General features: G+C 54.3%; 94 protein-coding genes, 1 tRNA gene and 1 pseudogene. 26 read left to right on the forward strand and 70 right to left on the reverse strand.

Annotated features, from left to right (window positions below; translation table 11 throughout):
- The first annotated feature begins 113 nt into the window (after window positions 1-113).
- Window positions 114-1088 (forward strand): NAD(P)/FAD-dependent oxidoreductase, encoded by a 975-nt coding sequence (locus H8B13_RS19215; RefSeq protein WP_187312449.1) that lies wholly within the window; start codon window positions 114-116, stop codon window positions 1086-1088.
- Here H8B13_RS19215 and H8B13_RS21425 read toward each other — a convergent pair.
- The 3 genes from H8B13_RS21425 to H8B13_RS19225 form a co-directional block, all read right to left on the reverse strand.
- A complete protein-coding gene (locus H8B13_RS21425) occupies window positions 1054-1260 on the reverse strand; it encodes a helix-turn-helix domain-containing protein (protein WP_261990474.1) in 207 nt (68 codons plus the stop codon). The genes H8B13_RS19215 and H8B13_RS21425 overlap by 35 nt on opposite strands.
- Window positions 1261-1269: 9 nt before the next feature.
- Window positions 1270-1968: an AraC family transcriptional regulator gene (locus H8B13_RS19220; protein ID WP_261990475.1), complete on the reverse strand. Its 699-nt coding sequence runs from the start codon at window positions 1966-1968 to the stop codon at window positions 1270-1272.
- Window positions 1969-2053: 85 nt separating this feature from the next.
- Window positions 2054-3049, reverse strand: a complete 996-nt coding sequence (locus H8B13_RS19225; RefSeq protein ID WP_187312450.1) for an aldo/keto reductase — start codon at window positions 3047-3049, stop codon at window positions 2054-2056.
- 187 nt (window positions 3050-3236) lie between these two features.
- Here H8B13_RS19225 and H8B13_RS19230 point away from each other — a divergent pair, with 187 nt between their 5' ends.
- Window positions 3237-4160, forward strand: coding sequence for an alpha/beta hydrolase (locus tag H8B13_RS19230; RefSeq protein ID WP_187312451.1), 924 nt, complete (start codon window positions 3237-3239; stop codon window positions 4158-4160).
- Window positions 4161-4193: 33 nt separating this feature from the next.
- On the opposite strand, the gene H8B13_RS19235 is transcribed toward H8B13_RS19230, so the two are convergent.
- The 3 genes from H8B13_RS19235 to H8B13_RS19245 form a co-directional block, all read right to left on the reverse strand.
- Window positions 4194-4481, reverse strand: a complete 288-nt coding sequence (locus H8B13_RS19235) for a hypothetical protein (protein ID WP_187312452.1) — start codon at window positions 4479-4481, stop codon at window positions 4194-4196.
- A gap of 134 nt (window positions 4482-4615) precedes the next feature.
- Window positions 4616-5107, reverse strand: a complete 492-nt coding sequence (locus H8B13_RS19240; RefSeq protein WP_187312453.1) for an RNA polymerase sigma factor — start codon at window positions 5105-5107, stop codon at window positions 4616-4618.
- A 4-nt stretch (window positions 5108-5111) separates the two neighbouring features.
- Entirely contained in the window at window positions 5112-5285 is a 174-nt protein-coding gene (locus tag H8B13_RS19245; protein WP_187312454.1) for a hypothetical protein, read from the reverse strand.
- Window positions 5286-5333: 48 nt separating this feature from the next.
- On the opposite strand from H8B13_RS19245, the gene H8B13_RS19250 reads away from it, so the two are divergent.
- On the forward strand, window positions 5334-5678 hold the full coding sequence (locus H8B13_RS19250; RefSeq protein ID WP_187312455.1) for a DUF6249 domain-containing protein: 345 nt from the start codon (window positions 5334-5336) through the stop codon (window positions 5676-5678).
- Between the two features lie 27 nt (window positions 5679-5705).
- Here H8B13_RS19250 and H8B13_RS19255 read toward each other — a convergent pair whose 3' ends face one another.
- From H8B13_RS19255 to H8B13_RS19265, 3 genes are read right to left on the reverse strand one after another with little or no spacing between them, the layout of a single operon-like run.
- Window positions 5706-6032, reverse strand: a complete 327-nt coding sequence (locus H8B13_RS19255) for a hypothetical protein (protein WP_187312456.1) — start codon at window positions 6030-6032, stop codon at window positions 5706-5708.
- 6 nt (window positions 6033-6038) lie between these two features.
- A complete protein-coding gene (locus tag H8B13_RS19260) occupies window positions 6039-8294 on the reverse strand; it encodes a xanthine dehydrogenase family protein molybdopterin-binding subunit (protein WP_187312457.1) in 2256 nt (751 codons plus the stop codon).
- Between the two features lie 27 nt (window positions 8295-8321).
- On the reverse strand, window positions 8322-8795 hold the full coding sequence (locus H8B13_RS19265; protein ID WP_166072255.1) for a (2Fe-2S)-binding protein: 474 nt from the start codon (window positions 8793-8795) through the stop codon (window positions 8322-8324).
- A gap of 251 nt (window positions 8796-9046) precedes the next feature.
- Between H8B13_RS19265 and H8B13_RS19270 the strand changes: the two genes are divergently transcribed.
- Window positions 9047-9571, forward strand: a complete 525-nt coding sequence (locus H8B13_RS19270; RefSeq protein WP_187312458.1) for a vitamin K epoxide reductase family protein — start codon at window positions 9047-9049, stop codon at window positions 9569-9571.
- A gap of 42 nt (window positions 9572-9613) precedes the next feature.
- Window positions 9614-10705, forward strand: a complete 1092-nt coding sequence (locus tag H8B13_RS19275) for an FUSC family protein (protein WP_187312459.1) — start codon at window positions 9614-9616, stop codon at window positions 10703-10705.
- 77 nt (window positions 10706-10782) lie between these two features.
- Here the strand turns inward: H8B13_RS19275 and H8B13_RS19280 are convergent, their stop codons facing one another.
- Both H8B13_RS19280 and H8B13_RS19285 read right to left on the reverse strand, forming a co-directional pair.
- Window positions 10783-12048 (reverse strand): TCR/Tet family MFS transporter, encoded by a 1266-nt coding sequence (locus H8B13_RS19280; protein WP_187312460.1) that lies wholly within the window; start codon window positions 12046-12048, stop codon window positions 10783-10785.
- A 112-nt stretch (window positions 12049-12160) separates the two neighbouring features.
- The gene (locus H8B13_RS19285; protein ID WP_187312461.1) at window positions 12161-15607 is read right to left on the reverse strand and encodes a UvrD-helicase domain-containing protein; all 3447 of its coding nucleotides are present in this window, start codon (window positions 15605-15607) and stop codon (window positions 12161-12163) included.
- 219 nt (window positions 15608-15826) lie between these two features.
- Between H8B13_RS19285 and H8B13_RS19290 the strand changes: the two genes are divergently transcribed.
- The gene (locus H8B13_RS19290) at window positions 15827-16501 is read left to right on the forward strand and encodes a hypothetical protein (RefSeq protein WP_187312462.1); all 675 of its coding nucleotides are present in this window, start codon (window positions 15827-15829) and stop codon (window positions 16499-16501) included.
- Between the two features lie 254 nt (window positions 16502-16755).
- Here the strand turns inward: H8B13_RS19290 and H8B13_RS19295 are convergent, their stop codons facing one another.
- Entirely contained in the window at window positions 16756-16893 is a 138-nt protein-coding gene (locus H8B13_RS19295; protein ID WP_187312463.1) for a hypothetical protein, read from the reverse strand.
- An 87-nt stretch (window positions 16894-16980) separates the two neighbouring features.
- Here H8B13_RS19295 and H8B13_RS19300 point away from each other — a divergent pair, with 87 nt between their 5' ends.
- The gene (locus H8B13_RS19300) at window positions 16981-17220 is read left to right on the forward strand and encodes a DUF433 domain-containing protein (protein ID WP_187312464.1); all 240 of its coding nucleotides are present in this window, start codon (window positions 16981-16983) and stop codon (window positions 17218-17220) included.
- On the forward strand, window positions 17204-17533 hold the full coding sequence (locus H8B13_RS19305; protein WP_187312465.1) for a DUF5615 family PIN-like protein: 330 nt from the start codon (window positions 17204-17206) through the stop codon (window positions 17531-17533). Before H8B13_RS19300 ends, H8B13_RS19305 begins: the two co-directional genes overlap by 17 nt.
- Window positions 17534-17559: 26 nt before the next feature.
- Here the strand turns inward: H8B13_RS19305 and H8B13_RS19310 are convergent, their stop codons facing one another.
- The gene (locus tag H8B13_RS19310) at window positions 17560-17979 is read right to left on the reverse strand and encodes an acyl-CoA thioesterase (RefSeq protein ID WP_187312466.1); all 420 of its coding nucleotides are present in this window, start codon (window positions 17977-17979) and stop codon (window positions 17560-17562) included.
- Between the two features lie 561 nt (window positions 17980-18540).
- Between H8B13_RS19310 and H8B13_RS19315 the strand changes: the two genes are divergently transcribed.
- Window positions 18541-20520, forward strand: a complete 1980-nt coding sequence (locus tag H8B13_RS19315) for a DEAD/DEAH box helicase (protein ID WP_133272842.1) — start codon at window positions 18541-18543, stop codon at window positions 20518-20520.
- Between the two features lie 104 nt (window positions 20521-20624).
- Here H8B13_RS19315 and H8B13_RS19320 read toward each other — a convergent pair whose 3' ends face one another.
- The 4 genes from H8B13_RS19320 to H8B13_RS19335 form a co-directional block, all read right to left on the reverse strand.
- On the reverse strand, window positions 20625-21074 hold the full coding sequence (locus tag H8B13_RS19320; protein ID WP_133272843.1) for a PA2169 family four-helix-bundle protein: 450 nt from the start codon (window positions 21072-21074) through the stop codon (window positions 20625-20627).
- Between the two features lie 76 nt (window positions 21075-21150).
- The gene (locus H8B13_RS19325; protein WP_261990476.1) at window positions 21151-21933 is read right to left on the reverse strand and encodes an alpha/beta fold hydrolase; all 783 of its coding nucleotides are present in this window, start codon (window positions 21931-21933) and stop codon (window positions 21151-21153) included.
- Between the two features lie 260 nt (window positions 21934-22193).
- Window positions 22194-23447, reverse strand: coding sequence for an NAD(P)/FAD-dependent oxidoreductase (locus tag H8B13_RS19330; protein ID WP_315985168.1), 1254 nt, complete (start codon window positions 23445-23447; stop codon window positions 22194-22196).
- A 56-nt stretch (window positions 23448-23503) separates the two neighbouring features.
- On the reverse strand, window positions 23504-24367 hold the full coding sequence (locus tag H8B13_RS19335; RefSeq protein WP_187312467.1) for an NAD(P)-binding domain-containing protein: 864 nt from the start codon (window positions 24365-24367) through the stop codon (window positions 23504-23506).
- Between the two features lie 127 nt (window positions 24368-24494).
- Between H8B13_RS19335 and H8B13_RS19340 the strand changes: the two genes are divergently transcribed.
- Window positions 24495-25367 carry an SDR family oxidoreductase gene (locus H8B13_RS19340; protein ID WP_187312468.1) on the forward strand — a complete coding sequence of 291 codons (873 nt, stop codon included), beginning with the start codon at window positions 24495-24497 and terminating at the stop codon, window positions 25365-25367.
- Between the two features lie 108 nt (window positions 25368-25475).
- Here the strand turns inward: H8B13_RS19340 and H8B13_RS19345 are convergent, their stop codons facing one another.
- Window positions 25476-26348 (reverse strand): DUF1571 domain-containing protein, encoded by an 873-nt coding sequence (locus H8B13_RS19345; protein WP_187312469.1) that lies wholly within the window; start codon window positions 26346-26348, stop codon window positions 25476-25478.
- Window positions 26349-26431: 83 nt separating this feature from the next.
- Entirely contained in the window at window positions 26432-26731 is a 300-nt protein-coding gene (locus H8B13_RS19350) for a hypothetical protein (RefSeq protein ID WP_187312470.1), read from the reverse strand.
- Window positions 26732-26854: 123 nt separating this feature from the next.
- Between H8B13_RS19350 and H8B13_RS19355 the strand changes: the two genes are divergently transcribed.
- The 7 genes from H8B13_RS19355 (at window position 26855) to H8B13_RS19385 (ending at window position 34998) form a co-directional block, all read left to right on the forward strand.
- The gene (locus H8B13_RS19355) at window positions 26855-27613 is read left to right on the forward strand and encodes a glycosyltransferase family 2 protein (protein WP_187312471.1); all 759 of its coding nucleotides are present in this window, start codon (window positions 26855-26857) and stop codon (window positions 27611-27613) included.
- 57 nt (window positions 27614-27670) lie between these two features.
- Window positions 27671-28351: an HD domain-containing protein gene (locus tag H8B13_RS19360; RefSeq protein ID WP_187312472.1), complete on the forward strand. Its 681-nt coding sequence runs from the start codon at window positions 27671-27673 to the stop codon at window positions 28349-28351.
- A 73-nt stretch (window positions 28352-28424) separates the two neighbouring features.
- Entirely contained in the window at window positions 28425-28670 is a 246-nt protein-coding gene (locus H8B13_RS19365) for a hypothetical protein (protein WP_187312473.1), read from the forward strand.
- A gap of 117 nt (window positions 28671-28787) precedes the next feature.
- The gene (gyrA, locus tag H8B13_RS19370) at window positions 28788-31346 is read left to right on the forward strand and encodes a DNA gyrase subunit A (RefSeq protein WP_187312474.1); all 2559 of its coding nucleotides are present in this window, start codon (window positions 28788-28790) and stop codon (window positions 31344-31346) included.
- A gap of 178 nt (window positions 31347-31524) precedes the next feature.
- Window positions 31525-32667, forward strand: a complete 1143-nt coding sequence (locus tag H8B13_RS19375) for a tetratricopeptide repeat protein (protein WP_187312475.1) — start codon at window positions 31525-31527, stop codon at window positions 32665-32667.
- A 938-nt stretch (window positions 32668-33605) separates the two neighbouring features.
- On the forward strand, window positions 33606-34637 hold the full coding sequence (locus H8B13_RS19380) for a hypothetical protein (RefSeq protein ID WP_187312476.1): 1032 nt from the start codon (window positions 33606-33608) through the stop codon (window positions 34635-34637).
- Between the two features lie 115 nt (window positions 34638-34752).
- On the forward strand, window positions 34753-34998 hold the full coding sequence (locus tag H8B13_RS19385; RefSeq protein ID WP_187312477.1) for a hypothetical protein: 246 nt from the start codon (window positions 34753-34755) through the stop codon (window positions 34996-34998).
- Between the two features lie 35 nt (window positions 34999-35033).
- Here H8B13_RS19385 and H8B13_RS19390 read toward each other — a convergent pair whose 3' ends face one another.
- Window positions 35034-35873 carry a glycerophosphodiester phosphodiesterase gene (locus H8B13_RS19390; RefSeq protein WP_187312478.1) on the reverse strand — a complete coding sequence of 280 codons (840 nt, stop codon included), beginning with the start codon at window positions 35871-35873 and terminating at the stop codon, window positions 35034-35036.
- 175 nt (window positions 35874-36048) lie between these two features.
- Between H8B13_RS19390 and H8B13_RS19395 the strand changes: the two genes are divergently transcribed.
- Complete coding sequence (locus tag H8B13_RS19395) at window positions 36049-37029, forward strand: GDP-mannose 4,6-dehydratase (RefSeq protein WP_187312479.1); 981 nt, start codon at window positions 36049-36051, stop codon at window positions 37027-37029.
- Between the two features lie 16 nt (window positions 37030-37045).
- Here the strand turns inward: H8B13_RS19395 and H8B13_RS19400 are convergent, their stop codons facing one another.
- The 6 genes from H8B13_RS19400 to H8B13_RS19425 form a co-directional block, all read right to left on the reverse strand.
- On the reverse strand, window positions 37046-40243 hold the full coding sequence (locus H8B13_RS19400; protein ID WP_187312480.1) for a cyclic nucleotide-binding domain-containing protein: 3198 nt from the start codon (window positions 40241-40243) through the stop codon (window positions 37046-37048).
- A gap of 79 nt (window positions 40244-40322) precedes the next feature.
- Window positions 40323-41309, reverse strand: a complete 987-nt coding sequence (locus tag H8B13_RS19405; RefSeq protein WP_187312481.1) for a YitT family protein — start codon at window positions 41307-41309, stop codon at window positions 40323-40325.
- 224 nt (window positions 41310-41533) lie between these two features.
- Window positions 41534-42577: a sensor histidine kinase gene (locus H8B13_RS19410; RefSeq protein WP_187312482.1), complete on the reverse strand. Its 1044-nt coding sequence runs from the start codon at window positions 42575-42577 to the stop codon at window positions 41534-41536.
- 92 nt (window positions 42578-42669) lie between these two features.
- Complete coding sequence (locus tag H8B13_RS19415; RefSeq protein WP_187312483.1) at window positions 42670-43503, reverse strand: hypothetical protein; 834 nt, start codon at window positions 43501-43503, stop codon at window positions 42670-42672.
- A 9-nt stretch (window positions 43504-43512) separates the two neighbouring features.
- The gene (locus tag H8B13_RS19420) at window positions 43513-44049 is read right to left on the reverse strand and encodes a hypothetical protein (protein ID WP_187312484.1); all 537 of its coding nucleotides are present in this window, start codon (window positions 44047-44049) and stop codon (window positions 43513-43515) included.
- A 57-nt stretch (window positions 44050-44106) separates the two neighbouring features.
- Complete coding sequence (locus tag H8B13_RS19425; RefSeq protein ID WP_187312485.1) at window positions 44107-44643, reverse strand: hypothetical protein; 537 nt, start codon at window positions 44641-44643, stop codon at window positions 44107-44109.
- Window positions 44644-44860: 217 nt separating this feature from the next.
- On the opposite strand from H8B13_RS19425, the gene H8B13_RS19430 reads away from it, so the two are divergent.
- Complete coding sequence (locus H8B13_RS19430) at window positions 44861-45685, forward strand: phosphatase PAP2 family protein (RefSeq protein ID WP_187312486.1); 825 nt, start codon at window positions 44861-44863, stop codon at window positions 45683-45685.
- 27 nt (window positions 45686-45712) lie between these two features.
- Here H8B13_RS19430 and H8B13_RS19435 read toward each other — a convergent pair whose 3' ends face one another.
- The 11 genes from H8B13_RS19435 to hisG form a co-directional block, all read right to left on the reverse strand.
- Window positions 45713-47401: an ArnT family glycosyltransferase gene (locus H8B13_RS19435; protein WP_187312487.1), complete on the reverse strand. Its 1689-nt coding sequence runs from the start codon at window positions 47399-47401 to the stop codon at window positions 45713-45715.
- A 250-nt stretch (window positions 47402-47651) separates the two neighbouring features.
- The gene (locus H8B13_RS19440; protein WP_187312488.1) at window positions 47652-48311 is read right to left on the reverse strand and encodes a lipid-A-disaccharide synthase N-terminal domain-containing protein; all 660 of its coding nucleotides are present in this window, start codon (window positions 48309-48311) and stop codon (window positions 47652-47654) included.
- A gap of 9 nt (window positions 48312-48320) precedes the next feature.
- Window positions 48321-49100, reverse strand: a complete 780-nt coding sequence (locus H8B13_RS19445; protein WP_187312489.1) for a glycosyltransferase — start codon at window positions 49098-49100, stop codon at window positions 48321-48323.
- A gap of 256 nt (window positions 49101-49356) precedes the next feature.
- Window positions 49357-50001, reverse strand: a complete 645-nt coding sequence (gene hisIE / locus H8B13_RS19450; RefSeq protein WP_187312490.1) for a bifunctional phosphoribosyl-AMP cyclohydrolase/phosphoribosyl-ATP diphosphatase HisIE — start codon at window positions 49999-50001, stop codon at window positions 49357-49359.
- 7 nt (window positions 50002-50008) lie between these two features.
- Window positions 50009-50767: an imidazole glycerol phosphate synthase subunit HisF gene (hisF, locus tag H8B13_RS19455; protein WP_133272868.1), complete on the reverse strand. Its 759-nt coding sequence runs from the start codon at window positions 50765-50767 to the stop codon at window positions 50009-50011.
- Window positions 50768-50792: 25 nt separating this feature from the next.
- The gene (gene hisA / locus H8B13_RS19460; protein ID WP_187312491.1) at window positions 50793-51509 is read right to left on the reverse strand and encodes a 1-(5-phosphoribosyl)-5-[(5-phosphoribosylamino)methylideneamino]imidazole-4-carboxamide isomerase; all 717 of its coding nucleotides are present in this window, start codon (window positions 51507-51509) and stop codon (window positions 50793-50795) included.
- 221 nt (window positions 51510-51730) lie between these two features.
- Window positions 51731-52318, reverse strand: coding sequence for an imidazole glycerol phosphate synthase subunit HisH (gene hisH / locus H8B13_RS19465; protein ID WP_187312492.1), 588 nt, complete (start codon window positions 52316-52318; stop codon window positions 51731-51733).
- Window positions 52319-52574: 256 nt separating this feature from the next.
- Window positions 52575-53675 carry a bifunctional histidinol-phosphatase/imidazoleglycerol-phosphate dehydratase HisB gene (hisB, locus tag H8B13_RS19470; protein WP_187312493.1) on the reverse strand — a complete coding sequence of 367 codons (1101 nt, stop codon included), beginning with the start codon at window positions 53673-53675 and terminating at the stop codon, window positions 52575-52577.
- Window positions 53676-53767: 92 nt separating this feature from the next.
- Complete coding sequence (gene hisC, locus H8B13_RS19475) at window positions 53768-54817, reverse strand: histidinol-phosphate transaminase (protein WP_187312494.1); 1050 nt, start codon at window positions 54815-54817, stop codon at window positions 53768-53770.
- Window positions 54818-54890: 73 nt separating this feature from the next.
- Window positions 54891-56186 carry a histidinol dehydrogenase gene (gene hisD, locus H8B13_RS19480; protein WP_187312495.1) on the reverse strand — a complete coding sequence of 432 codons (1296 nt, stop codon included), beginning with the start codon at window positions 56184-56186 and terminating at the stop codon, window positions 54891-54893.
- Between the two features lie 13 nt (window positions 56187-56199).
- A complete protein-coding gene (gene hisG, locus H8B13_RS19485; protein ID WP_187312496.1) occupies window positions 56200-57051 on the reverse strand; it encodes an ATP phosphoribosyltransferase in 852 nt (283 codons plus the stop codon).
- 516 nt (window positions 57052-57567) lie between these two features.
- Between hisG and H8B13_RS19490 the strand changes: the two genes are divergently transcribed.
- The 3 genes from H8B13_RS19490 to H8B13_RS19500 all read left to right on the forward strand — a co-directional run bounded on the left by H8B13_RS19490 (window position 57568) and on the right by H8B13_RS19500 (window position 60546).
- The gene (locus tag H8B13_RS19490; protein ID WP_187312497.1) at window positions 57568-58482 is read left to right on the forward strand and encodes a DUF2911 domain-containing protein; all 915 of its coding nucleotides are present in this window, start codon (window positions 57568-57570) and stop codon (window positions 58480-58482) included.
- Window positions 58483-58816: 334 nt separating this feature from the next.
- Window positions 58817-59413: a helix-turn-helix domain-containing protein gene (locus tag H8B13_RS19495; RefSeq protein ID WP_187312498.1), complete on the forward strand. Its 597-nt coding sequence runs from the start codon at window positions 58817-58819 to the stop codon at window positions 59411-59413.
- Between the two features lie 149 nt (window positions 59414-59562).
- Window positions 59563-60546: a hypothetical protein gene (locus H8B13_RS19500; protein ID WP_187312499.1), complete on the forward strand. Its 984-nt coding sequence runs from the start codon at window positions 59563-59565 to the stop codon at window positions 60544-60546.
- A gap of 63 nt (window positions 60547-60609) precedes the next feature.
- Here the strand turns inward: H8B13_RS19500 and H8B13_RS19505 are convergent, their stop codons facing one another.
- From H8B13_RS19505 to mnmA, 9 genes are all read right to left on the reverse strand, one after another.
- Entirely contained in the window at window positions 60610-61413 is an 804-nt protein-coding gene (locus tag H8B13_RS19505) for a toxin-antitoxin system YwqK family antitoxin (protein ID WP_315985169.1), read from the reverse strand.
- A gap of 28 nt (window positions 61414-61441) precedes the next feature.
- Window positions 61442-63943 carry a carboxypeptidase-like regulatory domain-containing protein gene (locus H8B13_RS19510; protein ID WP_261990477.1) on the reverse strand — a complete coding sequence of 834 codons (2502 nt, stop codon included), beginning with the start codon at window positions 63941-63943 and terminating at the stop codon, window positions 61442-61444.
- A 5-nt stretch (window positions 63944-63948) separates the two neighbouring features.
- Window positions 63949-64668: a ribulose-phosphate 3-epimerase gene (rpe, locus tag H8B13_RS19515; protein ID WP_187312502.1), complete on the reverse strand. Its 720-nt coding sequence runs from the start codon at window positions 64666-64668 to the stop codon at window positions 63949-63951.
- A 234-nt stretch (window positions 64669-64902) separates the two neighbouring features.
- Window positions 64903-65364 carry an RES family NAD+ phosphorylase gene (locus tag H8B13_RS19520; protein ID WP_187312503.1) on the reverse strand — a complete coding sequence of 154 codons (462 nt, stop codon included), beginning with the start codon at window positions 65362-65364 and terminating at the stop codon, window positions 64903-64905.
- Between the two features lie 12 nt (window positions 65365-65376).
- The gene (locus H8B13_RS19525; RefSeq protein ID WP_261990478.1) at window positions 65377-65841 is read right to left on the reverse strand and encodes an MbcA/ParS/Xre antitoxin family protein; all 465 of its coding nucleotides are present in this window, start codon (window positions 65839-65841) and stop codon (window positions 65377-65379) included.
- Window positions 65842-66171: 330 nt separating this feature from the next.
- Complete coding sequence (locus H8B13_RS19530) at window positions 66172-66495, reverse strand: hypothetical protein (RefSeq protein WP_133272881.1); 324 nt, start codon at window positions 66493-66495, stop codon at window positions 66172-66174.
- Window positions 66496-66622: 127 nt separating this feature from the next.
- The gene (locus H8B13_RS19535; protein WP_187312504.1) at window positions 66623-68335 is read right to left on the reverse strand and encodes a S8 family serine peptidase; all 1713 of its coding nucleotides are present in this window, start codon (window positions 68333-68335) and stop codon (window positions 66623-66625) included.
- Between the two features lie 288 nt (window positions 68336-68623).
- The gene (locus tag H8B13_RS19540; protein ID WP_187312505.1) at window positions 68624-69346 is read right to left on the reverse strand and encodes a hypothetical protein; all 723 of its coding nucleotides are present in this window, start codon (window positions 69344-69346) and stop codon (window positions 68624-68626) included.
- Window positions 69347-69397: 51 nt separating this feature from the next.
- Complete coding sequence (gene mnmA / locus H8B13_RS19545; protein WP_187312506.1) at window positions 69398-70570, reverse strand: tRNA 2-thiouridine(34) synthase MnmA; 1173 nt, start codon at window positions 70568-70570, stop codon at window positions 69398-69400.
- A 191-nt stretch (window positions 70571-70761) separates the two neighbouring features.
- Here mnmA and H8B13_RS19550 point away from each other — a divergent pair, with 191 nt between their 5' ends.
- A complete protein-coding gene (locus tag H8B13_RS19550) occupies window positions 70762-71379 on the forward strand; it encodes a hypothetical protein (RefSeq protein WP_187312507.1) in 618 nt (205 codons plus the stop codon).
- 12 nt (window positions 71380-71391) lie between these two features.
- Here the strand turns inward: H8B13_RS19550 and H8B13_RS19555 are convergent, their stop codons facing one another.
- From H8B13_RS19555 to holA, 12 genes are all read right to left on the reverse strand, one after another.
- Entirely contained in the window at window positions 71392-72243 is an 852-nt protein-coding gene (locus H8B13_RS19555; protein ID WP_187312508.1) for a maleylpyruvate isomerase N-terminal domain-containing protein, read from the reverse strand.
- 9 nt (window positions 72244-72252) lie between these two features.
- On the reverse strand, window positions 72253-72915 hold the full coding sequence (trmB, locus tag H8B13_RS19560; protein ID WP_187312509.1) for a tRNA (guanosine(46)-N7)-methyltransferase TrmB: 663 nt from the start codon (window positions 72913-72915) through the stop codon (window positions 72253-72255).
- A 104-nt stretch (window positions 72916-73019) separates the two neighbouring features.
- Complete coding sequence (locus H8B13_RS19565; protein ID WP_187312510.1) at window positions 73020-74327, reverse strand: bifunctional folylpolyglutamate synthase/dihydrofolate synthase; 1308 nt, start codon at window positions 74325-74327, stop codon at window positions 73020-73022.
- A gap of 134 nt (window positions 74328-74461) precedes the next feature.
- Window positions 74462-75415 (reverse strand): hypothetical protein, encoded by a 954-nt coding sequence (locus tag H8B13_RS19570; protein ID WP_187312511.1) that lies wholly within the window; start codon window positions 75413-75415, stop codon window positions 74462-74464.
- A gap of 56 nt (window positions 75416-75471) precedes the next feature.
- Window positions 75472-75885 (reverse strand): ExbD/TolR family protein, encoded by a 414-nt coding sequence (locus H8B13_RS19575; RefSeq protein ID WP_187312512.1) that lies wholly within the window; start codon window positions 75883-75885, stop codon window positions 75472-75474.
- Window positions 75886-75978: 93 nt separating this feature from the next.
- On the reverse strand, window positions 75979-76680 hold the full coding sequence (locus tag H8B13_RS19580) for a MotA/TolQ/ExbB proton channel family protein (protein ID WP_166072193.1): 702 nt from the start codon (window positions 76678-76680) through the stop codon (window positions 75979-75981).
- A gap of 1 nt (window position 76681) precedes the next feature.
- On the reverse strand, window positions 76682-77932 hold the full coding sequence (locus tag H8B13_RS19585; protein ID WP_187312513.1) for an SPOR domain-containing protein: 1251 nt from the start codon (window positions 77930-77932) through the stop codon (window positions 76682-76684).
- A gap of 118 nt (window positions 77933-78050) precedes the next feature.
- On the reverse strand, window positions 78051-79748 hold the full coding sequence (locus H8B13_RS19590; RefSeq protein ID WP_187312514.1) for a TonB-dependent receptor: 1698 nt from the start codon (window positions 79746-79748) through the stop codon (window positions 78051-78053).
- A 97-nt stretch (window positions 79749-79845) separates the two neighbouring features.
- Window positions 79846-83058, reverse strand: a complete 3213-nt coding sequence (locus H8B13_RS19595; protein ID WP_187312515.1) for a tetratricopeptide repeat protein — start codon at window positions 83056-83058, stop codon at window positions 79846-79848.
- 242 nt (window positions 83059-83300) lie between these two features.
- Complete coding sequence (locus tag H8B13_RS19600) at window positions 83301-84011, reverse strand: hypothetical protein (RefSeq protein ID WP_187312516.1); 711 nt, start codon at window positions 84009-84011, stop codon at window positions 83301-83303.
- Between the two features lie 99 nt (window positions 84012-84110).
- Window positions 84111-84518, reverse strand: a complete 408-nt coding sequence (locus H8B13_RS19605) for a response regulator (protein ID WP_315985170.1) — start codon at window positions 84516-84518, stop codon at window positions 84111-84113.
- Window positions 84519-84677: 159 nt separating this feature from the next.
- The gene (gene holA, locus H8B13_RS19610) at window positions 84678-85730 is read right to left on the reverse strand and encodes a DNA polymerase III subunit delta (RefSeq protein ID WP_187312518.1); all 1053 of its coding nucleotides are present in this window, start codon (window positions 85728-85730) and stop codon (window positions 84678-84680) included.
- 163 nt (window positions 85731-85893) lie between these two features.
- Here holA and tyrS point away from each other — a divergent pair, with 163 nt between their 5' ends.
- Window positions 85894-87207 (forward strand): tyrosine--tRNA ligase, encoded by a 1314-nt coding sequence (tyrS, locus tag H8B13_RS19615; protein WP_187312519.1) that lies wholly within the window; start codon window positions 85894-85896, stop codon window positions 87205-87207.
- 114 nt (window positions 87208-87321) lie between these two features.
- On the opposite strand, the gene H8B13_RS19620 is transcribed toward tyrS, so the two are convergent.
- The 4 genes and pseudogenes from H8B13_RS19620 to H8B13_RS19635 all read right to left on the reverse strand — a co-directional run bounded on the left by H8B13_RS19620 (window position 87322) and on the right by H8B13_RS19635 (window position 90449).
- A complete protein-coding gene (locus H8B13_RS19620; protein ID WP_187312520.1) occupies window positions 87322-88218 on the reverse strand; it encodes a prohibitin family protein in 897 nt (298 codons plus the stop codon).
- Window positions 88193-88462, reverse strand: coding sequence for a hypothetical protein (locus H8B13_RS19625; RefSeq protein ID WP_187312521.1), 270 nt, complete (start codon window positions 88460-88462; stop codon window positions 88193-88195). Before H8B13_RS19625 ends, H8B13_RS19620 begins: the two co-directional genes overlap by 26 nt.
- A gap of 323 nt (window positions 88463-88785) precedes the next feature.
- Window positions 88786-88956 (reverse strand): annotated as a pseudogene (locus H8B13_RS21630) (histone H1); the annotation flags it as partial.
- 248 nt (window positions 88957-89204) lie between these two features.
- Complete coding sequence (locus H8B13_RS19635) at window positions 89205-90449, reverse strand: aminotransferase class I/II-fold pyridoxal phosphate-dependent enzyme (RefSeq protein ID WP_187312523.1); 1245 nt, start codon at window positions 90447-90449, stop codon at window positions 89205-89207.
- A 299-nt stretch (window positions 90450-90748) separates the two neighbouring features.
- On the opposite strand from H8B13_RS19635, the gene accC reads away from it, so the two are divergent.
- Entirely contained in the window at window positions 90749-92260 is a 1512-nt protein-coding gene (gene accC, locus H8B13_RS19640; protein ID WP_187312524.1) for an acetyl-CoA carboxylase biotin carboxylase subunit, read from the forward strand.
- 84 nt (window positions 92261-92344) lie between these two features.
- Here accC and bshB1 read toward each other — a convergent pair whose 3' ends face one another.
- The 8 genes from bshB1 to H8B13_RS19680 form a co-directional block, all read right to left on the reverse strand.
- Window positions 92345-93064 (reverse strand): bacillithiol biosynthesis deacetylase BshB1, encoded by a 720-nt coding sequence (gene bshB1 / locus H8B13_RS19645; protein WP_187312525.1) that lies wholly within the window; start codon window positions 93062-93064, stop codon window positions 92345-92347.
- Window positions 93065-93182: 118 nt separating this feature from the next.
- Window positions 93183-94301, reverse strand: coding sequence for a M23 family metallopeptidase (locus H8B13_RS19650; RefSeq protein WP_261990479.1), 1119 nt, complete (start codon window positions 94299-94301; stop codon window positions 93183-93185).
- 197 nt (window positions 94302-94498) lie between these two features.
- Window positions 94499-95446 carry a thioredoxin-disulfide reductase gene (gene trxB / locus H8B13_RS19655; RefSeq protein ID WP_187312526.1) on the reverse strand — a complete coding sequence of 316 codons (948 nt, stop codon included), beginning with the start codon at window positions 95444-95446 and terminating at the stop codon, window positions 94499-94501.
- 195 nt (window positions 95447-95641) lie between these two features.
- Window positions 95642-96505: an RNA polymerase sigma factor RpoD/SigA gene (locus H8B13_RS19660; protein ID WP_084447456.1), complete on the reverse strand. Its 864-nt coding sequence runs from the start codon at window positions 96503-96505 to the stop codon at window positions 95642-95644.
- 108 nt (window positions 96506-96613) lie between these two features.
- Entirely contained in the window at window positions 96614-98779 is a 2166-nt protein-coding gene (pnp, locus tag H8B13_RS19665; protein WP_187312527.1) for a polyribonucleotide nucleotidyltransferase, read from the reverse strand.
- A gap of 197 nt (window positions 98780-98976) precedes the next feature.
- Window positions 98977-99252, reverse strand: a complete 276-nt coding sequence (rpsO, locus tag H8B13_RS19670) for a 30S ribosomal protein S15 (RefSeq protein ID WP_133272904.1) — start codon at window positions 99250-99252, stop codon at window positions 98977-98979.
- Window positions 99253-99427: 175 nt separating this feature from the next.
- Window positions 99428-100861, reverse strand: coding sequence for an LptF/LptG family permease (locus H8B13_RS19675; RefSeq protein ID WP_187312528.1), 1434 nt, complete (start codon window positions 100859-100861; stop codon window positions 99428-99430).
- 113 nt (window positions 100862-100974) lie between these two features.
- A complete protein-coding gene (locus H8B13_RS19680; RefSeq protein WP_084447460.1) occupies window positions 100975-101388 on the reverse strand; it encodes an START-like domain-containing protein in 414 nt (137 codons plus the stop codon).
- Window positions 101389-101525: 137 nt separating this feature from the next.
- Here H8B13_RS19680 and H8B13_RS19685 point away from each other — a divergent pair.
- Window positions 101526-101599 (forward strand) — tRNA-Met (locus tag H8B13_RS19685).
- Window positions 101600-102388 lie beyond the last annotated feature (789 nt).

Below are 102388 nucleotides of genomic sequence, written 5' to 3' on the forward strand. Positions count from 1 at the left end.
CACAAATGCAACAAAGTTGCATTTGTGGTCGGGCTTCTCTACTTTTAGGTTAAAGAGCACTCTATCTGCTGTAAAGGTTAAGCAAATGCCCTGTTGCTCTTATATCCATACCTATGGCTTCATCCTCTGTCAATTCCGCATTACAAGCAACCTACGACGTACTAATTATTGGCGGCAGTGCGGCTGGGCTAAGTGCAGCGCTGATGCTGAGGCGTTCCTTGCGTAAGGTATTAGTCATTGACGGTGGCCAGCCTTGCAATCGCTATACGCCCCATTCGCACGGGTTTATGACGCGGGATGGGGAAACGCCTGCGCAACTTTTGGCCCTGGCCAAAGCCCAGGCGGTAGCTTATTCAACGGTAACTTTTCTGGCAAGCTTCGTAACGAATATCGCCCAGAATGGAAGCGGGTTTGTGGTGCAGACTGACGAGCGGGGGGCTTTTTTTGCGCGTCGGGTCCTGCTGGCGACGGGCGTAGAGGATCTGATGCCGCCCATCGAGGGCTTCGCCGAATGCTGGGGCAAGTCGGTGCTGCACTGCCCGTATTGTCATGGCTATGAAGTGCATAGCCAACCGTTGGGCTTGTTGGGAAATGGTGACGCAGGCTATGAGTTGGTTCGCCTTACTCAGAACTGGAGCAAGGACCTCACGCTGTTCACCAACGGCCTATCGACGCTAAGCGCCGAGCAACAGCGGCAAGTACAGCAGCTGGGCATTCCACTTATTGAAAGTCCTATCTCGCGTATTGAGCATGAAAACGGATTGATGCGCGCTGTCTATTTTCAAGACGGTTCACGGGTGCCGCTGACTGCCATGTTTGCCCGCGTCCCGTTTCGGCACCACACCAATTTAGCGGAGCAGATAGGCTGTGAGATTACCGCTACCGGTCTGATTTCAGTAACTGAGTTTGGTCAGACTACTGTGCCCGGAGTTTTTGCGGCAGGAGATAATAGTAGTCCGATGCGCCAGATAACCATGGCCAGTGCCAGCGGCGTGAAGGCCGGTAGCTGGATAAACCGAGAACTGATTGATGAAGACTTGGTGGCAATGCTCTCTACTGAGCTGAAAACCGAAACGCGGCCGGCGTAACGCTCGTCTTGCTTTTGAACAGGCGGGTGAAGTACTGCGGATACTCGAAGCCCAACTGAAACGCGGTTTCGTTGATGGAAAGCGACGTGGTTAGTAGGAGACGCTTCGTTTCCTCAATCAGGCCGTGGTGCAGATGCTGCTGAGTAGTTTGGCCTGTGAGCGTGCGCAGCATGTCGCTGATTTAGGTGGGCGATACGCTGAACTCGTCGGCAAAATGCTGCACCCTGGGCAGGGGTCGGTTGCCATGCTGCGCGAAGTAGGTGGTCAGTAGTAACTCGAAGCGCGTGAGCAGGTCGTGCTCGGCCGTGCGCCGCGTCACGAACTGCCGATGATAAAAGCGGTTAGCGTAGTTGAGCAGCACTTCCAATTGCGATACTAGCACATCTTGGCTGAAGGTATCGATGGGCTGCTCGTATTCGCTCTGTATCCCGTGTAGGAGTCCATCTAGCAAGCTTTCCTCGCGGGCCGATAAGTGCAGGGCTTCGTGTAGCTCATAAGAAAAGAAGCCGTAGCTGGTTATTTTCTTGCCCAGAGGGTATTTCAATAATAAGTCTGGGTGGAAGACCAGCATCCAGCCGCTTATTTCGGAGGTATCGAGGGTTTCGCTGACCGCAAACACTTGGCCGGGCCCCAGAAAAACCATCACGCCCTCGCTGAAGTCGTAGGATTGGTGTCCGTAAAATAGCTGGCCTTTAAGGTTGCGCTTCAACGAAACAGTGTAGAGCTGCTGCACCACGGGCGTCATCACCCGCGGCAGGTTGCGGCAAGCTGCCAGGTCGATGAGCGTGAGCAGGGGATGCGCAGGAGCGGGCAAACCGTAAAACCGGGTATAGTCGGTGACGGTAGACAGTATCCGGAACTCTTTTGTGGGCTGTTTCATGATGGTAAAAGTTAACTGCTTTTCCGCCGTTCGGCTATATCTAACTATTGCTGAATGACGGAAAATGGCAGTTGAGTAAGCAATACTAAAAGCCAGCCGGATACGCCGCGCCCGCTACACTGCCTATCGGCATAATAGCGTCCAGTTCAGCTAGCTCCGCAGAGCTTAGCTGCATACTGGCTGCGGCTACGTTGGCTTCGAGATATTTGCGGCGCTTGGTGCCGGGTATCACGACTACATCCTGGGCCAACACCCAAGCCAAAGTTAGTTGGGAAGCTGTCACGCTCTTTGCTTCGGCCAACGCTTTCAACTTCTCTACCAAGGCAATGTTTTTGTAGAAATTCTCGCCCTGATAGCGCGGAAAAATTCGGCGTGAGTCGTTGACCTCAAAGTCATCGGGCGTTTTAATTTCACCCGATAAAAAGCCCCTGCCGAGCGGCGAGTAAGCCACAAAGCCAATACCCAGTGCACGGGCCGCCTCAATAATTCCCTCTTCCTCCACGCGGCGGTCGAACAGGGAATACTCGCTTTCCAAGGCCGTGATGGGGTATATTTTGTGGGCAACGCGCAAGGTGTCGGCGGATACTTCTGAAAGCCCCAGGTAACGCACTTTGCCTTCTTCCACCAATCGGCTCATGGCACCCACCGTGTCTTCAATGGGCGTATTCGGGTCGACGCGGTGCAGGTAGTAGAGGTCGATGTAGTCTGTGCTGAGGTTGCGCAGGGAGCGTTCCACGGATTTGCGCACGTACTTGGGGCAGCCGTTGTACTGGCCGGTCCAATTGCCGTTGTCGTCTATTTCGAACCCAAACTTCGTGGCCACGACAAATTGCTCGCGCTTGCCGACGAGGGCTTTGCCCACGAGCCGCTCGTTATGCAGGGGGCCGTACAAATCGGCGGTGTCCAGCATCGTTACGCCCAACTCCAACGCCCGGTGTAGGGTGGCGAGGCTTTCTGCTTCATCGGCCTCGCCGTATACGCTCATGCCGTTAATGCCGCCCGTCATGCCCATGCAGCCCAGGCCTTCCGCTGCGACTTCTAGCCCCTGACTGCCTAATACTACTTTTTTGATAGTGCTCATCTGCTGTGTTGGTTAGAGTAAAAATTATCTTCTTTCTTACTCTACAAAGGTCCGGGCAGAACCCACGCCGGAGCCTATACAAAATCCGGTTTGTGCTATACAAAACGCTGCCGAAGTGCTGTGCTTCCTTGTACTTTGCTTACTATTTTAGTGAAAAACCTCTTCCTATGCATTCCTGTCGCTACTTATGAAAAATCTGCTTCCTTTCGTTTTGTTGTGCCTGGCTGCACAATCCGTGCTCGCCCAAATTCAGATACTGCCGCTGTATACGGGCACTATTCCGAACTCCAAGCCCAGTAGTGTGCAGGAAACCAGCGTGACCTTGCCCAATGGTGGCGTGCGCATTTCCAACGTGGTGCAGCCCACGCTCACGGTATTTTTGCCCCCCAGCGACAAAGCCAACGGCACCGCCGTGGTTATTTGTCCGGGCGGCGGCTATACGCGGCTTTCCATTGACCACGAAGGCTACGACGTAGCCAAGCGATTGAATGAGATGGGCGTCGCCGCATTTGTGCTCAAATACCGCTTACCCAACGACCAAAGCCAGCCCGACAAGTCCATTGCACCATTGCTGGATGCTCAGCAGGCATTGCGACTAGTGCGCCAGCAGGGCAGCAAGTTCAACATCAACCCCAACTGCGTGGGCATAATGGGTTTTTCGGCTGGGGGGCATTTGGCGTCCACGGCAGGTACTCACTTTGCGCAGCCCGTGGGCCAGCCAACCGACAAAACCACGTCCGTCCGCCCCGATTTTTTGGTGCTCATGTATCCGGTTATCAGCTTTTCGGATAGCCTGAAGCACGCTGGCTCGCGCACTAATCTCATTGGCGAGCAGCCCACCGCTGCCCAGATCCGGCTCTATTCCAACGAGACGCAGGTGACGGCCCAAACGCCCCCCACGTTTATGGTGCACGCCCAGGACGACTCAACGGTGCCCGTAATGAATAGCATTGTATTCTATGAGGCTTTGCTGAAGCACAAAGTGCCCACTGAAATGCACTTGTACCCACGCGGCGGCCACGGCTTTGGCTTGAAAAACAAAACGACTCAAGAAGATTGGAGCGCCAGTTTGCAGAATTGGCTGGGAGCTAATGGCTGGTTAAAAAAGTAGATTTGAGATGTTATTGGAATTCTAACACAGTTTTCAGGAGGAGCGACGCTCCCTAAACGGGTTGAAAGTCCACCATTTATCCAGCAGCAAAAACCCGCTGATAATCAAGGCCACGACCAGCAGACGTTGTCCGAGTAAGCTAGATGTGGCCCACTCGCCAACTAGAAGCGAGGAAGGAAGTTGTACCTGCTGCCCGAGTATTTCGCTTACAGCTGGCCAAGAAACAATAGCCAGCAGTCCCAATCCCAGATCTACAAGTAGCAGCACTGCCAGACTAGCGCCAATGCTACGCCAAACCCGGCGGGAGATGAGGGGTTCCATCCGAATGGCTTGGCGCTGTTAGGCAGCAGCTACCGCTTCCATCACGCGAGGGAGTAGCGTTTCGGGAGCGGGGGGCTGATACGTTTTAGGCAGCAGGGAAGCCAGCAATTTGTCCTTTTCTAGTTCTTCCGGGCTCATAGCAGTTCAGGTAATTCTTGCTTTAGCAGCAAATGAAGGGCAGTATATAGCTTGCGGCGAGTGCGCAGAAGCCGAGCTTTCACATTGGCCTTCGACGTGCCCGTAATGTGGCTGATTTCCTCAATGGAGTGGTCATGCTCGTAGTAGAGCGTCAAGAGCAAATGGTAGTCGGCAGGCAGGGGGGCCAGCGCGGCTTCGAGGTAAGCCTTTTGATCTTGTTCGGCTAGCCGTTGGGGTTGATCCTGCGTGGTATCGATAACTGAAGGCAGCGACGAGTCGTCGTCGGTGGGGAGAGCTTCGGTAGGCAATCCTTTCTTGCGTCCGCGCGACACGGCCGTTGTGTAGACGATACGGTAAAGCCAGGTCGAAAACTTCGCGTCGCCCTTGAAAGTCGGCAGCGCATGATATGCTTTCAGAAAAGCGTCCTGGGTGACCTCTTCGGCCAACTCACGGTGGCGCAGCAGGCGGTAAGCAATCTGAAACGCCATGTGCTCATACCGGTTGAGGAGTACGGCAAACGCCGCCGTTTGCCCCCCCTACTACTTGCTCAATCAGCGCTTTGTCTGCTACGGGTGCCATTACCTGATTGGACGCTGGCTCTACATGGTCGGTTACACTACCGAAAGTAAAATATTTCAAGCCCTGCCGCTTGTAACCAGTTCGCATTCAAGGGCGTCCAAGATGATGAAGCCCTCAACTAACCAATCAGCTGCCATGGAACTCTTCAACTCCTTCACTCTGCTTATTGTGCCCGTCTTGTTCTTCGGCACCATCTTCGGCATTGCGTACCTCTACTTCACGGCCCGAACCCGCGAGCGGCTGGCGCTTATTGATAAAGGCCTCGACCCAAATACCTTTCATGTTCGCCGCCGCACACTGAAAATTGGAATGGTGGTAACGGCAGTGGTAACAGGTACGCTGATCGGCGATTGGATTGGCCGTGAGCCGTTTGGCTATCCCATTGGGGTGCCGCTGGGCGTGCTGCTCGGTGGCTTGAGCCTGGTAGTCTACTATTTTGTCATCAACCGGCAAATTGACAAGCGCGAAACGGGAGAGTAACGCCCTAGTCTTTCATCTAGTCACCTATCAAGAAAGCAAATCTGCCTCACCGGACCACCAGATTTCGGTGCCGGGGGGCAAATCTGTAACTACATCCGACTCTAACAGCAGCACGGCATCCCTTTGTGTTGCAGGTTCCGCGTTGGGCGAAGCTGTTTTAGCGGGCCGCGACATTTCCTCTACGCTAGCAACGACCATTTTATGGTGGCCGTCTGGAAAATGGACGTGAACTTCGAGCTTGGTGTGTAAGGCAAATTGCTGCAATACGGGCGCCGGGTGCTGACCAATAGCTAGCACGCCCAAACCGGTCAGGCGGTAGCTCTCTGCTACGGTAAGTAAAAGTTGGGACGTCATACGCAGTTAGGATTCCTTGATCTGTACCAGCTTTTCCGGCCGAATGGGCAGCGACCGAATACGCTTCCCACAGGCTTGAAACACAGCATTGGCTAGGGCAGCTGCCGTTGGCCCTTGGGCAGCCTCACCCGCGCCGAGGGGCTTTTCAGTAGGCCGATCAATGATAGATACCGTCACGGCGGGCACTTCGTCGAAGCGGAAGATGGGATAGGTTTCCCACTGCCGACTTGTAATGTGCTGCTCGTTGAAGAGCACTTCCTCTTTCAGCGTCCAGCTGGAGGCCTGTATCATGCCGCCTTCCGTTTGGTTTTTTAGGCCGTCGGGGTTGATCGTTTCGCCCGCATCGATGGCGGCCCAAAGGTGCAGGGCGCGGATGGTGCCCATCTCTTCGGCCACGTGCACCTTAGCCACCACCGCGCAGTAGGCCGCCTGGTTTTTGTATTGGGCGAAGCCAAGGCCGAATCCCTCACCAGGGGCCAGCTTTTCGTTTTTAATCATCTCCCGCGTCCGTTGAATCACGGCTTTGGCGCGCTTATCGGTGAGATGACGCAACCGAAACTCCCACGGATCCTGCTTGGCTTGTAAGGCCAATTCATCCATAAACGACTCCAGCGCAAAGACATTTCCGAAGGCCCCCAGCCCCCGCAGCGCCGACACGCGCAGCGGTCCCTGCACGTAATGCGTATCAAGGCGTTGGTTGGGAATGGCATAGAGCGGCTCACCGTTGCGGTAAATGGCACTGCTCACTTCCGTCGCTGGCGTTGGCAAGGCCGGCTGGGCCAACAATCGGGCGGCCAGCAACGACTCGGGTTTGCCCCCCGGCCGCGTGCTATGCGTATCCGACCAGATATTATTTTGCCAGTGCGTTATGCTTCCTTCTGAATCAAGCCGGGCGTCGAGTTGCATGAGCATGGCACTGCCGTAAGGCTCCCAGGCGTGCTCATCATCCCGCGACCATTGCAGGCGCACGTGGCGGCCGGGGTAGGCGCGGGCTAGCAGCGCCGCGTCGGCGGCTACATCATCGGCGCCGTTGTGACCGTAGCAGCCTGAGCCCGGCACCGCCTTCACGTGAATACGCTCGGGGGGCATTTTTAGCAACGCAGCCAGGGTGTTGCGCAGCGGATATACACCTTGGCTATGTGTCCAAATGTGTAAACTATCTTCTTGGTCAAACAGCGCCACCGCGCAGCTTGGGCCCACAGAAGCGTGCATAAGGTAAGGTTTAAAGTAGCGCGCACTAAGCGATGCGTCGGTAGGAGCAGAGCCGGCAGTTGTCGCATCAAAGCTGCTCATGTCGCCCTTATTTACGGCGCGTTTGGTAATGGCCGGCAGGGTAGTGAGTAACTCCGGAAGGGCTTGTTTGGTGGGGAGCGCCGGGCCGTTGGTCCACTGGGCGTGCTGGATGCCGTAGTCCTGAGCTCCTTTGGCTTGGCACTCTTTTTCAGCAATAAACCCCACGAAACTACCGTCAACCACAGTTTTGAGCAAGCCTGGTATCTGCCGCTGCATTTCGGCGGTGTCCAGCTTAGCTAATTTCCCCCAATAGGAAGTTGGGCGCAGCACGCGGGCGTGTACCATGCCCGGAAAGCGCAAGTCTTGCACGTATACTGGTTCAGCCCGCACCATGCGTTCGATATCGTCGCGTCGTACTGGTTTGCCTACATGCTGGTACTCACTTTTCGCTTTAAGCTGGACTGGTAATTTTACTTCACCTTGTAATTGTTTTCCTTTTAACAATTGGGTAAACGAGAGCTGGCGCTTTCCATCGGTGGTGCGTATCATGCCATCAGCAAGACGGAGCTGGCTTGCTTTTACTCGGAGCTGACGGGCAGCTAAGCCAAGCAATTGTTGTCGGGCGGCCGCGGCGGCGTAGCGAATGCTCATACCGCTAGTCTCGATGGAGGCGCTGCCTGATGTATAGCGCTCGTCGGGGGTGCGGCCGGTTTCGGCTAGTACAACTTCCACGCGCTCCATGGACATATTTAGCTCTTCGGCCGCAATCTGAGCCACAGCTGTGCGAATGCCCTGACCAATTTCGGTTTTGCCGGTAAGCACCCGCACGCGACCATTAGCCAGCACTTCCAACCAGGCATTAATACGCGGATTTTTAGCCAGACTTTCTGGCAACTCGTCCGCTACTACGCTTTCACCCGCCAACACGTCAGCCCCACTGCCCAGCACAAAGGCAATAGTCAGGCAGCCGACGCTTTTTATAAAATCGCGGCGCGAATGAGAGAGTTGGGATGGGTATTGCGCTGCCATATATACAAATGGATAAAGTCCGTATGTCTAAGATTTCATCGAATCTGCGGCCTTTTTGATTGCAGCCAATGCCCGCGAGTGCACGCCACAACGGCATAGCACTCGAAATAATGCATTGCGGATCGTCTGGTCATCGGGCTTGGGGTGCACCGTCAGCAAAGCCACCGCCGACATGACCATCCCATTTAGGCAATAGCCGCACTGAGCCGCCTGCTCATCCACAAAGGCCTGTTGCACGGGATGAAGGCTGCCGTCGGGGCGGGTGAGGCCTTCCAGGGTAGTAATGGCCGCGTTCTGCACGTTGGCTACTGGCAACTGACAGCTGGGCCAGGCAATAGTATCGAGTAAGACCATGCAGGAGCCGCACTGCTGCAAGCCGCAGCCAAACTTGGGCCCGTTCAGGCCCAGATCGTCGCGCAGGACATACAGCAGGGGCGTGGCCGGATCGACGCGCACGGTGCGCGCCTGGCCGTTGACGTGTAGAGTAAATTCGGCTTCCATACTCGAGGCGTTTCCAGGAAATACTCCGACCAGCGGCAAAAGGATATACCAGAAAGCTCGACTGTTGCCCTGGCGCTTCAGTAGTTTGCATTGGTCCCAGCCTTATTTCGCCGAAAAAGCCCCCCAGCTCAGGGTTTTGGCAAATCGGCTCAGGAGGCTGGGGCAGGATCTGACCAAAATATTGCTACCAACTTCCCCTCAACGGCGCGCGTACGTCAAAGCTTATCATATCACAACATAATCGCAACGCTATGAATCCTACCCAACTGAGCGACGAGCTCCGCAACGCCGACACCCCCGACTTGAACCGCCGCCGCTGGATTGTTGGCCTCTCTATGCTGGGCGCTGCCGCTGGGCAAATTGTGGGTCTTTATCAAACGGGTATCATCAAAACCTTGCCCGATCCGCCGTCTGGGGGGCTTTTTAACTCGCCCAAAGTCGACGCCTCCGACTACGCCTACAAGCGCTTCGACACGCCCGATGCCCTGATGATGATCGTGAGCTACGGTATCACGGCTTGGCTGGCGGGCGCGGGGGGCAAAAATCGGGCAACGCAGGTTCCCGCTTTACCCATTGCTATGGGCGTCAAAACGCTCGCTGATACGCTGACGGCCGTGAAGCTGGGGCAAGAGGAATGGGCCGAAAACAAAGCCCTGTGCTTTTACTGCCAAGTCGCTACGGTGGCCTCGGTAGCGTCAGTGGCTTTGGCGGTGCCGGAGGTAATAAGAGCGGTCAAAGCTTTTGGCGGCAATAATGGCAGGGCCCAGCCCGCGTGACCAGAATACAGTAGCGACTAGTGCCAGCCGAATGCTTGATTCATGCGCAGACCCCTCCGACGCAATGTTGTCCGCTCGCGACGCGCTTTACTTAGCGTGGTTCAGCTTAACCCGGTTCCCTGGCGGTGGAAGGCGGGAGTAGAGGCCGGGTTGGCGCTTGGCTTGCCGATGGGGCTGTTTACGGCCATTGGTCAGCAGGGATGGGGGCTCCAGGCGGCGCTGGGAGCGTTTACAGCTCTCTACGGTGCCAGCCTCAGCCGCCGCGACCGTCTGCATCTGCTGCCGCTGGTGGCGGCGGGTCTGGTGTTGTCGGCAGCGCTTGGCGTAGCATGCTCGGGCAATATATGGCTGACCAGCGCGTGCGTGGTCATTGTGAGTGCGATGGCGTGCACGCTGGCCTTGGGTGTGCGGCTCGGTCCTCCCGGCCCAATGATGTTTGTATTGGTAGCGGCGGTAAGCAGCCACTTGGCTATGCCTAAAGCGCTGGGGGGCGTGGGGCTGCCCGGTATGCCGCTTATCGGGTTGGTGGCGGTGGGCTCTTTACTGGCGTATCTGGTTGTTATTCTGCCGCTGCTGTGGCCTTCGGTGCGGCAGCGCAATGGGCCGCCCACCGGACTGGGCAAGCTGTTTCCGCGGCTTCACCTTGATGCCGACACGGTCACCCTGACGGTGCGGATAGTGGTGGCCGTGGCGGGAGCCACCCTCGTCAGTCGCCCGCTAGGGGCGTACCGGTCGTACTGGGTGGTGTTATCAGCGATGGCCGTGCTTCAGTCGAGCGTTACGCGGCGGCTTACTGCCATTCGGGCGGTGCAGCGCGTGGGGGGCACGCTGATCGGTATTGGCGTATTCGAACTGATGGCCTTGGCTCAGCCTTCAGGCTTAGGCCTGGTGGCGCTGCTCATGCTGCTGCAGGCGGCGACAGAAGTGGTGGCGGCTCGCAACTATGCGCTGGCCCTGCTCTTTATTACCCCGCTTGCCCTAATGAATTCCACGGCCGGGCACGTGGGCAACTCCTTGGTACCAGTGGAAGGCCGCATGCTGGATACACTGCTGGGCGCAGGCATTGCGCTGGCAGTATTTGGGGTGGGCGAAGGTCTTCAGCACCTGTATGCACGGCGACCAGCAGCTAACTAGAAATGCTTTGGGAATACAGCTAAAGCACACTTATAAATGAAGAAGCCAGTGAATAGGCTCCTCCCTAAAGTTTAGAATTAAGCCTCGGCGGGCTCATTTTGCGGAGTGGCAGCCGGCTCCGGGTGCATCGGTGCTACATAGCTGGCCAGGGAGCGCATGACCAACACGGTGCTCACGACCGTCAGAACGGCGCCAGTGAGGAAAGCCGCGCCGGGAAAATGCACCGGGGCCTGCGAACCAGTGAAATACGAGAATAAGTTCGTCATCATCGGTGGGCCGATGATGGACGTGGCACTGACCAGACTGGTGAGCGCGCCCTGCAATTCGCCCTGCTCATTGGCCGGCACCTGCCCCGACATAATGCCCTGCAAGGCCGGCATCGCAATGCCCCCCAGACTGTAAGGAACCAGAAAAGCGAACATCATCCAGCCCTTGGAGGCGAAAGCAAATAGCGTAAAACCGATGGCATACAGTGTCATACCCACCAGCACCGAGCGCTTGGCCCCCAATCGTGGATTTATAACCCGAATAAGCAAGCCTTGCACCAGGGCCGTCATCAGGCCCACGGCTCCGAGGGAGTAGCCAACCCACTTTTCATTCCACCCAAACTTGTACATGGTATAATACGACCAGGTGCTTTGGGTAGCGTGGGCCGCAATGTAAAGCAGCAGCATTGAGCCCACCAAGCCCAAAATAACCGGATAGCGCTGCAACTGCTTCAAAGAGCCCACCGCATTGGCCCGCTTCCAATCGAAGGGCCGTCGGTTTTCCTTAGCCAATGATTCGGGCAAGACAAAGTAACCATAGAGCCAGTTGAGCAGGGTGAGACCAGCCGCCGCCATAAACGGCACTCGCGGACCATATTGCCCCAGCAAGCCGCCAATCACTGGCCCAATGATAAAGCCTAAGCCAAAGGCGGCGCCAATCATGCCGAAGTTCTGCGCCCGTTTCTCTGGGGGGCTGATATCGGCGATGTAAGCCGAGGCCGTGGTGAAGCTGGCGCCGGTGATACCCGCAATAATGCGCCCCACGAACAGCCAGCCCACGGTAGGAGCAAAAGCCAGAAACAGGTAATCCAACCCAAACCCGAACAGGGCAAACAGCAGCACCGGGCGTCGGCCGTACTGGTCGCTGAGGTTGCCGAGCACCGGCGAAAACAGAAATTGCATTCCGGCAAAGGCAAACAGCATCCAGCCGCCGTATTGTGCTGCTTCGCTCAGGGTGCCGCCAATCAACTCCCGAATAAGCGTGGGCAGAACCGGAATGATAATGCCGAACCCAATAACGTCCAGCAGCAGCGTGATGAAAATGAAGCCAAGCGCGGCTTTACGGTTTTCGGCCATTGGGGGGCTTTTTTATGGATGAGCAATAAGAAAACCTGAGGCCCAAATAACGCCATTAAATACTAAATATAATAGTAGATATACTAAATTTAGTGGCAAGTATTTTGAGGACTTAGAAGATAATTACTTCCTCTGTATCAAAGTAATACAGCACATGCTGAATATCGGTGTAGCCTAGTTGCTGGAAAAGCCCCCCATACTGCTGAAGCAAGCGGCGGTGCTGGGGCTCGGGCGGCGGAATCCGGAAATCGAGCAGCGTGACGCGGCCGGGCGCAGGCCCTACGTTGGGCTCAAAAACGATCCGGTCGGGTTTATAATCCTGTCGCGGCACACCACCAACCAGGATTTCGCGTTCCGTCTCAGCCGATACTTCACGACTAAAGTAATGGGCGAGCTGCGGGTTCTGTACCGTCCGGCTAAGGAGGGTCAGGAGTGCGGGGCGCTCCTTTGTACTCACCAAGCCTTCAGCGACAAGGTGCGTAGCCACGCGCTCCACATCCGACGCCAGAATGGTACGGCGCAAAGCGTAGTGAAGCTTCCGACTCCATTCGCGCTGCACCTGTTGGTCGTCGAAATCAAAGACGGTATTGGCGTGCCGGCGCAGGCGCAGGCGCTCTTCCCAAGGTGTGCTGGTAAGATTATGAAGCTGCCAATTGCCGGTGGTGGCCGTGACGTTTTTGATAGTCGGAACCCGGTGCTGAGCATCGGACAGCACGTAGGCGGTACGCTCGTCATCCCATTGCTCAGTGCTTAGTAAGTAGCGGTGCAATAGCTCCGCTATGGTCTTAGCTTGCTCGCTGGGGGGCGTTTCTGCCTCCGCGGAGCGTGACGAACTGCTTTTGCTAGGCTTCGGACGGCGGCTGATGGCGTACAGGCGGTGGCGCGGGCGGGTAAAGGCCACGTACAGCATGTTTAAGCCTTCGAGAAAGGTCTTTTCCAACTCCTCCGTGTACTGCTGAGCCAAGGGCGTCCGCGTCAAAGCTTGCGTCTGGCTGACCACGGCGATGGGGGGCATTTCCGGCACTGGCTTTTCCTCCTCGGTCAGGCGACCCCAAAGCAAGGTGTTGCGGTGGGGCGTCAGGCTCCAGTCGGCGAAGGGCACGATGACCACACCGTAGGCCAAGCCCTTAGCTTTGTGCACGGTGGTAATAGTAATGGCGTCGCGGCCGGCGGGGGCGTTGATGCTCAAAGAGCTTTTCTTCTGCTGCCAGTAAGCCAGAAAGTTATTCAGGTTGTTGCCGAAGCGCAGACTGAATTCCAAGGTCAGATCGAGGAAGCGGAAGAGGTACTCACTTTCCGCATTGCGGCCCAGCAGCCCGAACATGCCAATGAGGCGTTCAGTGAGCTCGTACAGGCCGAGGTTGCCAGTTTCGCGCTCCTGCACGTCGTAGCCCAGGTCGCGCAGCTCGTCGAAAAAGGGCAGGGCTTTATCGTTGTTGGCCAACTCGGCAATGCGGCGGGCGCGGGCCGGCGTGGGGGGCAAATGCCGCACAACTTTATCCACCAGCAGCAAGGCTTCCGCACGAGCCAGCGTATCGGCCGGCTGGTTCAGCACCCGAAACACGGCCACTAACAAATTCACGACCTCCGCAAATTCCAGCGACAACGAATCGGCCGAAATAATGGGGTAGCCACGCTCCTTCAGAAACTTCGCGACGCGTCGGCTACTGTCGCGACGGCGGCAGAGCACGGCAATATCCTGAAGGCGAAACCCATCTTCTAGGGCCTGCTCTACTAGTTGCAGGGTGAGATACAGGGTGCTTTCCTCGTAATCAAGCAGATGGGTGAGGGGCAGGCCGGGGAGAGGTTCGTCGGAGTAAGTGCCAGTGGCAGGAGAGTAGCGGCGGGCGGGGGCCGCGTCTTCGGTGAAGAGTAGCTCGATGTGACCAACTCCAGTAGCGGAAGGAGTGGGCTGGGAAGCAGCAGGTCCTACTTGCCCAAACTCTTCATCATAAATGCCCCCCACCAGCGGCAATCCCTCGTGGCCCTTGCTCACAAACTCAAAAAACGAGTTGTTGAAGTCAATAATGGGCGCCGCCGACCGATAATTCACGTTTAGATTCTGCGGCTCCAAGGCCTGATCCAACGTGAAATACCGATCCTCCAGCAGCCCGCGCAACTCGTCGTCCGCGACGCGGCCGTACAGGTACTCCGTCTCATTCTTGTGCAGCCGCAGAATCTGCTCCATTTCGCCGCCCCGCCAGCGGTAGATGGCCTGCTTGGCGTCGCCCACGGCGAGGCTCAAATTGCCCCCCGACACGGCGTTCTCGACCAGCGGCAGCAAATTATTCCATTGCAGCACCGACGTATCCTGAAACTCGTCAATCAGCAGGTGCAAATACCGCTCACCCATGCGCTCGTAGAGAAACGGCACCGGCTCGCGCAGCACAATGCTGGCAATGCGGCGGTTAAACTCCGCGATGAGCACCACGCCCCGCTCGCGGCTGAGCTGGTCCACGGCCTTGCTCAGCTCGCTCAGCAGCGACACATGAAACAGGTAGGGCATCATGCCGTTCACCAGCACATAATCGGGCAGGAGGGTGGCGCGCAGGGTTTCTAGCTCCACGAAAGCATCCGTCAGGTCCGACTTCACGGCGTCCACGCGCTGCTTGTCGGCGGCGGTTTTTACTTTGCCGCTGTACCATTTGTCCTGCTCCATGGTGGCGCGCACGTAGCTGTTGGCCTCCTTATCGGGTTGCAGGCGCTCGTCCCACTTGGTGAAGTAGCCGATGATGCCATTCTTGCCCTGGTATAGGTCGGCGTCGGTTACGCCGGCCGCGTCGAGGGTGGCCAGGGCGCGGGCGGCCACGGCTTGTACTTGCTGCTCAATGGCTTCCCGGCGCTGGCGCAGCGTCTCGTGGAGGCGGCGGTAATCCTGAAGCGACATCCGCTGCAACTGCTCCACGGCCTCGTGCACGGGCTCCGAAAGCAGGAAGCGGCCAAACTGCACCAGCTCATCGGGGAGAGTATTCCAGCTGCGGCCTTCCTCGGCCTTGCTCAGTGCGTAGTCGGCCAGGGAGCGGGAGAGCAGGGCCGAGTTGGGGTCGCGGTTTACTTTGTCGAGCAGCAACGCCACGGCACTTTGCAGCACCGCGTCGCCATCCAGCTCCACCTCAAAGGTGGCGGGCAGGCCCAACTCCCGCGTGAAGGCCTGCACAATGCGCTGCACAAAGGAGTCGATGGTGCTGACAGCAAAATCGGCGTAGTGGTACAGCACCAGCCGAAACGTGGCCGCCGCACGCCGCCGCAGCTCCTGCTGTTGCTCCTGAGGCGTCTCGGCGAGGCGCGAAAACTGACCGTCGGCGGCCAGCTCCGCCGCAAGTTCGCGCAGCAGCGCATCTTCCTGGTTTTCGGCCGTGGGGTAGGCAAACCGCCGCAGCGCCCCAATAATGCGCTCCTTCATCTCCCCGGCCGCATCATTAGTAAACGTAATGGCCAGAATGCTCTTGAAGTAAGCCGGATCATCGGCCCCCAGCGCCAGCTTCAGGTATTCCTTGGTAAGCTGATAGGTTTTGCCGGATCCGGCAGAAGAGGAATAGATACGGAAGGTGGCGGGCATTATAGGAGAGGATCGGGGGGCTTTTCTGCAAAAGTAAAGCGGAAGTAGTGGCAATAGAGCCTACTAATTGGCCTGCATTATGCTACCAAGGGTATACTGCTAACGGTTTGCAGTTACTTGTAGTGCCGTTTGGTCAATTCAGTACAGTCATAAATATATTTTTGATTATATACAATGGTCACGCAAATTAGAATAATTACTATTTTATTTTCACTTATAATGCTTAGCTTTTTTGGCTTAGGTTCTTATTACATGTTTTTTGAGAATATTGCTACTGAAATAAATGTAGTAAGTATGGTTGGGATAGCTGTGTCTGTTTTATTTGTTGCCGGGGTTTTTTCTGTTTATTGGTTTACTCTTATAATAATTATACATGATGATTTGAATAAAATCTTATTTATTTATCCATTTAGAATGAAGAGAAAAACTTATCAATTTGAAGATATAATCGGGTTTAGATTTAAGTATCTTAATGCGAAAATTAACTATAAATCAATACAACTTAAAGCAAAATCTGGAGAAAAATTTCTGCTATCTGATTTTGAAACAGCAAATCTTAGAATTTTTGAAGCTTCATGTTTTAAGCATTTTGAATTAAGAGCTGATAAGTCATTTCGAAAACTAACACGAGAAGAGCATGAGGCCGAAATTTTTGCCAGCAAAGTTTTTGATTATGAACAGGCAAAAGACATAAAATTTCATCTCATAGCAAGCATTCTTTTTTTGATTGTAATAGGTGGAGTTTCATTGAATGAAATTATTTCAAACACTAATAATTTTTCTCGTTTCCTATTAACCGTTTTCTTGCTTTGTATACTATTGGTAGTGTTGATAGCAAGAAAGCTAGTCAAGGTTAATAAAGAAATAAGAAGACTTTCTTTGATCGTTGCTTAAATTTTTGTATAAATATGGAATCATCTTTGTTTATCTCATTTATAGATACAGTGTTTTTCTGCCTGATAATGAAATTTATGTTTAAATAAGCAAGTGGAAAGGGGGATGTAGCAGATAATAAAAAAGGCGACTACATTTCATGGGTTGAGAAGCATGGAAATAAAGTTAAAAGAAATCTGAAAGTGATTTTCTGGATTTATGGTGTCTTCATGTTCGTTCAGTTGATTTCATTAGTAATGAATTAATAATATTCCTCACCCCACCGGCTCCCACAACCGCTTCTTCACGTCCTTTTCCACGCACTTGGGCCGCTGCGACTTTGAGTCCAGGAGTACCCACTGGGTCTCGGCTTCGCAGAGCAGCACATTATCGGCGGCCCACTCGATGCGCACGAAGCGCTAGGACTGGGCCCCGCGTATATAGCCCAAGAGCTTACTGCCTTCTATTGAGTCTTAATCCCATTTTTGTAACTTTAAGATATGGAACTGAAAGATCTTATCATCATTGACTCCGACATCCTAGGAGGGCAGCCTGTCTTCAAGGGAACACGGGTTCCTGTCGAGACGCTTTTCGATCATCTGGAGGCTGGAGTATCGTTAGAAGAGTTTTTAGATGACTTTCCGACGGTTACTAGGCAGCAGGCTATTACGACGCTCGAAATCGCCAATAAGCTCATGACTTCAAAAAATATCGCCAAGCTCTATGAAATTGCTGCTTGACGAGAATCTACCTAAAAGGCTAAAGGCAGACTTTTCTGAGCATGAGATTTACACGGTGAGAGATAAGGGCTGGAATGGCATCAAGAACGGTCAGTTGATGCAATTGATGGTAGATAATGATTTTCATGCGCTATTGACCTTCGATAAAAATCTACAGCATCAACAGAATTTTAAGAAATACATAATAGGCGTTTTTGTCCTTTCCGCAGTCAACAATACTTACATGGAGCTAACAAAACTGACGCCGAGAGTGCATGAGTATTTGAATAAGAAAACGCTGCCTGTTGGGCCAATTATTATTGCTACGCAATAAACAGGAAAACAAGTTTTCTTGCTGCCTCACCCTACCGGCTCCCACAACCGCTTCTTCACGTTCTCTTCCACGCGCTTGGGCCGTTGCGACTTCGGGTCCAGGAGTACCCACTGGGTTTCGGCTTCGCAGAGCAGCACGTTATCGGTGGCCCGTTCGATGCGCACGAAGCGCTGGGACTGAGCCCCGCGTACTTCTCCTACCCAAGTAGTGCAGCGCAGTTCCTCGCCCAGAAACGCGGGCTTGTGGTAGCGGATGCGGTGTTCCAGCACCACCCAGATATATGGCTCTCCTTCGCCGGGCGGGTAGGCGGTCAGCCAGTGCGCTGCCGCCGTATCCTGCACATACTGCACGTACTGCACATTGTTGACGTGGTTTAGCTCGTCGATATCTGATTCAACGACGGTAAGCAGGCGGGAAAAGCGGAAGGCAGGCGTGGGCTCGGACATAGGGAAACGTTTCAGCTGGTAATTATACGTGTACGGTGTAGAGACGCAATACTTTGCGTCTCGTCGCTGAACGACCTGCTGCTTGATGGGATTATACACACCATTAAATATCATCAGCAACCAAAAGCCAGAGAAGCCAATGCTGCTGAAGAAACAAAACGTAATTTTATCTTAATCATAAATAACTAATACTACGTGAATTAGGAGAGGTACTTATTTCTTAATGAATAGTATTTGACTATAGCGGAACGTGAATTTTTAAAATGCGTTATAGCACCTCACAGTAGGTTAAGCAGAACGTTGACCCGCCGTTCGATTTGCCCCCCAAGGTTGGCTCAATAAGCTAATCTTCTCATTGGGGGGCTTTTTTACGAAATAAAATCGTATCTTTGCACCCGCATTTGAGAATGGCCCCGTTCCGCGCAGCTACGGCTGCTTTTGTAAATTTCTGGCCGTCACCGTCTTCCGTCCGTCGCTTGTCGTTGTTGAGAGTGTGGGTGAAGAACGTCGCTGAATCTGCTGTTTTCAGAGCTAGTTCATCTCATTCCATCTAAACACAACATGGAAAAAGTAAAGTTTGAAGAACTGTCGTTATCGACAGAAATGCAACGCGCTATTACCGAAATAGGCTATGAAGAGGCTTCGCCGATTCAGTCAGAGGCAATTCCCGCGTTGCTCGCAGGTCGCGACGTGATTGGCCAGGCCCAGACGGGTACCGGCAAAACGGCGGCCTTTAGTATCCCCGCCATCGAAGGCGTTGATACCAACTCACGCAACACGCAAGTACTCGTTCTCTGCCCCACGCGTGAGCTGGCCGTGCAGGTATCGGGTGAAATTCAGAAGCTAGGTAAATACAAGTCAGGTTTGGCCGTGGTGCCGATCTATGGTGGCTCGTCGTACGATCGTCAGTTCCGCGCCCTGGAGCGTGGTGTGCAGATCGTAATTGGTACCCCTGGTCGCGTAATGGACCACTTGGAGCGCGGTACGTTGAAGCTGGATCATTGCAAAATGATCATCCTCGACGAAGCCGACGAAATGCTGGACATGGGCTTCCGCGAAGACATCGAGACGGTGCTCAAGCGTATGCCTGAGGAGCGCCAGACGGTGTTCTTCTCGGCTACGATGAGCCGCCCGATCATGGAAATGACGAAGCGGTATCAGAAAGATCCGCAGATCGTGAAGGTAAACCACCAGGAGATGACTGTTTCGAACATCGAGCAGTCGTACTACGAGGTGCGTGGTCCCCAGAAAAAAGACGTGCTTACCCGCCTGATTGACATGTTCAATCTGAAGTCGGCTATCGTGTTTGCCAACACCAAGCGCATGGTAGACGAAATCGTGGGCGACCTGCAAGCCAAAGGCTATTTCGCCGAAGGTTTGCACGGCGACATGGGCCAGCAGCAGCGCCAGAATACGCTCGACAAGTTCCGTAAAGGCACTTTGGAAATCCTTGTTGCCACCGACGTAGCCGCCCGCGGTATCGACGTGGAGAACGTGGAGGCTGTAATCAACTACGACCTGCCCGCCGACGAGGAATACTACGTGCACCGTATCGGTCGTACAGGCCGTGCCGGTAAGTCGGGTCGCGCCTTCACCTTCGTGAGTGGCCGCGACATCTATAAGCTGCGCGACATCATGCGCTTCACCAAGGCTACCATCAAGCAGGAACGCGTTCCGTCGTTTGAGGATGTGACCGAGGTGAAAACCACGCTGTTCCTGACCCAGATCAAGGATGTCATCGAGAAAGGCAACCTAGAGAAGTACGTAGGTCGCGTACAGCGCCTGTTAGATCAGAGCGAAGAAATTACTTCGCTTGATATCGCCGCTGCCTTGCTCAAAATGAGCATGAAGGAAGACAAGCGCGTGGAGCAAAGCCTCGACGCTGGTCGTACCCAAGGCGCGCCGCGTGCTGGCTACACTCGCATGTTCGTGACCATGGGTAAGAAGGACCGGATTCACCCACGTGATATCGTGGACCTGATTGCTGAAAGCACGGGCCTCACGGCTGGTAAAGTAGGTGACATCGCCCTCTACGACAAGTTTAGCTTCGTAGAAGTGCCTTCGGAGTTTGCCGAAGAAATCGTAACCAATCTCGGTCGCGCCAGCATCAATGGCCGTCCAGTTGCCTTCAACGTGGCTACGCCCGTGCAAGAAGGTGATGCTAAGCAGGAAGGTGGCCGTCCAGGCGGCTTCGGCGGTGCCAACGAGAACCGTCCTGCTCGTCGTGGCCCAGGTGGCTACGGTGGCGGTGAGCGTCGCGAAGGCGGCTCGAGCTACGGTGGAAATCGTGGTGGCAGTAGTTACGGCGACCGTCGTGAAGGTGGTTCTAGCTATGGCGGCGGTGCTCGTGGTGGCAGCAGCTTTGGTGGCAACCGCGGTGGCTCTAGCTACGGAGGTGGCTACAAGGGCAACCGCGACGGCGGTGGCAGCAGCTACGGCGGCGGCTACAAAGGCAAGCGCGATGGCGACAGCGGTGCCGGCAACGCTGGCAGCACCGGCGGTGGCTACAAGCCCCGCAGCACCAACGACTTCGACGAGTAGATCGTTAAGACTGAGTATTACTCGCAGCTTTTAGCAGTGAGTAGTACTAAAAAAGCCCCCCAGACCAACGTCTGGGGGGCTTTTTTGTGGTTGTGAAACCAGTGTTACTTCTTGCTCGCGTCGCGCAGTGACTTGATGGTGTCGTGGGCTTCGCGTACGCCTTGGTATTGTTTTTCAATGATAGACTTCAGCTGGCCGGGCAGGTTTTCTGCCTTCAAAGCCGTTTGATAGGCTTTTACGGCGTAATCTTCGCCACGCTCGCACTCGTTGAGGATGCTTTCGCGGTCCTTGCTCGTAATGGCTGCCTTGATATTGATAAACGCGCGATGCACAGTGCCGGTGATAGACGTGTCTTCCTCAGCCTTGAGGTTGAGCTGGTGCATCTGGTCTTCGATCTCCGTAAGATAGCCATCGCGCTGGGCGGCGTATTTCTTAAATACCTCTTTCAGATCCTGGTCTTCCACATCAGTAAGGGCGGTGGCGTAGCCAACTTCGCCGTCTTTCAGGGTTTGAACGAGTTCGTTGAGTAGGGCTTGGGTTGCTTTGGAATCCATGGGGCGTAAGGTTGGGATAGGTAGAACATTAACTGGTATGCTTTACTGTGTCCATACCCGCAAGGTTGCAATTCGGCTATGCGACGCCCACTACAGCACTGGAGCTGTTTACTGAGTTGGCGTCCTGCAGGAAGTTTCCTATGGCCGCCAAGGTTTCGATAGGAGCGCTTAAGTGCGGGCAATGCCCGGTGGCCCGCAAGGTGATTAAGGTAGAACCGGGGATGGACTGGTGCACGAAAGCGCCTACTTCGGCGGGCGCAATCATATCCGAGGAGCATTGCAGAATCAACGTCTTGGTCAGTACCTTGGGCAGATCGTGGCGGTTGTCCGAGAGAAAAGTGACCCGGGCAAAATCCTTGGCAATAGCATTATCGGCGCGGCAAAAGCTCTCAATTAATTCCTGAGCGAGAGAAGGACATTCGGGATTCCCCATGATTAAAGGCGCAAACGTGTTGGCCCAGTCCCGAAAATCTTTGTTCAGCATGTCTAACATCGCCTCGATATCAGCCCGGTCAAACCCTCCAAAATAGTCGTGGTCGTTGATATAGCAAGGCGAAGGGCCGATGAGAATCAGCTTGGAAAAAAGATCCGGCTCCTGAATCGCGCTCAAGACGCTGATCATGGCTCCCACGGAGTGACCCACCAGAATAACATCCTGTAGACCGAGCGTGTGACACACCTCCACTATATCGGCCGCGTAGCCATTCAGTGTTGCGTATTTATCCGGTTGATAGGCAGATAGATCAGAATTGCCAACCCCAACCTGATCAATAAGCACCAGTTGATAGTTAGCTGCCAAACCCGCCGTGATATAGCGCCAGATGTTTTGATCACAGCCAAAGCCATGAACCAACATCATTGTCTGCTTACCCTGGCCAATAACCTTGACATTGTTTCGTATGCGTGCATCCATAGTCCAAGGCAAACAAGATAACCCGGTGCCAGTGGGTACTTTTGTTCTAAAATATGTAATGATTCGCTATTAAAGCATAAAGGCGCACCAATCTTACTTTCGTTGCACGGGAGTATTTGAGATAATGTGCACTTACAAGTCAACAGTGCCTACTTATGGTTTGAATAAAAAATTAAGGTGTTAGGGTTTAGCTCCGAGCTGGCTAACTAAGAATTGCTTGCTGCCATTGCCCGGCCCGCCAGATACCCTGTTGTCCAGGCAGCCTGAAAGTTAAACCCACCCGTAATACCATCAATATCAAGTACCTCGCCCGCAAAGTAGAGGCCTGGCACCCGGCGGCTTTCCATGGTATGCATGTTTATCTCGCCGAGCACAATGCCGCCGCAGGTTACAAACTCTTCCTTGTAAGTGGTTTTGCCCCGCACGGGCAGCGGTGTGCGCAGCAGACTTTCAATCAGGCGGTTTTGCAGCTTGGCGGGCAGCTCGCTCCAGCGCATTTCCGCGCTGATGCCGGCCTGATCGGTGAGGGTGCGCCATAGCCGCTGGGGCAGCCCAAATAATGGGTTGCTTTCCACGGTCTTACGCCCGTTCTGGTCGCGGAAGGTGTGCAGCCACTGGCGGAGGGTTTCCTCAGTATGGGCTGGTACCCAACTCACCAGCGCCGTGCTTTGATACTGTAGTTCATGGAGGCGGCGGGCACCCCAGGCCGATAGTTTGAGTACGGCCGGGCCGCTCACGCCCCAGTGCGTTACCAGAATCGGGCCTTCATACTCCAGCTTTTCGCCCGCCACGCGTACGCGTACGTTGGGTACGCTCACGCCCGGCAGCTCCCGCAGCGGCGACTCCGGCACGTTAAACGTGAATAGCGAGGGCACGGGCTCGGCTATGGTGTGCCCCAGCTGCCTCAACCACTCGTAGCTCTCCGACTTGGGCGCTCCGCCCGTGGCTATGAGTAAGCGGGCCACCTGCATTTCCTGGGCGTGGGCGCCGGTAAGCCGCAAACGGAAGCCGCCCCCGGGCTGGGGGGCAATTTCTTCGGCGTTGGTTTGTTGCAGGATGCGTACCCCGGCCCGCTGCGCTGCTTCCAGCAGACACAGGGCAATGGTTTCGGAGGAGTCGGTAGTGGGAAACATGCGGCCGTCGGCTTCCGTCTTGAGCGCCACGCCGCGCTGCTCAAACCAGGCAATAGTGGCGCGCGCATCAAATTCCCGGAAAGCCTCCTTTAGCTGTTTGCCCCCGCGTGGGTAGTGCTGCGCCAGCTGTGTCGGCGACTCGCAGGCGTGGGTCACGTTGCAGCGCCCGCCGCCCGAAATGCGCACTTTGCTCAGCAGCTTGCCGGTTTTTTCAATAAGATACACCGTGAGGCGTGGGTTGGCTTCGGCGCAGGCAATGGCTCCGAAAAAGCCCGCCGCGCCCCCGCCCAGCACAGCTACGGTGTTGGAATCAGAAAGAGTTTGCACAGCTCAAAGGTACGAAGCCCGCTGCCTAAAATCTCCCCAAAGCAACGGTAGTAAGTCTAGCAAGCCGTTAGTGCCATCTCTAAATCGTCGTGCTGAAAGCGGTAATCCAGGGTCTGCCGAATCAAGGTGCTGTCAATGATTTTGCCCCCCAGGGTATCGTCCAGGCGAAAATCAGGCGGCTGCAAGCCCAACTGCTGGGCGGCTTTCGGATAGAAGTCGCTGCGCACGGGGTGAGAGATGGCGCACGCGTTAAACGTGTATCCCCAGGCTTGCTGCCGAATAATAGCCGAAAGCAGACCCACGCAGTCGGTGAGGTGAATCAGGTTGACAGGGGCATTGGCCTGGGCCACATCCAGCCGCCCGGCCAGAAAACGGCCCGGCGGACGCTGGGGACCAAATAAGCCTGCCAGTCGCACCACGGTATTGCATGGTGAGCCCAGGCTGGCATCGTGGGGGGCAAAAAGGTCCTCGGCCCGCAGCATATCGGAGGCAGCATCGGAGGCGGCCTGGGCATCGGCTTCGTGCATGGCGCGGGGCTCGTCGGGGTATACGCTGGTCGAGCTGATAAACAGCACATGACTTACGTGGCAAGCCTTGACGGCTTCGGCTACGGGGTGCAGCAGGTTGGAATAGCTGCTGGTTGCGGCGCCGCGGCGCGGGGGCACATTGAGCACCAATACATCGGTGCCGCTAAGCAAGGTGTGCAGGGTGTCGCGGTCGATGGCCGTGAATTTGCCCCCCAGACTCAACAAGTATGGCCGGATGCCCGCGTCGCGCATCGTGAGCACACGTGAGGGCGTGGTGGTGGTGCCGGCCACTGAGTAGCCTTCGGCCACAAGAGCCTGGGCCAGGGGCAACCCCAGCCAGCCGCAACCAAGCACGGCTACCGTCGGACGATGACTTTGAAAGGAATCATTCATGTGCGGATCAAAGGTGGCAAAAAATCATTACCGACCAAGCGGCCCACCTCAACCGACAATTTGCGTTCTTGTGCCTTTCCCGATCTTCGTCTTTTATTTTTTCAAACCCCGCCTAACCCTACGCTTTATGTCCGCTCCCTACACCCAACCCATGCTTCGTGATAACGCCCTGCAAGGCAAAACCATCGTTGTGACTGGCGGCGGCACCGGCCTGGGCCGCGCCATGACCACGTATTTTCTTCAATTGGGGGCCAACGTTACCATCAGCAGCCGCAAGCTAGACGTGTTGGAAAAAACCGCTGAGGAACTGCGTCAGCAAACCAGCGGCAAGATACTGGCCGTGCAGTGCGACGTGCGCAAATACGAGGAGGTGGAAAATATGCTGCAACGCACCATCGACGAATTTGGGGGCGTCGATGTATTGCTGAATAATGCTGCCGGCAACTTCATTTCGCCTACGGAGCGCCTCAGCCACAAAGCCTTCGACGTGATTGTAGACATCGTGCTGCGCGGCTCCTATAATTGCACGCTCGCCTTTGGCAAACGCTGGATAGCCGACAAAAAGCCCGGTACTATCCTCAACATTGTGACTACCTACGCCTCTGTGGGCTCGGCCTACGTGGTGCCCTCGGCGGCCGCCAAAGCCGGCGTGCTGGCCATGACGCGCTCCTTGGCTGTGGAGTGGGCTAAATACGGTATTCGCTCCAACGCCATTGCGCCCGGCCCGTTCCCCACGGAAGGCGCCTGGAGCCGCCTGTTTCCCGAACCGCTCGCCAAAAAGCTCGATCCGGCCGCGTCCGTGCCCCTTAAGCGTGTAGGCGACCATCAGGAGCTGGCTAACCTGGCCGCCTACCTCGTATCCGATTTCTCCGCTTATATGAATGGCGAAGTCGTTACCATCGATGGTGGCGAGTGGCTGAACGGCGCTGGCGAGTTCAATAAGCTGGAGCTGATTCCGGCCCCCATGTGGGATGAAATTGAGAAAGCCATGCGTCGGTAGACTTCTATGAGGATGTCTTAGTATGAATTAAAAAAGCCCCCCAGGCATAATCCGGGGGGCTTTTTATGTAGATGTTTTATGCTGAGAAGGCTCTCGTTAACAGGATGATTACAGGTTATAGTCCTTAAACTCCTTCGTGAACTCTTGGGCCGGAATGGGTTGGTTGGCTTCCACGTCCAAGAACTTAAACTCCTCGAATAGGCCTTTATCATCTTCCGCGCGGATCAATAGCGGCAAATACAGCTTCTTATCCACACAAATTAGGGTGCTTGTGCCGTAGCTGTTGGGCACTTGCAGCACCTTACCTGTGGGAATGGGCGCGTCGGCAGCGACGCCGTTTTTCTCCATAATACGGTATTCACCACAGCCAAACTTGTCGGCTACCTGGGCTACGGTTTCTCCCTTGCCCGCAGTATAGCTCACGTAGCGAAACTTTGGGAAGTCGGAGCTGAGCTGGTAGCAGGGGCGGCCGGCAATAGTCGTATCGCCGGTGTAGCGAAACGACCGTTCATAAGACTTGTCTGGGCGCTGCGCGGAGCCGCGCAGAATATCCGCTATCATGCCGTAGCCGGCATCCAGCACACTATGGTGCTGACCACGGCGCATCAGCATGCCATTTGGGTCTAGGCTCAGCGTGACGTATGGAAAGCTATTTGGATACACCCACGCGTCGCCATCATTCTGACCCGTCACCCAAAGCACTTCCACGCCTTTTTTATTCCGCAGAAATATCTGTAGGGGAGCGTACCCCAGTTTCATGGTGGAGTTAGCCTGTGTGTATTTGCCCCCCAGGCGTTCCTGGGCATGCACGGTGCACCGCAGAGTCTTTAAATTATCGATGGCCACTCGCAGCTGCGAAACTAGTCGCTCAGTAGTCATGCCTTCCGTAGGTGGCGCCGCCGGCGCAGTACCCGGCCGGAAAATTATAGTAGCAGCTAACAGGCTGGCAGCAGGCACTAATAGCCGGTGATATAAAGGCATAAGGGAGTACGAATTTCTCTTTGCAAATGGGTAAAACAAATGGGTAACTAGTTGAAATGATACAAAAACTGCGCTTCCATCAGCTAATTAAGACTGAGCCGGGGGAAGCGCGATTTAGCAGAATCAAAAATAAAAAGTTCGTCGATTTCTACCTCCGTTATAAATGAGTAAAGCGGAAACAGTTCGACTACGGCCTGTACTGCTGCTGCATCGTCCGCGTTTATGGTAATCCAGCCACGCGTACGATCGGCGCTGATGGCATAGGTTTCAATCACGTGGTCCTCAATGAGCTGCTGAATAAGCGCCCAGTGTGATGGAATGAGCGCCATAAACTCTTGGGTAAACAACGCGGGTAGCCGCAAGCTAACTACGAATCTGGGCATAAAGGTAGGAGTGCGGAAAAGAAGCAACGGGGTTATGGCTGCTGAACGCCAGCCGCTGGCGGAAAGTTGATCTTTTACGCTATTGCCAGCAACTTTTTGAGGCAAAAGGCAGAATAGAATGCCATGCACTTTTCCGTTATTACTCCCAGCCACAACCGCCGCCAGTATCTGCCCGAAGCGGTGGCCAGCGTACGGGCCAGCATCAGCGCCCCGCTCGACTTTTCTTTCGAACATCTTATTTACGACAACGGCTCAACCGACGGCACCGGCGCATGGCTCCGTCAGGCCGCGGCCGAAACGCCAAACCTGCGTACCTGGAGCTATCCTGAGCCGCTAAAGGCAGGGGAGGCCCGCAACCGTATTATCCGCGAAACGCCCCCCGATGCCTGGCTGGTGCCCCTCGATGATGACGATATTCTGTTGCAACGCACGCTCTACCACTATGCCGACCTGGTGCAACGCTACCCCGACGCACCCTGGTTTGTAGCCGATTTTCTGCGTATTGACCAGGATGGGCGCTACCTGCCCAATGAAGATTATTATGCCTGGCGCTTTGAGTCGCCACTAGATATGCTGGGGGCCATTTTTCGGGCTGAGCATTTCATTCAGGGCAATGTGTGCTACAGCCGTAGTCTATTTGATCAGGTGGGAGGCTATGATGCGGAGCTGCCCATGGCCGAAGACCTGGACTTATATGTGCGCTTCCTGCTGGCCGGCCATTTGCCGGTGGTTTCGCCCCACATCAATCACCTGCACCGGTTTCATACCAGCAACGTGAGCATCGGGGTAGATGGGGAGAAGCATGGAGAAGATCTGCGGGCAATTTACGCTAAATATGCCCCCCAGTTGAAAGCCCTCGGGGTTGTTGAGCCAGGCCACTAACTTTGCTCGCTTAGGAGAGTGAATGATTGTATTTTGTACATTTGAATAATAATACATTTGGATAATAGAGAAGTTGTTGCTCGTACGGTTGACTTCATTGAAGCCAAGTTTTTAAACGAGGGTTCCGGTCACGATTGGGCCCACATTAAGCGGATATGGCAAACAAGCCAAGCGCTGGCCACCCAGACGCCAGGCGTCGATCCTTTTGTCACGGAGCTTGGTGCCTTACTCCACGACGTAGCCGATTGGAAGTTTCACGCCGGCGATGAGGAAGCCGGGCCTCGTGCGGCCCGGGAATGGCTTAACAGTCTGGGCGTGGAGGAAGCCGTTATTCAGCGCGTGGAGATGATTATTCGGGAAATCTCCTTTAAAGGAGTAGGGGTGCCTACGCCTATGAGCACGCCGGAAGGGGAGATTGTGCAGGATGCTGACCGCCTTGATGCTATCGGCGCCATCGGAGTGGCGCGGGCTTTCGCTTACGGAGGCCATAAAGGACGCCCGCTCCACGACCCAGCCGTTGCGCCCATTGCCCACGACTCGTTTGAGAGTTACAAGCAGAATACCGCGCCCACCATCAATCACTTCTACGAGAAGCTGCTGCATCTGCAGGAGCGCTTGCACACGCCAGCCGCTCGGTCAGTTGCCAGGCAGCGGCATCAGTTTATGGAGGAGTTTCTCGCTCAGTTTCTGCGCGAATGGGAAGGGGAGGACATTAAGGCAAGCGCGCCGGTAGAGTGATAGTCTTATCTAGTGCAAGCTGAACCTTTAACTGAGTGCGCTATAACTCGCATCGGATGGCTACTTTTAGGGCATGAATCTACGTTTTCTCTATGTTCGGTTTGTAGTGGCCATGTTTCTGTTGGTCGCCTTAGCCTCGTGTCGTACCTGCCCGATTATGTCGTGCCACACGCGCAAGCAGCATTTCCACGATGGTACTAAGTTTCGGGGTCAGCCTTTCTTTAAAAAGCAAAACCCGGCTATTGGCGAGAAAATCAAGGTCCACAACGAAGGCAACAGCAAGCGCCGCAAGGCCGACAAAAGCAAGCCGCTGAAATAGGCTGCAATTAGGCAAAACGGCCCTTTTTTCGTAACTTGCGGGCTTCACAAAGTACTCATTCACTGGTGCCGAAATTGCCCCCCAGGGGGCTTTTTTTCGGCTTACTTAGATTTCTCTATGGCGGAAGGCGAAAAGATCATTCCGATTAACATTGAAGATGAGATGCGCGGGGCTTACATCGACTATTCGATGTCGGTTATTGTATCCCGTGCTCTGCCAGATGTGCGCGACGGTTTGAAACCCGTGCATCGGCGCGTGCTTTATGGCATGAGCGAACTGGGCGTATCCTATAATAAATCCTACAAGAAAAGTGCTCGTATCGTGGGCGAAGTACTGGGTAAATACCACCCGCACGGCGACTCCTCAGTATATGATACCATGGTGCGCATGGCCCAGGAATGGAGCCTGCGCTATCCGCTGGTTGACGGGCAGGGTAACTTTGGTAGCATCGACGGCGACTCGCCGGCTGCCATGCGTTATACCGAGGCACGCCTCAAGCGTCTGGCTGATGAGCTTTTGGGTGATCTGGACAAGGAAACGGTTGACTTTCAACCCAACTTCGACGACTCCCTGGAAGAGCCATCGGTAATGCCTGCCAAATTCCCGAACCTGCTGGTAAACGGCACCACGGGTATTGCGGTGGGTATGGCCACCAACATGGCACCTCACAACCTGACGGAAGTGGTCAGCGGCATCATTGCTTATCTCGACAACTCCGAGATTACCATCGCCGAGCTAATGGAGCACGTTACGGCTCCTGACTTTCCCACGGGGGGCACTATCTACGGTTACGAAGGGGTAAAGCAAGCATTCGAAACTGGCCGCGGCCGGGTGGTGATGCGGGCTAAGGCGCACTTCGAAACCCTGCCCAGTGGTAAAGAGCAGATCATCATCACCGAGATTCCCTATATGGTGAATAAGGCGTCGATGATTGAAAAAACGGCTGCCCTGATCAACGAGAAGCGCATAGAAGGCATTTCGGACCTGCGCGATGAGTCAGACCGCGACGGTCTGCGCATCGTGTACGATCTGAAGCGCGATGCCATGCCCAATGTGGTACTCAATAACCTGTACCGCTATACCCAGCTGCAGAGCAGCTTCGGCGTCAACAACGTGTGCTTGGTAAAAGGCCGCCCGATGACGCTGAATCTGAAGGAACTGATTCACTACTTTGTTGAGCATCGTGCCGATGTAGTTGTACGTCGTACTCGCTATGAGTTGGCCGAAGCGCAGAAGCGTGCTCACATCCTGGAAGGTCTGCTCATTGCTCTGGACCATCTGGATGAAGTAATTGCGCTGATTCGCGGCTCCCGCGATGGCGAAGTGGCTCGTGCTCAGCTTATTGAGCGTTTCAAGCTCAGCGAAGTACAAGCCCGCGCTATCCTAGATATGCGTCTGCAACGCCTCACGGGCCTGGAGCGCGACAAAATCGTGCAGGAGTACGATGAGCTGATGAAGCTCATCGATCATCTGAAAGCGGTATTGGCTTCGGATGAGTTGCAGCGGCAAATCATCAAAGACGAGCTGCTCGACATTCGGGAGCGCTACGGTGATAAACGGAGAACCATGATTGAGTACGCTGGTGGCGACTTCAGCATGGAGGACATGATTGCCGACGAGAGTATGGTAATTACCATCTCCAACGAAGGCTACATCAAGCGCACCGCCCTCGACGAATACCGGGCTCAGGGTCGGGGAGGAGTTGGCTCCCGTGGTGCCTCATCGAAGCAAGACGACTTTACTTCCAATCTGTTCGTAGCTACCACCCACGAATATCTCTTGTTCTTCACCGAGCTGGGTCGTGTATTCTGGCTGAAGGTTTACGAAGTGCCTGAAGGAGGCAAGAACGCCAAAGGCCGCCCCATCCAGAACCTGATTGAGATTCCTCGCGAAGATTCGGTGCGTTCTGTATTGAACGTGCGCGGCCTGCGCGACCCGGACTATCTGGAAAATACCTTCCTCATGTTCTGTACCGAGCAAGGAACCGTGAAAAAGACTCCATTGGAAGCTTATTCACGTCCACGCACGGCGGGTATCAATGCCATCACTATTAATGAAGGTGACCGTTTGCTGGACGTGCAGCTCACTACGGGCAGCAGCGAAATCGTGGTTGCCTTGCGTTCGGGTCGGGCAGTACGTTTCCCCGAAGGCAAAGTGCGTTCGATGGGCCGTAACGCTGCCGGTGTGCGCGGTATCACATTGGCGAATGCTAATGACCGTGTCGTTGGTATGGTGTGCGTATCAGATCCAAGTCAGGAGCTATTGGTTGTATCCGAGAATGGTTACGGCAAGCGCTCTGAGCTAGAAGAATATCGCATTACTAACCGTGGCGGTAAAGGTGTGCAGGCAATGAAGGTGACAGAAAAGACCGGTGCACTGGTAGCCATTAAGGATGTAAATGACACGGACGACTTGATGATCATCAACAAGTCGGGTATCATTATACGTCTGCGGGTGGCTGATCTGCGCATAATTGGTCGTGCCACGCAAGGCGTACGTCTACTTAAAATCAGCGCGGGCGATGAAATATCATCTGTTGCTAAAGTAGCCGCTGAGGAAAAGGAGGAAGAAATTCTGAATGGAACTGGCGAAGATGGAGAGGGCCAACCCATTAATGTGGATACGCCAGCTGATTTAGCTACCTTAACTGATCCTGAGCAGCTTAGCGATAACTAGGCATACTCTTATGGCTGAAAATGGATAGTACTGATGGTTTTTCTGTCGTTACTGTCTTTTTTCAGCCATTTTTGTTTTTCAACCACCTTACTTACAACCCAAGGCTGAACCAAGCACATATTTTCCGCGTTTGGGCAGCAATTCCTTTCTTTCACCCTAATTCTTGAGTATCATCTCTATGAAGAAGATTCTTTTGACCCTGGTTGCTGCAGCCACTCTCCATACTGCATCAGCACAGAACTCGGCCGTTACCAACGCAATTCTTTTCCAACGTCAGGGTACCCTTGATAAGGCTCGCACGGAAATCGACAAGGCCGTTCAAAATCCGAAGACCTCAACCAAGGCTAAAACCTGGTATACGCGCGGCGAGATCTATGACGGTATGGCTGCCAGCCCGATCTATGGTAAAGCTCTGGGTGCCGGTGAGGGTGCAAAAACTGCGTTTGAATCTTACCAAAAGGCTATCGAGCTAGATGGTAAAGATGGAGAATTCGGTAAGCAGGCTGTCGCAAAAATGGACAACCTATACGGCCTGGCCCTTAATGCCGGCGTAGAAAGCTATAACGGCAAGAATTTCGATGAGGCAATTAAGTCGTACCAGATGGCCCAGCAGATCCGGCCTCAGGATACAACTGCTTACCTGTATGCAGCTTATGCAGCGGAAGCCAAGCAGGATTTTGCGTCGGCGAAGGCTACTTATAGCAAGTTGCAGGCGATGAACTACAAGTCGCCCCAGATGTATGGCCGCTTGTTACAGATTGCCCGTGAAGAGAAAAACGATGCTGAAGCCATGAAAGTCGTACAGCAGGCATTGCAGGCATATCCAACCAACAAGGCATTCATGCTGGAAGAGTTGAATATGTATCTGGCTGCTGGTCGTGGCAAAGAAGCATTGGACAAAATTGACCGTGCTATTGCTGCTGATCCAACCAACTCGAACTTGTACGCCGTAAAAGGCTCTATTCTTGATTCGAATAAGCAGCCTGAGCAAGCACTAGCTGCTTATCGCAAAGCAGTTGAGGTTAATCCCGATAACTTTGACGCTCAGTTCAATATGGGTGTATATAATTACAACAAAGCGGCTGAGAACTATACGAAAGCTAGCAAGATGGATATGGCTTCTTACCAGAAGTCTGGCAAGAAACTCGAAGCAGAAGGTAAAAAATACTTTGAACAAGCATTACCGCATTTTGAGAAGGCTTTGCAATTGCAGCCAGATGACCGGGCTACCATTTCGTCTTTGCAGAAAGTATATGTTCGCTTAGGCCGTAACGCTGATGCAGAAAAAATGAATGCGAAGCTTGAGACACTCAAGAAATAAAGCGCAACTGCCGCCAGCAATGGGGGAGTGAAAATTAAGCAGCCCGAGTCCCAGATTGGTACTCGGGCTGCTTTTTGAAAACACTACTTAACATAATATAAATTATAAGACAAATGGTTTTGGTGAATTTGGTGATAGACAGCACGTCTAAATATGATCATTATTGCTCGGTTTGAGTAAATGCGCTATAGATATGATAAGGCTTATAAAATTTCCATTGAACAAAATTTAAATTAATCGAAATAACAGAATTCGTATTCATTCGCTGGGCCACTTCTTGCTCATTTACTTCGGATTCCCCTACAGATTAGATGCATTAATAAGGAGTTGCTATTGATTTATAGCGGAGCAGTTGCAGCTGGATGACTCGCTGAAGAATTTTAGCCGACAGAACTGCTACTCGAAGCAATAAGACACTCTAGCCAATCAAAAGCAGCTGGAGCTTCTTGTCTGGCGTGTGTCGTTGTAGAGCTCAGCTTAAGACGGTGTGGGCTTCGACCAAACCGAAAGCACCGGCAACTACTGAACTGATGCTCATTTAAGAAAGCCAGGATCAATAAAGCCATTCTTTCAATGGTCAGCCAGTTATTCTCTGGTAAACCTGCTCCTATTTATATCGTCTATTTAAACGCCTATAATAAGTAGCTAAGAATTGGGGTTGAAAATTGTATCTCACAGCAATCAAGTCGATTAGAGGGCCCCTACTGCGATTATAGCACCTATTAACCACACTCCCGCCGCGGCCCGGCCTTATGTTAGATTGGTATTTAAATACGGTTGTATTATTTGAAATGATAATTAATATATCGAATGACACTATAAAAGTATAAGATAGTATAAAATGATATATTATGGTATTACCTTTTAATACTTTGTACTACTATTATATACTGATATTGATTATACTTGTGTTCACATACTATATACCATCTCTTTATATGCCTAAGACCATTGACTATCCACGCACTAGTTACCTAAGTGCCTGGGAAGTAGCTGAAGTAGTGGATGATACAGGAGGTAAGTGCGCAATTGAAACATGTGCACGCAAGCTCAATAGAAAGGTTAGTGGCTCTTTTAAAGCTATCATAGGTTCAGCTGTGAAGTTTGGCCTCATAACCAGTAAACGCGAGCTACTGACTACTACAAACCTGTTTCGTCGGATAAAACATGCCTATGATAAGCAGGAAGAGAAGATATTCCATCGGGAGGCTTTTCTACATCCGCCGTTGTTTACTCAGATCTGCCGTAAGTTTCGGAGTCGCGAGCTACCAGTGCATATGCTGGATGTAATGCTGATCAGGGAATTTGGTGTTGAAGAGATCAATGCTCAGAATGTAGCGAAGGCCTTTGTGGAAGGCGCACGGATGGTTGGGGTGATGGATGAGCGTAATGTGGTAGCTGATATCGATCAGTTGGCTGCTCAACAACCTCCGCGACGCGAACTGGCTAGCACGGACATGCCGATGAACTTGTTCCGGGGGCCCGTTATGCCCGCTACTGAAACATCAGTTACTTCAGATACCATTGCCACAGCCAGAACCTCCGAAGCAGGCACAGCACAACCTAATGATGGTATTAACTCCATAGGTAGTCTTGTACCAAGGGTGCCTTCAAAGGATGCTGTATCTGCGCTGTTTGGACTGGATACTGAAGACTTAGAGGAAGAGTCGGAACAAATGCCCCCCAGAGCACCTGAGCACGCGCCGTCGGCCTTTATGACTGAGCCTCCAGTATCTGGTTCTGCACCAATGAATATTCCGACAGCTAGTAATACGAACAGCGCCATTCCCAAGGTTGGCAATAGTGCAGTATCAACTCAGACTAAGGTTTCTAATGCAGGTTCAGCACCTTCATTCTCTATCCACATCACCGGACCGGGCATGGATACGCAGTTCAATATTCAGGATCTGGATGATGTGGAGATCGTACGGATACTGTTGGAGAAGATCAGGAGGCAATTGGCTGGCTAATGTTGGCATCTCCTGCCCTATTTCAGTACTGTATATATAGGCAAAGTTTCGTTTATATATAAGTTATGTTAACCTATTATTGTCTCTTTTCATAGCTTCCCTAAAAATGATTCCTTTGAATTCCCGCACACTACTCTCCTTCCTAAGCTTGGCTCTGCTGGTTGCTTGCGAGCCACAACAGACCACAACTTCTGACCCAGCGGATAGTACCCAGGCTATGCAGCAGGAGAATGATAGACTTAAGAGTCAGAATGACAGCCTTCAGAAGCTGTTGGAAAGTGAACGAATGACGCCACGCGCAGAAATGCCCCCCACTACCCTGCCGCCAGCAACCGACTCAGCGGCAACGACCAATCCTTAGTTTTCTGTTATGTTCTCAACTGCTGCGCCCGAATGCTATCGTTTAAGCGTGCGCAGCAGTTGAGGCACGTTGTCTACCTCAATGGCATCGGGATGGGCAGCTACTAAGCGTCGGATCGAGCCGGCGGAACGCCCCCCAAACAGTACGGCGTCGAAGCCCGCCGCCTGTACCTGTGCGACTTGCTCAGGCGTCGCCAAAGCTTTTGGTATCACGATGGCTTGCACCCCGATACCCTTAGCGGCCGCTATTCCAGCCATGAAATCTTCGTCTTTGGTAACTTCCAGGCCCAGCGGAACCTGTGGGAGTTCGTGCTTGAGTTGGCGCAGCGTGGGTTGATAAGTTGTCAGAATAAGCAGTCGGTCGGTGGGCACTTGATAGCGACGTATCAGAGACGCCAGGGCCCGAACCAGCGCGGGTGACCGAGTATACTCCCCTCCACACCCATCATGCTCGTGCAAATCGAGGTGCAGGTAGGGATACTGAGGATAGCGCGCCACGCGCGCGAACAGGGTTTCCAAGGTTATGATCCGCTCGTTGTGAAACAAATCATAGCCCCATCCACCCCTATATGGTAGCTTCACCAATGCCGCCGCGGGCTGCTGACTTACGCAGCCACTGCCAGTAGTCATGGAATTGAGCGTCGGATCATGGTAGAGTATAGGAATACTATCCTGACTCAATTGCACATCAATCTCCACGCCGTCGGCACCCTGCGCCAGGGCCTTTTCCACACCCGCCAGGCTGCTGGGCGGCAAGGGATTAAAGGGATTCAGGGGGGTAAAAAAGCCGGAGCCAGCGTGCCCAATCACCTGAATATAACCAACGTGACGGTTGGTGAGGGGCCCCGGAACGGAAGCGTTAGATTCCCAAATCAAGCGGCCGGCACCCAGTATGCCAGCCAAAAGAAGTACGCCCCTTCCTATTCGGTGGGCTCGTTTTGTTAGACGCATAGTCCGCAAGTTCGCAGTTTAAGCTGGCTTCCTACCTACTCTGAACTGCATAATTCATTCTACCTTTAGCCCCACTTTACTGCTTATTACCTCTTTGTATATGCCTTCGGTACTGGTAACGGGTTGCGCCGGCTTTATTGGTTCCCACCTCTGTGAACGGCTGCTGGCCGATGGCTATCACGTAGTGGGCCTCGACAACTTTGACCCCTTTTATGCCCAGAGCCTCAAGCAGGAAAACATGGGGGGCTTTTTTCAACATCCCTACTTTCGTTTTCTCGAGCTTGACCTGCGCGCCGGCTCCGACGCCCTGACCCAGGCCCTGGGTGCTACGCCTATCGACCTGGTGGTGCACCTGGCGGCTAAAGCCGGTGTCGGGCCGTCGGTGCGCGAACCGGTGGCCTACCTGGACAACAACGTGCTGGGCACCACCCACCTGCTGGAATGGATGCGGCTGCGGAGCGTCGGCAAGTTGTTTTTTGCCTCGTCGTCCTCTGTATACGGCAACTCCCCCCAGCGCCCCTTCCGCGAAGATCAATCCTTGCTGCAAGCCTGCATCTCGCCCTACGCGGCCTCTAAGCTAGCCGGCGAGCAACTGACTTATACCTACCATCACCTCTACGGCTTGAGCGTGCTCAATGCCCGCTTTTTTACGGTCTTTGGCCCCCGGCAACGGCCCGATTTAGCCATTCATAAGTTTGTGCGTCTACTGCGAGCGGGCCAGCCCATCCCGGTGTTTGGCGATGGCACCACGGCCCGCGACTACACCTATGTGGGTGATACCGTGGAGGGCATTGTCCGGGGCGTAGCGTATTTGTTATCCCAGCCTGTTGGCTTTCATACTATTAATCTGGGCAACAGCCACCCGGTACCGCTGCTGGACCTGATTCACGCCGTCGGGGAAGCGGTCGGAATTGCCCCTCAGCTGGTCTTTCAACCCATGCAGGCGGGCGACGTTGATGTAACTTACGCCGACATTAGCAAGGCAAAAGAGCTTCTGGGCTATGCCCCTCAGACTTCCCTGGCCGAAGGGCTTAAGCAGTTCATACACTGGCAACAGAAGCCCAGCACCTCATTGCTTTAAGCCTAAGCCTGGAGGTTTACGCCGCCACCCCGGGCAGCATCTTTTCGTTCTGGAGCCGTAGGCGCTGGCAGAGCACACGCATAATGTTGCGGGCAACTTCGGAGCACTCTTCCATTACATCATAGAAGTCCTCCTGGTCAATGCGAAAAGCTATTACCGGGCTCAGCGCAATGGCCGTGGCGGAGCGGGCTTCAGCATCCAGCAGGGCTAGCTCCCCAAAGAAATCACCTTTACTGAAAGTCGTGAGCCGCAGAGGTCCGTCGAAGATTCCGACTTCCCCCTGGCTTACAATGAACAAGGAGTTACCCAGGGTTCCTTTAACAAAAATCTCCTGATCGGGCTGAAAAGCTACTTCGTTCATTATAGGCACAATAGTACCCAGAACGTTCTCGGGCGTTTCGGCAAAGAGCGCAGTGCCTTTCAGGAGCAGTACGCGCTCCCGCGCCGATACACAGGATGCGGAAGCGTGAGACGTATTCATAAGCAGCTGATGAGAATCCGGGTAAACAGAAATCAGTTGGTCGAAAGCCGCGGGGCGCTGCAAGGGCAGCTGGCGCAGCACCGCCATGGCACTCTCCTGAATAAGTATGTTGGCGGACAGCAGGTGTGGGTGTAAATACAGCACGGTTTCAGGGTTCGGGTGCCACTGCCGCAGCGCCACGCTAATCGTCCAGGCCGAGAAGGAGGCAGAGCCGCGCCGTACGATGGAGGTTTGCATAGGCTCGGCGGAACTCCGAGGACCCAATAAGCTATCAAAGGTTTGCACCTTGTCACGCAAGCGGCCGGTATCGAGCAAGGCTTGCAGGCCCTGGTAAAGCGGCCGGGGAATCAAGTTGTCCAGAATCTCCAGGGCATTGGCCTGCCGTTCGCCGGCCGAGTGGGCCACGCCTCGCTGTGCATCCAGAATATGCTGGCGCTCATAAATCTGCATGAGCAGCCAGAACAGGCGCTGCTGCCCTTTTTTGAGCTCATAGCGTAAGGCCGCGCGCAGCTCCGCGTTGGCACTGCTCATGCCATGCAGTACTTGCTGGGCCAGCCGCATTTCCTTCTCTACCAGGCGCTGAAACAGGGGCGCATCGGCAGGCACGGTGGCGTAGCTGCTCAGCGCCCGCAGTACCGCGGCGCGGGCGTGCAAATTAGAGGTCTGGGCAACCTCCATTAACACCTGCCGGGCGGCCGGGGTAGCCAGCCGGGCACATACCTGCGCCAGCAGATGCAGGTAGCGCCCATCTGACTCCTTCGTTAGGGATTCTTTGATCTTAGGCAACGCCGGCGCCCCAATTCCCACCAGGCTGTCGGCCACTGAACTCCTTATTGTTTTGTTGCGCAGCAAGTGCAGCAGATCATCCGTCAGGGCCGGATTGGTCGTATCAGCGGCGGCGATTACGGCGGCCTGCACGACTTCCGGCACCGGACTGTGCAGGCAGGTAGTGAGCAGCTCGCTTTGCTGCTCGGGGGCCAAAAACCGGATCAGTCCCAGCGCCAGGAGGCGGGAGCTGGTGTCGGAGGAAACGAGGATCGTGCTGAGGCTTTCCCGAGCCTGAATATCATTGGGCGCTTTCGTCAGGCGTCCCCGCAGGGCTCCTCTACGCACCACCACATCCGGATGCTGCAGTAAATCATTCGCCTCGGGGTGGGCTCCGGCCAGGGCGCTGGCGGTTTCGCGCAGTTTGGGGTCAGGGTCATCAAGGGCCAGGCGCCGCAGCAAGCCCGGGTCGGCCTGGTGGCCCACCACGCTCAGCACGCGCGTGCGCACCCGGCTATCAGTATGCGCAAGCAAGGCCTCCGCGTTCTTGACCAGTCCGCCGGCTTTCAGCAACTCATCGATAGCCTGCAACGCTTCCTCCATACCACTGTCAGGTTCTTCCTCATCAAGGGCAAGGGAGCCGCTGGGGGGCAAATTTACTTCGGTGTTAGCCTCAAAGCGCAGACCCAGCGCGTCTTTCAGCTCATCCAGATATTTCCAATAGGTGCGTTGCAACAGAAAAACTGCCCCCAGCAGCAGCAGCCCCATCCACACAAACGGCACCCACTGATTCAGGGCCGGGGAGCCATGCAAGCCCAGCAGTAATAAGCCCCCCAAACCCAAACCCAGCGGCTCATAGAAGCCTTTGGCCAGGGTATGTCCTTCCAGGCGCTCCAGGGGCGTAAGTGGTTGAAACAGCACCAGAAACACTGGCTCAAACAATGCCCGGCGCAGCACTTCCAGCGTCAGATAAAGCCCCCCAAAGTATACCAGCAGTATGGCCGGACCAACGGCCGCCACCTGCAAGGCCCCAAACAGCAGAATACCCGCCAAGGCCGAGAGCGGCAGCAAAGCCAGAGTCCAGCGCACCCCAAGGCGGTCGATGCCGTGGCGCGTGAACAGCACCTTGAACAGCATGGCCAGCAGATAAGTCAGCGCCAAAACGCCCCCCACATACTGCAGAATCGTGGTTTGATCCTGTAGCTTGTACTTCACATTCACAAAGAAGATATACTCCACGCCCACCGCTACCGCCGCAATTGCCGTCAGGCTCAGGCCCATGGCATGAATCAGGGGGCTGGCCCCAAACACCTGGCGCACCAGCGCAGACTGTATCGGCCGCGCCACCCGGGGCGCCCCCGGCCGTGCCACCACCAACCGCGATTTAAACGTGGCTCGCTGAATCACGGAGGCCAACACATAGGCCCCGCAGGCGGTTAATAAGAGCACATACAGCTCATTATAAGCGTGCACCACTACGGCCAGCACGGCACCAATGGCTTTGGCGGGCATATCGCCGGCGCTGATGATGCTGAACAGCCGCCGCCCTTGCCGCACGTTGAAGACCACCGCCGACATGCCCCAGAACTCCAGGTTGGTCAGCAGATAAATCAAACGATAGCCGGTCATTATAGCCACGGCTGTCGTGACGGACGGGCCCAGCAAGAGCAGCAGTGTGAGCACGAGCGTGAGCACCACCGCGACCAACAGCGCCCGCACGGCCAGCTTCTGCAACAGCCAATGGTGTTCAAAATGCGCGTACAACTTACCCACGGCCATCATGGCCAGCGCGCCCACGCAATACGCCAGGGGCAGATTGCGCTCCGGGTTCACTTCCAGCAGCAGTACATTGGCCGTCACGTACACCAGGATGGTGCCGATGCCCAGCAGGAAGTTGTGCGCAAGAAACAACCAAACCGTCTTTGTTTCGCCGGGCCGTATTCCCAGAAACCGGGTTAGCTTCTCCATTAGAATTCATCGGTTAAAAAAGCCCCCCACCGAAAGCTGGCAGCCATTTCGCAGGCTATGCCAGCCACACCGGAGCGGCTTAGTGCAAGGCGCGCTTCTTGACCAGTCCGCCTTTGGTGTCGTTGATGCTTTGCATGACCACAAAAGCGTTCGGATCTATTTTATGAATCTCATCGGTCAGGCCCACGACCTCCAGGCGGGTAACGACCGTGAAAATGGCTTCTGTTTTCAGGTGCTGATGCCCGTGCGAGCCGTAGCCCTGGGTAACCTCGTACACGGTAGCGCCGCGGCGCAGCTTATCGGTTATCATCTGCCGGATTTCCGTGCTGTGGAAGGAGATAATCGTCAGGCCGGTGTATTCCTCAATGCCCACCAGGATGAAATCCACGGTTTTGGCAGCTGATAAGTAAGCCAGAATGGAATACAAAGCGGTTTCGATGGACAGCAGCCACGCCGCCACGCTGAAGATGATGATATTGATAATCAGCACAATATCGCCAATGGAGAGCGGCAGCTTGCGGCTAAGCCAGAGGGCCAGAATTTCAGTGCCGTCGAGTACGCCGCCGCCCCGCATGGCCAGGCCAATGCCCGCCCCCAGGAAGAAGCCGCCAAACACTGCAATCAGCAGCTTATCCTCCGTGACACTGGGAAAGGATACAATCAGCAGCGCCCCGGACAGGGCCATAATGGTCAGCAGGGTTTTGAGTGCGAACTTGCGCCCCAGCTGATAGTAGCCCAGGATAATAAAGGGGATATTGATTACCAGAATCAGTACCGACAGGGACATACCGGTCAGATGCCGGACCAGCAGCGAGATACCCGTAACACCGCCGTCGATAAATTCATTGGGCAGCAGGAAGCCCTTCAAGCCCAGCGCCGCCGAAAAAACGCCCGCCAGCAGCAGCAGTGTCTGCACTATCGTGCGACGCACCCAGCGCTGCGACAGCGCATAAAACAGCTTATAGTTGGTGGGCTCCGCTGCCGCGTCTTCCACGGGGGCCGCTACCACTTGCTGCGCGTAGCGTTTGGTGCGAAAGCGAGAAGGGATGAGGTGATCGAGCAACATTGCCGCCAGCAAAAGCCAGGTGTTCACTACCGATATATTCTCCGTAGGCCCACCAGCCGGGGCTGCGGCCTGACAAAAGCAGAAAACGCCAGTCAAAAGCTCAACGCTTGCACCAGCACCGAAGAACCAAATCTGATTCGGTGCCCTTTACCTCGTCTTAAGACGAAGGGGCACCACTCGAAAATATCGGATTAATTTAATTAAATCGCAAAATAATACTTGAGCTAGCATAAGCGCTTTTTTGGGTCAGCAGGCAGGGAAATGGTAAACTCTGTGTATTCCCCTTCCTTGCTGTCCAGGCTGAGCGTGCCGCCGTGGCCTTTAGTGATAATATCGTAGCTCAAGGACAAGCCCAGGCCCGTGCCCTCGCCCGTGGGTTTGGTGGTGAAAAAGGGCTGGTATATTTTTTCACGTACCGCCGCCGGAATCCCGTTCCCGTTATCCCGCACCCGTACCTGCACCGTGTTGCCCACCTGGCGGGTTTGCACGCACACTTCCGGACAATAGTCGGGTGACGCTTGCCGGCTCTTTTCCGCCACGGCGTAAAAGGCATTGGTAAGCAGATTCAGAAAGACCCGACTCAAGTCCTGAGGCAACACCAGTACGGGTTTCAGGTTGGGGTCTAGCTCGGTGCGGAGCGTGGCGTTGGAATCCTTGTTCTTGGCCCGCCAGCCATGATACGCCAGGCGCAGGCTTTCTTCCACCAAGGTATTAATATTGGTGGGCTGGCGCTGGGTGCTGCCGGCCCTGGAGTGCTCCAGCATGCTTTTCACAATGCGGTCGGCACGATTCCCATGCTGATTAATGCGGCTTTGGTTTTGAATAAGCTCCTGCAGCAGCACCTGAATATTTTGCTTTCCATCCTCCGACAGGCGCTCCTTGGCCAGCTCCTCCTCCAGCTCGGCCACCAAATCAACGCTCAGGTCGGAGAAGTTATTCACAAAGTTGAGCGGGTTCTGAATCTCATGGGCAATGCCCGCCGTGAGCTCGCCCAAGGAGGCCATTTTCTCCCGCTGCACCAGTTGGGTTTGGGTTGTTTTCAGGTCCGCGAGTGCCTGCTCCAGGTCATTGCGCTGGGCAATTATCTCCGAGGTGCGGGCCGCTACCTGCTGCTCCAGCTGCTCATTCTGCTGCGCCAGAATCTGCTGCTTTTCCTGCTCCTGCACCAGGCGCCGCCGCTGCTCCCGAATCAGAATGGTCACGATGCCGAGGGCCAGCAGCAGCAGGATGGGGCCAACGAGCAGAAAGGGAATCAGGGCATCGGGCATGGCACTAGCCAGCTAAGCTCAACGTAAATAATAACGAAGCTACGGTTCCAAGTTAAGCATCCGGGGGGCAAATTCAGCGGCTCCTTACATGCTCATTTATCCTGAAGCAGTTGCACAGAATCAGAAATGGCGGAAGGTACGCGCAGAACAGCAATGGCTGGCACCAAAGCTGTAAGCGGTTGGCCCAGTAGCCGATAAGGGCGCCGGCGCCAGCTGCTGTAGTGCAACCAGCGCGGCAGGGCCCCGCGCGCCGACACACTTAGAGGAAAGAAGTGGAACATCCAGGCTAACAACGCCATGTGCACGGCGGCCAAAAAGGTGTCGGGGCTGCTCAGTAGCGTGTCGAGGCGGATGATGGTGGCCCGATCATAGTATTCGGCGCTATAGATGATATTAATAGCAGCATACGTTACTACGGAGCAGGAACAGTACACCAGAATGGCAACGCTGAAAAAGAACTCGGGATGCTTTTCCAGCTCAAAGGGTAAACTTCTGGTCAGGTACACTACATGTATGATTGCCAGCGTAACCAGAATAGTGCAGCCCAGAGCCTGCGCGTAGCTATTTACATCCGTAGTAAAGCCATTAAGCACGGTGGCATCCAGTAAGGCCACAATCAGAAATACCCCTATACTGAGCCGGATAAGCTGCTGCATGCGTCCGGCGGGCAGCAGGCGCTGATACGTTCCCGCCAGCAAAACCAACATCAGTACCGTGCTCAGGTGAAAAAGGTAGACGTTGTTGCGAATAGTGATGCGACTGAGCGTATCCATGGGAAACAGCACCACTTTGGCGGCCACATAATAGAATACCAGCCGGAAGCGATACGGAATGTGCTGCCGGCGAAGGCAAGCGCACGCAAACGGCAGGATAGGTGCAGCCTCCAGAATCCGGTTAATGTGGTGAACGACTACCCAAGCATCCATTCGTGTTATTTAATTCTGATCAAATATTCCGCAGTTATCCGGACATCTCTCATAGCTTACCCCAATTTTGTAGTCTGGCTCAAACATACCGGGTGATATCTCCTTGTTAATAGGTATCTCCTTGCCCTTGTCATCCACGCCGGTGATGATAATTTTTCTTTTTCCTCTATCCTTCTCCTGACTACGATAAACACGGAGGCCTCTAACCTTTGGGTCGGCTAAAAGCTTGCTTATAAGATCTCTGCTAAAGTAGTTACTACTAACATTTTGGGGATAATCTTTTTTGTAGCGCTTTACATCGGCGATAGCACTATCACGGTCTCTCTTACTGGCTATTAAAGTACCAGCATTAGGATCAAATGGAGCCGGGACTGCATTCATAGTTGAATCCACCTCTGCTTGTTCGATCTGAGGTTCCGTTGCTGAAACCGACGATTTCTGAGTGCCCTGATCTGTAGGTTTGGACTTATTCTCACAACCAAGAAGCCCCCCAGCACACACTATTAATAAGCAGCCGACCCAACGCAGATTCGTACCTGTTTTCATAGAAGTCAAGATGTAGTGAGAAAGAAATGATGGGTTGTTTACTTACCTGCGGGCTGCTTACTCATATAAAGTTGCGCCCACACAATTCTCTGGGCACTTGTCTTCGGTTATGCCAAACAGGTATTTGCCTTGGCTTTTGAGGCCGGTTTGGTCTTCCAGATTTGTGGGAGTAACTAAATCAACGCCATCCTTATCCACGCCTATTACCACCATTCGCTCCTGCCCGGCACTATCGGCCAGGTACATGCGGATGCCTTCGCATTTGCCGCTGGACATAAGGTCCTTGACTACCTGCTTGCTGAGGTAGCCAGTATGCATCCCCCCAGAAGAATGCGTTTGTCGGTATTTTTTAACCGATGCAATGGCACTCTCGTAGTCAGCCTTCGTCTTGGGCTTACGACCGGGCTTGGGCTTTTTGGTTGGTTTTTGATCTTCCGCCGCTACCTCTGACCGAAGTACGGCCAATTGAAACAGCGAAGCATCGGTACGCGGCGGCTGGCTTCGGGTAGTCTGGTTCTGGTTGCATCCGGACAGGGTTCCGCTGGCGACGAACAATAAACAGCCCAGCCAGTAATGATTAGATCGTGTAGACATAGAACATAGCGTAGGTGTGAGCTGAATCTTGGCGACGGAGTGCTACTTGAAGCGTCTTACATTTGAGTGGGCTCGTAAGCTTCGCTTAAGCCAGCTAAGCCCGTCTAATATCACTAAATTTTCTTTAAATAATATAGCATTGCCATTTACCTATGCTTCTCGAGTACTTGAAGCTGTTTCACCCTAACACGCGGCCGCAAATCCACTGTTTTCTTTGATGCTGACTTTCACTCGCCGTTTCCCGTTGCACTCGCTTAAATTCCGTATTGGGCTCGTATTGCTGCTGAGCACAGGCACGCCGGTGTACGCGCAAATTGCCCCCCAGACGCCCGCCGACACCCTTCGCAAGTACGAAACCCCGGCTGGGGCCACCAGCACCAAACCCTGGTATCGGGGCAAGCTAGTGCGGGCCACCATTGTGCCGGCGGTGATGATTGGCTACGGCTTTTATACCCACAAGGGCGGCGGATTTTATACCAACGAGCAGGCCAACCGCGACATTCACAAGCTGTTTCCCACCTACCGCACTCGCCTCGACGACTACCTCCTGTTGGCTCCCTACGCTGAGTTGGGCCTCGTGGCGCTGGCTGGCGTGGAGTCGCGCAATGACCGGATAAATACGCTGCTCGTTATTGGCAAAGCGGAAGCGATTATGCTCACGTCGGTGTTTGCTCTGAAGCATATTACCCGTCGGCCCCGCCCCGATGGGTCCGACAATGAGGCCTTTCCCTCCGGCCACACGGCCCAGGCATTTCTGGCCGCGAGCATCGTGCACACCGAGTTTCGGGATAAAAGCCAGTGGTACGGTATCGGGGCGTATACCATTGCCACGGGCGTGGGCGCGCTGCGCATGATTAATACCAAGCACTGGCAAAGCGATGTAGTGGCCGGAGCGGGCTTTGGCATCCTCTCCGCCCACCTTGCCTACCTGACCCACCGCAACCGCTGGGGACGAAAGCCGCGTCTGCCGGAAGGCATGACCCTGACGCCTACCTTGTATGGGGGCGCTACGGGGCTGTGCTTTATCTGGCGCCCTCAGTAATCAGAAGCCAAGTCAAAATAAGGAGAGCTACAGGGGGCGTAGAATGGAAATAAACCAGTGGCCTTTTTTTCGCTCCCGCCCCAGATAGTAGCCGTCTACCACCTGAATTTGAAGGTGACGGCGCCAGCGGGCCGGGATTTTAGCATCAGGAAGCGAGTCTGAAAACACAGCTATGGGAAGCTGTTGCAAGGGGAGCGAATCGGTGGCGGGGTTCCAGGTGGGTACAGCGTGGCCGGCGGCCCACACCTGCTTTACCTGCATGTGATCGAGGCTGTACCAGGGAATATGCTGAATAGCGGGCTGCTGGCGAGCAGCGCTGAGTTGACGCACGCCTAATTCGGCATTGCGCCCTTCCCACACCGGATAAGCGGGCTCCAAAATAGTAAGTAAAGCAGCCATTAGGGTGATGGAAGCGCCCATCAGCACACGCGGTGCTAGCACGTACCAGCCTGCCCGCACCACCGCAATACCCAGAGCAGCCACAATCAATATCACAGCTCCAAATTGCAGGGAAGTTGGGCCAAAGCCTGGCAAGTGGATGACCACCATAGCCGCGGGCACCACCACACATACCAGCGCCAGCACCGCCGCCCAGAACCGCAGCAGAAGCCGGTCGGTGAGCGAAGCCTGCTGGCTACGAAACGCAGTTTCCCAGTAGCGCAGCGCCCCGGCCGTCAATAAGGCCAGCGGTGGCAGCAGCGGTAACATATAGCGCACTTTTTTTTCTGGCACCAAGCTCAGCAGTACCAGCGAGGCCAGCAGCCAACCCAGCACCAGCAGATACGGTAAAAAGCCCCCCAGTCGACGCCGGGCGTACGGCACGACCAGCGATGCCACGGTAGCCACCACCCACACCCCCGTAAACACAAAGAATGACCAATAGTACCACAGCGGCTGCACGTGCCGCTCCCCCCACGCGGCTACTTCCGTCTGGGCAACGGCCAACGCCGCCGGCCGCACATGATACAGAATATAGAGAGGCCAGCTGCCCCCCACGGCCAGCCCAACAATAGCTGCCAGCAGGGTGCCGCGCCAGTGCCCGCGCACTCCCTTTCTTCGGGCATCCGTGTTCAACGTTGAAATATAGCAGCCCATAAAAGGCACCAGCGCTCCATACAGCGCTACCGGTCCTTTGCTCAGGATAGAAAAGCCAAGCAGCAGACCAGCGCCTACGAAGCTGCCATATGTCTGGCTGTCACTTCGCCAGCCCCGCACCAGCAGCCAGAGTGAGCCCACCAAGAAGCTATAGGCAAAAATATCCCATTGCCCTTCCCGCCCGCTCACAATGACCAGCAAGCTGCTGGCCAGCACCAGCGCACTCAGCCAGGCTGTGCGGCCAGGGTCAATGGCGTCGGCGGGGGCGTCGCGGGTGAGTTCGCTAGCTAAACCCCAAAAAAAGAGAACCAGCAGCGTCGCCATCAGAGCAGCGGGTAGGCGTAACAAGGCGAGGTTATCGGTGGCGCCAAACAGTACTTCCTCAGCGGCTACGGCCCAGGTCGGCAAGGGTGGCTTGGCCAGACGCAGCTCCCTGTTCAGGGTGGGAATGAGCCAGGAGCCACCAGCTGCCATTTCCCGCGCTGCCACGAAATTGCGGGCTTCCATCAGGCTCACTTCTGGCGCCCCCAGGTGCACAAAAAAGCTAAAGACGCATACTAGTAGCACGGACACCAATCGGCCGAGCGTGTTGCCTTTGGCGGGTATAGTTGATTCATACATAGACTAATAGCTTAGAATAATGTAATTGTACTGGAATAAGTGCAGCCTTGGCAGTCATCATCAGGCTGAACTTTAATCTCATTTTAATGCGCGAGTTCGTGGTTAACGATCAGGAAAGAAAAACGTATAAAGATTCTGGTCAGTGCAAACAAAAAAGCCCCCCATGCGTGCACAGGAGGCTTTTTTGCTGTCGTATCTGGGTATCCCTTAGAAACAGGCTATGCTTGGATAGTTGCGGGTAGGCGCATGTTCATTTCTCAATTTCCTCCACGCGCAGTCCTTTGATTTCCCGCCGCAGCAGCACCACGTTGCGCGCATACACCACGATGCCCGGCACGTTGCCCAGAATCAGCACGTAATCAATGGGGCGGCGCAGCACGGCGTAGGCCAGAATCAGCGCCGAGCCGATCAGGCTGACCAGCCAGAAACCCAGCGGTAGCACTGATTCGCCCTTGCGCTCGGAATACAGCCATTGGTACACAAAGCGCAGCAGAAAGATGGTTTGCCCCACGGCCCCGAGCGCCAAAACGCCCCCCGGAATCCGGTTTTCGAGCATGGTTTGCAAACTAAAAAACGACGTACCAGCCACAAACCAGCCGATAGCCGCCAAGGGAAACGTGTAAGCCCCCGCCCGGAAAGCGCCGTGGAGCTTGCCCCACTCGCCCAGCAATTGCAGGTTGCGGATGTAGATGGCGTAGCTGATGAGCTGGGCCGCCAGAATTATCGGGTCGTGGCGGAGCATGCCGTAGAGAATCATCAGAAACGACGACACCAGGCTGATTTGCCAGAACAGCACCGGCACCAGCACCCGCTTGGCCCGCTCGCTCTGAATCCACTGCAGAATAATACGGCTCGAAAACAGCAGCTGCGCAATGAGCCCAACCCCGTACGCGACGACTTCGGTCTTCATGCTCCAGGGCTAGCCTTCGAGGGTGCGCCCCGCTTGAGCCTGCTCTTGGCGCTGCTCCTCCCCGATGGCGTAGTTGAGCCAGCGGCTCCGAATCCAGCGAAAGCCGAAGGTATCGACCAGGGGCTTCCAGGCGCGGTTCCAGAGGTTGTACTTGGCCGTGCCAGCGAAGCGCGGGAAGTGGCGCACGGGCAGCTGCTTTACTTTGCCCCCCTGCAATTGCACGAGCGCCCCCAGAAAGCGGTGCATACCGTGAAACAGCGGCACGCGCCGGGCATACTCAATTTTGATGATTTTCAGCGGGCAGCCCGTATCCTGAATGCCGTCGTTAATAAGCGTGCGACGCACCGTGTTAGCCACCTTCGAGGAGAGCTTTTTGACCAGCGTATCCTGGCGCTTGGCCCGGATGCCGTTCACCATATCGTGCTCGGGCAGGAACTCAAAGAATGTCAGAAAGTCGAGCGGCGTGGTTTGAATGTCGCTGTCGATGTAGCCGATCAAGGTGCTGCGGCAGTGGTCGATGCCGGCTTTGATGGCCGTGCTCAGTCCGCGGTTTTGGGCCAGACTAATAAACTCGTACTGGCTGCCCGCGCGGCAGATATCGCGCAGCAAGGCCAGGGAGCCATCCGTGGAGCCGTCATTGACAAATAAAACGGTTGTTGCAACAGGCGTTTGAGCCAGAAATTTATCCATCTCCACTACAAACTGCGGCAGGCTTTCTTCCTCATTATAAACGGGAACAAGCACCGTGAGCGACTGGGTGGCAAGGTAAGCAGAAGAGGCAGCGGACATAGAAATGCGGTAATGCGGCTGCAAGGTAAAAAGGATTTAGCGCCAGCGGCTTGTCAGACGGGTAAAGCGCATGAAAATGCCCCCCAGAAGTACCGAAGCATCTGGCGGGCGACCGTTGTTCTACTATCTGTCATCCTGACGAAGGAAGGACCTTATTAAGTCAGAAAGACACGTATGCTCATGTCTGTTCCAACTCATATAAGGTCCTTCCTTCGTCAGGATGACACACTTTTTTGATCTTAGTGGAATAACTCTTCTAATCCCTGCGCACGCCCGCCGAAATAGTGCTGTGCCGCTCGCGCAATACAGCTACAACATCATCCAGCGTCAGGTTGGCGGCGGCCAGCAGCACCAGCAGATGATAGAGCAAGTCGGCGGCTTCGCCTTTCAAGCCTTCAAAATTGCCCCCCACCGCGTCAATCACTGTTTCTACGGCTTCCTCGCCTACTTTCTGGGCGATTTTGGGCATGCCTTTGCGGAAGAGCGAGGCCGTGTACGACTTCGGGTCTTCGTCGGGGAAGTCGCGGCGACGCTGCACTAGGCGCTCTAGCTCCGCTAGAAACCCGACCGGAGCGGCGGGAATGGCCGTCTGGTCAGGCTGATCAAAGCAACTGACGGTGCCGCGGTGACAGGTGGGGCCGTCGGGCCGGGCGCGGATGAGCACCGCGTCGCCGTCGCAGTCGGGGTGCAGACTAACCACCATGAGGAAGTTGCCGGAGGTTTCGCCCTTGGTCCAGAGGCGGTTTTTGGAGCGCGAGAAAAAGGTCACACGGCCTTCCTGCTGGGTTTTGGCTAGCGCCTCCTGGTTCACGTAGCCTAGCATCAGCACCTGGCCGGTTTGGTCATCCTGCACCACGGCGGGAATTAACCCATCGGGCATTTTAGCGAAATCGAATGTCATATCTGCTTTATAATCGCACCGGAATCCCATCTTGGCGCAAGTGTTCTTTTAGCTCCCGAATGCCGATTTCACCGAAGTGGAAAATGCTGGCGGCCAGGCCCGCGTCGGCATGAGCAGTTTGAAATACTTCCGTGAAATGCTGCTTGCTACCAGCGCCGCCCGAAGCCACCACAGGCACGGATACAGCCCGGCTTACGGCTCCGGTAATATCCAGAGCGAAGCCATCCTTGGTACCGTCGTTGCTCATGCTGGTGAGCAGAATTTCGCCAGCACCGCGCTCGGCGGCTTCCCGGCACCACTGCACAGCATCGCGGCCGGTGTTGTGCGTACCGGCGCGGGTGTAAATCTGCCAGCCTTCGGGCTCGTGAAAGCGGGCGTCGGCGGCCACCACGATGCACTGGGAGCCGAAACGGCGGGCCAGCTCGTCGATCAGCTCGGGGCGGTGCAGGGCGGCAGAGTTGATGCTGACTTTATCGGCCCCGTTCATAAGTAAAGCTTCTACATCGGCCACCGTGCCGATGCCGCCGCCCACGGTGAAGGGAATATCCAGCTCGCGGGCCACGTCGCGCACCAGGGCTACCAGGGTAGCGCGCTTCTGGTTGGTGGCCGTGATGTCGAGGAAAACCAGCTCGTCGGCGCCTTCGCGGGCGTAGCGTGAAGCCAGGGCCACCGGGTCGCCGGCGTCGCGCAGGCCCTCGAAGCGGACGCCCTTCACGGTGCGGCCATCTTTCACGTCGAGGCAGGGAATGATTCGTTTAGTCAGCATGGGGGGCTTTTTTAGAAATAAATGACTACAGCAAAGCTTGCAGCTGCTCCAGCGTGATGGTGCCTTCGTACAGGGCTTTGCCTATAATAGCGCCGTGCATGCCAATGGCTGCCAGCGCTTCCACATCCTGCAGGGTAGTCACGCCGCCGCTGGCCACGAGCTGGGCCTGCGGATACTGCTCCCGGAGCTCCTTATACATGGGCAGCGAGGGGCCTTGCAGCTTGCCATCTTTGCTCACATCGGTACAGATGAAGGTGGTGGCCCCGGCCTCCAGGTATTCCCCGATAAACGCGCTCAGCGTCCACTCCGATTGGTCGGCCCAGGCGTTGATGGCAATATGATTGTGGCGAAAATCGGCCCCCACGATAATTTTATCGGCCCCGAACGTAGTCAGCCAGTGCTGCACCACACCCGGCTCGCGGACGGCAATGCTGCCGGCTGTAATCTGTGCCGCGCCCGCATCAAACACCTGACGAACCGACTGCTCGCTTTGCAGACCGCCACCGAAGTCGATGTGCAGCTGGGTGTGGCGGGCAATTTTCTCCAGCACCGGCAGATTGACCGGATGCCGGGCCCGCGCCCCGTCTAAGTCTACCAGATGCAGCCGGCGCACGCCCTGCTGCTCGAAGCGCTGGGCTACGGCCACTGGATCGGCGTCGTAGGTGGTTTGCTGGGCGAAGTCGCCTTCCGTAAGGCGGACGCACTGCCCATTAATGAGGTCGATGGCAGGGATAATGTTCATAGGCTAAAAGTAGTACCAAGCTCCAGCTTAGCCGCTGTCCTTGGGGTTATTGGTATGGAGCGCAGTTTGGGGTTGCCATCCTCTGGTTCCGCTTCGCGCATCGTTGAGTAATGTCCTGGGGGGCTTTCTAAAAAAAGTCTTTCAACATCAGCAACGACACGCGAAGCGGAAGCTTCGCGCTACATGGCCATTAATATCGACCACCCAGCGGGAGCTTGCGATTAAAGCTGAAGGAAGTTCTCCAGAATCCGCGTGCCTACCGGCCCGCTTTTTTCGGTGTGAAATTGTACGGCGTAAAAGTTCTTGTGCTGCACGGCCGCGCTAAAGGGTGTTGGGTACTCCGCTTCGGCAATAGTGTAGTCACCAACTGGAGCATAGTAGCTATGCACGAAGTATACGTAGTCCTCCGCGCCGAGTCCGGCAAACAACGGGGAGCGCAACCGCTGTAAAGTATTCCAGCCCATGTGTGGCACTTTATACTCCGGCAGTTTTGGGAAGCGCTTTACCTCGAAGGGTAATATACCCAGCATGGTCGCGTCGTTCTCTTCGCTGTGTGTACCCAGCAGCTGCATACCTAAACATACCCCTAGAAAAGGTTGGGGCAGAGTGGGAAGTACTTTATCTAATCCCTGCGCTCGTAGCTCACGCATGGCCGAGGCCGCTTCACCTTCACCGGGGAAAATCACCTTGTCGGCCCGCCGTATCACTTCAGGGTCGGCAGTGAGCGTTGGTTGGCACCCTAAGCGCTCCAGCGCAAACATCACCGACTGCACATTGCCTCCTTTATAATCAATGACTGCTATTTCCATTTGATACCTATTATCTACTCATTTGTTTAAACATTTGAGTAATTATTAATACTCCTATTAATACTCCAGATCCTGCGGCCACGTCCGCCCAAAGCCCTCAGAACGCGGTAGAGACGCGTATTCGCGTCTCAATCGTCGCGGTTGTTATTTGGTCTGCGCGGCCCCAGTCGTTCAACAATTAGACGTGAATACGCGTCTCTACACCGGTCCGATAGCCTCAGACATATTATCCAAATGTTAAAACAAATGGGTAATCCTACAAAACCCCTTTGGTACTGGGTATCACCATCTTAGATGCATCGCGCACTAAAGCCATCTTCATTGCTTTGGCTACCGCCTTGAAAATGGATTCGATTTTATGATGTTCATTGTCGCCAGCGCACTGGATATTGAGGTTGCAGCGGGCACCGTCGGAGAAGCTTTTGAAGAAGTGGTAGAACATCTCCGTCGGCATGTCACCTACCCGTTCCCGCTTAAACTCCGCCTCCCACACCAGCCACGGACGGCCTGAGAAGTCTATAGCGGCTTGTGCTAATGCGTCGTCCATGGGTAGTAAAAAACCGTAGCGAGCCAGGCCGCGCTTGTCGCCAAGGGCTTGGGCAAATGCTTCGCCGAGAGCTAAAGCCGTGTCTTCGATGGTGTGGTGCTCGTCAATGTGTAAGTCGCCTTGTACCTCGATTTTCATATCGACCCCTGAATGCTTGCTGAGTTGGTCCAGCATGTGGTCAAAGAAGCCAAGGCCGGTGTGCATGCTGGGTCGCCCCTGTCCGTCGAGGTTTAGCTCGACGCGGATTTTGGTTTCGTTCGTGTCGCGCTGCACGAGCGCGGTGCGGGCCGGCAAGCGGAGGAAACGGTAGATGTCGTCCCAGCTTTGGGTAGTAAGGGCGGCGCGCTCGTCAGCCACCTCGCGGAGCAGGATGGATTGGCACCCCAGATTTTGGGCTAGCTCTACATCGGTGAGGCGGTCGCCGATGACGAAAGAGTTTTTCAAATCATAGCCACTTTCGTTTCCCAGATATTGGGCAAGCATACCGATACCGGGTTTGCGGGTAGGCAGGTTTTCGTGGGGGAAGCTGCGGTCGACGTGCTCGCGGGCAAACTCCACTCCTTCGCCCCGCAGAATATCGAGCATGAGGTTGTGGGCCGGCCAGAAAGTCTCCTCGGGAAAACTGGTGGTACCGAGGCCATCCTGGTTGCTGACCAGCACCAGTTCGTAATCCAGCTCGCGGGCGATGCGGGCCAGGCTGCTGATAGAGCCGGGCAGAAACTGAAACTTCTCCAGCGAGTCAATCTGAAAATCCGTTGGCGGCTCAATAAGGATGGTGCCGTCGCGGTCGATAAAGAGTACTTTTTTCATGAGTTGTAAAATAGCACCAAGCTTTGGCGGTGTTCCCCGTGAGATGATGCATCGATACAGGGAGTAAAAAAGCCCCCCAATGAATATTTACTTTAGTACGCAAACTCCCGCAGGGCCGTCAGCAGTTGCTCGTTTTCGGCGGGCGTGCCTACGGTGAGGCGAAGGGTGCCGGCACAGCCGGGTTGGGTGGTGCGGTTGCGCACGACAATGCCGCGCGCCAATAAGTAGTCGTACACGGCGGTGGCATCGGGCTTGAAGCGCACCAGCAGGAAATTGGCATCGGAAGGAAATACTTCCTCGACAATTTCTACTGCGGGCAGACGCTCAGCCAGCCACTGGCGGCCCACCAGCAGATCGTTGCGCAAGTTATCAAAATGCCCCCCAGCGGCCAGCGCGGCCAGCGCGTGCTGCTGCGTGGCTTCCGATATATTATAAGGAGGCTTGATTTTATTAAGGTAGCCAATGATTTCCGGCGAGGCGAAAGCCATACCGAGGCGCAGGCCAGCCAAGCCCCAGGCTTTGGAGAATGTCTGGAGCACCACCAGGTTTGGAAAATCGGCCAGGCGGGTAGTCCAGCTGGGCGCGGAGGCAAAGTCGGCGTAGGCTTCATCCACGATGACCAGGCCGCGGAAGCCGCGCAGGATTTCCTCAATGGCGTCGGCGTGGAGCAGGTTGCCGGTCGGGTTATTGGGCGAGCAGACGAAAACCAACTTGGCATCGGAGGCGATGATGCCGGCCACGACTTCGGAGGAAAGCTGAAAGTCGGCGGTCAGCGGCAGGCGCTGAATGGCTACGTCGTTGAGGTTGGCAGCCACCTCGTACATGCCGTAGGTGGGGGGCAAAATCAGGATGCTGTCTTGGCCGGGCACGCAGGTGAGGCGCACGAGCAGGTCGATGGCTTCGTCGGAGCCGTTGCCGAGGAAAATTTGCCCCCCAGTTACGCCTTTGATCTTGGCCAGCTCGGCTTTCACGGCTCGTTGCTGCGGATCGGGGTAACGGTTGAAAGTGGCGGGGCCGGCGCTGCCGAGGCTGTTTTCGTTGGCGTCAAGCATCACCTGCGCGTCGCCCTGAAACTCGTCACGCGCCGAGGAGTAGGGTTTCATTGCCCGGATGTTGGGACGGACCAGAGATTCTAAATCCATGCTTACTGATTTACGCTAATAAATAATGGTAGAAGGGCCGTCATGCAAAACATGTGGCGCATGACGTTCTATTTTATTGTGAGGCCTCCAAACTCTGCAGCCGCAACGTGACCGCGCGGGCGTGGGCGTGCAGGCCTTCCGCTTCGGCCATGGTCTCGACTATGGGGCCCACGTTGCGCAGGCCTTCGGTAGTCAGGCGCTGGAAGGTGATTTTTTTCAGGAAAGAATCGAGCGAAACGCCGCTGTAGTTGCGTGCGTAGCCGTTGGTGGGCAGCGTGTGGTTGGTGCCGGAAGCATAGTCGCCGGCCGCTTCGGGCGTGAGATGGCCCAGGAATACCGAACCCGCGCTGGTGACGCCCGCGCTATATTGCTCAGCACCCTCCACGGCCAGAATCAGGTGCTCGGGCGCGTATTGGTTAGAGAAATACAGCATTTCCTCGGGCGTACGCAGCAAAATGGCGCGGCTTTCCTGCAAGGCCAGGGCTGCCACTTCGCGCCGGGGCAGCGTGGCCAACTGGCGCTCCACTTCCGCCGTAACGGCCGCCAATACCGTGTCGGAAGTAGTGAGCAGCAACACCTGGGAATCGGGGCCGTGCTCGGCCTGGCTAAGCAAATCGGCGGCTACGAAAGTGGGATTGGCGGTTGAATCAGCAATAACTAGCACCTCCGACGGGCCGGCGGGCATGTCAATGGCGACACCATAGCGAGTGGCCAATTGCTTAGCAGCCGTGACGTAGCGGTTGCCGGGGCCGAAAATTTTATCGACGCCTGGCACGCTTTCGGTCCCGCCCGATAAGGCGGCCACCGCCTGCGCGCCACCCGCCTTGATAATGGTGGTAATTCCTAAAAGCTGGGCCGTGAAAAGAATAATTGGATTTACGGAGCCATCCTGAGCGGGCGGCGTGCAGAGCACAATTTCCGGGCACTCGGCCAATCGGGCGGGCACGCCCAGCATAAGCAAGGTGCTGAACAATGGCGCCGTACCACCGGGAATGTATAAGCCTACCCGCTGCACGGGCACCGCGCGGCGCCAGCACTCAACGCCCGGCATGGTTTCGATGCGCTCTTCCATCGGACGCTGGAGGCTGTGAAACGTGACCAGATTGGCATGCGCCTGCCGAATAGCGGCTTGGAGCGCAAACGGCACCTGCGCGGCAGCAGCAGTAAATTCTTCGGTTCGGACGCGCAAATCGGTGAGCGTGGCGCCATCGAACCGTGCGCCGTACTCGCGCAGAGCTTCGTCGCCGCGCTGGCGCACATCCTCAAAAATAAGGCGCACGCGTTCTTCCAGTTCGCGGGCCTCGCCAGCGGCGGCGCGCTGCTGCAAAGCCGGCCACTCGGCCATATCAGGATAGCGGATGAGTTGCATGAGGTTTGGCTGATCAGGAAATCATTTTTTCAATGGGCAGCACCAGAATGCCTTCGGCACCGACGGCTTTGAGCTGGCCGGTGATGTGCCAGAAGTCATCCTCGTTTACCACCGACTGCACCGATACCCAACCTTCCTCGGCCAAAGGTGTGACGGTGGGCGACTTAATGCCGGGCAGCAAGGCAAATACCGCTTCCAGGGCACTCTGGGGGGCATTTAGAATGATGTATTTGTTGCGGCGCGCACGGCGCACGGCCTGCATCCGAAAGCGCAACTGATCCAGAATCTCCTGCTTTTCGGCTGACAGGTTTTGGGTAGCAATCAGTACAGCTTCGGAACGAAATACGGTTTCGACTTCGCGCAGACCGTTGCCGAGCAGCGTGGAGCCCGACGACACAATGTCGCAAATAGCGTCGGCCAGGCCGATGCTGGGGGCGATTTCCACCGACCCGCTGATGGTGTGCAGCTGGGCCTGCACGCCTTCGCCGGCCAAGTAGCGGCCCAGAATCTCGGGGTACGACGTGGCAATGTTCAGGCCCTGCAAGTCGGCTACCGACGTATAATTTGCCCCCCGGGGTATAGCCAACGACAGGCGGCACTTGCTGAAGCCTAAGGCTTCCACTTCCAGGTCGGGGTGGCCGGCTTCCACCAATACGTTTTGGCCCACGATGCCCAGATCGGCCACGCCGTCCTGGACATAGCCGGGAATATCGTCGTCGCGCAAAAACAGGATTTCGAGGGGGAAATTGGTGGCTTCGGTCTTGAGCTTATAGGTGCTGCTGACGAAGGAAATACCGCACTCACGGATCAGATTCAGGGAATCTTCGCTGAGGCGGCCCGACTTCTGGATGGCCAGACGAATCATGGGGTCAAATAAAAATGGAGAATGGGAAAGCAGTAAGAGACGCGGGGCCAAATTCGTACTTCTCTGAACAGAACCGCAAAAACCAGAAAATGGCTACAATGTGGTTTAAAATCGGGCAGAAAAGGTCAAAACGACCAAGGCCACCTTTGATGGGTGACCGGGTGGCCTACTGCGGCACACCCCACGGGGACGATATGCTTGTATAATTCCTCTAGAAAGAGGAATGATGCCCGTGATGCAGATGGTGCGGCGCGCCTACGCCAGCAACGGCCCCTGAATGCAGGGCTGCCGTGGGGCTTAGGTAGGAAAACAGGCGCGAGGCGAATGGCATAAAGGCAGATTGCTGGGCAAAAGTACACGCAGATACGAGGTTTGAAAACTTTTAGCCTAAAAACTTTCTGTCGAGCTGCCGTTGCGTATATAGTAAGTGCGGTGAGTACTTTGGCACTATTGTTACGGATAGAACAAAAGATTCCCGCTTCCGCCCTATTTCACCACCCTGTTGCCTTGTCTGTTATGTTGACGTCGCTATCCCGCTCCTTCTCCCGACTGCTGACTGCCAGCGCCTGCTGCTTGTTGCTGGGAATAGCCAGTGCACCAGCCTTGGCGCAGCAGCCAGCAGCCGATACCCCGCAACTGCCGTTGCCGCAGGCCAGCCCGCACGCGTATGTGCTACAAACCATTGGCCTCACTGATGTGTCGGTGGACTACCACGCGCCCGGCGTGCGGGGTCGGCAAATCTGGGGGCAGCTGGTACCGTGGGGCCAAGTGTGGCGGGCGGGCGCCAACGAAAATACGCTCATAACGTTTTCGGCGCCAGTAAAAATAAACGGTGAGCCCGTGCCGGCAGGCAAGTACTCCTTCTATGTATTGCCCCAGGATAATCAGGACTGGCAGCTTATTCTGAACCGCGTAACCACGCACTGGGGCAGCGAAGGCTACGATGCAAAAGACGATTTGCTTCGGGTGCCAGTTTCCTCCGAAACGGCCCCTATGTATGAAACGCTGGTGTACTGGTTTTCGGAGGTAAAGCCGACGACGGCCCGCCTCAACCTATCTTGGGAAAAGCGCACGGTCAGCATGACTATCGAAACGAATGTACACGAGCAAGTAATCAAGGGTATTGAGAAAACTCTGGCTTCCGCGCCCAGCAACTGGCAGCTCCTGGCGCAGGCCGCCGACTATCTGGTGCAGAACAACCTTCAAGGCGAGCTGGCTCTACGCTATATTAATGAGTCGATTCGGCTGAAGGATGTGTACATGAACAACTGGATTAAGGCTCGCTTGCTGGCCTCGAAGCAAGACTACACCACCGCCATTGTTTATGCCCGAAAGGCTATTAAGCTGGGTGACAAAGGCGATGACACGTTTAAATCGCAGCTTCCGAGCATGCGCGTGGCCCTTACGGACTGGCAGGCGAAGGCATACTAAGTAACTAACGAAAACGGTCGCTGGGGGGCAAAATACCGTGATTTTGCCCCCCAGCGACCGTTTTACTTTATTTGATGGCTACTCCTTTTCGCCCCTCATGCCGATTATGTCGCTTCTATCGACGGAGTTGCAGGTGTACTTGGAGCGACTGCTACCTAGGCACGGATTTCGGGATGTGCATAAAAGAAGAAAATAGCTGAAGTAAACGCCGATAATAGTTCCCTCTGCTTCATCCATACTTCCGTATGGAACCGCTACCGAAATAGCTATCAGGAGCCGACTCAAACGAATCGTGTATACTTGCGCACCCTTCGATTTTACGTTCCATTGCTTCATGTTTTCCTCTAGTCAAGTCGTAGCCATTCGTAAGGAGAAAGGCTTTTCCCAGGAGGTATTAGCAGAGCGTTCAGGAATAAGTCTGCGCACGATTCAGCGGGTAGAGCGAGGCGAAACCGTGCCCCGCGGCCACACCTTACTGGCCCTGGCCACGGCCCTCGAAAGCTCCATTGCGGACTTTCAGATGCCAGAACAGCAACAGCAAACGCCAACAGCTCCACCATCGCAGTTGCGCCCCGATCCGCAATTCTTGCAGCTTCTCAATCTGAGCGCGTTAAGCTTTTTGATGCTACCACTCCTTAATATACTAGTGCCGGTCGTGCTGTGGCGGGCCCGCAAGCACCAGGTACAAGACGTTGCCGAGCTAGGTCGCCGGGTCGTTGGCTTCCAGATTCTGTGGCAAGTCGGCTGCTTCATACTCTACATGCTGGCTGTGGCAGTGCACCTTGTGGGGGGCTTTTCTACCAAATCAACGTTGCCATTTAGTTTACTCAGCATCCTGTTCGTCACCTATGCGGTGAACGTGGGGGCCATTTGCTACAATGCGTTTCGCCTCCGTCAAGGCCACCTCAACCTATACCCGATCCGGCTTTGAGGTAAGCTCTTTGTTTCTTTTAGTTTATCAAAAAGGCGCTTTTCAGGCTGAAAACAGATAATGGCGGCAAAATGACGGGTAAATGACGCAGGGAAAGAGGGAACAGCGCGCCTACTTTTGGCTCAGCAAATCACTCTTACTCCTGCCGCATGAAGCCTGTTCTTAAAATTGTTGCTGCTCTAGTATTGCAGCTAATCCTAAGCGGCATAGGCGGCTACTTCTACGTCCGCAAAATGTATGAAGCGCCCGCTAACCAGCTACAGGTAGCTGTCCTCCCTATTGCTTCGTCATTCGTGTGGCTGGCTGATACACAGGGTTCCCGCCCAGTGGCCCATGCGGCTTTACTTGTTCCAGTTGTTGTGCCTGGCTGCGCTCAAACCTGCTATCTGCAGTTCGATTCGGGGGCGCCCTACAGCCTTCTCTACTCCCACCCACTTACAGCCCTCCAGCAGCAATATCCGGCCATGCGCCTCGCTTACACGGCAGGCCATGATACAGTAACTGATTTTCAGTTCAGTTTAGGCAATGGCCAAATTACTGCCCGTAGCATACAGGTAAGGGCAATGGGCGCACGCCAGTTGCCCTTACCTAGCAGCAACGACTATCTCATCATAGGTACGCTGGGTACTGATATAATGGATGGCCGGGTGCTGCTTATCGACTACGCTCGCCAGCAATTTCGCCTTTCCACTGCTATCCCCGATAGCCTAACCCAACGCCTTGCGTTTGTTCCGCTCTCGTTTGAAAGTCGGCGGATACAGCTAACGCCAGAGTTGCAAGGCAAGTCCCAGCAACTGCTGTTTGATACCGGATCCAGTGCCTTTGCCTTGCTGACCAGCGAAAACACTTGGCAGGATTTAGCCCAAGCCGGGGCTCCTATTCAAACGGCCTCCGTCAATTCGTGGGGCAAAAAGCTCACTTCCTATACAGTTCCCAGCGCGGCTCAGCTTGGCTTTGGCAACCAGACAATTCCCTTGGGCACCGTCACGCACATCGAGGGCACTACTTTCCTTCAGAATGTACTCATGCGTTTTTCCGGTATGGGCGGCATGCTCGGCAACGAACCATTTGCGAATCAAACCATCGTTTTGGACGTAAAAGGCAGACGCTTTGGGCTGGTACTGCCTAAATAGAAGAAAGGCGAAAGCAAGGTTGATGAATGAACGTAGTAAGCAGTTAGGGAGTGTGGTCTCAACTTACTTTGATAGCCCATTATAGACATGGGTACCCCGCGTGCCGTTCACTGAAAGCGTGTCTTTATTGTTACTAGGAAGGTGAAGAAATTTATAAGATATTCTGGTTTCTCCGTTCTTGTTAGGCTTTGTGTAAACAATAAAATGTCCATTCGAATCACGTGTAAGAACCTGTGAAGTATCTATTACCTCGCCTGTCTTGCTGTTGATTTTACCCACTATCATTTTCACTTCTCCGGACAGCTTGAATCCGAAGTTAACCATCGTTTTCAAGAGACGCTCTGAGGTTATGGAATCAGATTGATCAGACTGGTCAGTGAAGACGGCCGTGACCAGGCCCGGCTGCTGCCGACTGTGATTATCGTAGCTGGCGATATAAATTAATCTGCCTTGAGCATCGTAAATCTCCTTTTGCATGGGGTTGCCTTTGTCATCGAATAAAATACGGTCACCGACTATAACATTATGTTCGTAATGGCTTAATTTCTCAAGGTTGCCATTAGGGTAAAACATTTTACAAGGCCCCGCCAATGTATCATTGCGCCAGTGGCTTACTTCTTCGAGTTGCCCCGTTTCATAATAGGACTTAGCTACGCCATGCTGCCGGTCGTTCTTCCACTCTACGGTAGACTTTAGTGCGCCGCTAGGGTAATAGTTCTCCATAACTCCGTGTTGCTCTCCGTTGCGCAACGACACTTTCATTTCCAAAGCTCCGTTGCTATAATATTTTCGGTATTCCGTGTTTCGTTCACACGCGCACAGAAACGCCAAGCAGAGTAGTGACGAATGGAATGCACTTAGACCCATTTAATTACTGCTGTAGTCGTCTTTTACCTCAGAACCGCGCAATCACGCGCAGATTCACCAGGCGCTGCGACAGATAATTCGGGACGGAATAGGTGTCGCCGTTTACATCCTGCAAGTAGCTGTAGCCGCCCACATTGTTTGCGGCCAGCACATTCAGAATTTCCAAGCCCAGCCACAAGCTTTCTAACTGACCCGTACGACGTGGCGTGGCGCCGGCGGTGCGCAGGGTGAGCACTTTGGAAACGCCCAAATCGACGCGCTTGTAAGAGCGACTGAGTTTGGTGGTGCCGCGCTCTTCAGGCAGGTTGGGCGGGCTGAATGGCAGGCCCGAGCCAAACACAAAGTTCACGTAGCCCTTCACTGAAGGGTTGTTGGGCAGATGGTCCTGAAAGAAAATACCCACGTTCAGGCGCTGGTCGGTGGGGCGGCGGATATAGCCTTTTTCTTCCCGCCCTATCTCCTTGCCCTCCTCGTCGCGCAGGGTGATGAAGTCGTCGTCGAGGTTTTCGCGGGTGGTGAGTACGCCAAGGCTAAACCACGACTCCGTGCCGGGCACGAACTCACCAGCCACGCGCGCGTCGAGGCCGGCGGCGTAGGCGGTGGCGTTGTTGCGGGCGAAGTAGCGCAGACGCACATTGTCCAGGTCGTAGGGCACCACGTCTGTGAGGTACTTAAAGTAGACTTCACCGGTGAAGCGGAAGGGCCGCCCCCACTGCTGAAACTTCAGATCCTGGCCGGCGATAACATGTAAGGAGCGCTGGGCCCGCAGCTCCGGGTTCAACTGGCCCAGTTGGTTGCGCAGCTCCCGATAAAACGGCGGCTGATAATACACGCCCGCTGCCACTTTGAATGCCAGCTCCGGGTTGCGACGGGTAATAAACGAGTACTGCACCCGCGGGCTAAATACCAGCTGGCGGTTTACGCTCCAATAGTGCGCGCGCACTCCGTAGGTAAGCGTACGTAGCGAATCGAACGTGATAGTATGCTGGGCGTAGCCTTGATAACGGTCGCTATCAAGGGTCAGATCGGTGCGCAGGCGAGTATTCCGCGCATCGGGCACAAAGCCCGCCGAATCGACAAAGCCGTATTCATTCAGCGTATCCTCGATGTGCTCACGGCCCGCTTTTGCCCCCCAGCGCACCGTGTGGCGGCTAGTTGGCGTCCAGGTGCCGCGGGCTTCGAGAGTTGCTAAGCGGGCGCTGAGCGTATTGCGCGAATGATCGAAGCGCGAGCCTAGGTCGCGAATGCGCACGGGCCGGTTGAAGTCGGGCGAGCTTGGATCCACGTTGATATCGGCGAAGCGGTAGCTGGCTTCCACGTCCCGAAACTCCAGTTCCCGCGAAATTAGCCCCCCAGCTAGCAGCTCCCCCGTAAACTTGGGGCTGAACTCGTGGCGCAGATTCAGGCCACCCTGGTAGGTGTCGTACTGCATCCGTTCGCGGCCGTCATAAGCGATGAACAGACGCGTAAACTGGTTGGTGGCCGTGCTGAATGTGCTTTGGCCGGTTTCGGGCGTGAAGCGGTAATCGTTGTGGGCAAAGGACGTCAGCAAACCCAAAGTCGTCCGGTTCGGCTCCGATTTGCCCCCCAGCGCGGCATTGACGTAGAGTTGGCCGTCGTAAAAAGTTGGGTTGTAGCCGCCCTGCGCCTGCCGCAGCGAGCGGAGTACGTACTGAGCATTTTTGTACCGAATTCCGGCTAGATAGCTCACCCGCTTATTGGGCGAAGTGGCTTCTACGTGGGCCGTGCCGCCCACCAGGCTGGCCGTGGCCGAGGCGCCAAATCGAGCGGGCGTTTTGTACTCCACATCCAGCACCGACGAGAGCTTATCGCCAAACTTGGGCTGCCAGCCGCCCGTCGAAAACGCCACCTGGCTCACCAGATCAGGATTGATAAAGCTCAGGCCTTCCTGCTGCGCAGCCGTTACCAGAAACGGCCGGTATAACTCAATGCCGTTCACGTACACGAGGTTTTCCTCGTAGTTGCCGCCCCGCACCGAGTACGTGCTGGTCAGCTCATTATTGGCCACCACGCCGGGCAGCGTGGTCAGTATTTTGTTGAAATCACCGAAGGCGGAGGGCAATTCCTTTGCCGCCCGCGGGTTGATGCGCGTCAGGCTGACTTGCTCCCGCGTGTCGGCACCTTCTCCCCGGCCGCGCACCGTTACATTGCCCAAGGCGCGGGCATCAGTAGCGAGTGTAAGCCGTTGTTGGGCATTTTTGGTTAAATCGAGGGGCGTGCGCAACACCTTGTAGCCCAGGCGGCGCGCCACGAGCACAGGGGCCGGCGCCCCAGGCGCGGGCGGCGTTACGCGCAGCGAAAATTGCCCCCCAGCGTCGGTGGTGGTGCCGCCGGGCTGGCCTTCCACGCCTATATCGACAAGCTCCAGTGGCTGCCCATCCGCGTCGCGGACGCTGCCGCTGACCACGACGCGAGTGGCAGTTTGTTGGGCCATCACCCCCGTCCCGACCAGCACCAGCAGTAAAGTCAGCAGCAGGGATAAGGGCTTATTTCTCAGGCGAGTAATCAAATACATCAGGCGTTCAGGCTCTCCTCCGATTCATCCTCCAGCAGCTCGCTTTCGCTTAAGTGCGCCCGCAGGTCAGCCAGCGTAGCCACCGGGTCGGGTGAGCCGAACACGAAGTTGCCAGCCACCAGCACATCGGCCCCGGCTTCCACCAAAGCGGCGGCATTGTCGAGGCTTACGCCCCCGTCAATCTCAATCAGCGCCGAAGAGCCGCTATCTACCAGCAGCTCTTTCAAAGCGGCCACTTTGCGCAGGGTATTCGGAATAAATGCCTGCCCACCAAAACCTGGATTCACCGACATTACGCACACCAAATCCAGATCGGCCGCAATATCCTCCAGCAGCCACACCGGCGTATGCGGGTTCAGGGCCACACCCGCCCGACAGCCCAGCGCCTTGATTTGCTGAATGACACGGTGCAAATGCGGGCACGCCTCATAATGCACCGTGATATTGGTTGCGCCCGCGTCGCGCACGGCGCTGAGGTAATTCTGGGGCTCCTCAATCATCAGGTGCACATCGAGCGGCTGCTTGGCATGACGACCAATGGCCTGCAACACCGGCACCCCGAACGAGATATTCGGCACGAAGCGGCCATCCATAATGTCGCAGTGCAGCCAGTCGGCGGCGCTACCAGCGAGGCGCTCGATTTCAAATTGCAGGTTGGCAAAATCGGCGGCGAGCAGCGAAGGAGCCAGTAATGGGGCTAGGCGGCGGGTAGAAGTCATACCGCGAAGGTAAGCGTTTGGGCGCGAGCTTGGATGCAGTTTTCACTCAACAATTGTTTGGCTCCAACTTGCTTTCCAAAAGTGAGGATTAACAGCCGTCCGTCATAGAATAAGGCGGTCATGCAGAGCCGAGCGAAGCATCACGCGTGTTTAGCAAGAGTTACTTTCTAAATACGTGAGCGAGATGCTTCGCTCGGCTCTGCATGACCGCCTTCATATGAGTAGTTGCTGATATTACTCCTGATTTTCGGCTTTAATCCGTGGGTCGAAGGCAAACTCCTCTCGACTGCTAATGCGGATACGGGCAAAGTCGGGGTGGCGGGCGTGCAGAATGTAGTTGTACTCGCTGGCAATAATAGAAGACGGCACCCGCAGCACAGGTGCCGTTTTGCGTTCATACCACGCGTCGCCCAAGGGCTGACAAAGGGAATAGTTGCGGGTTTTGTGCCAGTTGGGGGGCAATTCTTCCAGCGCAATGGTCTCCACGGCCAAGTCATCCGGAATCTGAATGACGATTACCTTGAACCGCTGATTTAGACCTTCCCCGCCCCTATGCACCACGTTTTCCAGGCACGCTAAGGCCCGGCTGCTGGCCGTGTAAATGACAAAATGCCCTTTATAATTCCAGCGACCGCGGTTGCCCGAGGCAAATAAATCCTGGGCATACTCAGCTAGGCAAATACGGTATACTTCCACCCTACTGCGCGTTTAAGCCAGGTCGCCGTAGGCAATCCGATCCAGTTCCTCCAGCACCAGATCAATGCCTCCACTTGTTTCCAGCAACGTGAGTGGCACTTGCTCATCGAGGCCATAGGAAGGCTTTTCGAGCCACCGCACAAAGGCGTCGGCATCGCCAAACACCTGCTGTCCGCGCAGATGCAGGGCGAGCAGCTTCAGGGTCTGCTCGCTGTGAGCGGGGTTCAGATTCTTCTGCTCCTGGCGGTAGGTACGCAAGGTTTTGGTCGTGATGTTAAGAATATCGGCCAGTTGCTCGGGGTGCAGATGGAGCAAGCCGGCCACGGCAATAGCCGTAGCAGCCGAAACGCCCTGTCGCGCCGCCATTACCAAAGAGAAGGAATCCTTTACCACCTTCTTAAGCGCCGTTAGCTCCGACCCAGCCATGGGACGACCAGCAATTCCGCCTGTTTTGCGAGTTGTTGTTATGCTGCTCATTATCGAAGTGGTTCTGTGTGCTATTCCAAAGTTAGGAATATTTTCCCTTTAACTCGGAAATTTTTCTTTTTGTTCGGTTATGTTGTCGGTTGACTGAGAGCTTGTACCAAATCACCTTAATACAAACTTCTATGAACGTCATGCAGAGGCGAAGCCGAAGCATAACGTTCGCACCGTTAGATTAGTAATCCTTCGTCAGCATGCGAGATGCTTCGGCTTCGCCTCTGCATGACCGCCTTGTTTAAGTAGATGAACCCATAACTACAAGCAAACAAAAAAGAAGCTCGAAGCAAATGCTTCGAGCTTCTTTTGATATAGAATTCCTCAACCTTACTTCTCCCCTTTCTTCCAGGGCTGCCAGTCTAATTCACCATTCTCGCGGCGGCGCAGGAACACGGTTTGGTCGTCTTTTTGGGTTTTGCCGAAGGTTACGTCGCCGCGGCAGTCGAGGCACTTGACGGACGTGTATTTGAATTTATCCTGAGCCACACGGGAGGTAAGATCGAGGTTATCGGAGCCGCAGAGGCCACAGGCAGGCACATCGGCGAAGCTCAGGCGGTCGTACTCGGACACCACGTCGTGGAAGTTGCCTCCCTGCACGGTGAAGTGAAACTGCCGGCGCCCGATGCGCTTGGTAATCATGAGTTGAAGCACAGTAAAACGTTGGAAAGTGAATACTACTATTAAGGTAAGAATAACGGTTTTACTGCAAACAAAAGTCCACAAAAAAGCCCCCCAGGCCGGAAACTCCGTTGCTGGGGGGCTTTTTTTGAAAAAAACTTTAAAGCTTTACGAAACGCACGGTGCGACGCACCCGACCCGCACTCACGGAGCAGGTATAAGTGCCTTTCGCGAGCATGCCCGGCCGCAGTTCTACCTGCTGAGCAGAGGTCGCTGGCACTTTTTGCTCTACTACCACGCGCCCACGAACATCGATCAGGCGAACTACCAGCGCTACCTTTTGGAACTCGGGTGTGAGCTGTAAGAATAACCCATCATCGCGCGTTGGGTTGGGATAAACCGCCAGCTGGCCGGGCGCGGGAGCTGGCGCGGCCACGGGCAGCAGGGTGCCGGCGGCAAGGGTTTGAGCCCGGCCAAAATCAGGAATGCCATAGCCTAGTTCATTATCGGGGCGGGCGGCTTGGGAGCCGGAGCGCTGCAACGTAGCAATTACCTGTTGCGCCGTAAGCGTAGGATTGGCTTGCCAAAAGCCCGCCACCAAGCCCGCCAGCGTAGGACAAGCATAGGAAGTTCCGTTGCCATTAACCACCGTGCCCCCGGCCGTAAGCACAGCCGAAGCTCGCCCTTGTGCCGCCAGCGCGGGCTTTATACGCCCGTCGGCCGTAGGACCAACCGAGCTGAATACGGCCCGCTGCATCAGCACCGAATCGACGGCGCCTACTGTGAGAATGGAATCCGCGTCGGCGGGGGCGTTCACGTAGCGCCACGGGCTGCTGCCTTCATTGCCGGCACTATTTACCACCAGCATTCCCACGCGGGCCGCCACCGTAGCCGCCCGCGATGAAAGGGCCGTGCGGCCGTTCAAATCGGAGTAAGTGTAGTCAAGTGAAGGCTGATCGAAGTCGTTATAGCCCAGGGAAGAGCTGATAATATCCACGCCCACCGAGTCGGCGTACTCAGCCGCGAGCAGCCAGTTAGCTTCCTCCACCTGGTGCTCCGATTTCACATCTTCCGTGACGAGCAAATGGTAGCTGGCCTTGGGAGCCGTGCCCACAAAGAAGCCGGGCTGGTTGGCCCCCATCGTCGATAAGCATTGGGTGCCGTGTTCATTACGGCCGTATACCGAGCTATTATTTTCCACGAAGTTATAGGTACTGAGCAGGCGCTTTTCTTCGAACAGAGGTGCAAAAGCCGGCAGGCGGTCAACGCCCGAAAAGCCACCATCGAATACGGCAATCTGGATACCCTCGCCCCGAAAACCAGCGTCGTGCATGGCTACGGCACCCAGCATCTGGGCTTGCCCATACGCTGGCCCGTAGGTAGGGCGCCCCGGCGCTGTAGTAGTTGCGGGCGGAACCGGAGCCGGCGGGTTAGCCGCTATGGGCGCGGCGGCGGCCGCCTGCGCCCGAATAAGGGTTTGGGTGCCCTGCACGGAAGGAAGCTTACGGAGGGAAGCCAGCGTCGCGGAGTCGCAGACCACTACGGCGGCATTAAACCAGCGCGATGTATACCACACCTGCACGCCCGGCACTGCCTTTACCTGGGCAACATAAGCCGGATTGACGGGCAAATCGCGGGGCTGGATGGTGATATTCTGGCGCGTACGGCGCGTAATGGCGCGGGCCGATAAATACGCCTGCGGCTGCGTGAGGCTATACGGAGAATTAGCTTTATCCCGAAAGAAGACCAAATGCCTACCCACCACGGTCGTTACCTGCGGCGGACCGGCAGAACTCGATTGGGTCATAGCACGACTCAGGTGTGGGTGGCTACTGAGCCCCATCCAGAATAAGACAAGCAGGGAAAGTCGCATTAATGGCGAGGAAAAGGAGCAGAAAAATAAAACAAATCAACGGCTGGCTAACATAAAAAGCCCCCCAGACTACGTACAGAACACGATGCGAACAGTACTAATACCTTACAAGGTCAAACTGGAGATTGTAGGATAATAACACGGATACCGGGGAAGTCGTTGCATTATCGGGGGCAGTAAAAAGCCCCCAGCAGTTCAACTTATAGGTAACAACGCCCGATAATGGTAGTTATAGACACTACCACTATCGGGCGTTGCTTCAAAACGCTATTTACACCCTGCCAATAGTTACAGTTTTCCAGCTTCAATCAACATCTCGACCCGGGAGCTGCCTGCCAATCGGTAGCCGGGTACTAAAGAGCAATCGGCGGGTGAGCCGGGTGGGCAGCCATATTGGTAGCGCCGTCGCCAGCGATGGATGGGCCCTACTTCCCGGGCATAGACCTGGCGTTGAATATTAAGGTTGAACAGATCGTAGGCAGTTGTGTCGGCGGTCGTAACGGTCTGCTCGTAGCGCTGGGGCTGGGTGGAAGTTGATAACTCAAAAGGTTCTCCTACCCGGTCGTAGCCCCGTTTTTCAGCCGTAATCGTATCGCCAGAATTGTAGGCATTGGAGTTCCATTTACGGCCCGTGCGCACCGGAAATACCAGCTCTACGGTCCGGCGGTTGCTACGGGTAAGCAGCAGTGTGTTCGGGGTGGTCTTGATAATAAATACGCTGTCGTCGCGCCAGGCCTGGGCGGGAGTAGTGCGGCGCGACCGCACCACTCGATACACGGAGTCGCCAGCGGCATCGATAAACGTTTCGTCCACCCGCTCCCGAAACTGAAAGCGGGTAGCTGTTCCACGGTTATTCTGATAAATGGAATCTACCACGGCATAAATTCGGTACGCTCCCACCTCCACCGGATAATACTCCAAACCCATGTCGGGGCCAGGTTCCGTTTCGCGGGTGCAGGCCCCCGCCACTCCTATCGCCAGCAAACCAGCTATGAAAGCGCGTCGACTCATGCATAATTTAAAGAAACGCGAACGATAGAAGTATCTCATGCAAAAGCAGAATTATAGGGCCGAACCGGCAAGCGCCGCAGCCTGAGAAGTAGGATCAGATATCACGTGGCGCTCAATCCAGCCGCCGCCCAGCACGTCATTGCCTTCGTAAAAAACGGCGGCCTGACCGGGAGTTACAGCATGAACCGGCTCCTCAAAGTAAGCATATACTTTGTCGCCAATCTGTTCGAGGAAGGCGGCAGCACCGTCGTGGTTATAACGGATTTTTGTAGTGGAAGGCACCAAGCCCATACCAACCAGCGAAGCATACTTGCCCATATTCAGCTTGCCAACTACAGTCGTGGTGCTGGCCAGATCATCGAAATTACCGAGCACGACTTGGTTCGAGTCGGGCCGGATTTCGGTGACATAGGCGGGAAAGCCCAAGGCAATACCGAGTCCCTTGCGCTGCCCAATCGTGTAGAACGGGTAGCCCTCGTGCGTACCCACCACCGTACCATCGCGCAGCACAAATTGCCCCCCAGCTACGCGCGCCTCCAATCCCTCCACGCGCCGCTTCAAAAAGCCGCGGTAGTCGTTGTCGGGAATAAAGCAGATTTCGTAGCTCTCGGGCTTGTTGACCAGTTCAGTAAACCCGCGACGACGGGCCTCATCATAAATCTCGGTTTTGCGCATGCCGCCCAACGGAAACAGCGTCCGCGCCAGACTTTCCTGCGACACGCCCCAGAGGGCATAAGACTGGTCTTTGTTCTCGTCCAAACCTTTGCTCACTACATAGCGGCCATTTTCCTGGCGGATATTGGCGTAATGCCCCGTGGCAATAAACTGGCAACCGAGTTGATCGGCACGGCGCAACAACGCGTCCCATTTGATATGGGTGTTGCACAGTACGCACGGATTAGGCGTGCGGCCAGCCAAGTATTCGTCGGTGAAGTTATTGATGACAAAGTCACCAAACTCATCCCGAATATCGATGATAAAGTGAGGAAAACCGAGTTCAACGGCAATCTGCCGAGCGTCGTTGATGGAGTCGAGGGAGCAGCAGCCGGTTTCCTTTTTGGAGCCGCCCGCCGAAGCGTAATCCCAGGTTTTCATAGTCATACCCACCACTTCGTAGCCTTGCTCATGCAAAAGTACAGCAGCTACAGATGAGTCGATGCCGCCACTCATGGCGACGAGAACGCGCCCACGTGGGGACGACGTCGAAGGAGTATTTTCAGTCATAAAGAAGCGCCCGTGAGGTCAAGGCTCCGGCCGCGATGGCAAAGATAACAGCCGGCGCGGGCCTACGGTTCAGCACTCGCTTATTAAGCTGTACAAAGTACATGCCGGGCGCTGCAATAGCTCATATTCCTTACTTTCGCGCTTCGTCAATTCCGAACTGGCCTTCCCACCTGACTTCTATTATTCTACTTATGGCTCTGCTTACTTCCGTGCTGGTGCGCGGCATCAATAACCTTTCCGACGCCCGCTATTGCGCCGGCATGGGCGCCGACGGCCTCATTTTCACCCTCGACCCTGCCCTGCCCGGCGCCGTTGATGCGGCTACTGTACGCGAGCTAGCCGGTTGGGTAGCCGGCGTAGAGCTGATTGGGGAGTTTGATGAAATGCCCGTATCCGAAATCAACCGACTGGTTGAAGAGTGTGGTTTACAGCGAGTGCTGCTTCACCAAAGGCCTGAAGCGCCACTCTCGGTACCGGCGCTGCTACACGCGCCCCTCTTTCTCATCACTTCTAATAGTTTGAGAAACGAGATGCTGCTTCAGTACAGCCCGATTTTTCCCGCTGGCCTGGGCGTTGCTGCTTCGTTGAATATGGATGACTTGCCCGAAGCCCGGCAGGAAGCTCTAGCCGAAGCAGCGACGCAGTTCCCTTTGTGGCTCAGCGGCGCCATTACCGCCGACACTGTAGCCAGTTTGCTCAACACCATTCACCCAGCTGGACTCATCCTGGAAGGTGGCAACGAAATCAAGCCGGGCCTGCGTGATTTCGAGGAATTAGAAGCGGTCTTTGAAGCGCTGGAAGAGGAATAAGGCGGGGCAATTCTAGCCCATTATCGCTATTAGGTTAAACACCTGCTCCCCCAAACCTTTATCACCGGTTAGCTGTACGTGGGCTTCGGCCTGCGTGCGCGGCAGACTCTTGGTAAATAAGCGCCAAGCCACGGTTCCATCAATGGTAACAACAGCCACACAAGGGCTGGTCGCGCTTTCTTGTAATTCCCACTGCCCGGCGCTGTTATACTGGAGAAACCAGGTGCCACCACCCTCGCCTGTGACTGTGAATCGCAGCGTTTGTCCAGGCTCAGCCGACACGTGGCGGTAGTGGTGAGGTAGGGCCCTCATGCAAGTCGCCAGAAAGGGCTGATATAATGTTGGCGTTAGTAATTCGTCTTCACCCCGCCCTACTGCCTGTCGTATTTGCTGCTGGTGGTGCCACTTTTCGGTGTAGTCGCGGGCAATGTGAAACCAGTTGAGCGACGTTTGCTCCCCAGCCCAGCCCACGGAAAAACCTGCCGTCTGCCAAGGATCAAGGGTACGCAAGAAAGTTGTGTACTCCCTTCCTGTCGACTCTAGCATTTCCATCACAATGCGTGGACTCAGCCGCCGGGTGGCTTTTATCCAGTCCGCATTCAGCTCGTTCAGGAACTGTACGATGCCCTCATAGCTGGTTGGATCAGCGGGCGCCACCCCAAAATACCCATCGCGCAGCATGGATAGCGTTTGTAGGTTGCCGGCCATTAAGTGCAAAGCCACGTCCATCACCTTCCACTTGGGCGCCAGCGTTTGAAGTTCCCAATCTGCGGGCTGCAAGCCCCTAAGGAAAGACAGTAGCTTCTCATCCAAGACGGGAAACAAGTGCAGGGTTTCGATAGGTACAGGGCGCACGCCAGACATGAGATAGACTTAGCTCAATGTAAACTGAATGTACTTGATAGCAATGCCCTCACCGCGGAAGCGACGCTCGTAGTGGGTTTGGATATCTTCAGCATGCGGCAATAGCTCGGGCGTGGCGTAAATATCGGCTGTGTGGGCTAAAATATGGGCTCCAGGACGGGTTTGCAGCGTTTCAAGCGTGTATTCGTAGAGCGGCGTATCGTCCGTTTTGAGGTGAACTAGCCCCCCGGCGCGCAATACTTCTTGATACAAATTGAGGAAGCGTGGCGACGTGAGGCGGCGCTTAATATCCCGGTCGCGGGGTCGCGGATCGGGGAAGGTTACCCAGATTTCAGCCAACTCCTGGGGGGCAAAATGGGCAGTCAGCGATTCGGCCCGCGTGCGCAGGAAGCCCACATTAGTTAGGCCTAGTGCCTCCGCGCGAGTGCTCCCGCGCCAGATTCGGTCGCCCTTGATGTCGAGGCCCAAGAAGTTGCGATCGGGGTAGCGGGCCGCTAAGCCGACAGTATAGTCGCCCTTGCCACAACCCATTTCCAACGTAATGGGATTATCGTTCTGAAAGAACTCTTGGTGCCAACGCCCACCCAATTGCTCATAGTTGGCTTTGCCCGGCTCTACAATATCGGCCCGCTCCGCGTTGTGGGCGAAGCGCGCTAGTTTCACTCGACTCATTTAATTGACTTGTTGATTTATCGTATCGGATCGTATTGCGGAATTGGCCGTCATGTAGATCGGTAGCGAAGCAAATAATAGATACGCACGCGCTACCCTCGCTCCTATTGGTACAGTTCTTCTACCTCGGCAACCACAAAGGTACTGCCACCAATAAAAACCACATCGTCAGGCGCAGCCGCCGTGCGGGCTGCTTGTACTGCTGACTGCACAGGACCATATACGGCGCCATGTAGTCCTACACTTGCGGCCCGTTCGGCCAGTTCAGCAGCGGGTAGTGCTCGTGGAATACTAGCTTGGCAAAAGTAATAGATGGCCGTGGGGGGCAAAATTGAAAGCATTTTGGTCACGTCCTTATCATTAACAACGCCAAGTACGATGTGTAATTGGCGATACGTAAGCTGAGCCAACTGGGCAGTTACGAGGCGCAGGCCAGCCTCATTATGACCCGTATCACACACCACCAGTGGATGGCGCCCAATGATACTCCACCGGCCCCGCAAGCCTGTAAGCTGGCTCACTTCACGCAGCCCCTGGCGCACCGCTGCCTCAGTGATTTGGAATCCCTGCCGTTGTAGATCAGCTAAAACTGCTAAGACTCCAGGCAAATTAAACCGCTGATATTCACCCAGCAAACCTACCTCGATCTCATCAAATACTGGAGCATCATCTAGCCTCACATGAAAGCGTTGTGTTTCAGCATCCGCTGGCTGGGGGGCAATTCTGGAAACTTGATAATGCTGGTCGGCAAATGTAAGTGGCGCGCCCAATCGGTGTGCTGTCTCTTCAAAAACAGCAGCCACTTCCGCCTGCGTTTGACTAATGAAAACGGGCACCCCTGGTTTAATTATCCCGGCTTTCTCAGCAGCAATAAGCGGCAGCGTATTCCCCAGCAAAGCCTGATGATCGAAGCTGATATTGGTGATAAGTGAAACCAGCGGCGTAATAATATTGGTGGAATCCAGTCGTCCGCCCAGGCCCACTTCCACAATGGCGATATCCACTTTCTCTTCAGCAAAATACTGGAAAGCCAGCGCCACGCACATCTCGAAAAAAGACGGCTTTACTTCCTCAAACAACGGACGCCATTGCTCCACGAACGCCACCAGATAGTCGGGGAGCAATTCTTTACCATTGATTTTGATGCGCTCCGTAAACTCGCGCAAATGCGGTGAAGTGTACAAGCCTACTTTATAACCCGCCGCCTGCAATACCGCAGCAAGCATATGCGAGCTACTTCCCTTCCCGTTGGTGCCGGCCACATGCACGCTACGAAAGCGCCGCTCCGGGTGCCCGGAGGCCTCAGCCAGCGCTTCCGTATTCCCTAGCCCTTCTTTGTAGCCCGCGGTTCCTACCCGCTGAAACATGGGCAGTTGCTCGTACAGGTAAGCTAGCGTTTCAGCGTAAGTCATGGAGAGCAGAATAGATAGGTGGGTGAAGCGGCTGTGCTCATTTGTATGACTGACGAGCACTGATCAGAGCACAAAAGAAAACCGCCGGCCGGATAAATCCGACCGGCGGCTAAGTAAACAAAGAAGATAGCGACTTATTCTAAGCGGAAACGGAAGGTGATATACCCTACGCCCCCACCCGGATCAGGGCGCGTTTTGCGGAAGGAGAACTGCTCACGAATCGTTTTGATGCAGGCCTGTACTTGAGCGGCCGACATAGTGCCGGCTACTTTGCCGACCGATATAATCTCGCCCTCTCCATCAATGGTGATTTTGAAGCGCAAATAACCACCCTGGTTATCGACGAGGGGCGGCTGCGGCTTATTGGCAAAGGCCCAACCACCATTGCCAAAACCATCGCCGGAGCCGCTACCGCCGCCTGAACCGCCACCATCACCCCCGCCACTACCAGGCGTACCGTAGAGAGCGCGGGCATCGAGGCTACCTTTGGGATTGCCTTGGTCGCCGGTAGCGCCGGGCCGGTCACCATTATTATTGCCAGTAGGCGTGTTGCTGGTACCAGCAGAACCGTTTCCGCCGCCATCATCGCTGCCTTTGGGTGTGTACAAGGTGCGGGGCTTGGGCGCCGGAGGTGCTTCGCGCACAACTTCCTTCACCGGCTCTGGCTTTTCCACGGGTGGTGTTTCGCGCACAACCGGCTTAGGTGGCGAAGGGCGCTCTACTGGTGGAATTTTCACAGGACTTTCCTCCGCATCGCTAGTCACGATTTTCTCCTCGGCAGCATCAGGCGGCGTGGGTGCCGCGGCCCGTGCGGGCTGTGGCGCAGGCTGCGGATCAGGGTTGCGGGCGGGCGGGCGGCTGTCTTCGGTATTGCGTGAGTTATTGGCCTGAGCCAGGGTTTGAATATCGCCATACCCGGCTTCATCTACGCCATAGTTAAGCTCTACGCCGCCACCGCCCATTTCCGTTAAGGGCGGATCTGGCCCTTTGAAAACGGTAAATATGAACAGTAGCAACAACAAGACATGAACGATCACCGTCCCGACTAGCGCCTCTCGGCGGTGATGTTCGCGGTAATCGAGTGCCATGAGTTATCTATAATTAAGTATCGAGTTGTTCAACGCAAACCACGAATGGCGCGTTCCTACCCGCGTGCTGCACTTTGCTGTGCCTGCGTGGCCATCACCATTTTCACCTTCAGCCGGTTGCCAATTTCGAGAATGTCGACCAGCTTCTGCACGTTCAACGATGCATCAACGCGCAGAACAACAGTAGGCTGATCAAGGCCAGCAATGCGCTTGCTAAGAGCCGATTCTAAATCGGTAGAGGTTACGGGCTTACGGTCCAGGAAGTATTGCCCGGCGGCATCAACTGAGATGTTAATGGTCTCCTTCATGACAGCCTTACCGGAGCGGGCATTAGGCAGGAGCAGCTTGATCACGTTGGGATTAACCATGGTGCTCACAATTAGGAAGAACAGCATCAGGAAGAACATGATGTCGTTCATCGAGCTGGTCTCGACGTGCGAAGAAAGCTTGCGGCGGCGGCTTAAATCCATTTTTGTTAGCTAAATAAGTTGCCTTGATGAAGAATCTGGCTTTAAAAGCGAGCCCAAAAAGGCTTAAGACTTCATTAAGTGGCAACTCAAAAATTAATTATCCTGCAGGATATCCATAAACTCGATGGCCGAGTTTTCCATACGAAAAACCAGACGCTCGACCATGATGCTGAGCCAGTGGTAACCGACGTGGGCAATAATACCGACGATAAGACCGGCTGCTGAAGTAACCATCTTGGTGTACAAACCGCCCGAAATTTGGGCGATACCGAAGTCGCCGGTGGTGCTGATGGCGTAGAAAATCTTGATTACACCAATAATGGTACCCACGAAACCAAGCATAGGCGCAATACCAGCAATGATACCCAAGATGCTGATGTTCTTCTCTAAACGGGCAATCTCGATTTTGCCGACATTCTCGACGCTGGTTTCGATGTCTTTCAGGGGCAAGCCAATGCGGCGAATACCCTTCTCAATCATGCGGGCTAAGGGAGAAGCATTTTGAGCGCAGAGCATTTTTGCCCCCTGCAAATCACCTTTCACCATCAGCCCCCGAATGCCCCCCATGAATGAGTCGGGGTTGCTGGTGGCTTTACGAATAGTGATGTAGCGCTCCAGAATGATGAAAATCGAGATCGAGAAAAGAATGAAAATGGGAATCATTACCCATCCACCTTGCAACACCAAATCAATCAGGGAAAGCTCGGGAGCTGCTGCATTGGCCGCAGCATTAGCGGCAACAGCCGCGGTATCGAGGGGAGCAGTGGTGGTAATTTGCAGGAGCAACGATGTCATTTTAGTACTTAAGAACCCAGAGTGCTGAGCCGTATTGTTTGCGTAATTGAGAGAGGCTGCGGTCGGCCGAAGCGCGATCAGCAAATTCACCTACAGTGAGGCGGTAAAAACGGCTGCCAGCAGACGCACGCGTCGGACGCACTGGCCACAATATCTGCGCAGGACGGTTTTTGCGGGCCAAAGCGGCGCGGGCTTTCTCCACGCTCCGAGGAGTGTCGAAGCTACCAGCTACCACATAGAAACGACCTGTCCGGGTTTTAATTGTAGGCGTTAAAGCGGCTGTAGCAGGTGTCGCCGTTGTGGTAGCTTTGGCTATTGGCGCTGGGGCAGCAGCTGGTACCGAGGAGGCAATCGGTTTGGCTACCTCCGTTGGCTTTGTTGGGGTTACCGGCTTTGCAGCTGTCACTACCACGGGTTTTCCTGCCGTATCTGTGGTTAAGGCAGGTGAAGCCATCGGCTTTGCTTTGTCCCACTCCGCTCCTTCGGTTGTGTTTAGTGCAACGGCATCCGTAACATCGGCAGCTCCATCGGGCACGAACTCTTCACTCCAACCATGATTAGCTAACGTAGCCTGCTGTGTGGCTCTGGATTGTGATTTAGTAGTGCTGGGGGGCATTTTTTGCTCCTGCGCTACCCACGATGCTGGCACGGCCCGTGCGCTGTCGGGCAAATGCCCCAGACGTAACGCAAATAGATAACCCGCCGACAGCATTAACCCGGTGAGAACAGTAGCAGCGGCTACGTTAAACACCCGAGCTGCCCGGCGTGAACGACCAGCAACTGTGAGTTGAGGCGCGGTGGGCTGCCGCTCACGAGCCAGTAAGGCATCGGTGGCCCGCACTGGCCGCGATACTAATTCGGGTAGGCCGTAACTAGCCGAAAGCAGATTTTGCGTGCCTGTGTACTCAAACTCCAACCCTCTCCCAACAGCGCGGCGAAACACTCCAATCCCAGGCAGCTCTGTGCGCTGCGCACTATCCAGCTCCGCCTGCAGATTAGCAACTGCATTGCGCACCATCTGGCGGGCTTCCGAAGCGGGCACACGCAACGCATGACTAAGGGCATCAACCAGCAAGCCATCGTTGCGAGTCAGTGCGCCATTGAAGGCGACGGTTTTGGTTGGTGGAGTCAGCGTGTGGCGCACCGGGTGTATCCGGGCCGGCGCATAATCGGCGATAAGTCCGCCGAAACCGGGAATAATCACGCAATCGTGGTCCCGGAGTAAGCTGAGAATATGGTTGGAGATCGGCAAAGTCGGTTGTGTTTGTGGTGCGTTAATCTTTAATGCGCTTGCTGCAATTATTGCCTTACACTCTGTAGTAAGCTCCGGAATATCCTATTCCAATAAAGTGCATCAGCGCAGTAAAAAATTAAAAGTCATAGGTCACGCCCGCCAGTACGTTGATGCCCTTCACCGGGTAGTTCAGGAAACGCTCGTACTTGCGGCTCAGCAAATTGTTGCCTAAAGCAAAGATTGACAGATTTTCCGAGAAACGATAATCGCCACGCAGGTTCAAATCTACCACTGTGTCCGTCGGGCGCACCACTTGGACCAGGTCATCAGCTATCCCGCCTGCCCTATATCCTACTCCGAAACTAGAGCTATAGGTATATAACTCTGCCCCTAACAGGAGCTTATCACCTACGTTATAGGTTCCGAACAGCACCGACTGGAAAGCTGGCCGGTGAAAGGCTTCGGCCAACGTTTTGGTGTTATATCCATTGTAATCAGCTTTCACGCCCAACCGAAACTGCTCAGCAGCATTATAAATCACTTCGCCGTGCACGTTGATTAGTTGAGTTGATTTGCGGTCATAAACTAGATCAAAACGTGACGTATCGGTAGGGCTATTAGCATAGAAATACAAGTTGCGGTCGTTAGCGGCCGTCACTTTTGCGCTCACTGACAGGCCGCGAGCGGGCATCGCCGTAAAGCCGCCGTAAATAGTTGGCCCCCGGTGCGTATCGGCCACGCGCTGGTTGGGAGCCAGCCATGGGTTTTCGGTGGTCAGATCGTACATAGTTACGCGCTGCAATGCCCCACCCAATCCGCCAAATACGACGAATTTATCTTCGGCCACCGTGTAGCCCACACGAATTGCCGGATAAACATTGAACTGCGAAGCCGTCCCGATAGTGTCACCGGTGTAGCCCAGCGTAGCGCCCACCGATACGGCCAGCCGGTTCAGATCGGCTTCAAAAGCCGGTGTGAACTGCACAAATGGCCGACTGGTAGTAGTCAACTCGTCCTTTTGCGATATCAGGGATACATCACCATTTAAAGCAATTCGCCCTTTTTCACCTAGCGCATAGCCCGAACGAAGCGACGCATTGAAGTTGCTTTCACTGGCCGCAAACCTGTCTTTCCAATAGTTAAAGCCTACGCCGAAGTCATACTGAAAGGCGGCATCGGTGGCGCGGTTGCGGGCATATACCTTCGCGGCGGCGCGGGTGAAGACCTGCTTGATGTCATCAACATCGGGGGGCAAATTCTGGGGCTCACGGTTGTAGCCATAGAAATTATAGCGCTCCCGACCCAAATCTATCTTCGCGCCCAAGGCGGCAGTACCACTGTAGGTTTCACCGTTAAGGCCCAGACTGGTTTGGCTGAGACTGGAGTTCTTACGGTCTACGGGTCCGCGTGAGGAGGAAATGTGGCTGAAATCGAGACCATAGGAAGCGGCTTCGCTGCGCGTGTTATGCAGGTAAGCCTTGCCGTAAATGGTCCCGTAGTTACCCAGTGCGCCCTTCAGGTAGTTGCCGGTCTGGGGGGCTAATTCCTCCTGTTTGATCGTGAGAACGCGCACTGACGGATTGAGGCGATCGGCAGGCAGCCGAAAGTCGGGATAAGTAAACTGAACCGTTTGCGCCTGCGGCGTTGGTGCCTCTACTTTGATCTTATCAAAGTTGCGCGTCGCCTCGGGAAGCTCGTTCACGCGCTCCTTCACAATTTCAATTTCAGCGTCTTCAATTTTGCCCCCCGGCCGCTGTTGCGCCCACGAAAAGCGGGGCGCGGCCACGGCCAGCATTGTGACCAGAGCCAGGGAGTAAGGCGAGCGAAGCATCATAGCAACGGAGTTAGGTTTGATATAAGCTTAGATTTAAATCAGCTTATTCAACCATTTATTAATCAATTATTTATTATTTCAGCAAAACAGAATTACCCTATTCTTCCACAGGTACTGGGGAAGCTGTAGTATCGCTTGGCTGAGTCTGTGTAGGCTGCAAAGCCTGGCGCGCAGCAGCCCGACGAGCGGCTGGCGAAGCTGGTTTAGCAGGAGTTGTTTTGGTGCCCGCCGGTGATGTGGTTGTAGGCTTGGCACCACTTGTTGCGGGCGCCGGTGCAGCGCCATCGGCGGGCAAAGCAGCTAGTCGCTGCTTGGCGCCCTCGATGATTTCCGCGACTGGGAATTTGTTGTCGATGATGGAATTTAGTGTAGCGCGGGCTTGGAAATTATCACCCTGCAACGCGTAGATGTCGGCGATAAGCAGAAACCCCCGACCCTGCCACAGCTCATATTTGGAGGCGTTGGTTTTGTAGGCCGCATCCAAAGCCTCGGGGTATTTCTTCTGGTCGAATAATACCTGGGCCAAAAGGTACTGCGCCTCAGCTCTGTTCTCATCCGTAGCCGTGCTGGCTGCGGTAGTCAGCTCCGGAATGGCTTGATCTAGGTTGCCGGCTTTGTAACTGGCTTTTCCTAAATAAAGCAGCGCCGCATTGGTCGCATTCAGCGAAGCACTACCCAACGCCCGCAGATCCTGAGCCACGCGACGGGTACCGTCGTAGTCACCACTTTCGTAGTAGCTGCGCATCAGCCCAATGCCTGCATCAGCCACTTCCCGCTTGTTCTGCGATACTTCCCGCAGACGCGTGTAATATTTGATGGCCTCGGGGTAGTTCTTATTGGCATACTCCAAGTCAGCAACCCGGCCTGCGGCCCGGTTCACAAACTCACTTTTGCCTTCCGTTACTACGTTTTTCAACCCAGCCAGGCCCTCGGCTTGCTTACCCGTTTTTAGATAAGAATCACTGAGGAAATAGCGGCCATCAGCGGCCAAGGAGGTATTGGGATATTGCTTCAGGTATGATTCCAGCCTCGGAATTGCCTGCGCGTACTTTTCAGCAGTGTACAGCGACTTAGCCGCTTCAAACTCTACGCTTTCCGTAGCACCGCTCTGCGGATTCTGTGACTTGTATTGGCCAAGCGCCTGATCAAACTCCTCTGTCTTGCCCAACGCGGCTAAGCTCTCCTGCAAGCCCGATAGCGCATTGGTTGCAGACTTGGTGCGCGGATACCGCTCCAATACCTGGCGAAAGTCAGCTACGGCTTTATCATGCTGATTGAGGTTAGCATAGGCCACACCACGCTTCTGCAAGGCCTGCGGAATCAGAGCGCTGTTGGGGCGGGCTCGAATCAGGCGCGAAAAGCCATCAACGGCAGGCTGAAAATTACCAGCCTCAAACTCAAACTGCGCCTGCTGAAATACGGCATTGTCGGCGTAGCGCGACTGGGGGGCAGTTTTGAGCAGCGTATTCAACGTATTAGTAGCTTCCCCTTGGCGACCTAGCAAGCCCAGCGTTACGCTCTTCTGGTAATATGCATAGTCCTTGTCGGGCGCATTGGAAGCAATAACCTTGTCGTAGCCCGTCAGGGCCTGCTTATAGTCTTTGGCCACATAATAAGTATCGGCCAGGCGCAGGGTTACGTCGTAGTAGTTGGGGTCGTTGGCGGGTTGGCGGGTTTCAGCATCCTTCAGATAGGCCTGAAACTGTGAACGCGCCCGATCATACTGCTTGGTGTTGTAATAAGCGTAGCCCAAGCCGTAACGAGCTTTCTGGTCGAAGTCAGTTTCGGCCGCGCTGCCAGAACGGGCCGTACGGGCCGCCGCGGTGTAGCTTTGAATGGCTTCCGGGTATTTCTGCCCGATGCTGTAAATCTCACCGCGCAGCACCTGAGCCGCGGCCCGCAGGGCGTCGTCCTGGGGGTATTTCAGCGACTTATCCAGCAACGGCAGTGCCTCATTGAACTTGCTGTTGTTGTACAGCGTGGCAGCTTGCAAGTAAGTAACGCGCTGATACGTAGCGTTCAGGCGGCTGCTACGGTTGTCCAAGCCTTCGAGGTAAGAAATGGCCTGAGCGTAGTCAGACGAGTTGAGAAAGCTCTCACTCAGAATGTCATCAGCGGCGGCCGCATTCTTGGAGCCCGGAAACTTCTTGTTGAAATCCTTCAGAGAAGCAATTACTTCCCGGCCATTACCTAATTGGTAATTCACCTGCGCGTATTTGATCGTCGCATTCTCCGTGATATTGCGGTCGAAGGTCGCGTTGCGGGCCGCATCGAAAGCATTCAGGGCTGGCTGATTCTGCTTTAGCTGCAAATAGCTCAGGCCCATATGATAGGCCGCATTTTGGCCCAATGAATCCTTACGGGCAGCCACTCCTTTCAGGCTATTTACAGCCCCCTTAAAGTCGCCCATCTTGTAGTTGGCATACCCGATTTTGTACTGCACCGTCGGGTCCATCTTCTTGCGGCCGGCAGCGTACCGGTTGAAGTACTCGGCAGCACTCTGGAAGTCGCTTTTCTGGTAGTAAGAATCGCCCACAAGCAACTGAATCTCATCGGCGCCCTGGGGCGGTGGGGTTTGAGCCAATGCCTTCGAGCCGTAGGCAATCAACCCATCAAAGTCGCCCTCCTTGTAATAAATCTGGGTCATCACGGCCGGCACCACGAGGCGGTAGCCGTCGCTTTCCTCCGCCACTGCCAAGTCGCGGCGGGCTCCGGCAAAGTCACCGGCCCGGAAAGCCAGATAGCCCGCATAATAGCTGCTGGCGTAGCGATACTCCGAGCTGCCTTGCTTGGTGCGGTCGAATAGCAAACGAGCCTTATCGAATTCCTTCTGGGCAAAGTAGCTGTACGCTAGCTTAAACTCCGATTCTTCGCGCTGCTCCAGCGTCAGGTTATCGGGCCCCACGCGCTGCATGTACTCAGCGGCTTTGGCGTAGTTCTTCTTATCGAAATAGAACTTTCCGAGCTGAAAAAAGGCCTCCGCTGCTTTTGGATGGGCCGGATTATTAGCCGCGAAGGCTAGAATCCGGTCCTCGGCATCAGGATGAAACAGGTAGAGACCCGATACCGCGTAGTAATATTCGGCATCGGTGGTGCGGTCGCGCTGTTCGCCGGTGCGGCGCTGAGTAAGGTCGAGGTAGCGCTGAAAAGACTGCTGCGCGGCACCGTACTTGCCACGGTCGAAGAGTTCAAGGCCTTCCTGGAAATGACGCTCATCGGCGGCAAAAACCTGGGTTTGCTGGGCTGCGGCCACCAGTGGGGCCGCCGTGCTAAGCGTGGCGGCCAGCGCCAAGCGGGGAAATAACTTCATTGCGGGGCGTTACAAGAAAGGGCGCTGCGGGCCCAGGAGTGGCCAAAAGTAGCGAAAATGTGGTGGAGGTTGCACAAAAAAGGCATTCTCGCACCTTGGCAACGCGCTGGGGGGCTTTTTTGGTATAGTACCGCCGTAGTAGTAAGCTACCCACACAATAGCACGGTTAAATATCAATCCAGTAACGCTGCGCCTACATATGGGCAAGGCATTAAGGCCGCACCGCTCGCTGGGGGGCTTTTTTACAAGCCAAAATTCATGGTATAGGATCCACCATCGGTAATGTGGACACGCTTAAAACCGAGGGCTTTGAGCTCGATGCACACCTGTTTGATTACCGTATCCCTGCTCTGCGCATCAAAGGATGGCGACGACATAATAATTACGTCGGCTTGCTCCCCTACCACGTTAATCGTGGCTTTCATCCCTTTTTTCAGCAGCTCTTTGGGCAGTTGAGCAGCATAGTGCTGGCGCTCCTCTATGGCTACAACGTCTTTGGCTATCACCGTTTTGGGCGTAATGCTTTCATTAGCCAAAGCTGAATCACGTACCATATCTGCCACTCCGGCCGACGCGGTTGAAGCTAGCTGCGCCGTGTCAGGTGAGTTGGCTGACGCAGCAGATGCGAGCCCGGACTTCTTGGTTATCTCTTTCGAACGAGATTTAGTATCGGCTCTTAACTTGTCTGAAGTCGTTGGCGCGTTGAGGGCCTGATATTCTTCAATCGCTTCTTCTTGATAGGCAGCAGTTCGCATGGCTGCCAGCAGCCTGTCCGATTCTGCGTCTGCCTTTATTGCGTTCGACTGCTCCGTTGTGAATGCTGAACCGAATTCTCCTGCTGACTGACTAGCGCTGTATAAGGGTGTCGGCCTTGTCCATCGGCCCAGTATAAAGGCCCCTAAAAATGTAAGCAGTGTTATCCCCAGCAGACCAAAAAGTGAGTTACGATTCACAATACAAGTAGTAAACAAATAGTAAAATGCTCGCCGTTGCAGCCACCGATACGCTTACAAGGCAAGAAAGTGTACTATGGCAATCGACAAGCCAATTGTTTAGCTTCTGTGATTCATTTTCCCTTCAGTCAACTGCCAGCCAAAGTGTTTCCTGAGCATTTCCCTCACTTTCTCTTTGGTTAGCGGCTTGGTCAGGAAGTCCGCTACATGAAGCTGCTGTCCTCGCTCCACATCCTGAGAATTCACAGATGTAGTGAGCATAATGATGACAATCGCCTCTCTGCGAGCCAGCGGTAGCTGCTGATAAGAAAACAGAAATTCAAACCCGTTCATCACGGGCATATTCACGTCCAGCAGAATCAGGGCCGGACAGGCAGCATCGGGGCAATGCTGCTCCAATAACGCAAATGCCTCCTGCCCATTTAGTGCCACCATTAGCTGGTCAGCAATAGCTAAATCTTCCAGCAGCCGTTGATTGAGAAAATTGTTAATCGGGTCATCGTCCACTAAAAGGATACACGGTAGCTTCTCCACGCAAATACCTAATTATAGATGTTGGGATAAATAAAAACGATTGTTCCCTGAGAATAACTCTTTGGGGGGCAAATCTAGGGTTTAAACTGAACAGCAGACCAATTACTGGCCAACGACTTGGTTGTTATCTGTTTAGCCCGCTGTGGCACTCAGCGGCACGGGGTGCAGCATCAGGAATACCAACTCGCGCAAAATCTCCCCTTCCGTCATCGAGCCCGACTCAATGCCTTTACTCTGCGCATCGGCGCGGCGCAGCAAGTGAATGATGTCGCGCGTGCGCTGAAAGCTGTAGTTGCGCATAGCCAGCTGGGCATCTTTCTGCTGAAAGCTGTTCACCATACCCAGCTTTTTGAAGTCAGCGTCGGAGGGATTGCTGATCTGATGCAGCACGAGGAGCTTGGTAAAAAAGCCGAAAAGCAAGGTCAGGTTCGGGATAATAGGATTGGCCTTCGGGTTAGCCTCGAAATAATGTAGAATCCGGTTGGCCTTCAGCACATCGCGCTGAATGAGCGCCCGCTGAAGCTCGAAGATGTTATAGTCTTTGCTGATCCCTACCAGGCGTTGCACCAAGTCCTCATCAATGGCCTGGCCGGGCTTCACGTTGAGCAGCAGCTTATCTATCTCATTGGTCAGCCGGCCAAGGTCGGGACCGATATACTCGCTGAGCATCGCCACGGCTTGGGGGGCAATTTGCTGCTGCTTGCTGCGCACGTAGCCCGTCAGCCAGGGCGCAACTTGGTTATCGTAAAGCTTTTTGCTGGTCAGCACGGCCGCGTGCTTGGTCATCGCTTTGGCCAGGGCCTTACGGCCGTCCAGTGTTTTGTGCTTATAGCAAAACACCAGCACCGTGCTGGCCAGCGGATTTTTCAGGTACGCCTCAAAAAACGGATAGCTACTCTCCCGCTCCATGTCGGCCACCGACTGTGCTTCCTTTACAATAACCACCGAGCGCTCGGCCATCATCGGAAAGCGCCGCGCCTGGCCCAGAATAGTGGCTATGTCCACATCCTTCCCATAAAGCACCACCTGGTTGAAGCCGCGCTCATGCTCGGGCATCACGTTTTTTTCGATGATGTCAGCAATCAGATCGATGTAGTAGGGCTCCTCCCCTTGCAGGAAATAGATGGGCGCAAACTGCCGCTGCTGGAGCTGCTTCAGAATTTCGTCGGGGCTGAAGTTAGGCACTTCGGTAATGTGTTGAGTTGAAATAAAGCCTGGATACTTTTCTTCCTAAGCCAGGCAAAGGTAAAGCTACGACGCGCCTCACCGCTTACCTTTGCCGCAGAATTGGTTGAATGTGGGCTCACGGCCGTCATTCAACAGTTAACAGTCAAAACTTCTTCTTGCTTTGAATTTACTCGACGAACTCCGCTGGCGCGGAATGCTGCACGACACCATGCCCGGCACGGCTGAGCATCTGGCCGAACACCAGCCCATCAGCGGCTACATTGGCTTCGACCCCACGGCCGCTTCCCTGCACATTGGTAACCTGGCCACTATTATGCTGCTGGTGCATTTACAGCGCGCCGGGCATCGGCCGGTCGCGCTGGTGGGCGGCGCCACCGGCATGATTGGCGACCCGTCGGGCAAATCATCGGAGCGCAACCTGCTGGATGAGGAAACGCTGCGCGACAATCAGGCCGGTATTCGGGCGCAGCTAGAGAAGTTTCTGGAGTTTAATGACGGCCCGACTGGCGCTGTCGTGGTCAATAACTACGATTGGTTTAAGGAATTTGGCTTCCTCCAATTTCTGCGCGATGTGGGCAAGCACATTACCGTGAACTATATGATGGCCAAGGACTCGGTGAAGCGCCGCCTGGGCACTCCGGAGGCCGAAGGCGAGCAGCGTGCCGAAGGGCTGTCTTACACAGAGTTCAGCTACCAGCTGCTGCAAGGCTACGACTTCCGTCACCTGTTCCAGACGCTGAACTGCACTCTGCAAATGGGCGGCTCTGACCAGTGGGGCAACATCACGACTGGCACCGAGCTTATCCGGCGCCTTGATGGCGGTAAGGCGTACGCTCTTACCTGCCCGTTGGTCACAAAGGCCGATGGCACCAAGTTCGGAAAATCGGAAGGCGGCAACGTGTGGCTCTCGCCCCAAATGACTTCGCCCTACCAGTTCTACCAGTTCTGGCTCAACGCCGCCGACGCCGACGCCAGCCGTCTAATCCGGGTGTTCACCTTGCTCAGCGAGGCCGAAATTCTGGATCTGGAAGCGCAGCACGCAACGGCTCCGCACCAGCGCATTTTGCAAAAGGCCTTGGCCAAAGACGTCACCACCCGCGTTCACTCTGCCGAGGCGTACGAAGCGGCGGTAGCCGCCTCCGAAATTCTGTTTGGCAAAGGCGACCTCGAAGATCTGCAGCGTCTCGATGAAGCGACGCTGCTCGACGTATTCGCCGGCGTGCCGCGCCTTGAAGTGCCGCGCGAACAAGCTAGCAGCCTGCTGGTGGCCGATTTGCTCAGCGAAGCCACACAATACCAGATTTTTCCTTCGAAAAGCGAGGTTAAAAAGATGATTCAAGGCGGTGGCGTGAGCCTGAACCGTCAGAAAGTAGCTGCCGCCGATCAAGCTGTGTCTGAGTTCCCCTTGTTACAGGACAAGTATCTGGTAGCCCAGAAAGGCAAGAAAAACTACTTCCTGATTTCGCTTATATAAGGTACAGCTTTCATCACCTTTTAGATCAGGCAGGTACAAGAATTCCTTCTAACGCCACAGAAAAGCCCCCCAGATAATTTCTGGGGGGCTTTTTTACGGACTAATAAACATGAATTATTTGCCTACCGTGCCGGCAGGAAGTTGAAGCAGAAACTGGCTGCCGCTGCCTCCGCTACCCGACGTATAAGCTGGCACAGCGCTGCCACCCTTTTCCCAGGCCTCAATCCAGCGCATTTGTACGAGCAGCGGCGTGAGCGACTGCTGCTGCTTTTCGTTGGCATAGGCCTGCGCGTCGGCCGCAATCCGAATCGATTTGGCCCGGCCTTCGGCTTCCGCAATATTAATGCGCGCCTGCGCTTCCGCCTGCCGAATGCGGTTCTCGGTTTGCAGGCCGGTTTGCACAGCCGTGTTTTTCGCGTCGATGGCGGCTTTCAGGCTGGCCGGCGGCTCTAGCTTAGTAGTGATTTGCTGCACTGTAAAGCCCATTGTCTGGAGCTGGCTTACCAGATTGGCTTTCACCTGCGCCTCGTAGCTCCCGCGGTTACTGATCAGACTGTCGGCGGTATAGCGGTTGGTAGCGACGCGATATGCCTCGTACACAGCCGTTTTGAGGAAGCCATCTTCAATATCGGGCAGCGGCCGCCGATACTGCCGAAAGATGTCATCGACCTTATCCGACTGAATAAAATAATTGAGGCTGGGCGCCACTCCGAAGCCCGAGCCATCCTTGCTCTGCACCTCAAACTCTTCGTACTCCTTGTGCTGGGTATACACTGGAAACTCATACACGGCCGTGCTTAGCGGCGTGTAGAATACCCAGCCCGTTGTGTACGTAATATCGTCAACGCCGCGCGAGGAGCCCGCCAGGTTTACTTTAATGCCCACGTTGCCCGCGTCGATGCGCTCTACTTTAATAAGGCTGCACCCGGCAATAGTTGCTACTAATAATAAGCTGCCAAAAACAATAGGCTTCAGCCAGCGACGATTAGAATTTTGTAGAAGATCGGTCATTAAATGAAGATGGTGGAGTAGAAGATGAATGGGATAAGAAGCGAACAAGGCCGCGTGCGGCCTGATATATCGATAAAGCTACGCCTACAGCCAGCACCGAAAGCCCTACTACTCCCCAGCCTAGCCACCAATCGGAAGGGCTACTCAGCCAATGGAGGAACATAGGCACGGCATAAGGCAGCACGCCAGCGTAGAATAGCGCCCAGGCAGCCAGCCACAGATAATAAGTGCGTTTTGTGGGCATAAGGAAGTAGCTAATTGAATGGACAGTGCCGCAATATCTAAACTGTTGCATACACCACCTAATGCTCATTGGCAGACATCTGCATTAGTTAGCAAATGCTTTCTATTGGCATTTAGCCTGAACAATCAGAATCATTAAAAAAGCCCCCCAGAAAATATCTGGGGGGCTTTTTAGCACTAGCAAGGTTCACAGAATATACGGAATCTGAAAACTCCGAATATGGCCGTGAATTACTTCTTCTTTGCTGGAGCGGCTTTCTTAGCAGCAGCTGGAGCAGCTTTCTTAGCTGCTGGAGCAGCTTTAGCGCCGGCAGCTTCACCGCCAGTGTTCTTCATGTTCTGCACTTCGGTGCGGATCTCTTGGGCCATGTTCTTCAACTCCTGCATTCCTTTGCGCACACGGGTACCGGCGGCTGAGTTTTGCTTGTCGTAAAACTTGTCGAAGTCACCCTCGAGCGACATTACTAGGTCCTTGAGCTTGCTAAAATTGTTCATTGGAAAAGGGTTTATGGGGGAAGAAAGGTTGTTATTGACTGGCTCTAATATACAGGGATTTCAAATACAAGCAATATTTCTATTTTTTTTCTAAAATGCCCCTCAGCGCTTTCCAGGGCGATTTTTACACCTCTTACAACTAAATAATACCTCTCTCAACGTTGGACTTACATCGCCATAGTACAAAAAATAACGCCGACAACCATTATGATTGTCGGCGTTGAGGCCTCTATAATTTGCTAAATTGACTAGGCTTGCACGGATGCAGTAGTCTTGGAGTATAAGCCCTTATTGAGCTTTTCAGCCACTGCTTCGAAGGCCGTAATGGTCAGGCGCACGTCTTCGAGCGTATGCACCGCCGTTGGGATAAGGCGGAGCATAATCACGCCCTTCGGAACTACCGGATAAACCACGATAGAGCAGAAAATACCGTGATTCTCGCGTAAATCGAAGGTTATTTGGGTCGCATCGGGAATTTCGCCGCTCAGGAACACAGGTGTTACCGGCGACTGCGTAGTGCCGATATTGAAGCCCTTTTCGCGCAAACCGCTCTGCAAAGCCCTAACCACCGTCCAGAGATTCTCTTTCAGCTCTGGTTGCGTGCGGAGGAGCTCCAAACGCTTCATTGCACCCACTACAAGCGGCATAGGCAGCGATTTGGCGAAAATCTGGCTACGCATATTGTATCGCAAATATTCAATTACGCTCTCAGGGCCCGCTACAAAGGCTCCGATGCTCGCCATGCTCTTCGCAAACGTTGAAAAATAAAGATCAATGCCGTCCTGAACGCCCTGTTCTTCGCCCGCTCCAGCGCCTGTAGCGCCCATTGTACCGAATCCGTGCGCATCGTCAACGAGCAAACGGAACTGATATTTTTCCTTCAGAGCGACCACTTCGCGCAGGTTGCCCTGGTTGCCCGACATGCCGAATACACCCTCCGTAATCACCAGAATACCGCCACCGGTTTCGCCCACCATGCGGGTGGCCCGCTGCAACTGCTTCTCCAAGCTTTCCATATCGTTGTGCGGATACACAAAGCGCTTGCCTTGGTGCAGCCGTACCCCATCAATGATGCAGGCATGCGACTCGGCGTCGTACACAATCACATCGTGGCGGTTTACCACGGCATCAATGATAGACACGATCCCTTGGTAGCCGAAGTTGAGCAGCAGCGCGTCGGGCTTCTTCACGAAGTCGGCTAGCTCAGCCTCCAGCTGCTCGTGCAGGTTGGAGTTGCCACTCATAATACGAGCGCCCATGGGCGTGCCCATACCCCACTCCATGGCAGATTCGCCATCTACGCGGCGCACCTCAGGGTGATTAGCCAAACCTAAATAGTTATTGAGGCTCCAGGTAAGCACTTCCTTCCCGCGGAAAATCATGCGGGGCTTGATCTCGCCTTCTAGCTTAGGAAAGGTAAAGTAGCCGTGCGCATAGTGCGAGTGGCTGCCCAATGGGCCGCGGTTGGAAGCAATCTTCTCGAAAAGATCCACGGAGGAATAAATTAAATGTGAAACGAATACGGCAGTAGTATACTGGGCACAACCACCGGTCTTGTGCAAAGTTATGGCAATTCACGAAGGTAACTGCCAAAGACGTGGCTTTCTACTTTACTAAAGCAGCATAAAAATGCCCCCTAGCACTTCCTCGAGCCGACAGAATGGTGTTTCTTTGAGCTAAGTTAGCGGTAAATTGTTCCTTGTCAGTTTCCAGTATAGCACAAAAAACTGACTTTATTATCCTCCTAAGCTGGCAGCCCCTCACTATTTCCAGCCATATCCCACCCACTTTCATGAAGCAAATCAAGAAACTACTGGTTGCCAACCGGGGCGAAATCGCACTCCGTGTGTTGCGTTCGGCCCGCGAAATGGGCATCCAGACCGTAGCTATTTATAGTGAGGCCGACCGCCAGGCCCTGCACGTGCGCTACGCCGATGAGGCCGTGTGCGTGGGTGGTCCTCAATCGAGCGAAAGCTACCTGCGCGGCGACAAAATTCTGGAAGTGTGCCGCCAGCTCGGCGTTGATGCCATTCACCCCGGCTACGGCTTTCTGAGCGAAAATGCTGCCTTCGCACGGAAAGTAAAAGAAGCCGGATTAATTTTCGTTGGTCCCTCGCCTGAGGCTATGGAGCTGATGGGCTCCAAGCTCGCTGCCAAAGCCGCAGTGGCCGACTTTGATATTCCGATGGTGCCCGGCACCGAGGAAGCTATCACGGATGTGGAAGCCGCCAAAGTAGTGGCGCGTCAGGTTGGGTTTCCTATTCTTATTAAAGCATCTGCGGGCGGTGGCGGAAAGGGCATGCGCATTGTGAATGCGGAAAGCGAGTTTGAGGAGCAGATGCAGCTGGCCGTATCGGAAGCCACGAGTGCATTCGGCAACGGCGCCGTATTCATTGAAAAGTACATCGGCTCGCCCCGCCACATCGAAATTCAGGTGCTGGGGGATGAGCACGGCAATATTGTACACCTGTTTGAGCGTGAATGCAGCATTCAGCGCCGCCATCAGAAAGTGATTGAGGAAGCACCATCCTCCGTGCTTACGCCTGAGCTACGCGACCAAATGGGCCGCGCAGCCGTGGATGTGGCCCGCGCCTGCAACTACACCGGAGCCGGCACCGTGGAGTTTCTGCTCGACGAAAATCACAATTTCTACTTTCTGGAGATGAATACGCGTCTCCAAGTAGAGCACCCCGTCACGGAGCAAATCACCGGCCTGGACCTTGTAAAAGAGCAGATTCGAGTAGCCCAAGGCGAGCCCCTGCCCTTCCAGCAGGAAGATCTTACCATCACTGGTCATGCCTTGGAGCTGCGTGTGTACGCTGAGGATCCTGCCAATAACTTCCTGCCCGATATCGGCACGCTCACTACCTATGTGCGCCCTCAAGGCCCCGGCGTCCGCGTGGATGATGGCTTCGAGCAAGGCATGGACATTCCGATTTATTACGACCCCATGATTGCCAAGCTCGTCACTTTCGGTAAAGATCGCGCGGAAGCCATTGCTCGCATGCTGCGAGCCATCGACGAGTATCAAATTACCGGCATTCAGACGACGTTGCCCTTCGGCCGCTACGTGCTTCAGCACCCGGCCTTCGTGGGGGGCAATTTTGATACGAACTTCATTCGCGACCACTTCACGCCCGCTGATTTAATTCCCAGTAATGACGACGAGGCGGAAATCAACAAGCTAGCCGCGGTGCTCAGCGCGATGCTGCTCACAGAAAAGAAACCGCAAGTTGCTCCCGCTACAGAAGCTGCTAGCGTCACTGGTTCGGCTTGGAAGCGGAACCGATTGGGCCTGCGTTAATAAAATTAAGATTTAGCATCACAAGAAAGCCCGGCCAATTAGGCTGGGCTTTCTTGTGGTATATGGAAACAAAGTCAGAGCGATTTAAACCAAATCCGATAACTGCCGCACGCCTAGAGTACGCTCGCGAGTGAATCCTTCACCAAATTCTACCCCAATGAGGTGGCCAAACTCCCGGGCGCGGGCTTCCATAAACTTTGAGAAGGCAGGCGTAGACAAGTAAGTAATCGGCTCGGTGCTATTAGCATCGAAGAACTGGCTTTTGAAGGCCTGAATTGCCTCCCACTTCTTATCCCAGAACTCCGATATATCGACCACGAAATCGGGCGCAATTTGCCGGTCCTGTATGTAATGATATACTAAGCGGGGCCGCCAAGCGGACTGGGGCTGGCCATTTTCATCCAGCGTTTCAATCATCTTCAGCCCCGACAGAAAGCACGATTCAGAAGCCAGCTGGGAGCCGCGGCCGTGGTCTGGGTGGCGATCGTGGATGGCGTTTAGCAGTACGATGTCGGGTTGATAACGGCGCACAGCGGCAATTATGGGCAACTGATGCTCTCGATCGTTATAAAAAAAACCGTCAGCCAATCCTAGGTTTTCACGAGCGTTCAAACCAAGTATTTTGGACGCTGCGGCTGCCTCAGCAGCCCTTATTTCGGGTGTGCCGCGCGTGCCAAGTTCTCCCCGCGTTAAGTCTACTACTCCTATCTTTTTGCCTTGGGACGCTGCGGCTAGTAAAGCGCCGGCACAGGACATTTCCGCATCGTCGGGGTGGGCGGCGATGGCCAGAATATCTAATTTCATGTTAAATGGGTGGTTAAAAGATTAAATGACTTAGCCGGTAAAAGCTGAGTCGTTTGCTGCCTTAGCAGAACAACTAGCGCTTTACCGGCTAAGCCAATCAAGAACTCTAGAAGGCAGTCTATTTGATACGCAACGTACGACCGATACGCAAGGTTGATGTGCCGCCGTTGAGCCGTTTAATCTGACTAACAGATACACCATATTTGTCGGCAATTTCGGAGAGCGTATCCCCACTTCTAATCTTGTGCGTCACAATGCGTCTTGCTGCCGTTGGCTTACTGCCACTGCTGGAGCTAGACCGTGAGCGACTCTGTATGGCTCTGCTGTAGTAGTTAAACAAAGCCGAGGTAATTTGAAAATTATCTTGCCGGAGCTTATAATCCGGAAAGTCATACATCCGCTCGGGGTCGATGGGGTTGCCTTCGTAGCGTACCTCATAGTGAAGGTGCGAGCCCGTGCTACGGCCCGTATTGCCCCCCAGCCCAATAATTTGGCCAGCCTTCACAAAGGTACCCGTCGTGACAAGCGACTTGCTCAGGTGGCCATACAGCGTTTCAATACCATTGTAATGACGCACCAACAAATAGTTGCCGTAGCCACTTCCGTCCCATTTCGAGATTCGCACCACTCCATCGAAGGCGGCGCGTACGGTGTCGCCGGTATTCAGATCCAAGTCAACGCCATAATGCCAGCGGCTACCACGAAATCCGAAATCGGAAGTGGTGGGTGTCGTTCCCAAGGGCATCTTGGCATATCGCTTCCGCAGCGGATCTACCAACTTCAGCGTCAGAGTATCGCGCAGCCGGCGACCATCAACCCGGTACGGATTGATATTGCGCGTATCCCAAATGGCGTAATAGCCAGCCACTTTCACCCATGAACTGTCGATACGAACTTCATCAGACACTTCCACGATGTGTTGCTCGCCTTCGTTCAGCGAGGTAGTATCTTCACTAACCATCGACAGCTTTTTGGCGGGATTGAAGAAGATTGATTTGGCTGCTTCCGAGTTATCATCGGGCAGATCTTCCGTCTTTATCAGAACAGTCGTATCGGGCCGCACATAGCGGATCGTTGGCGATTTCATGCGGAAGAAATCCTTCCGCTGACCCGCCGAGCCACCCTTAGCCTTTGGCTGGGGGGCTTTTCGGCGTTGGGCCTGGGCTGAGTTGGGCCACGCAAGTAGCAGCCCAATCATCAACAGGGGCAGTAGCCCATATTTCAAAAAATTCAACAAAAGCGAATGACGTTGAGGCGTTCCTCGCCCCTAAGGGCAGTTTTCAAGATAGCAAGTTAAGCAACCAAACGTGAATGCATGGTGGCTAGTGTGTAGCTTAAAGGCAAAGCGCCCGGAAAACTCAAATTAAAGAAATGTCATACCAAGCTGAACAAAATACTTTACTCGGCTTGGTATGACGTTAGTCAAAAAATCTCCTAATGCTCGCCTAAAGCAGCCAGATACCGTTCAGCATCCAAAGCAGCCATACAGCCCGTGCCAGCCGCTGTCACGGCCTGACGATAGGTGTAGTCCTGCACATCACCACAGGCAAACACGCCATCGACGTTAGTTTTGGATGAGCCAGGAATCGTTTTCAAATACCCTTGCTCATCATGATGCAGGAAGGGCTGAAAAATCTTGGAGTTGGGCTCATGACCGATAGCGACAAAAAAGCCCTCTACCGGAATTTCACGTGTTTCGTGAGTCAGTGTATTCTTTACGCGGACGGCTTCCACGGCATGTTCCCCCAGAATTTCGTCGGTTACCGTGTTCCACAGAACCTCTATTTTGGGGTTGTCAACTACGCGCTTCTGCATAATTTTCGAAGCGCGCATTTCTCCTTTGCGCACTATCATGTACACTTTCGAGCACAGGTTAGCTAAGTAAGTTGCCTCCTCAGCTGCTGTGTCGCCCGCGCCTACAATGGCTACTTCCTTACCGCGATAAAAAAACCCATCACAAACTGCGCAAGCCGATACACCCGAGCCATTCAGCCGTGCTTCTGACTCTAGGCCAAGCCACTTAGCCGAAGCACCAGTAGCGATAATCACAGTATCGGCGGTGATGGTTTTATGCTCGTCAATAGTTACCTGGTGCGGATGACCCGAAAAGTCCACTGCCGTGGCCAGACCATAACGGACATCCGTTCCAAAGCGCGACGCCTGGTTCTTCAAGTCCTCCATCATAGCCGGCCCCATCACCCCATCCGGGTAACCAGGAAAGTTCTCGACGTCGTTAGTAATAGTAAGCTGTCCACCGGGCTGCAAACCTTGATACATAACGGGCTGCATATTAGCACGGGCGGCATAAATAGCTGCTGTATAGCCGGCTGGTCCCGAACCGATAATCAAACACTTTACGTGTTCCGAATTGGTATTTTCCATTTCTGGTGAAAGCGGAGATGCAATAAAAAAAGTGAATATGGCCTGGGCGCTCGTTTGAGCTTCAAACGCCACAGCAATAGTAGCAAAAAAGCCCCCCAGTTATCATTTCAGAGTACATCTGAGGGAATGCTACTGCCATGTGTAACAAAAAACCCCAACGAATAGGCTGGGGTTTTTGAGGCTGGGGGGCAAAATTTACCCCAGATAAGGCTTCAGAGCTTTGGAGCGCGAGGTGTGGCGCAAGCGGCGAATGGCCTTCTCTTTGATCTGGCGAACCCGCTCTCGAGTCAGGCTAAACTTCTCACCAATTTCTTCCAGCGTAAGCGAATGCTCGCCATTCAAACCGAAATAAAGGGTAATCACGTCCGCTTCGCGCTTGGTAAGCGTGGAGAGAGCGCGCTGCACTTCTTTGCGCAGTGAGTCGTTCATTAGGCCCGTGTCCGGCGACTCCTCGTCTTCGTTTTCGAGCACATCGAGCAAGCGATTTTCTTCGCCTTGCACAAACGGCGCATCTACGGACACGTGGCGGCCTGAAATCTTGAGCGTATCGACTACCTCAGAAGTAGTCAGTTCCAGTACTTCGGCAATCTCTTCGGGCGAGGGCTCTCGCTCAAATTTTTGCTCCAGTTCGGAGAAGGACTTCGAAATCTTGTTTAGGGAACCTACCCGGTTCAGCGGCAGGCGCACAATGCGCGACTGCTCGGCCAAGGCTTGCAGAATGGACTGACGAATCCACCATACGGCATAAGAAATAAACTTAAAGCCGCGGGTTTCATCGAAGCGCTTGGCAGCTTTAATCAAGCCAAGGTTGCCCTCGTTGATCAAGTCGCCCAGCGAAAGTCCCTGATTCTGATACTGCTTGGCTACTGATACCACAAAGCGCAGATTAGCCTTGGTAAGCTTTTCCAGCGCTTGTTGGTCGCCTTCCCTAATCCGCTGCGCCAGCGTTACCTCCTCGTCGGGGGTGAGCAAATCCACTTTGCCAATCTCCTGGAGGTATTTATCCAGCGACTGGCTTTCGCGGTTGGTGATTTGCTTGCTGATTTTAAGCTGTCTCATTGCGGGCGCGAAAGAGTTGTATTATGATAGTTATTGAACATTACTGATACCTTTTACGAGTACCGGCTAGTTTTGGGCAACATGCCGGTACTCGTGAAAGTTCGAAGACTAGGCTTGGGCTTCACCATTATCAGCGGCTGTACGCTCGGGCCGTGGCAATAAAACCTTGCGCGAGAGACGATACTTGCCGGTCTTCTTATCGATATCAAGCAGTTTTACGTCAATTTCCTGACCAACTTCCAGCACACCTTCCAGGCTGTTGAGGCGCTCATGGCCTACTTCTGAAATATGTAACAGGCCGTCTTTGCCAGGCATAATCTCTACGAAAGCACCATAAGGCTGGATACTGCGAACTTTGCCCTTATAAGTTTCGCCTATTTCTGGCTGAGCTGCAATAGCACGGATGCGGCCAATGGCAGCTTCCATATCCACTTGGTTCGATGCGTAAATGCTGACGTGGCCCTTCTCATCCTTCTCCTCGATAATTACCGTGGCGTTGGTATCCTTCTGGATCTGCTGAATGACTTTACCACCGGGTCCGATAATAGCACCGATAAACTCTTTCTCGATCAGCATCTTGTGCGAGCGAGGTGTGTGCGGCTTCATATCGGCGGCGGGCTGGCTGATGGTCTTAGCCATTTCGCCCAGGATGTGCAGACGGCCTTCACGGGCCTGATGCAGAGCAGCAGTCAGGATCTCGCTGCTCAACCCCTGGATTTTGATATCCATCTGGCATGCCACAATTCCTTTCTCCGTGCCCGTCACCTTGAAGTCCATGTCGCCTAAGTGATCTTCATCACCCAAAATATCGGACAGAACAGCGTACTCCCCGGTTTCCTTGTCTTGCACAAGGCCCATAGCAATACCTGATACGGCAGCGCGAACTTTCACCCCTGCATCCATCAGTGCCAATGAACCAGCACACACTGTAGCCATCGACGAAGAGCCATTCGACTCCAAGATATCCGACACGATGCGAATAGTGTACGGGTTTTCATCTTCACCTGGTAATACACGCTTTAAAGAGCGCATAGCCAAGTTACCGTGGCCAATTTCCCGACGGCCAGGACCGCGATTAGGCTTTACTTCACCAGTTGAGAAGGCTGGAAAGTTGTAGTGGAGCATGAACTTGCTGTAGCCCGAAAGCATAGCCGAGTCAATAATTTGCTCATCCAGTTTAGTGCCCAAAGTCACCGTAGTCAGCGACTGGGTTTCACCACGTGTAAATAAAGCAGAGCCGTGTGCACCGGGCAGATAGTTGATTTCGCTCCAGATAGGACGAATCTCCGTGAGCTGACGACCGTCCAAGCGCGTGCGCTCCTTGATCATCATATCGCGGATAGCCTTCTTCTCCGCTGAGGCGTGGTAGCGGCTAAACATTTTCATGTTCAGATCGGGCTGCTCAGCTATAAGCGTTTCGAGCAACTCTTTCTTAATAGCACTGAAGCCTTCCTTACGGCCCGCCTTGCTAGTATTGCCAGAGTAAGCTACGGTATAGGCCTTCTGATAAACAGCATCAGTAATGCGCTGCTTCAACTCGGCGTCTTCCTCATACTTTGGATAATCACGCTTAACGGCGGCCTTCTCCACTACAGCGCCCAGCTCCATTTGCACGCGTACCTGCTCCTTGATAGCTTCGTGGGCATAGGCAATGGCTTGCACCATTTCCTCTTCGCTCACTTCATTCATCTCACCTTCTACCATTGCCACCGAGTCGGCAGTAGCACCAACGATGAGGTCGATGTCAGCGCGCGCAATGTCGGAGGTTTTGGGGTTGATCTGCAGCTTGCCATCAATACGCGCTACGCGTACTTCTGAGATAGGGCCAGCAAATGGAATATCAGAAACAGACAGTGCAGCTGAGGCGGCTAGAGCAGCCAACGCATCAGGCTGGACATCCTTATCTGCTGATATCAGCGAAATCATCACCTGCACCTCATAGTGATAATCCTTAGGGAACATAGGGCGCAAAATGCGGTCAACCAAACGGCTAACGAGAATTTCGGAGTCCGACAAGCGGCCTTCGCGGCGCTGAAACGAACCAGGAATTTTTCCGGCTGAGCCGAACTTCTCTTGGTAATCAACTGATAAAGGCAAGAAATCAACGCCTTCGCGCTGACTGGGCTGCGAAACCACCGTAGCCAGCAGCATGGCATCGCCAAGGCGTACCACTACCGCCCCATCGGCGAATTTGGCCAATTTGCCAGTTTCAAGGGTTATCTGCCGACCATCTGGCAGCGTAATAGTTTTGGTAATAGCGTGGTAATTAGGCATCGGAAAGATTGCTTAGGAAAGCGACAGCGGGCGAGCAGCCAAAAAAACAGTACCGGGCTCCGGTATTATTTTACTCTATAATTGTCTGGGGGGCTTTTTTGTAATGTAACAGCTTGCCTTACCCAAAAGGTGACCCAAGGGGTTAAAAAAAGAGCAGGGAACCCTCAAAAGAGGGCTCCCTGCTCCTACGGACGGGATTACTTGCGGATACCCAGCTCCTTAATAATCGCGCGGTAGCGGTTAATCTCGCGGTGCTGCAGATAGTCAAGCAGACGACGACGCTTACCTACAAGCTTAAGCAAACCTAAGCGAGTCGAAAAGTCTTTCTTGTTAACCTTCAGGTGCTCCGTCAGGTGGTTGATGCGGTGTGTAAACAACGCAATTTGCGATTCAGCCGAACCGGTATCGGTGGCAGATTTGGAGAGGCTATTTTCAGCGAAAATAGTCTGTTTTGCTTCGGTAGTGAGTTTCATCGGCAGATAGGAGTTACCCGTCTGGAATTAAAATATGAGAAAAAAGGCCACCCCGCATCTCGGAGTGGCCGCAAAGGTAAGAGTTTTTATGGCTCGTTGTGCGTTTTTGCCAGTTCAGATTTGCACTTGTGGCTTTGAAGGTTGTGGTTAAGATGCCACAAATAAGTAAAAGCAATTAAGATGCGCGTCGGTAACCACGAAAGGGCCAGCGGATTTTGGCTGGTATACGGCGCCAAAAATCCACTTCTAATACGCCTGAGTCGCGCCGTGCTTGGTAGAGAAAAAATAGACCTACTGGCAATAATAGTGCATCGGCAATCCACATACCTAGCCCTACCGGCAGCACACCTTCGCGACCGTACTTCTCACCCATAATGGAGGCCACGTAATAGATAATGAAGAATAGAATAGAAATCAGCACGGGCACGCCCAGGCCACCTTTCTTAATAATGGCCCCCAGTGGTGCGCCAATCAAAAACATAATCAATACAGCAGCTGACTGCGTGTATTTGCGGTAAATCTCAATACGGTAGTTGCCTGTTTCACGGGCTAATGTGGTAAGGCGCTCTACTGAGCTACTTAAATAGCCACGCAAGTTGCGCGCTCGGTTGGTGGCCTGCTGTACCTGGTTGAGCGTAAGGGGGGGCAATTCTTTGGTTGATACTTGCCAATTAGCCACCCGCTGATTGGCTGCTTGTCCAGTGGTATCAAGGCGCATATGCACATAATACGGATTCAGCATCCGCACCTGCTGTTGTCGCTCGGTACCAAGGCGCTTATGCAGTGAATCAGTGTACTGATGCAGACGCGGCAGATCCATCATCATTTTGTTCTCCGTGAATAGTTCCTGCTGCGTCCGATTCAAATCAAAAGACGCTAAAGAGAACGTAATCAGGTTGCGCGAAAAAGCTTGGCGCACAAAGCTCGCTCCCGCCCTATTCCGAACATCGGGCTGCTCCAGATACATTACGCCATCAAACAGCTCAAGCCCCAGATATTGCCCCCCAAAGCGCATAAACATCCGGCCCGAATCAGCCAGTATAACCTTGGAGTTACCGTCTGTATTAGTGTGGTCATAAATCATGACGCCCTTGAGAAGGTCGCCATTCTCACCAGCCTTCTGATTCACCTTAATAGTATAGCCGGGGATACCATTATAGAAAACCCCTTCCCGAATATCTAGGGATAGTTTCTGTTGGCGCACATCCCACAGCAAGCTATAGGCGTTCAGGTTTGCCTTTGGAACGATGGTATTATTAAACCAGAATGCTCCAACGGCCAACACCAAGCTTACCAGCAGTACAGGTCTCAGAATACGTGTTAGCGAAATTCCAGAAGTCTTAATAGCGGTTAGTTCCTGGTGCTCGCCCAAAGTTCCGTACGTCATGAGCGACGATAGCAGCACCGCCAAGGGCAGCGCAATTGGTACCATCAAGACACTAAAGAAGAATAATAACTGGCCAATGACCGCGAAACCGAGGTCTTTACCAATTATATCATCCATGTATTTAAGCATATACTGCGTCAGCAGAATAAACTCTACCACCGCGAACGTCAGTAAAAAAGGTCCAGCAAAGGCCTTCAGAATTAGTTTGTCGAGTTTTTTCATTGATTGGCCAGAAATGTACCGCTGGGGGGCATTTCCACTAAAAAGGAGCAGTAAGTAAACGTAGCTGTTGCCCGTTTAGCTTCTGCTCCTTCATTTTTTATATTAAACCCGACTTAGCCGCCTACTTGTTCCCGCAACTTTACAATCAGGCTGTCCCACATTTCCTGCAACTCCTCCTCATCCGTTTCCTCCGAGTAGTCTAGCACCCGTAGATACACCTCTTGCGTTAGCTGAGATTCTTCCAACGTAAAGTCGAGGTAGCTTGCATCCGGTGTCAGTCGTTTGTTCTGATCCAGAAACACATAGCGCACCGACCGATTAGTGCGATGTGAACTCATCTCGGCGTAATGGGGCTGATTGTCCCAGATAAAATTGAAGCGGTGGTCTTCATCAATGCGCACGTCCTGACAAAACCACTGCGTCAGCCCTGAAGCTGAAGCCAAATATGGGTACAGAATTTTAGTTGATGCATTAATAGGGTATTCCACCGAAAAACGGTGTTTTGAGCGAGTTGCAGAGAGAGGCATAAGGCAGATATATAAAAGAACGGCATCACTCCTACCCAAGACATATGGCAGGTAGCGGGCAATATACACGGGTTTTTTTTTACTAAGGATTGCGTTGGGTCAAATCTTGTGCCTACCTTTGCGCCATCAAAAAAGCCGGCGGGGTAGCTCAGTTGGTTAGAGCACAGGATTCATAACCCTGAGGTCACGAGTTCAACTCTCGTCCCCGCTACAAGCAAGGGCCTTCCTAGTTTAGGAAGGCCTTTTTTGCTTTTCTAGCCCACACTTTGAATACCTCTGATAATTCACCAGTTCAAATCGCCCCCCCTCGCTCACTCAATACAACACGAAACCTATGGCACGAATAAGTTTCACCCTTTTTATGAGGACCTTTAGTGGCAATACTTTACCTGCCTAGCTATTATACTTATTATACTCGATTTTTCAAGTCCAATTTATCGTTGGTATTATTTATTTATCACAAAGCTTCTATAGATTAAGACAGTACAGACGCATAGATGAATACAGCCGTATATACCACACAAATATTATCCAAGCTTTAATAGGAAGCCTTTAGATTTTCATTAAAGTAGTTTGAACCATTAGAAATCTCTAAGATGTATCAGTGCTTTACCTATCGCCAATTACCCAACGAACTATTCTAGAAAAATAATTACAACATCTATTGCATTGTTAAGAGACGTTTTTACCTTTGCACCCCGATCACGGAAAGACTCCATACGGGAGTGACTAGCTGAAAAAAATAATTAAATATTTTTTTGGTGTATCGACAAAGGTTTATACCTTTGCACCCCCAATCAGAAAGAAGCTTTATACGAAAGCAAATTTTTCAGGTGGTTAAGTGAACTAAGAACATTGACTAAGCTGTTTGTAAAAAGCTCATTATGAGTTTTAGAACACCAGTAAGAAGACGTTCAAGATGGCAGTAGGGATAGGGCTACGGGAGTAGCGACACGGTTAGCTCAACAGGAGTTAGCACACGTTCTTTGAATGATTGGAA

It is taken from the genome of Hymenobacter sp. BT188, from assembly GCF_014333585.1.
Taxonomy (GTDB): Bacteria; Bacteroidota; Bacteroidia; order Cytophagales; family Hymenobacteraceae; genus Hymenobacter.

What these genes read in the sequence shown, in the direction of transcription:
- H8B13_RS19500 (WP_187312499.1), top strand. Translation starts at nt 59,563, where the DNA reads ATGAAGCCTGTTCTTAAAATTGTTGCTGCTCTAGTATTGCAGCTAATC.
- hisG (WP_187312496.1), bottom strand. Translation starts at nt 57,051, where the DNA reads ATGATTCGTCTGGCCATCCAGAAGTCGGGCCGCCTCAGCGAAGATTCC.
- hisA (WP_187312491.1), bottom strand. Translation starts at nt 51,509, where the DNA reads ATGAACATTATCCCTGCCATCGACCTCATTAATGGGCAGTGCGTCCGC.
- H8B13_RS19345 (WP_187312469.1), bottom strand. Translation starts at nt 26,348, where the DNA reads ATGCCTTTATATCACCGGCTATTAGTGCCTGCTGCCAGCCTGTTAGCT.
- H8B13_RS19435 (WP_187312487.1), bottom strand. Translation starts at nt 47,401, where the DNA reads ATGTATGAATCAACTATACCCGCCAAAGGCAACACGCTCGGCCGATTG.
- mnmA (WP_187312506.1), bottom strand. Translation starts at nt 70,570, where the DNA reads ATGACTGAAAATACTCCTTCGACGTCGTCCCCACGTGGGCGCGTTCTC.
- H8B13_RS19225 (WP_187312450.1), bottom strand. Translation starts at nt 3,049, where the DNA reads ATGAGCACTATCAAAAAAGTAGTATTAGGCAGTCAGGGGCTAGAAGTC.
- H8B13_RS19280 (WP_187312460.1), bottom strand. Translation starts at nt 12,048, where the DNA reads ATGGCCGAAAACCGTAAAGCCGCGCTTGGCTTCATTTTCATCACGCTG.
- H8B13_RS19240 (WP_187312453.1), bottom strand. Translation starts at nt 5,107, where the DNA reads ATGGCGTTTCAGATTGCTTACCGCCTGCTGCGCCACCGTGAGTTGGCC.
- H8B13_RS19595 (WP_187312515.1), bottom strand. Translation starts at nt 83,058, where the DNA reads ATGAAGTTATTTCCCCGCTTGGCGCTGGCCGCCACGCTTAGCACGGCG.
- H8B13_RS19265 (WP_166072255.1), bottom strand. Translation starts at nt 8,795, where the DNA reads ATGGAAGCCGAATTTACTCTACACGTCAACGGCCAGGCGCGCACCGTG.
- rpsO (WP_133272904.1), bottom strand. Translation starts at nt 99,252, where the DNA reads ATGAAACTCACTACCGAAGCAAAACAGACTATTTTCGCTGAAAATAGC.
- H8B13_RS19555 (WP_187312508.1), bottom strand. Translation starts at nt 72,243, where the DNA reads ATGTCTGGCGTGCGCCCTGTACCTATCGAAACCCTGCACTTGTTTCCC.
- H8B13_RS19680 (WP_084447460.1), bottom strand. Translation starts at nt 101,388, where the DNA reads ATGCCTCTCTCTGCAACTCGCTCAAAACACCGTTTTTCGGTGGAATAC.
- H8B13_RS19675 (WP_187312528.1), bottom strand. Translation starts at nt 100,861, where the DNA reads ATGAAAAAACTCGACAAACTAATTCTGAAGGCCTTTGCTGGACCTTTT.
- H8B13_RS19255 (WP_187312456.1), bottom strand. Translation starts at nt 6,032, where the DNA reads ATGACGTCCCAACTTTTACTTACCGTAGCAGAGAGCTACCGCCTGACC.
- H8B13_RS19620 (WP_187312520.1), bottom strand. Translation starts at nt 88,218, where the DNA reads ATGACCGATCTTCTACAAAATTCTAATCGTCGCTGGCTGAAGCCTATT.
- H8B13_RS19285 (WP_187312461.1), bottom strand. Translation starts at nt 15,607, where the DNA reads ATGCCCGCCACCTTCCGTATCTATTCCTCTTCTGCCGGATCCGGCAAA.
- H8B13_RS19235 (WP_187312452.1), bottom strand. Translation starts at nt 4,481, where the DNA reads ATGGAACCCCTCATCTCCCGCCGGGTTTGGCGTAGCATTGGCGCTAGT.
- H8B13_RS19355 (WP_187312471.1), top strand. Translation starts at nt 26,855, where the DNA reads ATGCACTTTTCCGTTATTACTCCCAGCCACAACCGCCGCCAGTATCTG.
- H8B13_RS19415 (WP_187312483.1), bottom strand. Translation starts at nt 43,503, where the DNA reads ATGGATGCTTGGGTAGTCGTTCACCACATTAACCGGATTCTGGAGGCT.
- H8B13_RS19275 (WP_187312459.1), top strand. Translation starts at nt 9,614, where the DNA reads ATGCGCAGACCCCTCCGACGCAATGTTGTCCGCTCGCGACGCGCTTTA.
- H8B13_RS19445 (WP_187312489.1), bottom strand. Translation starts at nt 49,100, where the DNA reads ATGTCCGCTGCCTCTTCTGCTTACCTTGCCACCCAGTCGCTCACGGTG.
- H8B13_RS19230 (WP_187312451.1), top strand. Translation starts at nt 3,237, where the DNA reads ATGAAAAATCTGCTTCCTTTCGTTTTGTTGTGCCTGGCTGCACAATCC.
- hisIE (WP_187312490.1), bottom strand. Translation starts at nt 50,001, where the DNA reads ATGACATTCGATTTCGCTAAAATGCCCGATGGGTTAATTCCCGCCGTG.
- trxB (WP_187312526.1), bottom strand. Translation starts at nt 95,446, where the DNA reads ATGGAAAATACCAATTCGGAACACGTAAAGTGTTTGATTATCGGTTCG.
- H8B13_RS19410 (WP_187312482.1), bottom strand. Translation starts at nt 42,577, where the DNA reads ATGCCCGATGCCCTGATTCCCTTTCTGCTCGTTGGCCCCATCCTGCTG.
- H8B13_RS19365 (WP_187312473.1), top strand. Translation starts at nt 28,425, where the DNA reads ATGAATCTACGTTTTCTCTATGTTCGGTTTGTAGTGGCCATGTTTCTG.
- H8B13_RS19570 (WP_187312511.1), bottom strand. Translation starts at nt 75,415, where the DNA reads ATGGCACTCGATTACCGCGAACATCACCGCCGAGAGGCGCTAGTCGGG.
- H8B13_RS19660 (WP_084447456.1), bottom strand. Translation starts at nt 96,505, where the DNA reads ATGAGACAGCTTAAAATCAGCAAGCAAATCACCAACCGCGAAAGCCAG.
- H8B13_RS19420 (WP_187312484.1), bottom strand. Translation starts at nt 44,049, where the DNA reads ATGAAAACAGGTACGAATCTGCGTTGGGTCGGCTGCTTATTAATAGTG.
- H8B13_RS19310 (WP_187312466.1), bottom strand. Translation starts at nt 17,979, where the DNA reads ATGTCCGAGCCCACGCCTGCCTTCCGCTTTTCCCGCCTGCTTACCGTC.
- H8B13_RS19245 (WP_187312454.1), bottom strand. Translation starts at nt 5,285, where the DNA reads ATGCGAACTGGTTACAAGCGGCAGGGCTTGAAATATTTTACTTTCGGT.
- H8B13_RS21425 (WP_261990474.1), bottom strand. Translation starts at nt 1,260, where the DNA reads ATGCTGCGCACGCTCACAGGCCAAACTACTCAGCAGCATCTGCACCAC.
- H8B13_RS19300 (WP_187312464.1), top strand. Translation starts at nt 16,981, where the DNA reads ATGGAACTGAAAGATCTTATCATCATTGACTCCGACATCCTAGGAGGG.
- H8B13_RS19320 (WP_133272843.1), bottom strand. Translation starts at nt 21,074, where the DNA reads ATGGATTCCAAAGCAACCCAAGCCCTACTCAACGAACTCGTTCAAACC.
- H8B13_RS19350 (WP_187312470.1), bottom strand. Translation starts at nt 26,731, where the DNA reads ATGCCCAGATTCGTAGTTAGCTTGCGGCTACCCGCGTTGTTTACCCAA.
- H8B13_RS19425 (WP_187312485.1), bottom strand. Translation starts at nt 44,643, where the DNA reads ATGTCTACACGATCTAATCATTACTGGCTGGGCTGTTTATTGTTCGTC.
- H8B13_RS19340 (WP_187312468.1), top strand. Translation starts at nt 24,495, where the DNA reads ATGTCCGCTCCCTACACCCAACCCATGCTTCGTGATAACGCCCTGCAA.
- H8B13_RS19490 (WP_187312497.1), top strand. Translation starts at nt 57,568, where the DNA reads ATGTTGACGTCGCTATCCCGCTCCTTCTCCCGACTGCTGACTGCCAGC.
- H8B13_RS19505 (WP_315985169.1), bottom strand. Translation starts at nt 61,413, where the DNA reads ATGGGTCTAAGTGCATTCCATTCGTCACTACTCTGCTTGGCGTTTCTG.
- pnp (WP_187312527.1), bottom strand. Translation starts at nt 98,779, where the DNA reads ATGCCTAATTACCACGCTATTACCAAAACTATTACGCTGCCAGATGGT.
- hisC (WP_187312494.1), bottom strand. Translation starts at nt 54,817, where the DNA reads ATGGATTTAGAATCTCTGGTCCGTCCCAACATCCGGGCAATGAAACCC.
- H8B13_RS19565 (WP_187312510.1), bottom strand. Translation starts at nt 74,327, where the DNA reads ATGACTTACGCTGAAACGCTAGCTTACCTGTACGAGCAACTGCCCATG.
- H8B13_RS19535 (WP_187312504.1), bottom strand. Translation starts at nt 68,335, where the DNA reads ATGCGACTTTCCCTGCTTGTCTTATTCTGGATGGGGCTCAGTAGCCAC.
- H8B13_RS19525 (WP_261990478.1), bottom strand. Translation starts at nt 65,841, where the DNA reads ATGAGCAGCATAACAACAACTCGCAAAACAGGCGGAATTGCTGGTCGT.
- hisB (WP_187312493.1), bottom strand. Translation starts at nt 53,675, where the DNA reads ATGAAAAAAGTACTCTTTATCGACCGCGACGGCACCATCCTTATTGAG.
- H8B13_RS19440 (WP_187312488.1), bottom strand. Translation starts at nt 48,311, where the DNA reads ATGAAGACCGAAGTCGTCGCGTACGGGGTTGGGCTCATTGCGCAGCTG.
- H8B13_RS19335 (WP_187312467.1), bottom strand. Translation starts at nt 24,367, where the DNA reads ATGAATGATTCCTTTCAAAGTCATCGTCCGACGGTAGCCGTGCTTGGT.
- H8B13_RS19625 (WP_187312521.1), bottom strand. Translation starts at nt 88,462, where the DNA reads ATGCCCACAAAACGCACTTATTATCTGTGGCTGGCTGCCTGGGCGCTA.
- accC (WP_187312524.1), top strand. Translation starts at nt 90,749, where the DNA reads ATGAAGCAAATCAAGAAACTACTGGTTGCCAACCGGGGCGAAATCGCA.
- H8B13_RS19215 (WP_187312449.1), top strand. Translation starts at nt 114, where the DNA reads ATGGCTTCATCCTCTGTCAATTCCGCATTACAAGCAACCTACGACGTA.
- H8B13_RS19305 (WP_187312465.1), top strand. Translation starts at nt 17,204, where the DNA reads ATGAAATTGCTGCTTGACGAGAATCTACCTAAAAGGCTAAAGGCAGAC.
- H8B13_RS19590 (WP_187312514.1), bottom strand. Translation starts at nt 79,748, where the DNA reads ATGATGCTTCGCTCGCCTTACTCCCTGGCTCTGGTCACAATGCTGGCC.
- rpe (WP_187312502.1), bottom strand. Translation starts at nt 64,668, where the DNA reads ATGACTTCTACCCGCCGCCTAGCCCCATTACTGGCTCCTTCGCTGCTC.
- H8B13_RS19220 (WP_261990475.1), bottom strand. Translation starts at nt 1,968, where the DNA reads ATGAAACAGCCCACAAAAGAGTTCCGGATACTGTCTACCGTCACCGAC.
- hisF (WP_133272868.1), bottom strand. Translation starts at nt 50,767, where the DNA reads ATGCTGACTAAACGAATCATTCCCTGCCTCGACGTGAAAGATGGCCGC.
- trmB (WP_187312509.1), bottom strand. Translation starts at nt 72,915, where the DNA reads ATGAGTCGAGTGAAACTAGCGCGCTTCGCCCACAACGCGGAGCGGGCC.
- H8B13_RS19375 (WP_187312475.1), top strand. Translation starts at nt 31,525, where the DNA reads ATGAAGAAGATTCTTTTGACCCTGGTTGCTGCAGCCACTCTCCATACT.
- H8B13_RS19540 (WP_187312505.1), bottom strand. Translation starts at nt 69,346, where the DNA reads ATGAGTCGACGCGCTTTCATAGCTGGTTTGCTGGCGATAGGAGTGGCG.
- H8B13_RS19575 (WP_187312512.1), bottom strand. Translation starts at nt 75,885, where the DNA reads ATGGATTTAAGCCGCCGCCGCAAGCTTTCTTCGCACGTCGAGACCAGC.
- gyrA (WP_187312474.1), top strand. Translation starts at nt 28,788, where the DNA reads ATGGCGGAAGGCGAAAAGATCATTCCGATTAACATTGAAGATGAGATG.
- H8B13_RS19270 (WP_187312458.1), top strand. Translation starts at nt 9,047, where the DNA reads ATGAATCCTACCCAACTGAGCGACGAGCTCCGCAACGCCGACACCCCC.
- H8B13_RS19550 (WP_187312507.1), top strand. Translation starts at nt 70,762, where the DNA reads ATGGCTCTGCTTACTTCCGTGCTGGTGCGCGGCATCAATAACCTTTCC.
- H8B13_RS19430 (WP_187312486.1), top strand. Translation starts at nt 44,861, where the DNA reads ATGCTGACTTTCACTCGCCGTTTCCCGTTGCACTCGCTTAAATTCCGT.
- hisH (WP_187312492.1), bottom strand. Translation starts at nt 52,318, where the DNA reads ATGGAAATAGCAGTCATTGATTATAAAGGAGGCAATGTGCAGTCGGTG.
- H8B13_RS19395 (WP_187312479.1), top strand. Translation starts at nt 36,049, where the DNA reads ATGCCTTCGGTACTGGTAACGGGTTGCGCCGGCTTTATTGGTTCCCAC.
- H8B13_RS19250 (WP_187312455.1), top strand. Translation starts at nt 5,334, where the DNA reads ATGGAACTCTTCAACTCCTTCACTCTGCTTATTGTGCCCGTCTTGTTC.
- H8B13_RS19290 (WP_187312462.1), top strand. Translation starts at nt 15,827, where the DNA reads ATGCTTAGCTTTTTTGGCTTAGGTTCTTATTACATGTTTTTTGAGAAT.
- H8B13_RS19400 (WP_187312480.1), bottom strand. Translation starts at nt 40,243, where the DNA reads ATGGAGAAGCTAACCCGGTTTCTGGGAATACGGCCCGGCGAAACAAAG.
- H8B13_RS19380 (WP_187312476.1), top strand. Translation starts at nt 33,606, where the DNA reads ATGCCTAAGACCATTGACTATCCACGCACTAGTTACCTAAGTGCCTGG.
- hisD (WP_187312495.1), bottom strand. Translation starts at nt 56,186, where the DNA reads ATGCAACTCATCCGCTATCCTGATATGGCCGAGTGGCCGGCTTTGCAG.
- H8B13_RS19495 (WP_187312498.1), top strand. Translation starts at nt 58,817, where the DNA reads ATGTTTTCCTCTAGTCAAGTCGTAGCCATTCGTAAGGAGAAAGGCTTT.
- H8B13_RS19580 (WP_166072193.1), bottom strand. Translation starts at nt 76,680, where the DNA reads ATGACATCGTTGCTCCTGCAAATTACCACCACTGCTCCCCTCGATACC.
- H8B13_RS19315 (WP_133272842.1), top strand. Translation starts at nt 18,541, where the DNA reads ATGGAAAAAGTAAAGTTTGAAGAACTGTCGTTATCGACAGAAATGCAA.
- H8B13_RS19325 (WP_261990476.1), bottom strand. Translation starts at nt 21,933, where the DNA reads ATGATGTTGGTTCATGGCTTTGGCTGTGATCAAAACATCTGGCGCTAT.
- H8B13_RS19260 (WP_187312457.1), bottom strand. Translation starts at nt 8,294, where the DNA reads ATGGCAGCGCAATACCCATCCCAACTCTCTCATTCGCGCCGCGATTTT.
- bshB1 (WP_187312525.1), bottom strand. Translation starts at nt 93,064, where the DNA reads ATGAAATTAGATATTCTGGCCATCGCCGCCCACCCCGACGATGCGGAA.
- H8B13_RS19405 (WP_187312481.1), bottom strand. Translation starts at nt 41,309, where the DNA reads ATGTTGCTCGATCACCTCATCCCTTCTCGCTTTCGCACCAAACGCTAC.